The 115,343-nt window shown below is 61.6% G+C and carries 102 protein-coding genes, 2 tRNA genes and 2 pseudogenes (1 of these 106 running past the window's edge); 30 read left to right on the top strand and 76 right to left on the bottom strand.

Annotated features, from left to right (window positions below):
* From IG629_RS12305 to IG629_RS12325, 5 genes and pseudogenes are all read right to left on the bottom strand, one after another.
* Positions 1-533 (bottom strand): annotated as a pseudogene (locus IG629_RS12305) (F0F1 ATP synthase subunit beta); the annotation flags it as partial.
* A gap of 77 nt (positions 534-610) precedes the next feature.
* Positions 611-1,495 (bottom strand): F0F1 ATP synthase subunit gamma, encoded by an 885-nt coding sequence (locus IG629_RS12310; protein WP_193172242.1) that lies wholly within the window; start codon positions 1,493-1,495, stop codon positions 611-613.
* Positions 1,496-1,527: 32 nt separating this feature from the next.
* A complete protein-coding gene (gene atpA / locus IG629_RS12315; protein WP_193172243.1) occupies positions 1,528-3,063 on the bottom strand; it encodes a F0F1 ATP synthase subunit alpha in 1,536 nt (511 codons plus the stop codon).
* A complete protein-coding gene (locus IG629_RS12320; RefSeq protein ID WP_193172244.1) occupies positions 3,063-3,614 on the bottom strand; it encodes a F0F1 ATP synthase subunit delta in 552 nt (183 codons plus the stop codon). Before IG629_RS12320 ends, atpA begins: the two co-directional genes overlap by 1 nt.
* 211 nt (positions 3,615-3,825) lie before the next feature.
* Positions 3,826-6,051 (bottom strand): primosomal protein N', encoded by a 2,226-nt coding sequence (locus IG629_RS12325; RefSeq protein WP_193172245.1) that lies wholly within the window; start codon positions 6,049-6,051, stop codon positions 3,826-3,828.
* A gap of 230 nt (positions 6,052-6,281) precedes the next feature.
* Between IG629_RS12325 and fsa the strand changes: the two genes are divergently transcribed.
* Genes fsa through IG629_RS12340 form a run of 3 tightly spaced genes read left to right on the top strand, consistent with a single transcriptional unit; the run spans position 6,282 to position 8,627 of the window.
* Positions 6,282-6,935 (top strand): fructose-6-phosphate aldolase, encoded by a 654-nt coding sequence (gene fsa, locus IG629_RS12330; RefSeq protein ID WP_193172246.1) that lies wholly within the window; start codon positions 6,282-6,284, stop codon positions 6,933-6,935.
* 16 nt (positions 6,936-6,951) lie between these two features.
* Complete coding sequence (locus IG629_RS12335; RefSeq protein ID WP_193172247.1) at positions 6,952-7,701, top strand: DUF484 family protein; 750 nt, start codon at positions 6,952-6,954, stop codon at positions 7,699-7,701.
* The gene (locus tag IG629_RS12340) at positions 7,680-8,627 is read left to right on the top strand and encodes a tyrosine recombinase XerC (RefSeq protein ID WP_193172248.1); all 948 of its coding nucleotides are present in this window, start codon (positions 7,680-7,682) and stop codon (positions 8,625-8,627) included. The genes IG629_RS12335 and IG629_RS12340 overlap by 22 nt, the downstream gene beginning before the upstream one ends.
* Positions 8,628-8,634: 7 nt before the next feature.
* Here the strand turns inward: IG629_RS12340 and IG629_RS12345 are convergent, their stop codons facing one another.
* On the bottom strand, positions 8,635-9,156 hold the full coding sequence (locus IG629_RS12345; protein ID WP_193172249.1) for a hypothetical protein: 522 nt from the start codon (positions 9,154-9,156) through the stop codon (positions 8,635-8,637).
* A gap of 138 nt (positions 9,157-9,294) precedes the next feature.
* Here IG629_RS12345 and IG629_RS12350 point away from each other — a divergent pair, with 138 nt between their 5' ends.
* A complete protein-coding gene (locus tag IG629_RS12350) occupies positions 9,295-10,653 on the top strand; it encodes an NAD(P)/FAD-dependent oxidoreductase (protein WP_193172250.1) in 1,359 nt (452 codons plus the stop codon).
* A gap of 171 nt (positions 10,654-10,824) precedes the next feature.
* Here the strand turns inward: IG629_RS12350 and lpdA are convergent, their stop codons facing one another.
* The 11 genes from lpdA to IG629_RS12405 form a co-directional block, all read right to left on the bottom strand.
* Positions 10,825-12,231: a dihydrolipoyl dehydrogenase gene (lpdA, locus tag IG629_RS12355; protein ID WP_193172251.1), complete on the bottom strand. Its 1,407-nt coding sequence runs from the start codon at positions 12,229-12,231 to the stop codon at positions 10,825-10,827.
* 69 nt (positions 12,232-12,300) lie between these two features.
* Positions 12,301-13,584, bottom strand: a complete 1,284-nt coding sequence (odhB, locus tag IG629_RS12360) for a 2-oxoglutarate dehydrogenase complex dihydrolipoyllysine-residue succinyltransferase (RefSeq protein ID WP_193172252.1) — start codon at positions 13,582-13,584, stop codon at positions 12,301-12,303.
* 90 nt (positions 13,585-13,674) lie between these two features.
* A complete protein-coding gene (locus IG629_RS12365; RefSeq protein WP_193172253.1) occupies positions 13,675-16,593 on the bottom strand; it encodes a 2-oxoglutarate dehydrogenase E1 component in 2,919 nt (972 codons plus the stop codon).
* Between the two features lie 227 nt (positions 16,594-16,820).
* Positions 16,821-17,696 (bottom strand): succinate--CoA ligase subunit alpha, encoded by an 876-nt coding sequence (gene sucD, locus IG629_RS12370; RefSeq protein WP_193172254.1) that lies wholly within the window; start codon positions 17,694-17,696, stop codon positions 16,821-16,823.
* Positions 17,696-18,892, bottom strand: a complete 1,197-nt coding sequence (gene sucC, locus IG629_RS12375; RefSeq protein WP_193172255.1) for an ADP-forming succinate--CoA ligase subunit beta — start codon at positions 18,890-18,892, stop codon at positions 17,696-17,698. Before sucC ends, sucD begins: the two co-directional genes overlap by 1 nt.
* A 179-nt stretch (positions 18,893-19,071) precedes the next feature.
* Positions 19,072-20,025, bottom strand: coding sequence for a malate dehydrogenase (gene mdh / locus IG629_RS12380; RefSeq protein WP_193172256.1), 954 nt, complete (start codon positions 20,023-20,025; stop codon positions 19,072-19,074).
* 153 nt (positions 20,026-20,178) lie between these two features.
* Positions 20,179-21,222 carry a hypothetical protein gene (locus tag IG629_RS12385; RefSeq protein WP_193172257.1) on the bottom strand — a complete coding sequence of 348 codons (1,044 nt, stop codon included), beginning with the start codon at positions 21,220-21,222 and terminating at the stop codon, positions 20,179-20,181.
* Between the two features lie 64 nt (positions 21,223-21,286).
* The gene (locus tag IG629_RS12390; protein ID WP_193172258.1) at positions 21,287-22,189 is read right to left on the bottom strand and encodes a hypothetical protein; all 903 of its coding nucleotides are present in this window, start codon (positions 22,187-22,189) and stop codon (positions 21,287-21,289) included.
* 300 nt (positions 22,190-22,489) lie between these two features.
* A complete protein-coding gene (gene zapE, locus IG629_RS12395; protein WP_319025071.1) occupies positions 22,490-23,614 on the bottom strand; it encodes a cell division protein ZapE in 1,125 nt (374 codons plus the stop codon).
* Between the two features lie 133 nt (positions 23,615-23,747).
* On the bottom strand, positions 23,748-24,497 hold the full coding sequence (locus tag IG629_RS12400; protein ID WP_193172260.1) for an SDR family oxidoreductase: 750 nt from the start codon (positions 24,495-24,497) through the stop codon (positions 23,748-23,750).
* Between the two features lie 48 nt (positions 24,498-24,545).
* Positions 24,546-25,247, bottom strand: coding sequence for an SIMPL domain-containing protein (locus tag IG629_RS12405; protein WP_193172261.1), 702 nt, complete (start codon positions 25,245-25,247; stop codon positions 24,546-24,548).
* A 194-nt stretch (positions 25,248-25,441) separates the two neighbouring features.
* On the opposite strand from IG629_RS12405, the gene IG629_RS22875 reads away from it, so the two are divergent.
* Positions 25,442-25,570, top strand: a complete 129-nt coding sequence (locus tag IG629_RS22875) for a hypothetical protein (RefSeq protein WP_264299829.1) — start codon at positions 25,442-25,444, stop codon at positions 25,568-25,570.
* Between the two features lie 117 nt (positions 25,571-25,687).
* Here the strand turns inward: IG629_RS22875 and IG629_RS12410 are convergent, their stop codons facing one another.
* Genes IG629_RS12410 through sdhC form a run of 4 tightly spaced genes read right to left on the bottom strand, consistent with a single transcriptional unit; the run spans position 25,688 to position 29,111 of the window.
* A complete protein-coding gene (locus IG629_RS12410) occupies positions 25,688-26,467 on the bottom strand; it encodes a succinate dehydrogenase iron-sulfur subunit (protein ID WP_193172262.1) in 780 nt (259 codons plus the stop codon).
* A 35-nt stretch (positions 26,468-26,502) separates the two neighbouring features.
* Complete coding sequence (gene sdhA / locus IG629_RS12415) at positions 26,503-28,293, bottom strand: succinate dehydrogenase flavoprotein subunit (protein WP_193172263.1); 1,791 nt, start codon at positions 28,291-28,293, stop codon at positions 26,503-26,505.
* Positions 28,294-28,298: 5 nt separating this feature from the next.
* Entirely contained in the window at positions 28,299-28,688 is a 390-nt protein-coding gene (sdhD, locus tag IG629_RS12420; protein WP_193172264.1) for a succinate dehydrogenase, hydrophobic membrane anchor protein, read from the bottom strand.
* Between the two features lie 39 nt (positions 28,689-28,727).
* Positions 28,728-29,111, bottom strand: a complete 384-nt coding sequence (gene sdhC, locus IG629_RS12425) for a succinate dehydrogenase, cytochrome b556 subunit (protein ID WP_193172265.1) — start codon at positions 29,109-29,111, stop codon at positions 28,728-28,730.
* A 596-nt stretch (positions 29,112-29,707) separates the two neighbouring features.
* Here sdhC and IG629_RS12430 point away from each other — a divergent pair.
* Positions 29,708-30,307, top strand: coding sequence for a pentapeptide repeat-containing protein (locus IG629_RS12430; RefSeq protein ID WP_226886658.1), 600 nt, complete (start codon positions 29,708-29,710; stop codon positions 30,305-30,307).
* 11 nt (positions 30,308-30,318) lie between these two features.
* Here the strand turns inward: IG629_RS12430 and IG629_RS12435 are convergent, their stop codons facing one another.
* Positions 30,319-31,212 carry an HpcH/HpaI aldolase/citrate lyase family protein gene (locus IG629_RS12435; RefSeq protein WP_193172266.1) on the bottom strand — a complete coding sequence of 298 codons (894 nt, stop codon included), beginning with the start codon at positions 31,210-31,212 and terminating at the stop codon, positions 30,319-30,321.
* Between the two features lie 144 nt (positions 31,213-31,356).
* On the opposite strand from IG629_RS12435, the gene pdxY reads away from it, so the two are divergent.
* The gene (gene pdxY, locus IG629_RS12440) at positions 31,357-32,196 is read left to right on the top strand and encodes a pyridoxal kinase (RefSeq protein ID WP_193172267.1); all 840 of its coding nucleotides are present in this window, start codon (positions 31,357-31,359) and stop codon (positions 32,194-32,196) included.
* A 14-nt stretch (positions 32,197-32,210) separates the two neighbouring features.
* Here pdxY and IG629_RS12445 read toward each other — a convergent pair whose 3' ends face one another.
* The 5 genes from IG629_RS12445 to leuC all read right to left on the bottom strand — a co-directional run bounded on the left by IG629_RS12445 (position 32,211) and on the right by leuC (position 37,575).
* A complete protein-coding gene (locus IG629_RS12445) occupies positions 32,211-32,759 on the bottom strand; it encodes an RNA polymerase sigma factor (RefSeq protein WP_193172268.1) in 549 nt (182 codons plus the stop codon).
* Positions 32,760-33,141: 382 nt separating this feature from the next.
* Positions 33,142-34,167 (bottom strand): aspartate-semialdehyde dehydrogenase, encoded by a 1,026-nt coding sequence (locus tag IG629_RS12450; RefSeq protein ID WP_193172269.1) that lies wholly within the window; start codon positions 34,165-34,167, stop codon positions 33,142-33,144.
* Positions 34,168-34,268: 101 nt separating this feature from the next.
* Positions 34,269-35,387: a 3-isopropylmalate dehydrogenase gene (leuB, locus tag IG629_RS12455; RefSeq protein ID WP_193172270.1), complete on the bottom strand. Its 1,119-nt coding sequence runs from the start codon at positions 35,385-35,387 to the stop codon at positions 34,269-34,271.
* 148 nt (positions 35,388-35,535) lie between these two features.
* Complete coding sequence (gene leuD / locus IG629_RS12460) at positions 35,536-36,150, bottom strand: 3-isopropylmalate dehydratase small subunit (protein ID WP_193172271.1); 615 nt, start codon at positions 36,148-36,150, stop codon at positions 35,536-35,538.
* 15 nt (positions 36,151-36,165) lie between these two features.
* A complete protein-coding gene (gene leuC, locus IG629_RS12465) occupies positions 36,166-37,575 on the bottom strand; it encodes a 3-isopropylmalate dehydratase large subunit (RefSeq protein ID WP_193172272.1) in 1,410 nt (469 codons plus the stop codon).
* A gap of 202 nt (positions 37,576-37,777) precedes the next feature.
* On the opposite strand from leuC, the gene IG629_RS12470 reads away from it, so the two are divergent.
* Positions 37,778-38,536, top strand: a complete 759-nt coding sequence (locus IG629_RS12470; RefSeq protein WP_193172273.1) for a sulfite exporter TauE/SafE family protein — start codon at positions 37,778-37,780, stop codon at positions 38,534-38,536.
* Positions 38,537-38,615: 79 nt separating this feature from the next.
* On the opposite strand, the gene rplS is transcribed toward IG629_RS12470, so the two are convergent.
* The 5 genes and pseudogenes from rplS to ffh form a co-directional block, all read right to left on the bottom strand.
* Positions 38,616-39,005 carry a 50S ribosomal protein L19 gene (rplS, locus tag IG629_RS12475; protein WP_193172274.1) on the bottom strand — a complete coding sequence of 130 codons (390 nt, stop codon included), beginning with the start codon at positions 39,003-39,005 and terminating at the stop codon, positions 38,616-38,618.
* Between the two features lie 168 nt (positions 39,006-39,173).
* Positions 39,174-39,887, bottom strand: a complete 714-nt coding sequence (trmD, locus tag IG629_RS12480) for a tRNA (guanosine(37)-N1)-methyltransferase TrmD (RefSeq protein WP_193172275.1) — start codon at positions 39,885-39,887, stop codon at positions 39,174-39,176.
* Positions 39,877-40,425: a ribosome maturation factor RimM gene (gene rimM, locus IG629_RS12485; protein ID WP_193172276.1), complete on the bottom strand. Its 549-nt coding sequence runs from the start codon at positions 40,423-40,425 to the stop codon at positions 39,877-39,879. Before rimM ends, trmD begins: the two co-directional genes overlap by 11 nt.
* A 141-nt stretch (positions 40,426-40,566) precedes the next feature.
* Positions 40,567-40,938 (bottom strand): annotated as a pseudogene (gene rpsP, locus IG629_RS12490) (30S ribosomal protein S16); the annotation flags it as partial.
* 46 nt (positions 40,939-40,984) lie between these two features.
* Positions 40,985-42,448: a signal recognition particle protein gene (ffh, locus tag IG629_RS12495; RefSeq protein WP_193172278.1), complete on the bottom strand. Its 1,464-nt coding sequence runs from the start codon at positions 42,446-42,448 to the stop codon at positions 40,985-40,987.
* Positions 42,449-42,779: 331 nt separating this feature from the next.
* On the opposite strand from ffh, the gene IG629_RS12500 reads away from it, so the two are divergent.
* Together IG629_RS12500 and IG629_RS12505 are read left to right on the top strand one after the other, a co-directional pair.
* Entirely contained in the window at positions 42,780-43,997 is a 1,218-nt protein-coding gene (locus tag IG629_RS12500; protein ID WP_193172279.1) for a mandelate racemase/muconate lactonizing enzyme family protein, read from the top strand.
* A 35-nt stretch (positions 43,998-44,032) separates the two neighbouring features.
* Positions 44,033-44,443: an HIT family protein gene (locus IG629_RS12505; RefSeq protein WP_193172280.1), complete on the top strand. Its 411-nt coding sequence runs from the start codon at positions 44,033-44,035 to the stop codon at positions 44,441-44,443.
* Positions 44,444-44,480: 37 nt separating this feature from the next.
* Here the strand turns inward: IG629_RS12505 and IG629_RS12510 are convergent, their stop codons facing one another.
* Complete coding sequence (locus tag IG629_RS12510; RefSeq protein WP_193172281.1) at positions 44,481-45,551, bottom strand: malate/lactate/ureidoglycolate dehydrogenase; 1,071 nt, start codon at positions 45,549-45,551, stop codon at positions 44,481-44,483.
* A gap of 89 nt (positions 45,552-45,640) precedes the next feature.
* Between IG629_RS12510 and dapF the strand changes: the two genes are divergently transcribed.
* The 3 genes from dapF (at position 45,641) to ftsY (ending at position 48,788) form a co-directional block, all read left to right on the top strand.
* The gene (dapF, locus tag IG629_RS12515; protein ID WP_193172282.1) at positions 45,641-46,471 is read left to right on the top strand and encodes a diaminopimelate epimerase; all 831 of its coding nucleotides are present in this window, start codon (positions 45,641-45,643) and stop codon (positions 46,469-46,471) included.
* An 89-nt stretch (positions 46,472-46,560) separates the two neighbouring features.
* On the top strand, positions 46,561-47,844 hold the full coding sequence (mtaB, locus tag IG629_RS12520; RefSeq protein WP_193172283.1) for a tRNA (N(6)-L-threonylcarbamoyladenosine(37)-C(2))-methylthiotransferase MtaB: 1,284 nt from the start codon (positions 46,561-46,563) through the stop codon (positions 47,842-47,844).
* Positions 47,841-48,788, top strand: a complete 948-nt coding sequence (ftsY, locus tag IG629_RS12525; protein ID WP_193172284.1) for a signal recognition particle-docking protein FtsY — start codon at positions 47,841-47,843, stop codon at positions 48,786-48,788. The genes mtaB and ftsY overlap by 4 nt, the downstream gene beginning before the upstream one ends.
* Positions 48,789-48,953: 165 nt before the next feature.
* Here ftsY and IG629_RS12530 read toward each other — a convergent pair whose 3' ends face one another.
* From IG629_RS12530 to IG629_RS12595, 14 genes are all read right to left on the bottom strand, one after another.
* Positions 48,954-49,490: an NUDIX hydrolase gene (locus IG629_RS12530; RefSeq protein WP_193172385.1), complete on the bottom strand. Its 537-nt coding sequence runs from the start codon at positions 49,488-49,490 to the stop codon at positions 48,954-48,956.
* Positions 49,491-49,605: 115 nt separating this feature from the next.
* Positions 49,606-49,845 (bottom strand): hypothetical protein, encoded by a 240-nt coding sequence (locus tag IG629_RS12535; RefSeq protein ID WP_193172285.1) that lies wholly within the window; start codon positions 49,843-49,845, stop codon positions 49,606-49,608.
* 92 nt (positions 49,846-49,937) lie between these two features.
* Positions 49,938-51,140: a phosphoglycerate kinase gene (locus tag IG629_RS12540; protein ID WP_193172386.1), complete on the bottom strand. Its 1,203-nt coding sequence runs from the start codon at positions 51,138-51,140 to the stop codon at positions 49,938-49,940.
* 79 nt (positions 51,141-51,219) lie between these two features.
* Positions 51,220-52,392 (bottom strand): ABC transporter permease, encoded by a 1,173-nt coding sequence (locus IG629_RS12545; protein ID WP_193172286.1) that lies wholly within the window; start codon positions 52,390-52,392, stop codon positions 51,220-51,222.
* Positions 52,389-53,387 carry an ABC transporter permease gene (locus IG629_RS12550; protein ID WP_028466151.1) on the bottom strand — a complete coding sequence of 333 codons (999 nt, stop codon included), beginning with the start codon at positions 53,385-53,387 and terminating at the stop codon, positions 52,389-52,391. The genes IG629_RS12545 and IG629_RS12550 overlap by 4 nt, the downstream gene beginning before the upstream one ends.
* 12 nt (positions 53,388-53,399) lie before the next feature.
* On the bottom strand, positions 53,400-55,319 hold the full coding sequence (locus IG629_RS12555) for an ABC transporter substrate-binding protein (protein WP_319025072.1): 1,920 nt from the start codon (positions 55,317-55,319) through the stop codon (positions 53,400-53,402).
* A complete protein-coding gene (locus IG629_RS12560) occupies positions 55,316-57,214 on the bottom strand; it encodes an ABC transporter ATP-binding protein (RefSeq protein ID WP_193172287.1) in 1,899 nt (632 codons plus the stop codon). The genes IG629_RS12555 and IG629_RS12560 overlap by 4 nt, the downstream gene beginning before the upstream one ends.
* Positions 57,215-57,243: 29 nt before the next feature.
* Positions 57,244-57,744: a hypothetical protein gene (locus IG629_RS12565; RefSeq protein WP_193172288.1), complete on the bottom strand. Its 501-nt coding sequence runs from the start codon at positions 57,742-57,744 to the stop codon at positions 57,244-57,246.
* 10 nt (positions 57,745-57,754) lie between these two features.
* A complete protein-coding gene (locus IG629_RS12570; RefSeq protein WP_193172289.1) occupies positions 57,755-58,525 on the bottom strand; it encodes a polysaccharide deacetylase family protein in 771 nt (256 codons plus the stop codon).
* Positions 58,522-59,685: a glycosyltransferase family protein gene (locus IG629_RS12575; RefSeq protein ID WP_193172290.1), complete on the bottom strand. Its 1,164-nt coding sequence runs from the start codon at positions 59,683-59,685 to the stop codon at positions 58,522-58,524. Before IG629_RS12575 ends, IG629_RS12570 begins: the two co-directional genes overlap by 4 nt.
* Positions 59,682-60,275 (bottom strand): histidine phosphatase family protein, encoded by a 594-nt coding sequence (locus tag IG629_RS12580; RefSeq protein WP_193172291.1) that lies wholly within the window; start codon positions 60,273-60,275, stop codon positions 59,682-59,684. Before IG629_RS12580 ends, IG629_RS12575 begins: the two co-directional genes overlap by 4 nt.
* Positions 60,269-61,396, bottom strand: coding sequence for a glycosyltransferase family 4 protein (locus IG629_RS12585; protein WP_193172292.1), 1,128 nt, complete (start codon positions 61,394-61,396; stop codon positions 60,269-60,271). Before IG629_RS12585 ends, IG629_RS12580 begins: the two co-directional genes overlap by 7 nt.
* Positions 61,393-62,664 (bottom strand): glycosyltransferase family 4 protein, encoded by a 1,272-nt coding sequence (locus IG629_RS12590; protein WP_193172293.1) that lies wholly within the window; start codon positions 62,662-62,664, stop codon positions 61,393-61,395. The genes IG629_RS12585 and IG629_RS12590 overlap by 4 nt, the downstream gene beginning before the upstream one ends.
* Positions 62,665-62,711: 47 nt before the next feature.
* A complete protein-coding gene (locus tag IG629_RS12595) occupies positions 62,712-63,944 on the bottom strand; it encodes a glycosyltransferase family protein (RefSeq protein ID WP_226886659.1) in 1,233 nt (410 codons plus the stop codon).
* Between the two features lie 221 nt (positions 63,945-64,165).
* On the opposite strand from IG629_RS12595, the gene IG629_RS12600 reads away from it, so the two are divergent.
* The 4 genes from IG629_RS12600 (at position 64,166) to IG629_RS12615 (ending at position 68,943) form a co-directional block, all read left to right on the top strand.
* Positions 64,166-66,799 (top strand): ABC transporter ATP-binding protein/permease, encoded by a 2,634-nt coding sequence (locus IG629_RS12600; protein ID WP_193172294.1) that lies wholly within the window; start codon positions 64,166-64,168, stop codon positions 66,797-66,799.
* A 30-nt stretch (positions 66,800-66,829) separates the two neighbouring features.
* The gene (locus IG629_RS12605) at positions 66,830-67,285 is read left to right on the top strand and encodes a cyclic nucleotide-binding domain-containing protein (protein WP_193172295.1); all 456 of its coding nucleotides are present in this window, start codon (positions 66,830-66,832) and stop codon (positions 67,283-67,285) included.
* Between the two features lie 8 nt (positions 67,286-67,293).
* Positions 67,294-67,782, top strand: a complete 489-nt coding sequence (locus IG629_RS12610; protein ID WP_193172296.1) for a class I SAM-dependent methyltransferase — start codon at positions 67,294-67,296, stop codon at positions 67,780-67,782.
* Positions 67,783-67,857: 75 nt separating this feature from the next.
* Entirely contained in the window at positions 67,858-68,943 is a 1,086-nt protein-coding gene (locus IG629_RS12615; RefSeq protein ID WP_193172297.1) for a metal-dependent hydrolase, read from the top strand.
* A gap of 112 nt (positions 68,944-69,055) precedes the next feature.
* Here the strand turns inward: IG629_RS12615 and xth are convergent, their stop codons facing one another.
* Both xth and IG629_RS12625 read right to left on the bottom strand, forming a co-directional pair.
* Entirely contained in the window at positions 69,056-69,844 is a 789-nt protein-coding gene (gene xth / locus IG629_RS12620) for an exodeoxyribonuclease III (RefSeq protein ID WP_193172298.1), read from the bottom strand.
* A gap of 30 nt (positions 69,845-69,874) precedes the next feature.
* Positions 69,875-70,663 (bottom strand): gamma-glutamyl-gamma-aminobutyrate hydrolase family protein, encoded by a 789-nt coding sequence (locus IG629_RS12625; RefSeq protein WP_193172299.1) that lies wholly within the window; start codon positions 70,661-70,663, stop codon positions 69,875-69,877.
* Between the two features lie 96 nt (positions 70,664-70,759).
* Here IG629_RS12625 and IG629_RS12630 point away from each other — a divergent pair, with 96 nt between their 5' ends.
* Positions 70,760-71,530, top strand: coding sequence for a sterol desaturase family protein (locus tag IG629_RS12630; protein WP_193172300.1), 771 nt, complete (start codon positions 70,760-70,762; stop codon positions 71,528-71,530).
* Between the two features lie 11 nt (positions 71,531-71,541).
* Here IG629_RS12630 and IG629_RS12635 read toward each other — a convergent pair whose 3' ends face one another.
* The 5 genes from IG629_RS12635 to IG629_RS12655 form a co-directional block, all read right to left on the bottom strand.
* Positions 71,542-72,165, bottom strand: a complete 624-nt coding sequence (locus IG629_RS12635; RefSeq protein ID WP_193172301.1) for a LolA family protein — start codon at positions 72,163-72,165, stop codon at positions 71,542-71,544.
* Positions 72,166-72,302: 137 nt separating this feature from the next.
* A complete protein-coding gene (locus IG629_RS12640; protein WP_193172302.1) occupies positions 72,303-74,753 on the bottom strand; it encodes a DNA translocase FtsK in 2,451 nt (816 codons plus the stop codon).
* 32 nt (positions 74,754-74,785) lie between these two features.
* Entirely contained in the window at positions 74,786-75,976 is a 1,191-nt protein-coding gene (locus IG629_RS12645) for an aminotransferase class I/II-fold pyridoxal phosphate-dependent enzyme (RefSeq protein ID WP_193172303.1), read from the bottom strand.
* A 219-nt stretch (positions 75,977-76,195) separates the two neighbouring features.
* On the bottom strand, positions 76,196-77,524 hold the full coding sequence (locus tag IG629_RS12650) for an ammonium transporter (RefSeq protein WP_193172304.1): 1,329 nt from the start codon (positions 77,522-77,524) through the stop codon (positions 76,196-76,198).
* A gap of 12 nt (positions 77,525-77,536) precedes the next feature.
* Positions 77,537-77,875, bottom strand: coding sequence for a P-II family nitrogen regulator (locus IG629_RS12655; RefSeq protein WP_028466168.1), 339 nt, complete (start codon positions 77,873-77,875; stop codon positions 77,537-77,539).
* 352 nt (positions 77,876-78,227) lie between these two features.
* On the opposite strand from IG629_RS12655, the gene IG629_RS12660 reads away from it, so the two are divergent.
* Entirely contained in the window at positions 78,228-79,460 is a 1,233-nt protein-coding gene (locus IG629_RS12660; RefSeq protein ID WP_319025073.1) for a UbiH/UbiF/VisC/COQ6 family ubiquinone biosynthesis hydroxylase, read from the top strand.
* Positions 79,461-79,472: 12 nt separating this feature from the next.
* Here IG629_RS12660 and IG629_RS12665 read toward each other — a convergent pair whose 3' ends face one another.
* The 5 genes from IG629_RS12665 to IG629_RS12685 form a co-directional block, all read right to left on the bottom strand.
* Positions 79,473-79,847: a gamma-butyrobetaine hydroxylase-like domain-containing protein gene (locus IG629_RS12665; RefSeq protein ID WP_193172306.1), complete on the bottom strand. Its 375-nt coding sequence runs from the start codon at positions 79,845-79,847 to the stop codon at positions 79,473-79,475.
* On the bottom strand, positions 79,844-80,116 hold the full coding sequence (locus IG629_RS12670; RefSeq protein WP_226886660.1) for a Trm112 family protein: 273 nt from the start codon (positions 80,114-80,116) through the stop codon (positions 79,844-79,846). The genes IG629_RS12665 and IG629_RS12670 overlap by 4 nt, the downstream gene beginning before the upstream one ends.
* The gene (locus IG629_RS12675; protein ID WP_193172308.1) at positions 80,103-80,756 is read right to left on the bottom strand and encodes an LON peptidase substrate-binding domain-containing protein; all 654 of its coding nucleotides are present in this window, start codon (positions 80,754-80,756) and stop codon (positions 80,103-80,105) included. Before IG629_RS12675 ends, IG629_RS12670 begins: the two co-directional genes overlap by 14 nt.
* Positions 80,757-80,794: 38 nt before the next feature.
* A complete protein-coding gene (gene trxA, locus IG629_RS12680) occupies positions 80,795-81,700 on the bottom strand; it encodes a thioredoxin (RefSeq protein WP_193172309.1) in 906 nt (301 codons plus the stop codon).
* Positions 81,701-81,790: 90 nt separating this feature from the next.
* The gene (locus tag IG629_RS12685; protein WP_193172310.1) at positions 81,791-82,342 is read right to left on the bottom strand and encodes a prolyl-tRNA synthetase associated domain-containing protein; all 552 of its coding nucleotides are present in this window, start codon (positions 82,340-82,342) and stop codon (positions 81,791-81,793) included.
* A 212-nt stretch (positions 82,343-82,554) separates the two neighbouring features.
* On the opposite strand from IG629_RS12685, the gene IG629_RS12690 reads away from it, so the two are divergent.
* A tRNA-Gly gene (locus IG629_RS12690) sits at positions 82,555-82,629 on the top strand.
* 42 nt (positions 82,630-82,671) lie between these two features.
* Here the strand turns inward: IG629_RS12690 and IG629_RS12695 are convergent.
* Positions 82,672-83,577 carry a DMT family transporter gene (locus tag IG629_RS12695; RefSeq protein ID WP_193172311.1) on the bottom strand — a complete coding sequence of 302 codons (906 nt, stop codon included), beginning with the start codon at positions 83,575-83,577 and terminating at the stop codon, positions 82,672-82,674.
* A gap of 185 nt (positions 83,578-83,762) precedes the next feature.
* On the opposite strand from IG629_RS12695, the gene IG629_RS12700 reads away from it, so the two are divergent.
* Positions 83,763-83,999 (top strand): YdcH family protein, encoded by a 237-nt coding sequence (locus IG629_RS12700; RefSeq protein WP_193172312.1) that lies wholly within the window; start codon positions 83,763-83,765, stop codon positions 83,997-83,999.
* A gap of 5 nt (positions 84,000-84,004) precedes the next feature.
* On the opposite strand, the gene IG629_RS12705 is transcribed toward IG629_RS12700, so the two are convergent.
* Positions 84,005-87,220: a response regulator gene (locus IG629_RS12705; protein ID WP_193172313.1), complete on the bottom strand. Its 3,216-nt coding sequence runs from the start codon at positions 87,218-87,220 to the stop codon at positions 84,005-84,007.
* A gap of 370 nt (positions 87,221-87,590) precedes the next feature.
* Here IG629_RS12705 and IG629_RS12710 point away from each other — a divergent pair, with 370 nt between their 5' ends.
* Positions 87,591-92,450 (top strand): NAD-glutamate dehydrogenase, encoded by a 4,860-nt coding sequence (locus IG629_RS12710; protein ID WP_193172314.1) that lies wholly within the window; start codon positions 87,591-87,593, stop codon positions 92,448-92,450.
* A gap of 18 nt (positions 92,451-92,468) precedes the next feature.
* The gene (locus IG629_RS12715) at positions 92,469-93,767 is read left to right on the top strand and encodes an MFS transporter (protein WP_193172315.1); all 1,299 of its coding nucleotides are present in this window, start codon (positions 92,469-92,471) and stop codon (positions 93,765-93,767) included.
* Here IG629_RS12715 and IG629_RS12720 read toward each other — a convergent pair.
* Positions 93,733-94,821, bottom strand: a complete 1,089-nt coding sequence (locus tag IG629_RS12720; protein WP_193172316.1) for a site-specific DNA-methyltransferase — start codon at positions 94,819-94,821, stop codon at positions 93,733-93,735. The genes IG629_RS12715 and IG629_RS12720 overlap by 35 nt on opposite strands.
* A 145-nt stretch (positions 94,822-94,966) precedes the next feature.
* Positions 94,967-95,611, bottom strand: a complete 645-nt coding sequence (locus IG629_RS12725; protein WP_028466179.1) for a ribonuclease HII — start codon at positions 95,609-95,611, stop codon at positions 94,967-94,969.
* 282 nt (positions 95,612-95,893) lie between these two features.
* Here IG629_RS12725 and IG629_RS12730 point away from each other — a divergent pair, with 282 nt between their 5' ends.
* Positions 95,894-96,493: a LysE family translocator gene (locus tag IG629_RS12730; protein ID WP_028466180.1), complete on the top strand. Its 600-nt coding sequence runs from the start codon at positions 95,894-95,896 to the stop codon at positions 96,491-96,493.
* Position 96,494: 1 nt separating this feature from the next.
* Here the strand turns inward: IG629_RS12730 and IG629_RS12735 are convergent, their stop codons facing one another.
* The 3 genes from IG629_RS12735 to IG629_RS12745 are packed head-to-tail and all read right to left on the bottom strand — an operon-like array spanning position 96,495 to position 98,985.
* The gene (locus tag IG629_RS12735; protein WP_193172317.1) at positions 96,495-97,640 is read right to left on the bottom strand and encodes a PA0069 family radical SAM protein; all 1,146 of its coding nucleotides are present in this window, start codon (positions 97,638-97,640) and stop codon (positions 96,495-96,497) included.
* Between the two features lie 41 nt (positions 97,641-97,681).
* Complete coding sequence (locus IG629_RS12740; RefSeq protein ID WP_193172318.1) at positions 97,682-97,891, bottom strand: DUF4169 family protein; 210 nt, start codon at positions 97,889-97,891, stop codon at positions 97,682-97,684.
* A 32-nt stretch (positions 97,892-97,923) separates the two neighbouring features.
* Positions 97,924-98,985, bottom strand: coding sequence for an aminoglycoside phosphotransferase family protein (locus IG629_RS12745; protein WP_193172319.1), 1,062 nt, complete (start codon positions 98,983-98,985; stop codon positions 97,924-97,926).
* A gap of 110 nt (positions 98,986-99,095) precedes the next feature.
* Between IG629_RS12745 and IG629_RS12750 the strand changes: the two genes are divergently transcribed.
* Both IG629_RS12750 and IG629_RS12755 read left to right on the top strand, forming a co-directional pair.
* Positions 99,096-99,890, top strand: coding sequence for a TIGR04283 family arsenosugar biosynthesis glycosyltransferase (locus tag IG629_RS12750; protein ID WP_226886661.1), 795 nt, complete (start codon positions 99,096-99,098; stop codon positions 99,888-99,890).
* A gap of 3 nt (positions 99,891-99,893) precedes the next feature.
* Entirely contained in the window at positions 99,894-100,469 is a 576-nt protein-coding gene (locus IG629_RS12755) for a TIGR04282 family arsenosugar biosynthesis glycosyltransferase (RefSeq protein WP_193172320.1), read from the top strand.
* 7 nt (positions 100,470-100,476) lie between these two features.
* Here the strand turns inward: IG629_RS12755 and moaB are convergent, their stop codons facing one another.
* The 3 genes from moaB to IG629_RS12770 form a co-directional block, all read right to left on the bottom strand.
* Positions 100,477-101,028 (bottom strand): molybdenum cofactor biosynthesis protein B, encoded by a 552-nt coding sequence (moaB, locus tag IG629_RS12760; RefSeq protein ID WP_193172321.1) that lies wholly within the window; start codon positions 101,026-101,028, stop codon positions 100,477-100,479.
* Complete coding sequence (locus IG629_RS12765) at positions 101,015-102,853, bottom strand: lytic transglycosylase domain-containing protein (protein WP_193172322.1); 1,839 nt, start codon at positions 102,851-102,853, stop codon at positions 101,015-101,017. Before IG629_RS12765 ends, moaB begins: the two co-directional genes overlap by 14 nt.
* Positions 102,854-103,117: 264 nt before the next feature.
* Positions 103,118-103,975 (bottom strand): uracil-DNA glycosylase, encoded by an 858-nt coding sequence (locus IG629_RS12770; RefSeq protein ID WP_319025074.1) that lies wholly within the window; start codon positions 103,973-103,975, stop codon positions 103,118-103,120.
* A 110-nt stretch (positions 103,976-104,085) separates the two neighbouring features.
* Between IG629_RS12770 and IG629_RS12775 the strand changes: the two genes are divergently transcribed.
* From IG629_RS12775 to IG629_RS12785, 3 genes are read left to right on the top strand one after another with little or no spacing between them, the layout of a single operon-like run.
* Positions 104,086-105,720, top strand: a complete 1,635-nt coding sequence (locus IG629_RS12775; protein WP_193172323.1) for an electron transfer flavoprotein-ubiquinone oxidoreductase — start codon at positions 104,086-104,088, stop codon at positions 105,718-105,720.
* A 54-nt stretch (positions 105,721-105,774) separates the two neighbouring features.
* Positions 105,775-107,511: a tetratricopeptide repeat protein gene (locus tag IG629_RS12780; protein WP_193172324.1), complete on the top strand. Its 1,737-nt coding sequence runs from the start codon at positions 105,775-105,777 to the stop codon at positions 107,509-107,511.
* Positions 107,504-108,412, top strand: coding sequence for a 4-(cytidine 5'-diphospho)-2-C-methyl-D-erythritol kinase (locus IG629_RS12785; RefSeq protein ID WP_193172325.1), 909 nt, complete (start codon positions 107,504-107,506; stop codon positions 108,410-108,412). Before IG629_RS12780 ends, IG629_RS12785 begins: the two co-directional genes overlap by 8 nt.
* Here IG629_RS12785 and IG629_RS22955 read toward each other — a convergent pair.
* The 3 genes from IG629_RS22955 to IG629_RS12800 all read right to left on the bottom strand — a co-directional run bounded on the left by IG629_RS22955 (position 108,409) and on the right by IG629_RS12800 (position 112,330).
* Entirely contained in the window at positions 108,409-110,739 is a 2,331-nt protein-coding gene (locus tag IG629_RS22955) for a peptidoglycan-binding protein (protein ID WP_193172326.1), read from the bottom strand. The two genes, IG629_RS12785 and IG629_RS22955, sit on opposite strands and share 4 nt — an antisense overlap.
* Before the next feature lie 131 nt (positions 110,740-110,870).
* Positions 110,871-111,737, bottom strand: coding sequence for a hypothetical protein (locus IG629_RS12795; RefSeq protein ID WP_193172327.1), 867 nt, complete (start codon positions 111,735-111,737; stop codon positions 110,871-110,873).
* Positions 111,738-111,913: 176 nt separating this feature from the next.
* On the bottom strand, positions 111,914-112,330 hold the full coding sequence (locus tag IG629_RS12800) for a hypothetical protein (RefSeq protein WP_193172328.1): 417 nt from the start codon (positions 112,328-112,330) through the stop codon (positions 111,914-111,916).
* Positions 112,331-112,454: 124 nt separating this feature from the next.
* Between IG629_RS12800 and IG629_RS12805 the strand changes: the two genes are divergently transcribed.
* Positions 112,455-112,529 (top strand) — tRNA-Gln (locus IG629_RS12805).
* 45 nt (positions 112,530-112,574) lie between these two features.
* Here IG629_RS12805 and IG629_RS12810 read toward each other — a convergent pair.
* The 4 genes from IG629_RS12810 to IG629_RS12825 form a co-directional block, all read right to left on the bottom strand.
* Positions 112,575-113,342 carry a class I SAM-dependent methyltransferase gene (locus IG629_RS12810; RefSeq protein WP_319025075.1) on the bottom strand — a complete coding sequence of 256 codons (768 nt, stop codon included), beginning with the start codon at positions 113,340-113,342 and terminating at the stop codon, positions 112,575-112,577.
* Positions 113,343-113,439: 97 nt separating this feature from the next.
* Complete coding sequence (locus tag IG629_RS12815) at positions 113,440-114,273, bottom strand: MBL fold metallo-hydrolase (RefSeq protein ID WP_319025076.1); 834 nt, start codon at positions 114,271-114,273, stop codon at positions 113,440-113,442.
* Between the two features lie 115 nt (positions 114,274-114,388).
* Complete coding sequence (locus tag IG629_RS12820) at positions 114,389-115,078, bottom strand: response regulator transcription factor (RefSeq protein WP_028466194.1); 690 nt, start codon at positions 115,076-115,078, stop codon at positions 114,389-114,391.
* 69 nt (positions 115,079-115,147) lie between these two features.
* A protein-coding gene (locus tag IG629_RS12825; RefSeq protein ID WP_193172331.1) for a DUF427 domain-containing protein crosses the window boundary here: on the bottom strand, positions 115,148-115,343 show its 3' portion. The gene runs 110 nt beyond the window's last position; the window shows 196 of its 306 coding nt (coding positions 111-306); its start codon lies beyond the right edge, outside the window; it ends in the stop codon at positions 115,148-115,150.

Here is a 115,343-nt window from a genome sequence, read left to right on the forward strand (position 1 = left end):
ACGGAGTAACCGCCGTGCGCTTTCGCAACGTTGTTGATCAGCTCCATGATCAGAACGGTCTTGCCAACGCCGGCGCCGCCGAACAGGCCGATCTTGCCGCCCTTGGCATATGGTGCGAGCAGGTCGACAACCTTAATGCCGGTGACCAGGATCTCCGCATCGGTCGACTGCTCTGCAAAATCAGGCGCCGCACGGTGGATCGGGGATTTCGTCTTGGTAACAACCGGCGCACCATCATCGACCGGGTCGCCAATCACGTTCATGATCCGGCCCAGGGTTTCCGGACCAACCGGGACCAGGATCGGGGAGCCGGTATCTTCCACCGGCTGGCCGCGCACCAGACCTTCGGTTCCATCCATGGCGATCGTACGAACCGTGCGCTCACCGAGGTGCTGAGCAACCTCCAGAACCAACAGATTGTCGCCATTTTTTGTATGCAGGGCGTTCAGGATGGCCGGGATCTCGCCGTCGAACTGAACGTCGACAACGGCGCCAATTACCTGTGTGACTTTGCCTGTCGCATTCTTAGCCATAAGTCAGCTCCAAACCTCTATCCGGGATATCCGGATCCTCGTTAATTCCATTCGATCGAGAGTGTCTTCAGTGCGGCCTAGACGGCCTCGGCACCGGAGATGATCTCGATAAGTTCCTTAGTAATGTTCGCCTGACGCGCACGGTTGTAGTTCAGCGTCAGCTTGTCGATCATGTCGCCTGCGTTCCGCGTGGCATTATCCATCGCGGTCATCCGGGCTCCATGCTCACTTGCATTGCTTTCCAGCAGCGCGGTGAAAATCTGCGTCGCGACGTTACGCGGCAGCAGCGCAGCCAGGATTGCTTCCTCGTCCGGCTCATACTCATAGAGAGCACCGCTCTCAGAAGCAGACGAATCCTCTTCCACCTCCGGCACACTTGCCGGAATGATCTGCTGGTTCGTAACGATCTGGGTCATCGCCGACTGGAAGCGGTTGAACAGCAGGCTGCAGACGTCGAAATCTTCACCTTCGAACATCTTCAGAACCTGAGCCGCAAGCTCGTCGGCAGACGCAAAGGCCACGCCCTTGCGGGTCACGTCCTGAACGGAACCGACGATGATGTCGCCGAATTCGCGCTTCAGAGCATCCTTGCCACGACGGCCGACGCAAAACAGCTTCACCGTTTTGCCTTCGCCGCGAAGTGCCCGGACACGTTGCCGTGCAGCCCGGATGATCGTGCTGTTGAAACCACCGCACAAGCCCCGGTCGGCCGTGAAGACCACCAGCAGGTGGATATCGTCACGTCCGGTTCCCGACAGCAGCTTCGGACCACCGGACTGCGTCGCGGCACCTGCCAGCGAAGCAATCATCCGGTTCATCCGCGCCGCATAGGGCCGGGAAGCCTCTGCCTGTTCCTGGGCACGGCGGAGTTTCGCCGCCGCGACCATTTTCATGGCAGAGGTGATCTTCCGCGTCGACTTGACGCTGTTGATCCTGATCTTCAGGTCTTTGAGGTTGGCCATCTTTGCTCCTCGACTCTGCTAGCTGCCAATCCTCAGGCGAAGGTCTTGACGAAGCCGCTGAGGAACGTCTTCAGCTTTTCTTCGATATCGGCAGTCAGCGCCTGCTCGGCCCGGATCGCGTCCAGGATGTCCTTGCCCTTGGCACGAACTTCAGAGAGATAGGCCTGCTCGAAGCGGGTCACATCGCCGAGCGGCAGCTCGTCGAGATAGCCACGCACACCGGCATAGATCACCGCAACCTGCTCTTCCACCGTCAGCGGAGAGTACTGCGGCTGCTTCAGCAGCTCGGTCAGACGGGCACCGCGGGCCAGCAGCTTCTGCGTGATCGGGTCGAGGTCCGACGCGAACTGTGCAAAGGCGGCCATTTCACGATACTGGGCAAGCTCCAGCTTGATGGAACCGGCAACCTGTTTCATCGCCTTGATCTGAGCGGCAGAACCAACACGGCTGACCGACAGACCGACGTTCACGGCCGGGCGGATGCCCTGGTAGAAAAGTTCGGTCTCGAGGAAGATCTGACCGTCGGTGATGGAAATCACGTTGGTCGGAATGTAAGCGGAGACGTCACCGGCCTGGGTTTCGATGACCGGCAGCGCGGTCATGGAACCGGCACCCTGATCGTCGTTCATTTTCGCCGCACGCTCGAGGAGACGGGAGTGCAGATAGAAAACGTCACCCGGGAATGCTTCACGCCCCGGAGGACGACGAAGAAGCAGGGACATCTGACGATAGGCAACGGCCTGCTTGGACAGATCGTCATAAACGATGACGCTGTGCATACCGTTATCGCGGAAGAACTCACCCATGGTGCAACCGGTATACGGTGCCAGGTACTGCATCGGCGCCGGCTCGGAAGCGGTGGCGGCCACGACGATGGAATATTCCATCGCGCCGTAGTCTTCCAGGGTCTTCACGATCTGCGCGACGGTGGAACGCTTCTGACCGACCGCAACGTAGATGCAGAACATCTTCTTGCTGTCGTCGTCACCAGCGGCATCGTTCACGGCCTTCTGGTTGATGAAGGCATCGATAGCGATGGCGGTCTTGCCGGTCTGGCGGTCACCGATGATCAGCTCACGCTGGCCACGGCCAACCGGGATCAGGCTGTCGATGGCCTTGAGGCCGGTCTGCATCGGCTCATGCACGGATTTACGCGGCATGATGCCCGGCGCTTTGACTTCAACGCGCTTGCGCTCGACATCCTCGAGCGGACCCTTGCCGTCGATCGGGTTGCCGAGACCGTCGACCACGCGGCCGAGCAGGCTCTTGCCGACCGGAACGTCCACGATGGAGCCGGTCCGCTTGACGGTGTCGCCTTCCTTGATCGAACGGTCGTCACCGAAAATAACGATACCGACATTGTCGTCTTCAAGGTTCAGCGCCATGCCCCGGATACCGCCCGGGAACTCGACCATTTCACCAGCCTGAACCTGGTCCAGGCCATAGACGCGGGCGATACCGTCACCGACGGAGAGAACCTGGCCGACCTCGGCCACTTCTGCTTCGGTACCGAAATTCGCGATCTGATCCTTCAGGATCGAGGAAATCTCAGCGGCGCGGATATCCATCAGCCAACACCTTTCATGGCAAGCTGCAGACGCTGCAGCTTGGAACGGATTGAATTATCGATCATGCGCGAACCGACGCGCACGATAAGCCCGCCGATCAAAGCCGGATCGACGGAGAGGTTAACGGAGACCTTCTGACCGACAGCCTTTTTCAGGGCATCGGAGATATCGGTAAGCTGAGCGTCGCTCAACTCGATAGCAGAGGTCACATCGGCCGTCACTTCACCGCGCCGGGCGGCAAGCTGGGCCAGAAAAGCTGTGATCATTGCGTTCACCGCGAAAAGACGCCGGTTTGACGCGACCGTGCCGAGGAACTTCTGGGTCAGCGCATGCGCTCCCATCTTTTCCAGCACCGCTGCCATACCGCGCGTCTGCTCGTCCCGTGAAAGGACCGGGGAACGCACCAAGCGAGAGAGGTCCGGGCTTTCGATCAGAGCCTGCCGCAGGGATTTCAGATCCCCCGCAACGGCATCCAAAGCCTTTTCCCCTTCCGCCAGCTCATAGAGGGCGGAAGCATATCTTCCGGCCAAGCCTGTCGTTTCGGAAGCCACCAGGGAACGCCTCATTCCAGAGATTATCGCCGTTTAGCGGGCACCGTTTCGGAAGCGCACCGTTTATCGGCGAATATTGACCAATAAAAACCCTCGTTGACGGCAGTTTCCGCCAAGCGCGGCGGTTCTCTAGCATAGAGGTTCAGACCGTGCAAGCGGCGGGTTGCCGCTTCTCGCAGGGTGGGTGACGCTGTCGGGAAAAAGCGGGCACCTAAAGGAAACTATAGGGATCGATATCAACTGCCACACGGACCGACGATGGAATCTCGACTCGCCCCAGCCAGACACGCAGAACCGCCTGGATATTAACATCCCGCCTGGTCTTGATCAGCAGGCGGCGGCGGTGCCGTCCGCGCAACAGGGCCAGTGGCGCGGGTGCTGGCCCAAGAACGGAGACTCCGTCGAAATCCGGCGCCGCGCGACCGATCCGGCTGGCCACCATGTCAGCCTGATTGGCATCCGACGCACTGACAATGATCGCCGCCAGACGTCCGAAGGGCGGCATGCCCTGTTGTTCGCGGGCCGCGGCCTCTTCTGCAAGGAAGCCGTCACGATCCCATGCCGCAATTGCTTTCAGGACAGGATTCTCAGGTTGATGGGTTTGCAGCAGCACCCGGCCCGGACGTTCCGCCCGGCCGGCCCGGCCCGCCACCTGGTGCAACAACTGATATGTCCGCTCCGCCGCCCGCAAGTCGCCACCGGCGAGACCAAGATCCGCATCGACCACGCCGACCACAGTCAGTTTCGGAAAATGATACCCCTTCGCCACGATCTGCGTGCCGAGCAGAATATCCACTTCGCCCGCACGTACGCTGCGGACGAACTCGGCCGCAGCCGCAGGTCCCTGCAAGGTATCGCTGGAGACAATCTGGAACCGGGCGTCGGGAAAAACCGCCGCGACTTCCTCGGCCATCCGCTCCACCCCGGGGCCGCTGGCAACGAAACTGTCTTCGGCCGCGCATTCGGGGCAGGTTTTCGGCAATCGCTCGCTGTGTCCGCAATGGTGGCACTGCAAGCGGCCCAGCAGACGATGCTCGACCAGCCAGGCGGAGCAGCTCGGGCATTCCAGCCGGTGTCCGCAGGCCCGGCAGAGCGTGAGCGGCGCATAGCCCCGGCGGTTGAGGAAGACCAGCGACTGTTCGCCAGCAGCCAGGGCGCCCGTGATCGCCTCGATAAGCGGCCGGGACATCCAGCGGCCCCGTTGCGGCTGCTCCCGGCGCAAGTCTATCAGCTCCACCGACGGCAGGGTCGCAGCGCCATGCCGGGCGGTCAGGCGCAGATGCTGGTAACGCTCGTTCTCGACATTGCGCATGGTCTCCAGGGCCGGGGTCGCGGATACCAGAACGACGGGACAGGGGGTCAGGCTGGCGCGGACCACGGCCATGTCCCGGCCGTGATAGATCACCCCTTCCTCTTGTTTGTAGGCGGATTCATGCTCCTCATCGACCACGATCAGGCCGAGATCCGGAAACGGCAGATAGAGAGCCGACCGGGCGCCGACCAGCACGCGGACCTTGCCTTCGGCGATCTGGCGCCAGGTATGACGGCGACGGCGCGGCTTCAGCTCGGAATGCCATTCCGCCGGGCGCACACCGAAGCGCGCCTCGAACCGGTTCAGCCATTCTGCCGAGAGAGCGATTTCCGGCAACAGCACCAGCACCTGCTTGCCCATGCGCAGCGCGGTCGCGACCGCCTCGAAATAAACCTCGGTCTTGCCCGCCCCGGTCTCGCCGTCGAGCAGAACGGGTGCAAAACTCTCGGCACTGACCGCCTCGCACAGCGCGTCGGCCGCCTCCTTCTGCTCCTCGGAGAGTGGCGTTGTCCGCGGCAGGTCCGGGTCGGGCTCAGGAAATGGTGTGTCTGCCGGCAGGGCGACACTCGCCAGCCCCCCGGCCTCGGCCAGCCCCTTGACAACAGATGTGCCGACGCCGGCCTCATCCGCGATCTCCCGCGCCGTGCGCGGAGGGCCGTCCGACAGCAGCTCCACCACCCGGCGACGGGCCGGTGTCAGCCGCAGCCCGAGCGCTTCCACCGCCTCTACTCCGCCAGAGAGCCCGGCATAGGCAGTGACCGGTTTTGCCGGCTCAAACGCATCGGGTACGCTGATGGCCATGCGCAGTACGGCGCCCTGGGCGGTCAGCGTATAGGACGCGGTCCAGTCCACCAGCTTCAGAACCGCTTCCGGCAGCGGCGACACCGGCAAGGCGCGAATCACCGGCTTCAGGCGGCTTCGCACCACCTGACCGCTCTCCGGATCTTCCGCCACATCAAGGGCCCACACGACACCCGTGGTGCGCCGGTTGCCGAGCGGCACCTCCACAATACTGCCGCATTCAAGCGCCATCTCGGCATCCGCCAGATAGTCGTAGGGGCCTGCCAACGGCAGCGGAATCAACACCTGGATACGGCGGGACTCATCTGGGAAAAGATCGGACATGAGGCGGAGTGTGGCGAGGTGTTCGATACTCCGCAACGGTCTCGGTCAGGCAGCGGCGGGACGTCGATCTCACGGGGACGTGCCGGCCCCCCTGTTTCCTGCAGTTCCGTGAAAAGCGCCTGACGTCATCCCCGCGTCACTGGCACCGGGCCATTGTATGCGCTAGACTCGCTTCGTCGATTCAGCCATACGGGGCGCGGATTCACCACCTGCCGAGGATACAGGACGACATGAAGTTTTTCATCGACACTGCGGATGTCGCGGAGATCAAGGATCTGGCCGTCACCGGTCTCGTGGACGGGGTGACGACCAACCCGTCGCTCATCGCCAAGTCCGGCCGACCGATCCTCGAAGTGATCAAGGAAATCTGCGACGTCGTCGACGGACCGGTCAGCGCGGAAGTCACCGCGACCGACCACGAGACGATGATGAAAGAGGCCGCACTGCTTCTGAAGCTGGCCGACAACATCGCCATCAAGGTGCCGTTGACAGTCGACGGGCTGAAAACCTGCAAGGCGCTGAGCGACGATGGCATTCAGGTCAATGTGACGCTCTGCTTCTCCGCCGGGCAGGCCCTGCTGGCCGCCAAGGCCGGTGCCGCCTTCATCTCGCCCTTCGTTGGCCGGCTCGACGATATCGGCATCAGCGGCATGGACCTGATCGCGGATATCGCGGACATCTATGCGAATTTCGATTTCGATACCGAGATCCTGGTCGCCTCCGTGCGCGGCCCGCAGCATGTCATCGACGCCGCCAAGCTCGGCGCCGATGTCGCCACCCTGCCGCCGGCCGTGCTGCGCAGCCTGTATAACCACCCGCTCACCGACAAGGGCCTCGACGCCTTCCTGAAGGACTGGGCGAAGACCGGTCAGAGCATCCTTTAGGGACGGGCGGCAAGCGATGACAGGCAAGGGCTCCGCGGCGGAACCAGGCAAGAAGAGCGTCAAGCAGGCGGCAAATCAGCCTGCCGCGACGATGACTGCCGGACAGGTCGCGGATTACCTTTCCTCCCATCCGAATTTTCTGGTCGAGCACCCGGAACTGATCGACATCCTGACCCCGCCAAGCCGAACCAGTGGCGGGGCGGTTGTCGACATGCAGCATTTCATGCTGGAGCGGTTACGCGCGGAGAATCAGCGGCTCAAGGATTCCCATGCCGGGCTGATCGCCACCGCGCGCGGCAACCAGTCTACCCAGAACCGCATCCATGCGGCGATTTTGCGTATCGTAGCTGCGAACTCCTTCGACAACCTGATCCAGACCGTGACCATCGATCTGCCGGTCATGCTCGGCATCGATGTGGTCACACTTTGCATCGAGGCAGGCGACGTGCCGATCCCGAAGGCCTACGCCTCCGGCGTGCGCTCGATCCCGGCCGGGACCATCGACCGCAAGATCGGCGTCGGCAAGGATGTGATGTTGGCCGCCAATGTCGACGGCGACGAGGAGATTTTCGGCTCGGCCGCCGGACTGGTTTCCTCCATGGCGCTAACCCGCATCCAGGTCAGCCCGCACTCGCCTATGGGCCTGATGGCTTTCGGAACACGGGACAGCGAGGCCTATCATCACGGGCAGGCGACCGAGCTTTTGAGCTTTCTTGCCCGCACCACGGAGCTGACCATCCGGCAATGGCTGAACCTTCCGGGCTGACAAGTACCGAGACCATCACGAACCTGACTGGCGCCGTACAGGCCTGGAGACAATGGCTGGCGAGTGAAAAGCGTGCCTCGGGTCACACGCTGTCCGCCTATGAGCGGGATCTGGAACAGTTTCTCGATTTTCTGCAGGACCATCTGGGCGCCGCTCCCGGCATCTCCGACCTTGCCGCCTTGAAGCCTGCGGACTTCCGGGGATATCTCGCGCGCCGGGCCTCGAAAGGCTACGCGAAAACCTCGACGGCACGGGCCCTGTCCGTCGTCCGCGGGTTCTTCCGTTTTCTCGAACGAAGGGGCGTGATTGCAAACGCTGCCGTTTTCGCCATCCGGGGGCCGCGGATTCCCGTCTCGGTACCGAAAGCGCTGACCGTCACCGAAGCGGCGGAAACGCTCGATGCCATCGGCGATCTAGCGTCGGAGCCGTGGATCGCGGCCCGTGACGTCGCCCTCGTCTCCCTGCTCTACGGAGGCGGATTACGGATCGGCGAGGCACTGGCGCTCAATCGCGGCGAATTGCCGATTGGCGATACGCTCTCCATCACTGGCAAGGGCAACAAGCAGCGCATCGTGCCGATACTGCCCGCCGTCCGCGCCGCCATCGACGATTACGTCGCCCGCTGTCCCTATCACGGCGGGCCGGACGATCCGCTGTTTCTCGGTGCCCGGGGCAAGCGGCTGCAAGCCGGTGTCGCACAGCGCGCCATGCGGCTGGCACGGGGCTGGCTGGACCTGCCGGAAACCGCGACGCCCCATGCCTTGAGGCATTCCTTTGCCACACATCTGCTGGCCGGCGGCGGCGATCTGCGGGCTATTCAGGAACTGCTCGGCCATGCCTCGCTTTCCACGACGCAACGCTATACCAGCGTGGATGCGGAACGGCTGATGGACGTACACCGTCGCGCCCATCCGAGGGACAATTAGGGCGTCGCTAGTTCCGGAAAAACACCAGCTTGCGATCTTCTTCCCAGTCCGGCACCCAGAAATAATAGTGCAGGTCGCACATCCCGTCCTCAAGGATGATCGCGACCGGACAAGCGCCGTCGATACCGGTCATCTCCCGCACTTCCTGCTCGGTGAATTGCTCCAGCGAGATCTTCGGCGGCGGGTTACCATCGCCGCACAGCCCCATCTGGTCTCCACTGTCGAAGAAAGGCAGCACGGCCTCCGAGATCAACTCGCCCTTCTCATGCGTCACCACAACCATCAGAAACGAGGTGCCGTCCGGATTATCGTGGCTTACATAGCCGGCGACCTTGTCCTGAAACCCGTCGCAGGTCACATCGCCAGTCTCGACCTGCCAGTCGTGATGAAAGACGTACTGGCCGCCCTGGAACCGCATCTCGGCGTTGAGCTCCCCCTCCGTCACATCCTGAGCCCGGGCAACGCCGGACCACAGAAGCGCACAGCCAAGGGCTATCAAGACAACCCGCATCTCCCGAATACTCCTCATTCATTTCGCCAAAATGTTCGGCCGAGTGAGCTTGCGCGGCCCCGCCGGCTCGGCCATGCTCTTCATCAAGTCACCCGGCGGCCGCATCATCCATACAGCACGCCACTCTGATCATACCGCCGGAACAGGGAACTGCCGATGCCCGAGATTGCGCATAAAGGCTACGCGCCGACCATCTGGGAAAGCCTGGCCGATGCGCCACACCCCTCCATCAGTTTCCAGAGCTCCTTCTGGCATTCCGTCGCTCCCGCCGGTCCGGTCTGCACCCGCCTTGAAGGTGAGGCGCGGACGGAGATAGCGCTTGTCGGCGGCGGCTTTCTCGGTCTCTCGACCGCGCTACATCTGGCCGAGGCCGGGCACAAGGTGACCCTGCTGGAAGCGGACGAGGCCGGGTTCGGGGCCTCCGGGCGCAATACCGGATTCGTCGTTCCCAATCTCCTCACCGGTCTCGACCCACGCTATGCAAAAGAGAAATTCGGGCCGGAGAAAGGCGACCTGCTGGTTCGTATGCTCGGCGAGGGTGGCGATCTGGTGTTCGACCTGATCAAGCGGCACGGGATCGACTGCTGGGGCAAGCAGACCGGCTGGATGCAGCCGATCCACACCGCGAAGAAACTGGACTGGCTGGAAGACCGGGTGAAGCAGTGGCAGGGGCTTGGCCGGCCGGTGAAGCTGCTCTCCCGGGACGAGGCGGTGGCCGAGACCGGCTCGGAGTCCTATCACGGCGCCTTCCTCGACCCGACCGGCGGTCATATCAACCCGCTCGCCTTCGTGCGCGGGCTGGCCCATGCCGCGGTGAAGGCAGGGGTCACGCTGCATATCGACAGCCGGGCCAATGAGATCGGAAAAAAGGGCAGCGAATGGCACCTGAAGACCGATCACGGCACACTGATCGCCGACCGGGTGCTGCTGACCACCAACAGCACCGGCGGCGGCCTCGCGCCGAAGGCCGAAGGCACCCAGTTCCCGATCACGCTGTTCCAGGTGGCGACTCAGCAGCTCGATCCCGAACTTCGGAAAAGCGTGCTGCCGAACGACCGCTGCTCCGCCGACACCCGCAAGGACCTGATCGCCTATCGCTGGACGAACGACAACCGGATCGTCACCGGCGGCCTGCTGGCAAACCCGCTCGGTTCGCTGGAACGGGGCCGCACGCATCACCTTGGCCGGCTGCAGGAGCTGCTGCCGCAATTGCCGACGCTGGAAGCTGAGTTCGCCTGGCAGGGCCGCCTTGCAGCCGCGCGGGATTACATGCCCCGGCTGATGCAGCTCGGCGACGGCGCGTTCTCCGCCATCGCCTGCAACGGACGCGGTATCGCCATGACCACCGCCCTCGGCCGCAAACTGGCCTACTGGCTTTCGGGTGGGGCGAACGAAGATCTGCCGCTACCGATCACCGCCCCGGACCCTGTGCTGCTGCCAAAGCTCGCCCCGCTGGCCTTCTCTTTGTGGCTGCCACTGAGCCGGCATCAGGATGCGAAGGATATGAGAGGGTAATCACTCTCTCTCTCTCATCGTCACCCCGACGCAGGTCGGGGTCCATGGAACGTCGGGCTGGGTCCGTGCCAGTGGATCCCGTCCTTCGACGGGATGACGATTTGGGGAAGCACATAAACAAAAACCGCGGCTCGAAGGCCGCGGTTTTCTGTTTGATCTCAGATAGCCCGATCAGATGTGGATCGCGGCCTTGTTCACCGCGAGGCCCGCTTCCTTGACCGATTCGGCCAGGGTCGGGTGGCCGTGGCAGATCCGGCCGATATCCTCGGCGGAGCCGCCGAAGGCCATAACGGCCGCAACTTCGTGGATCAGGTTGCCGGCTTCCGGGCCCATGATATGGGCACCGAGCACCGCGTCTGTTTTCTTGTCGGCGAGGATCTTCACGAAGCCCTCGGTCATGCCGACGGACTTGGCACGGGCATTGGCCGTGAAGGGGAAGGAGCCGGAATTGTATTCGACGCCTGCTTCCTTCAGCTGCTCCTCGGTCTTGCCGATGCTGGCAACTTCCGGCCAGGTGTAGACGATGCCCGGAACCAGATTGTAATCCACATGGCCGGACTGGCCCGCCATGGTCTCGACCGCAGCGACACCGTCTTCCTCGGCCTTATGGGCCAGCATCGGGCCCAGGATCACGTCGCCGATGGCAAAGATGCCCGGGACGTTGGTTTCGAAATCCGCATCGACCGGGATGAAACCGCGTTTGTCCATCTCGACGCCGACCTTGTCGAGGCCGAGGCCTTCGGTGAAGGGCCGGCGGCCGATGGCGACCAGCACGACGTCGGCATCGATGGTTACGGCATCCCCGCCCTTGGCGGGCTCGGCCGTCAGGGAGACACCTGTTTTGGTCTTCTTGGACGCGGTCACCTTGGTGCCGAGCTTGAACTCGATACCCTGTTTCTGCAGCACACGCTGGAACTTCTTGGCGACCTCGCCATCCATACCCGGAACGATCCGGTCGAGGAACTCGACGACCGTGACCTTGGCACCGAGACGGGACCAGACAGAGGCCATTTCGAGACCGATCACACCGCCGCCGATGACCACGAGATGATCCGGCACCTTGGCGATATCGAGCGCTCCGGTGGAGGTGACGATCTTCTTCTCGTCAATATCGAGACCCGGCAGCGGGGTCGGCTCGGAGCCGGTGGCGATCAGGACACGCTCGGTCTTGAGCACTTCCTTCTTGCCCTTCTCCGGGGTGACCTCGACTTCGGTCGCGGATTTCACCACGGCAGAGCCGGTCTTCCAGTCGATCTTGTTCTTCTTGAACAGGAAGGCGACGCCGCCAGTGAGCTGTTCGACGACGCTGGCCTTGTTGGCCATCATCTGCTTCAGGTTCAGCTTCACGGAGCCGACATCGATGCCGATGTCTTTCAGGTGATCCTGGGTCTCGGCATATTTCTCCGACGAGGAAAGCAGCGCCTTGGAGGGAATGCAGCCGACATTGAGGCAGGTGCCCCCGAGGGTCGCGCGCTTTTCGACGCACGCCACTTTCATGCCCAGTTGCGCAGCGCGGATGGCGGCCACATAACCGCCCGGGCCCGCACCGATGACGACGAGATCGTAGCTGTCAGCCATGATAAATCGCTCTCTTGTCCAGCTCGTTCTTGAAAGGCCGCGCGCGGGACTGGCCCGCGCGCGATGAAATTACATGTCGATCAGCAGGCGGCGCGGATCTTCCAGCGCATCCTTGACGCGGACCAGGAAGGTAACCGCCTCGCGGCCGTCAATGATGCGGTGATCGTAGCTCATCGCCAGATACATCATCGGCCGGATCTCGACCTTGCCGTTCACGACCATCGGACGGTCCTGGATCTTGTGCATGCCGAGAATACCGGACTGCGGAGGATTCAGGATCGGGGTCGACATCAGCGAGCCGTAGACGCCGCCGTTGGTGATGGTGAAGGTGCCGCCCGTCATGTCCTTCATGGTGAGCTTGCCGTCCCGCGCCTTACGGCCGAGATCGCCGATACCCTGCTCCACACCGGCGAAGCTGAGATCGTCCGCATCGCGCAGAACCGGCACGACCAGGCCCTGCGGCGTGCCAACCGCGACACCGATATCGTAGTAGTTCTTGTAGATCAGCTCGTCGCCATAGATCTCGGCATTGACCGCCGGGAGCTCTTTCAGGGCAGCAACGCAGGCCTTCACGAAGAAGGACATGAAGCCGAGCTTCACGCCGTGCTTCTTCTCGAACGCATCCTTGTATTCGGAGCGCAGGCCCATGACCGCGCCCATATCCACCTCGTTGAAGGTGGTCAGCATGGCGGCGGTGTTCTGGGCCTCTTTCAGGCGCCGGGCGATGGACTGGCGCAGGCGTGTCATCTTCACCCGCTCTTCGCGCGGATCGTCCGCACGCGGCGGCAGCGGACCGGCGGCAGCAGGAGCCGCACCGGCCGGAGCCGAGGCGGAAGCCTTGGCGGTGCCGGCTTCGATCGCGGCCAGCACGTCGCCCTTCACCAGACGGCCGTCCTTGCCGGTCGGCTTGATCTTGGCGGGATCCAGGTTGTTGTCCTCGACCAGCTTGCGCACGGCCGGAGACAGGGTCTTCACCTCGTGGGTCCCGGCAGCGGCGGGCGCCGCGGCAGCAGCCGGAGCGGGCTTCGGCGCTTCCTTGGCGGCCGGCGCCGGAGCGGCTTCGGCCTTGGCTTCCGCCGGCTTGGCGGCCGGTTCCGCCTTCTTGGCCGGTGCAGCGCCTTCGGCGATCACGCCGAGCAGCGCATCGACACCGACGGTCGCGTCCACGTCGGCGACGATTTCCTGCAGGGTTCCAGCGGCCGGCGCGTTGACCTCAAGGGTCACCTTGTCCGTTTCCAGCTCAACCAGGGGCTCGTCAAGACCGACAGCATCCCCGACGGCTTTCATCCAGCGCGCCACAGTTGCCTCGGACACCGATTCCCCAAGAACCGGGACCTTGATTTCCGTCGCCATTTTTCCGTCCATTCTCTCTTTATTGCGCCATGACCGGCGCGTCATGTGAGTTGCCGCCGGGGATGGGCCGGCGGCTGGTATTTGTTTGGATTATTCGGCCGCGTACCGGCTGCCCTTGCTCATCTCCTCGCCAACGGCGAGCGCTTCCTGAACCAGTGCTTCCTGCTCGCGAACGTGCCTGCCATGGTTGCCGGTGGCGGGCGAGGCCGCTTCTTCCCGGCCCGCATAGAGCGGACGTTTGCAAACCCCGTCGAGCTCAACCAGCACGCTCTCGATGCGGCGATCGACGAAGGACCAGGCACCCATGTTCCAGGGCTCTTCCTGGCACCAGACCACCTCGGCCTGCGGGAACCGCGCCAGCTCTTCCATCAACGCCTTGCGCGGGAACGGATAGAGCTGCTCAAGGCGCAGGAAGAAGACATCGGTCTGACCGCGCCGGGCCCGCTCTTCGTAAAGGTCGTAATAGACCTTGCCGGAGCAGATCACGACCCGCTTCACGTCCTTGTCGTCGCAAAGTATCTCGTTGTCATACATGACACGGTGGAAGCTGGTGCCATCGGCCATGTCGTCCAGCGTCGAGACGCAGAGCTTGTGGCGCAGCAGGGATTTCGGCGACATCACGATCAGCGGCTTGCGGAAATCGCGGCGCTGCTGACGGCGCAGTGCGTGGAAATAGTTCGCCGGCGTGGTGCAGTACACGACCTGCATGTTGTCCTCGCCGCAGAGCTGCAGATAGCGCTCGAGGCGGGCGGAGGAATGCTCCGGACCCTGCCCTTCATAGCCATGCGGCAGCAGCATCACGAGACCGGACATACGCAGCCACTTGTGCTCGCCGGAACTGATGAACTGATCGACCACAACCTGGGCACCGTTGGCGAAATCGCCGAACTGGGCTTCCCAGAGGGTGAGAATGTTCGGCTCCGCCTGGCTGAAACCGTACTCGAAACCGAGCACCGACGCCTCGGACAGCGGGCTGTCGATCACTTCGTAATGCAGCGGTTCCGTGCCGAGGCTGTTCAGCGGAATGTGCCGCTCTTCGGAATTCTGGTCGATCCAGACCGAATGCCGCTGGGAGAAAGTGCCGCGGCCGGAATCCTGGCCGCTGAGCCGGACGCCGTCGCCCTGCACAAGCAGGGTTCCGAAAGCGAGGCTCTCGGCATTTGCCCAGTCGATGCCCTCGTTATTCTCGATCGCCTTGCGGCGCTGCTCGACAACACGTTTCAGCTTGCGGTTCATGGCAAAGCCGTCCGGCGCTTCGGTCAGCTTCATACCGACCTCACGCAACGTGTCCTTGTCGACCGAGGTCTCGCCCCGGCGGGCATCGCCATGCGCCTTGGTGAAGCCGGACCACTTGCCTTCAAGCCAGTCGGCCTTGTTGGGCTTGTAGTTCAGCCCGGCCTCGAACTCGCTGTTCAGGTTGTCGTCATGCTCCTTGACCATGCTGTCGGCCTCGCCGGCCTTGATCACGCCTTCGCGCTCAAGCTGCTCTGCATAGAGCTGACGGGTGGTCTTCTGGGTCGCGATCTTCGAATACATGAGGGGCTGGGTGAACATCGGCTCATCCCCCTCATTGTGACCGAAGCGGCGATAGCAGAACATGTCGATAACCACGTCGACGCCGAACTCCTGGCGGAATTCGATGGCGATCCGGGTGACGTGCACGACGGCTTCCGGATCGTCCCCGTTCACGTGGAAAATCGGCGCGTCGACCATCTTCGCGACATCCGTCGGATAGGGCGAGGAGCGCGAGAAGGCCGGAGCCGTGGTGAAACCAATCTGGTTATTCACGATGACATGGATTGTGCCGCCGGTCTTGTAACCGCGCAGATCGGAGAAGGCGAAAGTCTCGGCCACCACGCCCTGGCCGGCAAAAGCCGCATCGCCATGCATCAGGATGCCGAGCACCTTGCGGCGATCAGGATCGTTGCGCTGAGCCTGTTTCGCCCGAACCCGGCCAATTACGACAGGATTGACGATCTCAAGGTGGGACGGGTTCGCATTCAGCGTCAGGTGGACGTTATTCTCGTCGAACTCGCGGTCGGAGGAGACGCCCATGTGATATTTCACGTCTCCGGAGCCGCCGACGTCTTCCGGGTTCGCCGGGTTGCCGAGGAACTCGGAAATGATCGCCCGGAACGGCTTGCTCATGAAATTGCAGAGCACGTTAAGGCGGCCGCGGTGCGGCATGCCGATCACGACCTCTTCCAGGCCGATCTGGCTGCCCCGCTTCAGGATCTGCTCCAGCGCCGGGATCAGGCTTTCAGCGCCATCGAGGCCGAAACGCTTGGTGCCGACATACTTACGGCCGAGAAACTGCTCAAAGGTCTCGGCGGCGGTCAGCCGCTCGAGGATCGTGTGCTTGCCGCGCTCGGTAAACTCGGTGCGGTTGCGGATCTGCTCGATCCGCTCCTGGATCCAGGCCTTCTGATCAGGGTCCTGCATATGCATGAACTCGACGCCGATGCTGCCGCAATAGGTGCGGTCCAGCAGCTCGATGATCTGCCGCAGGGTGGCTGTTTCCAGGCCGAGGACATTGTTGATGAAGATCGGGCGGTCCCAATCCTCTTCGGTGAAACCGTAATGAGCGGGATCGAGTTCGGGGTGCGGTGTCGGCGGCTCAAGACCGAGCGGGTCGAGCTTCGCTTTCAGGTGTCCCCGGATCCGGTAGGCCCGGATCAGCATGATCGCCCGGAGCGAATCCAGACTGGCCTGCCGTATATCGCCGCCTATAAGCGGGTCTGCGGCGGCTGCGGGCTTCTCGTCCGTAACCGGACCCGAGCCGTCTGCCGCCTCGCCGGTCCCGCCGATGACACGGTTGCCGCGGTCTGCCCAGCTTGGTCCGTGCACATCGCCCTGAACCAGACCGACATCGTCGTGCAGGTCAGCGAAATAATCGCGCCAGCTTTCGTCTACTTGGGCCGGATCCTGGAGAAATCGTTCGTAGAGTTCACCGATGAAAGGTGCGTTAGCACCTGAAAGAAAGGATTGGTCGCTCACTGCCATCGCCATATTGGAACCTGCCCCTTTGCGAAGTGGCTGTTGGTCCTGTCTGTTTCGGCTCCGCGCGCCCCTCGCGCAGGGCCTAGGTAACCCTTGCGGCAAAGCGCCGCACAGGCAAGCATCTTCTTATACTAGCTAAGAAATTACTAACTTGAAGCCGTTCTGCATGGCAGATGGCAAAAAATCTCAAGACTGTGTCCGGACGGCAGCGGTTTGATGCCGTCCGGACACGTCATTTAGCCCTTGATCGCCTTGACCATGGTGGTCCCGAGCGAAGCCGGGCTGTCGGCCACGAGAATGCCGGCAGACTTCATGGCTTCCATCTTGGAATTGGCATCACCCTTGCCGCCCGAGATGATCGCACCGGCATGGCCCATGCGACGGCCCGGAGGCGCGGTGACACCGGCGATGAAGCCGCACATCGGCTTCTTCACCTTGTTCTGGCGAAGGAATTCGGCCGCATCCTCTTCCGCGGAACCGCCGATTTCACCGATCATGATGATCGCTTCAGTCTCCGGATCGCCGAGGAACAGGTCCAGCGCATCGATGAAGTTGGTGCCGTTCACCGGGTCACCGCCAATACCGATACAGGTCGACTGGCCAAGGCCGGCCGCCGTGGTCTGGGCCACCGCTTCATAGGTCAGCGTGCCCGAGCGGGAGACGATCCCGACCTTGCCGCGGCGATGGATATGACCCGGCATAATACCGATCTTGCAGGCGTCCGGCGTGATCACACCGGGGCAGTTCGGGCCGATCAGGCGGGTCTTGGAGCCGGAAAGGGCCCGCTTGACCTTGACCATGTCGAGCACCGGAATGCCTTCGGTGATGCAGATCACCAGCGGAATTTCCGCGTCGATGGCTTCCAGGATCGAATCGGCAGCGAACGGCGGCGGGACGTAAATCACCGAGGCGTTGCAGCCGGTCCGGTCTTTCGCTTCCATAACCGTATCGAACACCGGCAGGTTGAGGTGGCTCTGACCGCCCTTACCCGGGGTGACGCCGCCGACCATCTTGGTGCCGTACGCGATCGCCTGTTCGGAGTGGAACGTGCCCTGGCTTCCGGTGAAACCCTGGCAGATGACTTTCGTATTTTCGTCGACCAGAACGGCCATCAGGCTGCCTCCTTCACCGCAGTGACAATTTTTTCCGCCGCGTCCGCGAGATTGTCCGCGGAGGTGATCGGCAGACCGGAATCAGCGAGGATCTGCTTGCCGAGATCGACGTTGGTGCCTTCCAGCCGCACGACCAGCGGCACGTGCAGGCTGACTTCCTTGGCCGCCGCGACGACGCCTTCGGCGATCACGTCACAGCGCATGATGCCGCCGAAGATGTTCACCAGGATGCCTTCGACGTTCGGATCGGAGAGAATGATCTTGAAGGCGGCGGTGACCCGCTCCTTCGTCGCCGAACCGCCAACATCGAGGAAGTTCGCCGGCTCGGAGCCATAGAGCTTGATGATGTCCATGGTGGCCATGGCGAGACCCGCGCCGTTCACCATGCAGCCGATGCTGCCGTCGAGCTTCACATAGTTCAGCTCGTACTTGGCGGCTTCGAGTTCGGAAGCGTCTTCCTCGCTCTCGTCCCGCAGCTCGGCCACGTCCTTGTGCCGGAACAGCGCGTTGTCGTCGAAGCCCATCTTGGCATCGAGCGCGATCACGTCACCGGAACCGGTGATGACCAGCGGGTTGATTTCAACCATCGCCGCGTCGAGATCGGTGAAGGCCTTGTACATGGCCGACAGGAACTTGACCGCCGACTTCACCTGGTCGCCTTCGAGGCCCAGCGCGAAGGCGATGCGGCGGGCATGGAAGCCCTGCAGGCCTGTCACCGGGTCGATGGCGATGGTGATGATCTTTTCCGGGGTCGCCTCGGCGACTTCCTCGATCTCCATGCCGCCCTCGGTCGAGGCCATCACGGTGACGCGGCTGGTGTCGCGGTCGACCAGCAGGCTGAGGTAAAGCTCGCGCTTGATATCGCAACCTTCCTCGACATAGATGCGGCTGACTTCCTTGCCGGCCGGACCTGTCTGCTTGGTGACCAGCGTGGCGCCGATCATCTCGCCCGCGTTGGACTTGACGTCCGCGACAGACTTGACGACGCGGACACCGCCGGCGCCGTTTTCATTGCCCTTGAAGCGTCCTGCGCCTCGTCCACCGGCATGAATCTGAGACTTCACGACCCAGACCGGACCGCCAAGCTCGTTGGCGACCTTCTCGGCCTCCTCCGGGGTGTAAGCAACGCCGCCCCGCGGCACTGCAACACCGAATTTGGCCAAGAGTTGCTTGGCCTGATACTCGTGAATGTTCATGGCTCTCCCATTTCCCTTGCACCGGTTTTGGCGCGAGAACCGCCGAAGCCGTTGCTCCAGCCAGCCTGACCGGCCAGCTTAATCCCCTAACGCGGGAAGCGGCCCGGTGCCGCAGTCACACTGTAGCACCGAACCACCTGATAACAAGTGGTGGTATACCGTATACCACCACCTCAACCTTAAAGGCCGAACTTAGCCGCGACTTCGTTCAGGCTCTTCACCGCGCCGACCGAATGATCGAACATGGCTTTCTCGTCTGCATTCATCTCGATTTCGACGATGCGCTCGACACCGTTCGCACCGATCACGCACGGCACGCCGACATACAGGCCATCGAGGCCGTATTCGCCGGTGCACTGCGCCGCGCACGGCAGAACGCGCTTTTTGTCCTTGAGGTAGGAGTCAGCCATCTGGATGGCGGAAGACGCCGGCGCGTAGAAAGCGGAGCCGGTCTTCAGCAGGCCGACGATCTCGGCACCGCCGTCACGGGTGCGCTGAACGATCTGGTCGACCTTTTCCTGCGTGGTCCAGCCCATCTTCACCAGATCCGGAACCGGAATACCGGCAACGGTGGAGTAACGGGTCAGCGGCACCATGGTGTCGCCGTGACCACCAAGCACGAAGGCGGTGACGTCTTCGACGGAGACCTTGAATTCTTCGGCCAGGAAATAGCGGAAGCGGGCGCTGTCGAGCACGCCGGCCATGCCGACGACCTTGTTGGCCGGCAGGCCGCTCAGCTTCTGCAAGATACCGACCATGACGTCGAGCGGGTTGGTGATGCAGATAACAAACGCGTTCGGGCAGTTCGCGCTGATGCCGTCGGCAACCGCTTTCATGACCTTGGTGTTTGTTTCGATGAGATCGTCGCGGCTCATACCCGGCTTGCGCGGGATGCCAGCGGTGACGATGACGACGTCGGAGCCTGCGAGAGCGCTGTAGTCGTTCGCGCCGAGCATCTTGGCGTCGAAGCCTTCGACCGGGGACGCTTCCGCGATATCGAGAGACTTACCCTGGGGGATGCCCTCAACGATATCGAAGAGCACCACGTCGCCGAGTTCCTTCAGGCCGGCGAGCAGCGCCAGCGTGCCACCGATATTCCCAGCGCCGACCAGCGCGATCTTGTTGCGAGCCATCTTGTTCCCCACTCCTCTGATTCGGGACAGATCCGCCGCGCCGTCAAGGCTTCGGCCTCCTCCTGGGCGGCGGAAAACCGAGGCGCGGTGTAGCGCGATTCCGGCACCCCCGCAAGGGCTCTGCCGGTCCCGCATGCCGACAAAGCGCAAAGATCAGAAGCGCGGGGCCGAACTCTCAACCTGAAGCAGATGATCCAGACCCGGTTGAAGATCCGACAATACGAAGTCCACGCGCTGCTGAATTCCTACGTTCGGCTTGGCAAAACGGCTGCGCCACTCGAAAACTTTGACCGCGATACCGCAGAGCACTTCTGCCAGTGTGGCCTGATGTTCGAGGATCTGCTGCCGCGCCGTACGGAATTCCTCAAGCGTCAGCACTTCCCAGTCAAACACAGCTCTCCGGTCAAACTCCCGGAAACGTTCCACGACGCTTTTGACGACGTGGTCCATGGCGGAAGATACCTGCTTCATGCGCTTGATCGCCGGATCTCCCTTGCGGAAAGAACCACGTTCCATCGCTTCCTCGATCCAGCCCTGCAATTCCTTCACGCGCGGCACGATCAGATTGAGGTAGCTCCGGTAATAACCAAGAGAGAGAAAAGCGTCGCCATAATCTTCAAGCAACTCGGGCAGGCTATCGAGATCCGCTTCCAGGACCTCGGACAACAGCTCAAGCTTCTTCCGAGCAGCGGCCTTATCCGCCATCTGCATGATGTCCCGCAAACTGCTGGGGTCCGTAATATCCATCCCGGCATCGCCAAAAACGTGCCGCACAAGCGGCCGGGTCAGATTGCGCATATGGCCGGCAAGCTCGCGCTTCTTCTCGTTCGACAGACTAAGCACGTCTGCCGTTTCCACATCGATGCCGCTGGACCGGACCGCGCGACGCAGGGAATAGCAGTCAAACGCCGGAAGCCTGGCGGCTTCCTTCAGCAGCGGAATGTCATGCTTGATCAGATCTTCGTCCCGGTTGACGTAGTTCGGAAGTTCATCGATGCCGAACTGGCCACTGCCCATCCCGCTTCCGCGAAACAGTTCGACCCGGGTTTCCAGCCGCACATTCTTGATCAGCCGAAGACGGAATAGCCCCCTGTTCCGGACAGGGAGCGCCACACAGGCAAACGTGTTGATGGAATCCCGGTCCTCGCGGTCGATGACGAGGCGTTCACTATCTTGCTGGACGGTCGATCCGGGCATGCTGTCTCGCGGCAATGGGTAGAACACGCGGTACGGCTACCGCGGTACCGGGCTCTTCTGGGGCCTATTCGAAAGTGGACGCTTCGCGTTCGATCGCGGTCATGCGGTCAAGTCCCGACCGGAGGTCTGACAACACGAAATCGGCGCGGCGCTCAAAGCTGCCGCCACCGCCGGGAAAACGCGCTTCCCATTCAGAAACCTTGACTGTAAGCCCGCACAGAACAGCCGCGAGGCTCGCCTGGTGATCGGCGATCAAGGCACGCACCTGGTTGAATGTTCCGACGGTCACACGTTCCCACCGGATGTCCGTCTTGTTCTCGAAATTGCTGAACCGGCGCTTCAGGGACTGATGCAACGCTCCGAGAATGCGCTCTGTCTTGAGCAGCGCCGGTCCCGTCATCGGGTCCTTGCCGATATGCGGCACCTGGTACGCTTCCTTGACCCAGTCCCGAAGCAGCGCGATCCGTGGCCCGATCTCCGCGAGATATTGTTTGTAAAAACCGAGGGAGAGGAATACGTCGCCGTAATCCTCAAGCAGATCCGGCAGGTCTTCGCGTGACGTCTCCAGAGCCGAGGCAAGGCCGTTAATCCGCTGGAGCACGGTAGAGCTGTTTGCGTTAAGCAGCCGGTCACGAAGCATTTCCGGATCGGACAGTTCGATATTGCTCGCGCTGAACACATACTGCAGCAGCGGTCGCGTCAGGTTCCGCATATGCGGCTGCAATTCGCGCTTCTTCGCATCGCTCAGCATGAAAGCTTCAAGATTGGCGATCTCGATACCCGCAGCCCTCAGGCCCCGGCGCAGGGAATAGGGATCGAAGCTCTCCATCTCACCGACGCTAACCAGCATCGGCATATCGTGGTGCAGGAGATCGTCGGTCGTACTCATGAAGTCCGGCAGCTCGTCGATTGCGACCTGTCCGCTGCCCATGCCCGCTTCGCGATAAAGCTCGATGCGGGTTTCCATCCGGACATTCTTGATCAGCCGGACCTTTGTGAGTCCTTTTGTACGCAGCGGGAGAATGTTGCAACGGAGCGTGTGAAGGGAGTCCTGATCGCGGTCAGGAACAAACGGACTACGCTGTGCCGAAAAATCAATGGCGTATGCGATAACACACTCCCGGATGAGATGGCTTTTATACGGGGCCTTCTGCCGTCCGTGAGCTTTATCAGGCTCTATCTTAAGTTACTCTTAAGAGTTATATTTAAATTTAAGCCTTTTTGCATATATTAGGCAAATTATTGCACCATAACCTATTCTTGCGCTTCAGCGCCGGCGCGATTCAAAGTAATCAGAGGATTGCATTTCCATGAGCCGGGAAATCGTCCGGTCGAATTCAAAACCCCAGTCCTCACCGTCATACAGCTTCTCCGGCACGGCCTCGGCCGACGCGACCAAGCGGACGCCCTGATCGTAGAGCGCGTCGATCAGGGTCATGAAACGGCGCGCCTGATCCCTGTTCGCCGCGCCAAGGATCGGGATGTCGGCGATAATCACCGTGTGAAATCGTTCCGCAACCGCAAGGAAGTCGGCGGCGGCCAGCGGCACATCGCAGAGATCCCGGAAGCCGAACCGGGCAACGCCCGACGCAGCAGCCGGAACCGCGATCTCCCGGCCCTTGCGATTGATCGAATCCGGCTTTGCTTCCGCATTATCCGTCATCTCGGCAAAAGTCTGGTCCAGCGCCGCATCCGCTTCCGGACCGCAAGGAACGTGATAGACGGTCTGCCCGCGCATCCGTCCGAGCCGGTAATCTTCCCCGTCATCCAGCCGGAACACCTCATGCCGGGCCTTCAGAATACCGATGAACGGCAAGAACAGATCGCGCTGAAGTCCGTCCTTGTAGAGTTCGTCCGGCGCCCTGTTGGAAGTCGCGACGACCACGACACCCAGCTCGAACATGGCGAAGAACAGACGGGAGACGATCATCGCATCGGCGATGTCCCGAACCTCGAACTCATCGAAACAAAGCAACCAGGCACTGTCGGCAAGTTTCTGGGCCGTCGGACGAATCGGCTCCGCCGTTTTCGAGACCTTGTTCTCCTGCCGCCACTGATGGATCAGCTCATGCGCCTCACGCATGAATTCGTGAAAATGCACACGCCGCTTTCGCTCGACCTGCGCGCCGTCGAAAAACAGATCCATCAGCATGGATTTTCCGCGGCCGACCGAGCCATAGATGTAGAGGCCTTTCGGCGGAGTGGACGGTTTGCTTCGGGCAAAGCCGAGCTTTGCCGTCCAGCCCGTCTTGGCTTGCGGCGGGCGGTAATCGATCAGCTGGTCGTGCAGCCACTGAAGTTTAGCGGCAGCCGCTGCCTGTGCCGGATCGGCGGTAACGGAACCCTCGGCGATCAGGGCTTCATAGCGGGCCAGCGGCCCTTCGTGAGTCACAGTTCGTTCTCCCGTCGGACGGGCCATTCGGACCGTTCCCCTCGGCGGACACAAGTCGCGCAAGTCGCCGCCGCCGTCAAGTCAGGGGCCTTCAATTCAGAGGCCCTCAAGCCGTGGCACATACAGGTCCGGTTCAACGTCCGCCCGCCACCTCGAGGATCGAGCCGGCACAATATCCCGCGGAATCGCTGAGCAGCCAGACAATAGCCTCCGCCACTTCCTCCGGCGCGGCGGCGCGTCCGATCGGTGTGGTCGGGCCGAGACGAGCCGCCCGGTCCGGTGCACCGGCGCTGGCGTGAATGTCCGTGTCGATCATGCCCGGAGCCACCGCGTTGACGCGCACGCCCTCGGCAATGACTTCACGGGCAAAGCCGGTGGTGAATGAATCCACCGCCCCCTTGGACGCGGCGTAATGGGTGAACTCGTTCGGCGCGCCGAGCCGGGAGGCAATCGAGGAGAGATTGACGACGGCACCGCCGGCGCCGCCATCCTTCTTCGACATCCGGCGTACTGCCTCTCGGCAGCAGAGCATCAGCCCGATCACGTTGAGCTGCATGACCTCGAGGATCGCAGCCTCCGACATGTCCCGGACCTGGGAGATCTTGCCGGTGATCCCGGCATTGTTGACCAATCCCCGTACCGGACCGAGAGCCGCCTCCGCCTCGTTGAAGAGCCGGACAATCTCGGCTTCCTTCGAGGTGTCCGCCCGGATCACGACGGCCTTGCGTCCTTCGGCTTCGACCTTGGCTGCAACGGCGCGGGCTGCCGCCTCGTTACCGGCATAATTCACCGCGATGTCCCAACCGTCGCGCGCGGCCAGAACGGCTGTTGCCGCGCCGATACCGCGGCTGGCACCGGTGATGATGCAAAGCCCTCTACTCATGGATCGTTCCCCCCAGAACATTTGATTCCGGGGGGATCATAGCGCGGTTCAGTCGCCGGAGCGAACTTCCGCGGCAAACCGGACGGACGCGCGCAGCTCTGCTTTCTGGGCAACACTGTCGCCGCCACCGCTGCCATCGGCCGCGAGTTTCGATATGGCTTCCGTCCGCATCATCATGGCTGGCTGCGGACGCGGGACGGCACCCGGCGCAATATGGATCGCAGCCACGCGATAGCCGCGATCCGGATAAACTGCTTTCAGGCGCGCCAGCTCATCGGCGGCACGCTGGTAGATGTCAGCACGGAGATCCGCCAGCGCCGCTTCCCGTTCCGCCAGGGTCGGGGTGAAATCGATGCCGAGCAGGGCGTAGCTGCGCCCCGCTTCGCCGAGATCATCCACTGTGCTGCCGATACCGCCGAGGGCCGTGCTTGGCAGGCGGGCTTCCGCCGTAATCCGCCAGCGCTCGAACCCGGCCTCGTCCCGCAAACGGTCATATCCGACCAGGCGCCACGGGGCTTTGTCCGAGATTTTCGTCAGATCCGTCTGCACCGCAGCGCGGGCCACACCGAATCCACCGGCCTTGACTGCGAGATCGGCCACCACCGTGACGGTCGCCGAATCGGTCTCGACCCACTTTTCCAGACTGAGATCGAGCGTGACGGTATCGTCGCGCACTGTTTCCGCCTGCACGACGGGAGATGCGAACAGCATCAGGACCGCAAGAGCGGCGGACAGAAAGAGTCGGGTCATTGCATGGCTCCGGCTTAACTAAAGAACTGAGGCTTGTCTGAAGAACTCGCGCACTATCGCCTTGAATTACGTCAGCAAAATGACACGGGTGCCGAAATTCCACCATCCCGCTCGGTGCATTCACGGTATCGCGACTGGTCCGACAGAGAAAATCGCGATAGGGTAGCGCTGCAACTGACCGTGGAGGTTCACCCATGCGTAAACTGATCGGACTGTTCGTTCTCGTGGCTGCCGTCGTCGCCTTTACCGCGCCGACTGCGTTTGCCGGCTGCGCTTCGTCGCACAAGACAGCGGAGCAGAGCAAACCGGCACAGACCTCGTAAACATCAAGCGGCAGAGGATCCCTTTCCGGAAAACCCACGCCGTATTGTGACTCACTCATCATAAAACCGGCCGCTGTTTCCAGCGGCCGTTTTTTCTATCCGCGATATCCCGCAGAGCTACATACGCTGGACCATCAGTTTCTTGATCTCACCGATCGCCTTGGCCGGGTTCAGGCCTTTCGGGCAGGTCTTGGTGCAGTTCATGATGGTGTGGCAGCGATAGAGCCGGAACGGATCTTCCAGCTCGTCCAACCGCTCACCGGTATATTCGTCGCGGCTGTCCGCGATCCAGCGGTAGGCCTGCAGCAGAATGGCCGGGCCGAGATACCGGTCGCCGTTCCACCAATAGCTCGGGCAAGACGTCGAGCAGCAGAAACACAGCACGCATTCCCACAAGCCATCGAGCTTCTCGCGCTCTTCTGTGCTCTGGCGGCGCTCCTCGTCCGGCGGCGGCGGCGATTTCGCCTTCAGCCACGGCTCGATAGAGGCAAGCTGCGCATAGGGTTGGGTCAGGTCCGGCACCAGATCCTTGACCACCGGCATGTGCGGCAGCGGGTAGATCTTCACGTCGCCCTTTACGTCGTCGATGCTCTTCAGGCAGGCCAGCGTGTTCGTGCCATCGATATTCATGGCGCATGACCCGCAGATGCCCTCGCGGCAGGAACGGCGGAAGGTAACGGAGGTGTCGACCTCGTTCTTGATCTTGATCAGCGCGTCCAGAACCATCGGGCCGCACTCGTCGAGGTCGATCTCGTAGGTATCGACCCGCGGGTTTTGCCCGGTGTCCGGATCGTACCGGTAGATCTTGAATGCCTTGACCCGTTTCGCGCCGGCTTCAGCCTTGTGGGTGTTGCCGATCTTGACCTTCGAGTTCGCCGGCAAAGAAAATTCAGCCATCTCTCAATTCCGATCTTTTCTTCGTTCTCAAGCGATCAGTAGACGCGTGCCGCCGGCGGCACGACCTCGACCTCGTTCGAGAGCGTGTACATGTGCACGTCGCGATACATCACCTTGTGCTTGTACTTGTCGTCGAGCCACATGACCGTGTGCTTCATCCAGTTCTCGTCATCCCGGTCCGGGAAATCCTCGTGCGCATGCGCACCGCGGCTTTCCGGACGAAGGCTGGCCGAGGTCAGGGTGATCACTGCCTGGGTCATCAGGTTCTCAAGCTCCAGTGCCTCGACCAGATCCGAGTTCCAGACCAGGGAACGGTCGCTGAGGCCGATATCCGGCAGCGTGGCCGCGATGTCCTGGATCTTCTTCACACCATCATCCATCAGCTCGGTGGTGCGGAACACCGCCGCGTGCTGCTGCATGGCGCGCTGCATGTCGAGACGGATCTCGGCTGCCTTACGCTCGCCTTTGGCGTGACGCATCTTGTCGAGACGCGCGATGGCGTACTCGCCCGCATCGGACGGCAGCGGCTTGTGCAGCTCGCCCGGACGCACGGTTTCCTTGGCCCGCAAGGCGGCGGCCCGGCCGAACACGACAATGTCGAGCAGGGAGTTGGTGCCGAGACGGTTGGCACCGTGCACCGAGACGGAAGCCGCCTCGCCGATGGCCATCAGGCCCTGGCACACCCGGTCCGGATCGTCCGCCGTCGGCGACAGAACCTCGCCGTGATAGTTCGTCGGGATACCGCCCATATTGTAGTGCACCGTCGGCAGAACCGGGATCGGCTCCTTGGTGACATCGACACCGGCGAAGATCTTCGCGGTCTCGGAAATGCCCGGCAGACGTTGCGCCAGCACTGCCGGCTCAAGATGCTCGAGATGCAGATAGATGTGATCTTTCTGCGGCCCGATACCCCGGCCCTCATTGATCTCGATCGTCATCGCCCGGCTGACCACGTCGCGCGAGGCCAGATCCTTGGCCGTCGGCGCGTACCGCTCCATGAAGCGTTCGCCCTCGGAGTTGGTCAGGTACCCGCCCTCGCCGCGCGCACCCTCGGTGATCAGACAGCCGGAGCCGTAGATACCGGTCGGGTGGAACTGGACGAATTCCAGATCCTGCATCGGCAGGCCCGCACGCACCACCATGCCGCCACCGTCGCCGGTGCAGGTATGCGCGGAAGTGCAGGAGAAGTAGGCCCGGCCGTAACCGCCGGTCGCCAGCACCGTCTGGTGTCCGCGGAAGCGGTGCAAAGTGCCGGTCGCCAGATCGATCGCCATGACGCCGCGGCAGGCGCCTTCTTCGTCCATGATCAGATCGATAGCGAAATATTCGATGAAGAATTCGGCATTGGCCTTCAGGCTCTGCTGATAGAGCGTGTGCAGGATGGCGTGACCGGTACGGTCAGCCGCGGCACAGGCACGCTTGGCCATGCGCTTGCCGAAATCCAGCGTGTGACCGCCGAACGGGCGCTGGTAGATCTTGCCCTCGTCGGTTCGCGAGAACGGCACGCCGAAATGCTCCAGCTCGATGATCGAGGGGATAGCGTTCCGGCACATATATTCAATGGCATCCTGATCGCCCAGCCAGTCCGACCCCTTGACGGTGTCGTACATGTGGAACTTCCAGTTATCGCCCTCACCCATATTGTTGAGCGCAGCGCCAACACCGCCCTGCGCTGCCACAGTATGGGAGCGGGTCGGGAAGACCTTGGTGATGCAGGCGGTCTTCAGGCCTTCGTTCGCCATCCCGAAGGCGGCACGCAGGCCGGCACCGCCGGCGCCCACGACGATGACGTCGTAGGTGTGATCAATGATCTCGTAGGACTTCATGGAGCTCAGCCTCCGAAAGCGAGTTTAAGCACCGCGAACAGGGCGGCAATTGCAAGAAGGGAAGCGAGCAGCTTCACACCGAGAAGGGTCACCAGCTTTACGCCTTCGTGATGAACGTAGTCCTCGATCACGACCTGCAGCCCGAGGGCAGCATGATAGAAGGTCGCAATGATCAGGGCGATCATCAGAACGGCGACGACGGGTGAGCCGAGCCAGGCCACGGTCTCCGCATAACCGGCGCCAGCCAGCGAGATCAGGGATGCCACGAACCAGAGTGTGAGCGGGATCAGCGCCACCGCGGTCACGCGCTGCATCCACCAGTGATGCAGACCGCTCTTGGCGCTGCCAAGGCCGCGCACACGGCCGATCGGCGTACGCATTGAATTGTCAGTCATACCAGCCTCTCAAAAGAGTCTTTTTGTTGGCCTTGCCTCTTAAAGGGCGCAGGCAAGTATCCAGGCCAGAACAGTCAGGACCACCGAGGAGGCGATGACCAGCTTGGTCGCCTTTTCGGCTGTCTCGATCTCGAAGCCGTAACCGCTATCCCAGAACAGATGGCGGATGCCGTTACAGAGATGGAAGAACAGGGCAAAGGAAAAGCCGAACAGGATCAGAAGGCCAATCCAGGACCCCATGATGCTCTGCACAAACTCGAAATAGCCCCCACCAGTCGCCGCTGCCATGAGCCACCAAACGAGAAGCAATGTGCCGATGCCAAGCGCAACTCCGGTCGCGCGGTGCAGAATCGACGTTATCGCAGTGAGAGGTAGCCTATAGACCTGAAGATGCGGGGAAAGAGGGCGGTTGGAAACGCTCATAGCGCGCCTTTCCTGAGGAACATCAACAATGAAGCCGCACCATATTGCAGTGCGAACGAGAGCTCAATTTATTTCGCCCCCCTGACTTGTCCAGTCCCCGGCCTTACTGCCGGTCGAAAATTTATGCGCAATGCCACACACAGTCCTGTGGATAAAAATTTGATTTATCTGTGGATTAATTGTGAAGAAACTATTTGAAGCCCTTTATTGTCCGTAATTTCAGTCAATTAAGCTTGCGTTTAAATGTGAATATCTTTCTTCATACTTAACGATAAAATGTGCGTTAATTGATCTTATCTTTGCGCTTACTAAAAACCTCACTTCGCCATGATGAATTTTTCACTTTTTTATTGATCTAGTCTCAAAATCCGGTGATATTTTTATTCTAGACATGGAAGCATTGCTTTCGTTCGATCTTGTTTTCAGGATTCGAACAGAGCGGGGCGCCACCGAAAATACCGGCGGAGTCCGTGCCAAGACAGTCGCATTGGTAGTGTCGGTGCCTGCCTTCCATGTCCGACGGGTCGCCTGTCTTCTGACGGGCGGCCCGTTCGTCTTCCGGAAGCTTTCCCGCATCCTTCTGAAATCGTGACGATATGTCGGCTGGTATTGCCCGGCCCATCTGGTACGGTACGGCCGCGCCATTCGACGAGATGTCCGGGATGCACCGATCCGTGTTTCAAGCTATCCGATCCAGATGCCTGCACCTGAGCGGGGCAGCCGCCTTTCTCGCCGCGCTGACGCTCTTTCCGGCCCTGAGCCAGGCGGCCTGCACCGATCCGCCGAGCCCTGGCGTTGACTGGCGGCGCTGCAATTTCGACAATTATCCGCTGGCCGGCGTAGACCTGACCGGCGCCAACCTGAACGATGCCAGCTTCAACTGGGCCGACCTGACGGGCGCAAAACTCGATGAGAGCCGAGGGCGCGTTCGTTTCGCGCGGGCTAAAATGGAGGGCGCCACCTTCCGCGGCGCCCAGCTCCGCGATGCCGATTTCAGCCAGGCGAATGTGACCGGCGCCGATTTCACCGGTGCCAATCTGATCAAGGTCCGTTTTCAGACGGCTATATTGCGCGGCGCCAATCTGACCGGCGCCCGGGTTCGCGATGCCGATTTCTTCCGGGCCGACCTTTCCGGCGCGACCTGGACGGACGGCAAAAAAGTCTGCGCCGAAGGCTCGATCAGTTTCTGCCGCTAGCCCCCTCGCGATCAGCCATCGTTCCCGCCGCTGGACTCGCGATACTCGATCATTTCAGCCAGCGCCAGGATACGCCGGGCATTCTCGACATGCAGGGATTCGACCAGCTTGCCCTCGACCAGCGTCACGCCGCTGCCTGCCGCATCCGCCTCTTGGTGTGCGTCGATGATCTTGCGTGACCAGGCAATCTCTTCGCCGCTCGGCGCGAAGATCCGGTTGGCCGGCTCAAGGGTTTTCGGATGAATCAGGGTCTTGCCATCGAAACCGAGCTCCAGGCCCTGATGGCAAACTTCCTCGAACCCTTTAATGTCATCCAGATCGAGATGCACCCCGTCCAGCACCGCCAGGCCATAGGCCCGCGCGGCCAGGACACAGAGTCCCAGACTGGTCACAAAGGGCAGCCGGTCTCGCGTGTGCAGAGCGTGCAGATCCTTGGCGAGATCGGACGTCCCGAGCACCAGACAGCCAAGGCGGGGACTGGATCCGGCGATCTCCTCGGCATGCAGCATGCCGAGCGGGGTTTCCATCATGCACCAGATCGAGAGGTTCGCAGGCGCCCCTGACGTGGCCAGCGCCTCTTCCGCGAACCAGACCTGATCGGCATGCTCGACCTTTGGCAGCAAGACCGCATCCGCGCCGGACTGGGCCACAAAAGCGAGATCTTCCGCACCCCAAGGGCTTTCCGCGGCATTGATGCGGATGACGATCTCCCTGTCGCCATAGCCGCCCTCCTTCAGGGCAGCCGCGATAGTCGTGCGGGCCTCCGCTTTCTTGTCCGGCGAAACGGCGTCCTCGAGATCCATAATCAGGACATCGGCTTCCAGCGTCCGCGCCTTCTCCAGCGCGCGTGCGTTCGAGCCCGGCATATAGAGCGCCGAGCGGCGCGGTCTGATGGAAGCGGTCATAGATCGATCTCCGAATGTCCCGTTCAGCGCATCCTAGTGGATAGCAAAAGAAAACCAAGCGGAGAGAGTGACTTGTCACTTGACCCAAAGCCTGTCGCCGCTTCATCTCAAGGAAGACGGGGCGGCATGGTCAGGGGAACCAGCATGGCAATTTTATCGATCCAGTCCAGGGTCAGTTACGGCTATGTCGGTAACAGCATTGCGGTGCCGGCCATCCAGGCGGCGGGCCTGGAGGTCTGGCCGCTCGACACCGTCTCGTTCTCCAACCATCCGGGCCACGGGCAGTTCAGGGGAGAGGTCCGGCCGGCTGCGGAACTCGAAGCGCAGATCGACGGGCTGGCTGCACTGGGTGTGATGGACCGGCTCTCGGCTGTGCTCTCCGGATATCTCGGCCTGCCTGAAACAGCCGGTGTGGTCGCCACCGCCGTCGACCGGACCCGCGCATCGAACCCGGCCGCCCCGTTCGTGCTCGATCCGGTGATCGGAGACAATGGCCGGCATTTTGTTCGCGATGGCGTGGCTGAAGCGATTTGCGAAAAACTTCTGCCACGCGCCGACATCCTGACCCCGAACCTCTACGAACTCGGGGTGCTTTGCGGCGCGGCGATACCCGATGATGCCGATGCAATTTCTGCGGCGGCACGGAAACTGATCCAGGATTCCAGGGTGATGGCGGTGGCCGTCACCGGTATCCAGCGGTCCGGCATGGTCTCCAATCTGCTGGTGCTCGAAAACGCGCGCTTTGAAACCATGACACCGTGCCTCAATCGAGGATTCAACGGCACCGGCGACCTGTTTGCCGCGCTGCTCACAGCATGGTTCGTCCGCTCCGGTGACATCCGGTCCGCTTTCGCACGCGCCGGCGGCGGCCTCGATGCCGCGACACGGATAACGGAGCAGGCGGGAAGGATGGAACTGGATCTCCCTGCTATCCTGAAAAGCCTGAAGACTCTTCACCCGGCGACCCTGCTGCAGGGTCACTAGCCGGAAACCGGGCATCATATTTCCGGGCCGGCCCCGTTCCGGCGCAGCCGCTCGCGCGCGAGCTGAACACGCTTGCGCGCAGTACAGTTCGTGATGCTGAGCCGGTCCGCGATCTCCGCGTAGGAGCGCCCTTCCAGAAATCGCAGGATGATCGGGTCACGCAGAACGTCGGGAAGGTCGTCGAGACCGCGCTGTAGTGAACGCATGGACTCGCCCGTCTCCGCAACTTCCTCCGGCGTCGGCGCGGGCGACGGAAGGGATGGCACGACGTCACTATCCGCCATGGCCAGGATTTCTTCGGTCCAGCGTTTCTGGCGGGATCGTGCACGATAAAAATCAATGCAGGCGTTATGGACCAGACGGGACAGCCAGGCGCGCTGGTTGGTAATTGCCGCGCCCTTGCCCTCGGCAAAATGCGACGAGGCCCTGACCATTGCATTACCCAGAGCATCCTCGGCATCCGCCACATTCCCGGACATCAGTTTCATGCATTGGCGAAGCAACTGGTTCTGATGCTCGAACCAGAGATCCCAGAAGCCGTCGGACGGGCAAGGGGAAGACACCGTGACCGAAACATCCGGTTTGGGATGCTCCCGCGGTTTTCGCGTTGAAATTTCCCGGACAGGTGCCGGTAAGACACCCCCTAATCGCGCGATCAAATCGACGGTATGCATCGTCTGGTCGGCGAAAACATCACCAGACGGACCCGGTCCACGGGCATATCGGCCATTGCTGTTGTGCTGTTTTTCAGTACCCACGAGAAGCCCCGACACGTTGATAGGTGTTCTGTGCTTTGGACGTAACGGGATGAGTAAATTTATACTCATCCCGTTATATGGATACGGGATCAAAAACAGAATCGCAAACTTATAAGTTGTATTTCTTTTCGAATAAAAAGCGGCCGACGTTATGCCGGCCGCTTCAATACTCGATTATCTGGCTGGATCAGGCAGCTTTTTCGAGGTGGTTTTTCACCAGGGTTTCGGCAATCTGAACCGCATTGAGGGCAGCGCCCTTGCGCAAATTGTCCGAGACGCACCAGAAGATCAGGCCGTTCTTGACCGTCGGGTCCTGACGTACCCGGCTGACATAGACAGCATCCTCGCCGGCGCATTCATGCGGCGTGACGTAGCCTTCGTCTGCCCGATGGTCGACCACGACAAGACCGGGGAAGTCCTGCATCGCATCGCGGGCTTCCTCGACGCTCAGCGGCTTTTCGGTCTCGATGAAGACGGATTCTGCATGACCGATGAAGACCGGAACACGGACGCACATGGCGACGAGCTCAATGGCCGGATCGAGGATTTTCTTAACCTCGCTGGTCATCTTCCATTCTTCCTTCGTCGCCCCGTCATCCATGAACTTGTCGATATGCGGGATCACGTTGAAGGCGATCTGCTTGGTGAACTGCGTATTCTCCACCGGATCGTTCACATAGATCGCGCGGGTCTGGCTGAAGAGCTCGTCCATGCCTTCCTTACCCGCGCCGGAAACCGACTGGTAGGTGGAGACGACGACCCGCTTGATCTTGGCAAGATCATGCAGCGGCTTCAGCGCGACAACGAGCTGCGCCGTGGAGCAGTTCGGATTGGCGATGATGTTGCGCTTGCCATAGCGGGATACCGCGTCCGCATTCACTTCCGGTACGACCAGCGGCACGTCCGGGTCCATCCGGAAGTGTGAGCTGTTATCGATGGCAACACACCCGGCGGCGGCCGCAATCGGCGCATATTTCTCAGAGATCGAACCACCCGCGGAGAACAGTGCGATATCGGTGCCCTTGAAGTCGTATGTCGCCAGATTCTGAACCTTGAGTGTTTTATCCTCGCCATAGGACACCTCTGTGCCCGCCGATTTCTCGGAAGCAAGCGCGACGACTTCGGTCGCCGGAAAATCGCGCTCGGCAAGGGTAGTCAACATCTCACGACCAACGGCGCCCGTTGCGCCGACTACGGCAACTTTGTAGCCCATGGTTCTGGTCCAATCCTTCGGTTGTTGAAGTCCATAAACGACTTCGGCGGGAGACTTACGCCCCCCGCCGAGTAAACTCAAGCCATGCTGGTTGGGGAGGGCTATCCCGATACAAGTTTGTCCAGCTCTTTAAGCAGGCTGTCTGTCATCACTGTAGTCGACACACGCGCCATGCCGTCCTGCATGATGTCAGCAGTTCGCAGCCCCGATTTCAGCACGTTCTGGATCGCCTTCTCGAGCATGTCCGCTTCCTCGCCCATGTCGAAGGAATAGCGGAGCGCCATGGCGAAGCTCAGCATTTCGGCGATCGGATTGGCGATGCCCTTGCCCGCGATATCCGGAGCGGAGCCATGCACCGGCTCATAAAGCGCATGGCGCTTGCCGGTCACTTCGTCGACTGCGCCGAGCGAAGCGGACGGCAGCATCCCGAGGGAGCCGGTCAGCATCGCCGCACAATCCGAAAGAATGTCGCCGAACAGGTTGTCGGTAACGATCACATCGAACTGCTTCGGGTTGCGAACCAGCTGCATGGCACAGTTGTCGGCATACATGTGGTCGAGAGCGACGCCTTCGCCTTCGGCCCTGTGCAGGTTGGTCATGACCTCGCGCCAGAGCACGCCGGACATCATCACGTTGGCCTTCTCGACCGAGGTGACCCGACCGTCCCGCTTGCGGGCCATATCGAAGGCAACGCGGCCGATCCGCTCGATTTCCGGGGTTGTGTAGACCTGCGTGTCGTAACCCTTCTTGGTGCCGTCCGGCAGATCGTCGATGCCGCGCGGCTGGCCGAAATAAACGCCGCCGGTCAGCTCGCGCAGGATCATGATATCCAGCCCTGCGACCAGTTCCCGCTTCAGCGAGGAGGCATCGGCCATCGCATCGAACACCATGGCCGGACGCAGGTTGGCGAACAGGTCCATTTCTTTGCGCAGGCGCAACAGGCCGCGCTCCGGCTTCACCTCGAAAGGCAGGCTGTCATACTGCGTTCCGCCGACGGCGCCAAACAGCACCGCGTCGGAATCGACCGCATCAGCCAGGGTTTCGTCGGTCAGCGGTGTGCCGTGCTTGTCATAAGCGGCACCGCCGACAAGACCTTCCTGAAGGTCGAAACTGACAGACCGCTTCTTTGCCATCCAGTCGACGACACGGAGCACTTCCTTGACGACTTCGGGACCGATCCCGTCACCGCCGAGAACCAGCATTTTACGATTGGAGGCCATGAACTCTGCTTACCCTAGTGAGACCGGTTACCTTGGTGAGACTGACCCACTGAGGGGTCCGAATTCTGTGTGCTTCTTATAGTCAGACCGGCGCTCCGGTTAAACCCTCGAGCGCCGGATTGGTTCCGTTATGCGGGATAACTTCCCGTCAGGACGCCGCCAGCCACGGCCGGTCGGCTTTCCGCTTCTCCTCGAAATTCTCGATCGAGTCGCCCTTTTCCATGGTCAGGCCGATATCGTCGAGACCGTTGAGCAGGCAGTGCTTGCGGAAGGAGTCGACGTCGAAGGAGATTTTCTCGCCATTCGGACGGCCGATTTCCTGGTTTTCGAGGTCGATCTCGAGCACCGCGTTGGAGCCCTTCTCGGCATCGTCCATCAACTCGTCCAGCTGCTCCTGGGTCACCTTGATCGGCAGGATCCCGTTCTTGAAGCAGTTGTTGAAGAAGATGTCCGCGAAGCTGGTCGAGATCACACAGCGAATGCCGAAATCGAGCAGTGCCCACGGGGCGTGTTCACGCGAGGAGCCGCAGCCGAAATTCTCGCCGGCCACGATGACCTGTGACTTGCGATAAGCGGGCTTGTTCAGCACGAAGTCCGGATTCTCGCTGCCGTCGTCATTGTAGCGCATTTCGGCAAAGGCATGCTTGCCGAGGCCCGACCGCTTGATCGTCTTCAGAAAGTTCTTCGGAATGATCATGTCGGTGTCGATGTTCATGATGTTCATCGGCGCCGCTACACCGGAGAGCTTGGTGAATTTATCCATTATCTCTCTCCTCCCCTAGTTCAGCAGGTCGCGGACATCGGTCAGATGACCGGTTACCGCTGCTGCTGCTGCCATTGCCGGGCTGACCAGATGGGTCCGTCCGCCACGGCCCTGACGGCCTTCGAAGTTACGGTTCGAGGTTGAGGCGCAACGCTCGCCCGGCTCCAGCCGGTCGGCATTCATGGCCAGGCACATCGAACAGCCTGGCTCGCGCCATTCGAAACCGGCCTCGAGGAAGATCTTATCCAGACCTTCTTCCTCGGCCAGATCCTTCACCACACCCGAGCCCGGGACAATAATCGCGTTCACGCCGTCGGCGATCTTGCGGCCCTTGACCACACCGGCGGCGATCCGGAGATCTTCCAGCCGGCCGTTGGTGCAGGAGCCGATGAAGACCCTGTCGATCTTCACCTCGTTGATCGGCACACCGGCCTTCAGACCCATATATTCGAGCGAGCGGGTAATCTTCGCCTTGCGCACCGGGTCGGCAAGTTGTTCCGGGTCCGGAATGTTCGCGGTGATCGGGATCACCTCTTCCGGGTTGGTGCCCCAGGTAACCTGCGGAACGATATCGGCGGCATCGAGTTCGACCTCGGTGTCATAGATCGCATCTGCGTCGGACGGCAGCGTCTTCCAGTAAGCGACCGCCTGCTCCCAGGCAGCGCCCTTCGGCGCGAAGGGCCGGCCCTTCAGGTATTCGAAAGTGGTCTCGTCCGGCGCAATCAGGCCAGCGCGGGCACCCGCCTCGATGGACATGTTGCAGATCGTCATCCGCGCTTCCATCGAGAGATTGCGGATCGCGTCACCAGCGAACTCGATGACATGACCGGTGCCGCCGGCTGTACCGATCTTGCCGATGATGGCCAGCACCACGTCCTTGGAGTTCACACCCTTCGGCAGCTCACCCTTGACCGTGATCCGCATGTTCTTAGCGGGAGACTGCACCAGCGTCTGGGTTGCCAGTACGTGCTCAACCTCGGATGTGCCGATGCCGAAGGCCAGCGCACCGAACGCGCCATGCGTCGACGTGTGGCTGTCGCCGCAGACAATGGTCGTGCCCGGCAGGGTGAAGCCCTGCTCCGGTCCGATGATATGCACGATGCCACGGCGATTGTCGGTCATGCTGAAGTACGGCACGCCGAAATCGGAGACATTATGCTCAAGGGTCTCGACCTGGATGCGGGAATCTTCGTCGGTAATACCCTTGTCGAGGTCCTTGGTCGGAACATTGTGGTCGGCAACCGCAAGGGTAAGATCCGGGCGGCGCACCTTGCGGCCGGCATTCCGGAGCCCCTCGAAGGCCTGCGGGCTGGTCACTTCATGAACCAGGTGTCGATCGATATAGATCAGGCATGTGCCATCGTCCTGGACGTCGACCAGGTGATCCTGCCAGATTTTATCGAACAGCGTACGCGGCTTTGACATCGCTGCTATGCTTCCTCTCGTCTCTCTGTGCGGTCCCGGTTTGATTTGGGAACGACCGTTCCTCCGGGTACCCCAACACCATATCTCTCGTCGTTCGCGACGGGGACCGGAGCATACCGAGTCGCTCCCGGCGACAAAAGCTGAATCTTGCGGTAAATCCGGGCTTTTTAGAAATAATCAAACCGATAAAGGCCAATCCCGAATGGATCTGAACTCGATTACTTCCATATTGGAAGCGGCCAGCCTCTGGCAACTCGGATTCGGTGCCATCGCGGTTGGTCTGGCCGGTCTGGTTCGCGGCTTCTCCGGTTTTGGTGCCGCCATGATCTCGATCCCGTTGCTGAGCCTGCTGTTCGGACCGCAAACCGCCCTCGCCTGCCTGACCACGATGGAGATGCCGGCTCAGATCCAGCTTCTGCGCATGTCGCGCCGGGAAGCGGACTGGAAACAGGCGGCCCCCATGGCGCTCGGCGGCATCATCGCCCTGCCGCTCGGCACCTGGATCCTGGTCAGCATCGATCAGGATCTGCTGCGGCGGCTGATCTCCGGCATCGTCCTGCTGCTGGTCGTGCTGCTGGCGAGCGGATACCGGCACACGATTTCCCGCCGGCTCGGCATTGATGTCGCGGTCGGCACTGTTGCCGGTTTCCTGAACGGATCGACCGGGTTGGGCGGCCCGCCAATCATCTTCTATCTGCTGTCCGGACCCTATGCCCCGGCAGCGGTCCGGGCCAACATCACCGCCTTTTTCCAGATAGGCTTTGTCTTCGTGGTTGCCAGCTATTTCTGGTTCGGCGTGCTCACGCCCGAGCGCATGCTGCTCGGCGCGGTGCTCGCCCCTTTTTATGTGGGCGGCATCTGGCTGGGCGGGAAATTGTTCTACAAGGCGAGCGAGCAGACTTTCCGGCGCATCGCCTATCTGCTGCTGGCCGTGATCGGCTGCGGGACGCTGTTCAGCTGACCAGCCCGTTCCTGAACGCCCCCAAACGCAAACGGGAGCGCCAAGGCGCTCCCGTCCGGAATTCATATGAGGCCGATGCTTACGCTTCGGCTGCAGCCTTGGTCTTGGTGCGGGTGTTCTTCTCGGCGATACGTGCCGACTTACCGCGACGACCGCGCAGATAGTAGAGCTTCGCGCGGCGCACTTTACCGCGGCGGATCACCTCGATGCTGTCCAGGCGCGGGGAGTAGAGCGGAAACACGCGCTCGACGCCTTCGCCGTAGGAGATCTTGCGGACGGTGAATGCGGAGTTCAGGCCGTCATTCTTGCGCGCGATGCAGACGCCTTCATAGGCCTGGATACGCTCGCGGGTGCCTTCGACGACACGCACGTTGACCTTCACGGTGTCACCCGGGCCGAATTCCGGAACCGGACGTTCGGAAGAGAGCTTTTCAACCTGCTCTTTTTCGATCTGTTGAACGATATTCATTCTTCTTCTCCATTACGTGCCAGTGGCGACCAGTCCATCCAGGGACCGGTGAATACCGGCTTCTTCTACAAAACACACAGCTCTTGCGTGCCCGGTTATCGGGCCGCAGAGGAGCGGCATGCCGCTACCGTTCGAGCGAGATCCGGACAGCCAGGCCGTCCGTGCCGCTCACTCTTCCGATCCGCGATAGCGGGCCCAAAGATCGGGCCGGCGCTGGCGCGTGATCTCTTCCGACTGTTCACGCCGCCAGGATCGTATCCTGGCATGGTGGCCGGAAATCAGGACCTCGGGGACGGACACACCGTTCCATTCCCGCGGCTGCGTATAGTGGGGATACTCAAGCAGCCCCTCTTCAAAACTTTCCTCGTCCAGCGTTTCCGCCGCACCGAGCACGCCCGGCAGCAGACGGATGCAGGCATCCAGCAGCGCCAGGGCCGGGATCTCGCCGCCCGAAAGCACGAAATCACCAAGGCTGACCTCTTCCAGGCCACGGGCATCAATCACCCGCTGGTCAAGGCCTTCGTAACGCCCGCAAAGCAGCACCACACCGGGCTCCGCCGCAAGCTCCCGCGCCTTCGCCTGATCGAACCGGGCGCCGCGCGGGCTGAGATAGATCCGCCGTCCCGGCACATCGTCGACAGAGGCCAGAGCCGAGTCAACCACATCGGGCCGCATCACCATGCCGGAACCGCCCCCAAAGGGGGTCTCGTCCACGGAGCGGTGCTTATCGCGTGCAAAATCCCTGATGTCCAGCGTTTTCAGGGACCAAAGCCCGGACTTCCGGGCCTTGTCGGCTATCGAATGACCCAGCGGCCCCGGGAACATTTCCGGAAACAGACTGAGCACGGTCGCCTGCCATGGCGCGCCGTCCTCAGCGCTCATCGCCAGTGCCCTCGGCGCTTGAGGACTCCGTCTCGTCATCCAGCAAGCCGGCCGGTGGATCGACCACCAGACGGCCGGCATCGAGATCGATCTCCGGCACCACTTCGCCGTTGAACGGCACCAGGACCGTCTTGCGACTGCCTTCGAGGCGGATTTCCAGAAGATCGCCGGCGCCGAAATTCTGCACCGCGACCACCTCTCCGAGAGACTCCCCCGCGACCATATCCGCCCGAAGGCCGATCAGGTCCGTGTGGTAGAACTCGTCCTCGTCCGCTTCCGGCAACCGGTCCCGCTCGATCTGAAGCTCGGTGCCCTTCAGGGCTTCGGCCGCGTTACGATCGCTGACTCCGGCAAGGCGCACCAGCAGCATACCCTTCGCCCGGCCGGTCACCTCAAGCTCGTAGCTCTTCCCGGCGGCATCCTTCAGCGGCCCATAGGCAACGATATCGTCCGGATCCTCGGTGAAACTCTTCACCCGGACCAGACCCCGCACCCCATGGACGCCAACGATGACGCCGAGTGTGACCGGCTCGGCCATAAGGTCTTAGCCCTCGGACTTTTCCGCTTCCTCGGCCGGAGCTTCCTCGGCCGGAGCTTCGGCAGCAGGAGCTTCTTCGGCCGGAGCAGCGGCAGCTTCAGCAGCAGCGGCGGCTTCGGCAGCAGCAGCTTCAGCAGCGGCAGCGGCTTCGGCAGCAGCGGTTTCAGCGGCAGCGGCAGCAGCGATTGCAGCTTCTTCTTCACGTTCCTGACGCTTGCGGCCCGGAGCGGACTTCTTCGGCTGGTCGCGATATTCGAATTTCTCGACCAGCTCGATGCTGGCCAGCATCTTGTGGACACGGTCGGTCGGCTTGGCGCCAACGGACATCCAATGCTTGATGCGGTCTTCCTTGATCACGAGGCGTGCTTCGTGGCCCTTCGGCAGCATCGGGTTGTAGGTGCCGAGCTTCTCGATGAAGAGGCCATCGCGCGGGGACGTGCCCTCGGCGACGACGATACGGTAGAACGGGCGCTTCTTGGCGCCGCCGCGCGACAGACGAATGCGAAGTGACATTGGGTATTCCTTTCAGTAACGCTCTTAGCTTTTCACGTGTGTTCGATTACTTTTTGCCGGGGAAACCGGGCGGCAGCATGCCTCCCGGAAGCTTCGGCATTCCCTTGCCGCCTAAACCTGACGGTAATTGTCCGGGCATCTGGCCAGGCGATGGCATGCCGGGCATTCCGCCCCCGCCGCCGAGAAGCGCCCCGAGGCCCTTCATGCCGCCCATCTTGCCCATCTGTTTCATCACCCGCGTCATGTCCTGGTGCTGCTTCAGGAGTTTGTTCACTTCCTGAACGCTGGTCCCGGACCCGGCCGCGATACGGCGGCGGCGCGAGGCATTCATCAGTTTCACGTTCTTCCGCTCCACCTTCGTCATGGAGAGAATGATCGCTTCCTGCTTCTTGATGACGCTGTCGTCCATATTGGCGCCAGCCATCTGTTTCTGCAGCTTGCCCATGCCCGGAAGCATGGACATGACACCGCCGAGGCCGCCCATCTTCTTCACCTGACGAAGCTGTGAGAGCATGTCCTCAAGATCAAAGGCGCCCTTCTGCATCTTCTTGGCGATGCGTTCGGCTTCCTCGACCTCGATGGTCTCGGCGGCCTTCTCGACCAGGCTGACCACGTCGCCCATGCCGAGAATCCGGCCGGCGACACGTTCGGGGTGGAAATCTTCCAGCGCATCCGCGCGCTCGCCAACACCGACCGCCTTGATCGGCACGCCGGTGACGGCCCGCATGGAGAGAGCCGCGCCACCGCGCGCATCGCCATCCATCCGGGTCAGAACGATACCGGTCAGCCCGACCCGCTCATTGAAGTTCCGCGCCGTGGTGACGGCATCCTGGCCGGTCATGGCATCGGCGACGAGAATAGTCTCCGCTGGCTTCACGGCATCGCGGACCTGGATCACCTCGTCCATCATCGACTCATCGATGGAGAGCCGGCCCGCGGTATCCAGCATGACCACATCGAAGCCTTGCAGCTTGCCGGCAGTCATCGCCCGTTTCGCAATCGAAACAGGCGTTTCGTTCTCTGAGATCGGCAGCGTGGCCACATCGATCTGCTCGCCCAGCACGCGCAGCTGTTCGCGCGCCGCCGGACGGTAGATGTCGAGAGACGCCATCAGGACCTTCTTGCGGTCCCGCTCCTTCAGGCGCTTCGCCAGTTTCGCCGTGCTGGTGGTCTTACCGCCGCCCTGCAGGCCGACCATCAGGATCGGCACCGGCGGTACGGCGTTCAGATTGATGCCGCTGGAATCGGTGCCGAGCATTTCCACGAGATTGTCATGGACGATCTTGATGACCTGCTGGCCTGGAGACACCGACTTGATGACTTCCTGGCCGATGGCGCGCTCGCGCACCTTGTCGACGAATTCCTTGACCACCGGCAGCGCAACATCGGCCTCAAGCAAGGCCACGCGCACTTCGCGCAGCGCTGCGGTCACGTCCGCTTCCTTGAGCGCGCCGCGTTTCTTGAGGCGATCGAAAACGTCGCCGAGCCGGTTTTGCAAACTGTCGAACATGCGTCCGTTAGCTCCAATTCTTTCCCGGTTACATCAGACAGGCGAGACGCAAAACGAAAGCGCGCCCGTGCTCGAACACTCGAGGACGGACGGAACCCGTGAAGGTCTCAGCGCACTGATTTTTGCCGAGAGCGCCGGAACATATGAGCGCCGGCCTGCCGAGTCAAGCATTCCCGCGATCCTCAGGCCTTTAGATGAGGCTCGTCCGATCCGGACACAAGAGCCGTCATTCTGTCGTTTTTTCATTAGCCTCACGCGGCCCGGACTCTTAGCGTGGCCCTGCCGCCGGATGAGCCGGATTGACGAAAGAAGTGTGACGGAGTTCGCCCACATGAAACTGGAAAGCCTGAAGACCTTCATCGTCGGCAATCCCCCGCCCGGCTTCGGCGGCCGCTATTTCCTGTTTCTCAAACTGCGCACCGCCTGCGGTATCGAAGGCGTTGGCGAGGTCTATGCCGCCAGTTTCGGGCCGAAAACCACCGTCGCCATGGTCGAGGATGTGTTCGGCCGCTATCTCGAAGGCCGGGACCCGCACCATATCGAGCGGTTCTGGCGCCGGGCCCACGGCTCCGGCTTCAGCCAGCGCCCGGACCCTTCGATGATGGGCGTGGTCAGCGCGCTGGAAATGGCCTGCTGGGACATCGTCGGCAAGGCCGCGAACAAGCCGGTCTACGAGTTGCTCGGCGGGCAGGTGAACGAGCGTTTGCGGACCTACACCTATCTCTATCCGCGCCCCGAAGACGATCCGGCCACCTTCTATAACAGTCCGGAGAAAAGCGCCGAGGCCGCAGTGGCATGTGTCGCTGAAGGCTTCACAGCGCTGAAGTTCGATCCGGCCGGCCCCTATACCGCCTTCGGCGGGCACCAGCCGGACATGGAGATCCTCGACCGCTCGGAAGCCTTCTGCCGGCTGATCCGGGAGGCTGTCGGCGACAAGGCGGACCTGCTGTTCGGTACCCACGGCCAGTTCACCGCTTCCGGCGCCAAGCGCCTCGCCCGGCGGCTGGAGCCCTATGACCCTCTCTGGTTCGAGGAGCCGACCCCGCCGGACATGCCTGAAGAGATGGCGAAGGTGGCCGAGGCGACCTCAATCCCGATTGCCACCGGCGAGCGGCTGACCACCAAGTGGGAATTCAAGCGCGTGCTGGAGACTGGCGCCGCGTCAATCCTGCAGATGAATCTGGGCCGGGTCGGCGGCATCCTCGAAGGCAAGAAGATCGCCGGCATGGCCGAGGCCTTCTACGCCCAGATCGCCCCGCACCTCTATTGCGGTCCGGTGGTCGGCGCCGCCAATGTCCAGCTCGCCACCTGCACACCGAACTTCCTGGTGCTGGAAAGCATCCGGAAATGGGACGGCTTCCACGCCGACATCCTGAAGACGCCGATGCGCTGGGAAGAGGGCTATGTCATCCCGCCGAAAGCACCGGGCCTCGGGGTCGAACTGAACGAAGAGGTGGCTCTGGCCCATCCCTATGAGGGAAGCGAGCTACATCTGCAAATGAGCCAGGAGCCGTTCGAAGTCGCCGGCAAGCCTTTCGGCGGCGGTTGATATGACCGAAGCTTCATGAGAATCCAGCGAAGGCCATGACGAGCACCCAAGAGCACTGCATTTTTTGCGACATCATCTCCGGAAAAGCGCCCGCGCACATCATCAAGCAGGATGAGAACGTCATCGTCTTCTTGTCTTTGGAAGGCCATCCGCTGGTTGTTCCAACAACCCATATCCCGGACGTGTTCTCACTCGACCCGGAAAACGCCGCACATATCATGCGCGAGGCTGTAGCGGTGTCGAAAGCCCTGCGCGAAGTCTGCAATTGCGACGGCATCAACCTGATCCAGTCAAACGGATCAGCGGCCGGACAGGACGTTTTCCATTTTCATCTGCATATAAAACCGCGGTGGACGAATGACGATGTGATCATTCGCTGGAACACGGATGCAGAGGAAGAGCAGGAGCGACTGGAACTCGGTCGGCGGATCAGAGCTCGACTCTGAGTCCCACCGGCCAAGCTCTTCAGATATCCCCGTCGCGTTAGACCGCGATCCCATCAAAAGCATGCCGGTCCATACCTGCCTCGACACCTGCCTCGACCAGCAGGGCCCAGGTGCCCGGATCGACCGGGACGCCGTTGGCCCGGCGGTCGGCGCCGGTTTCGCGCTCCGGCTCGCCAGGCACTTTCACCTTGTCCACGCCCTCGCCCGGACGGGCGCTGGTAACGTAGCCAAGCATCGAATCGATAGCGTCTGCGAACGGGATGTCGCGGCCAAAACCTTTAGGGTCGACGATCACAGTCAGCATTGAATTACAGATGGTCTCGCGTCCCTGCTGCGACGGATCAGTCACAGGACCGCCGAGCAGAGCGGCACCGAGGATCTCGCCAAGCAGAGCAAGACCGTAGCCCTTGTGCTCGCCAAAGGCCTGCAGCGCGCCGTTCGGCTCTTCATACATGACCGCCGCGTTGCGGGTCGGCAGTCCGTTATGATCGATCAGCGCCCCCTCGACGACTTCCTTGCCTGCATTGTAGGCGACCCGGACCTTGCCAAGTGCAACCCGGCTTGTCGCCATGTCGAGCACGAACATCGGGTTCTTGTCCGTCGCCGGAACAGCCGTGCAGTAGGGGTTGGTGGAATAGCGCGCCTCGGCCCCGCCCCAGGGCGCTACGATCGGGCGATGGCCGACCACATTAACGAAATGGATGGAAATGAACCCGGCCTTGGCACAGATCTCGCCCCAGGCGCCGATGCGTCCCAGATGGTGTGAATTGCGCAGACCGACGATGGCGGCGCCCGCTGTCCGGGCCCGGTCGAGACCGAGCTGCATGGCCTCTCCGCCGGTCACCTGGCCATAGGCCATGTTGCCGTCCAGCAGCAGATAGACCCCGTTGTCCGACACTAGGCTGACATGGCCGTTGACCGTCAATGTCCCGGCCTTGGCGTGACGCATATATTGCGCCGTCAGCCCGACGCCGTGGCTGTCATGGCCGAGCAGGTTGGCTTCGACCAGATTATGCGCCACCTGCCGCGCTTCTTCCGGATTGCTGCCGGCCCGCCCGATCATTTCCGTGACCAGATTTTCCAATGCCTCATGCGCGACGGTAATCATGTTTCGCTCCCCAGCGTAAATTCAGCGCTCACGGTAACGAGGGCGACGACATATTGGAACTGCCGGAAACAGAGGATATATATGCCCGCATGAGACAGATCGAATTCCTCAAGATGCATGGCCTCGGCAACGATTTCGTCGTACTCGACGGCCGCCTTCCCGGCCCCGCCCTCGCGGTCGCGGACTATCGCGCCATCGGCGACCGGCGGCGCGGCGTCGGCTATGACCAGTTCCTGACCATCGAGGCACCGAAGAACGGCGGCGACGCCTTCATGCGCATCCATAACCCGGATGGCAGTGAGGCCGGCGCCTGCGGCAACGGCACGCGCTGCGTCGCGGGTCTGGTGATGGATGAACTCGACAAGAACCGGATCGATCTCGAAACGGTTGCCGGCACGCTGGTCTGCGAGCGGGTCGAGGGCGGCCGTGTCCGGGTGGATATGGGACCGGCGCGGCTCGATGCCGCCGCCATTCCGTTGTCGGTCGAGACCGACACGCTCTCCGTCGAGATCCCGGACGCGCCCTATTCCGGCGCCTGCTGCGTCAATATGGGCAACCCGCACGCCGTCTTCTTCGTCGATGACGTGGAGGCGGTGGCCCTGTCCGAGGTCGGCCCGAAGCTGGAACTTCACCCGATCTTCCCGGATCGGGCGAATATCGAGTTTGCCGAGATTCGCGGCCCCGAACTGATCCGCATGCGGGTCTGGGAGCGCGGTGCGGGCATTACCGAAGCCTGCGGCTCCGGCGCCTGCGCGGTGCTGGTTGCAGCCGCGCGCAAGGGCCTGACCGGGCGCAAGGCGGATGTGGAACTGGACGGCGGCACTCTCACCATCGAGTGGCGCGAGGACGGTCATGTGCTGATGACCGGGCCGGTCGCCACCAGCTTCCGCGGCACGCTCGACCTCGATCAGTTGGCCTGAGGCCCGCACCATGCCGTGCGCGCATGGCTCCCCGCAGCCCGCCACACTTGCATTTCGCGCCAATTCCGGCCATTTCTCCGGCCATGACCATGACTGACGACAATCAGAACGGACACGGGAAGGCACGGACGGTCGAAACTTTCGGCTGCCGGCTGAACACCTATGAGTCCGAAGTGATCCGCGACCATCTCGTCCGCGCCGGGCGGGAGGATGTTGTCGTCATCAATACCTGCGCCGTCACCAAGGAAGCCGAGCGCCAGGCGAGGCAGGCGATCCGCAAGGCCCGCCGCGCCAATCCGGAGGCCGAGATCGTGGTCACCGGCTGCGCCGCCCAGATCGACCCGGATGCCTATGCCGCGATGGAAGAGGTAACCCGGGTGGTCGGCAACGAGGAAAAGCTGAAGGCCGAGACCTGGAATGCGCCCGGCGAAGCGAAGATCCTCGTGAACGACATCATGAGCGTGAAGGAGACGGCGTCCCATCTGGTGGCTGGTCTCGAAGGGCGCGCTCGGGCCTTCGTTCAGGTTCAGCAGGGCTGCGACCATCGCTGCACTTTCTGCATCATTCCTTTCGGGCGCGGCAACAACCGGTCGGTGCCGATGGGCGAGGTTGTCCGTCAGGTGCGCGAACTGGTCACCAACGGCTATCGCGAGATCGTGCTCACCGGCGTCGACATCACCTCCTATGGCGGCGATCTGCCGGGCAGGCCGGCACTCGGCCAGATGCTGCGCCGGCTGCTGGCACAGGTGCCGGAACTGCCCCGTCTCAGGCTTTCCTCCATCGACGCGGTGGAGATCGATGACGATCTGCTTCGGCTGATCCGTGACGAGCCGCGCCTGATGCCGCATCTCCATGTCAGCCTGCAGGCCGGCGACGACATGATCCTGAAGCGGATGAAGCGCCGGCATAACCGTTCCGATATCATTACATTCTGCCGCGAGATGCGGGAAGCACGTCCCGACATCGCCTTCGGCGCGGACATCATCGCCGGGTTCCCGACCGAGGATGAGGAGATGTTCGCCAACAGCCTCGCCCTGGTCGAGGAATGCGGCCTGTCCTACCTGCACGTCTTCCCCTATTCCGCCCGGCCGGGCACCCCCGCCGCCCGCATGCCGCAGGTCCCCGGCCCCGTCCGCAAGGAACGCGCGGCCCGGCTGCGTGCCGCGGGCGAACGGTCCCTTGCCACCTTCCTCGACGGACTTGTCGGCAGCACCCAGTCGGTGCTGGTCGAAAAGCCCGGTCTTGCCCGCGCGGAGAATTTCGCGCCGGTACAGATCGAAGGCGGCACGGCCGGAGAGATCCTTTCCGTCCGCATCACCGGGACGGACGGCACCAGACTTCTTGGACAAATCGAACGGAAATCCGCCGCATGAGTGACGAGTTGGGTGAGGGCGAAGAGCGCCGGGGCTGGTTCCGGCGCCTGAAGGACGGGCTTGCCAAATCCTCCTCCAAACTGGTTGGCGGCATTTCCGGTGTCTTCACGACCAAACGGCTGGACGAAGCCAGCCTGGAAGAGCTGGAAGACGTCCTGATCACTGCCGATCTGGGTATCGAGACATCCGCCCGGCTGATCGCCAGCCTCTCGAAGGCTAAGTTCGGCAAGGACGTCACCGACGAAGAGGTCCGGACGTCATTTGCCGAGGAGATTGCGGAAATCCTCCGCCCGGCCGCCAGGCCGCTCGATGTCGCCACCGGCCGGAAGCCTCATATCGTCCTCATGGTCGGTGTGAACGGCAGCGGCAAGACCACGACCATCGGCAAGTTGGCCAAACAATTCAAGGATCGCGGCCTCTCGGTGATGATGGCTGCTGGCGACACTTTCCGCGCCGCCGCCATCGAGCAGCTTCAGGTCTGGGGAGAGCGCACCGGCACGCCGGTCATTGCCAAAGCGCAAGGATCGGACGCCGCCGCCCTCGCCTTCGACGCCATCAATGAAGCAAAAGCCGCCGGTGCAGACGTGTTGCTGATCGACACGGCCGGCCGCTTGCAGAACCGCGCCGAGCTGATGGAAGAGCTGGCCAAGGTGATCCGGGTTATCCGCAAGCAGGACGAGACGGCACCGCACGATTGCGTGCTGGTGCTCGACGGTACGGTCGGCCAGAACGCGCACAATCAGGTCAAGGCGTTCAAGGAAATGGTCGCGGTCAGCGGCCTCGTCATCACCAAGCTCGACGGCAGCACGCGCGGCGGTGTGGTGGTGGCACTGGCGGATCAGTTCGAGCTACCCGTCCATGCGGTCGGTGTCGGCGAAAGCGCGGAAGATCTGCAACCGTTCGACGCAGATCGTTTCGCCCGCGATCTGATGGGTCTGGAATAGATTTCGTTCGCCCATCCCCTCCACAAAAACCGTCATCCCGTCGAAAGACGGGACCCAAGGGAAGACGAACGCTGTTCTATGCTCCCTGGGTCCCCGATCGGTGTCGGGGATGACGATGAAAAAATGGAAAATCAGAGCAGCAGCGCGCTGCTTCAGAACTTATTTTCACACACCCATCGGCATTTCCGCCCGCGGCGCGAACTCGCCCTGGCCCAGCGTTTCCCGATAATGGGCGAAGGCCCAATGCACTGTGGGGAAAGCGATCTCGTCCCACGGGATCTCGTCCCAGGTGAAGAGGCCGACATCCTCCGATTCAATGCCGGGCGAGACATCTGGTGACAGCAGCCGGGCGCGGTAGATCATCTGTACCTGGCTGATCCGGGGAATGTTGTAGACGCCGAGCAACGGGCCGATCTCGATCCGGGCGTGCGCCTCTTCCCAGGCTTCCCGAGCGGCACCGTCCTGGGTCGACTCGCCCTCTTCCATGAAACCGGCCGGCAAGGTCCAGTAGCCAATCCGGGGCTCGATAGCCCGCTTGCAGAGCAGAAACTTGTTCTCCCAGGTGACGACCGCACCAACCACGATTTTCGGATTGATATAGTTGATGAAACCGCAATCGGTGCATACGAGCCGTTCGCGCTCGTCCCCTTCGGGTATGAGTTTCGTTACCGGACCCTTCAGGTTTGACCGGGAGTCGGCCATATCGCTCACCACTGGTTTTCTGTCTTCACACGCACCCCTAAACCGTAGCAGAGCGGACAAAAGAAAGCGCGACCCTTTGCAAGGCCGCGCATAAACTCTGGGGGCTGTGGCGGTGTCAGACGAAGATGTCTATCTCATCGCCGCGCTCGCGTTGACTCTCCCTGCGGGCTGAGTTCCGGAGCGCGGTTGCACGCTCATTATCGCCCTGAATATCGCTGCTTTCGTCGGAACTGGCGATCGCCGCCTTCGTCAGCGGCCGGTTATTCCGGTCGCGCTCCTGTTCCACCGGTCGGGGGGCAACCAGTGTCGGGAGTGTCGCGTTCAGCGGAACTGATACCGGGACTGCGGGGATCATTTACCTTCTCCAACACCATTAAATATGCGTGAAGAATGATAAAGAGTCAAATCGACCCTAGGAAAGCCGCCGATTCGTGGGCTTTGGGAACGTTAACGGCCCGCCATCAGAGCGGCCACGCCGGGAAGGGTTTTGCCTTCCATCCACTCAAGAAACGCGCCGCCCGCCGTCGACACATAGCTGAAGCGTTCCGCCACCCCGGCATGCACGAGCGCGGCCACCGTATCGCCGCCACCGGCCACACTGAGCAACGCGCCCTGATCGGTTAGTTCAGCCGCCGTCCGCGCAAGAGACACGGTACCGGCATCGAACGGTGCGATCTCGAACGCGCCAAGCGGGCCGTTCCAGACCAGCGTCTCGCTCTCCCGCAGAACCTCCGCGAACCGGGCAACGCTTTCCGGACCGGCATCGAGGATCATCTTGTCCGCAGGCACGGCCGAAGCCGGAACCACTTGCGAGGGCGTCCCCGCCGCGAACTCACCCGCGACCACACAGTCGGTCTGCAAGCAGATGGTGCAGCCTTCCTGTTCCGCTTTTGTAATGATCTCGCGTGCAGTGTCCGCCAGATCACGTTCGGCGAGCGACTTGCCGACCTCATGACCCTGGGCGAAGAGGAAAGTATTCGCCATGCCGCCACCGATGATCAGAAAGTCGACCTTTGGCAACAGGTTGCCGAGCAGCTCCAGCTTGGTGGAAACCTTGGCCCCGCCGACAACCGCCACGACCGGGCGTTTCGGCGCCTCAAGCGCCTGACCCAGCGCTTCCAGCTCCGCCTGCATCAACAGGCCCGCATAGGCCGGCAGATGCCGGGCAAGGCCTTCCGTCGAGGCATGGGCACGGTGTGCCGTGGCGAAGGCATCGTTCACATAAACGTCGCCCAGCTTTGCCAATGCTGCGGTGAAGTCCTCAGCGTTCTTTTCCTCGCCGGGATGGAAGCGGAGGTTTTCCAGCAGCAGCACGTCGCCCTCTTTCATGGCGCCGACAGCGTCCGCCGCTTTCTCTCCGATGCAGTCTTCCGCGAAGGTAACCGGCTCACCGCCGAGGGCCCCGGACAGGGGAGCCACGATCGGCGCCAGCGACATTTCCGGAACCCGGGCTCCCTTGGGGCGACCGAAATGAGACAGCACAACGACTTTCGCGCCCTTGCCCCGGAGCGCCCTGATCGTCGGCACGGCCCGCTCGATCCTTGTCGCATCCGTCACCGCGCCGTCTTTCATCGGCACATTCAGGTCAACGCGGAGCAAAACAGTCCGGCCGCGAGCGTCTAGGTCTTCAAGAGTGCGATAAGCTGGCATCATCAGGTCTCCGCGCCGATTTCCGGCGCTTTCAATCACAGTCGGATCGCAGTTTCAAGTGTGGTCACGCGCGGGACGGCTACTTATAGGGATCGGCCGCGTCGCGCAGGCCGTCGCCAAAGAAGTTGAAAGCCAGAACAACAAGGATCACCGGCACCACCGGCGTCATGATCCAGGGGTAGAGTTCCACCGCGTTTATGTTCTGCGCTTCCGTCAGCAATACCCCCCAGGAGGTGATCGGCGGACGCAGTCCAAGCCCGAGGAAACTCAGCGCCGTCTCGCCCAGGATCATCGATGGGATCGAGAGCGTCGCGGAGGCGATCAGGTGGCTCATGAAGCTTGGCAGCAGGTGCCGTCCGATGATCCGTTTCGGCTTCGCACCCATAAGCTGGGCGGCGACCGCGAAATCCTCCTCGCGCAGGGCCAGCAGCTTGGAGCGGACTGCGCGAGCGAGGCCGGTCCAGTCCAGCAGGCCGAGAATGATGGTGATCCCGAAATAGATCAGGATCGGGCTCCAGGTCACCGGCAGGGCAGCGGAAAGCGCCATCCAGAGCGGCAGTTCCGGAAAAGAGCGGATCACCTCGATGACCCGCTGGGTCAGGCTGTCGATCCAGCCGCCGTAATAACCGGCCAGACCACCGATCACGATGCCCAGCACGAAGCTGACCGCAATGCCGATCAGGCCGACGGTGAGCGAGATCCGGGTGCCGTAGATGATCCGCGAGAACATGTCGCGGCCGAGCCGGTCGGTACCGAGCAGGAAGAAAGTCCCGCCCTCGGCCGGACAGACCAGGTGGAAATCCATCTCCACCATACCCCAGAACCGGTATGGATCGCCGCTGCAGAGGAAACGCAGCTCCTGCACCTTCTCCGGGTTGTCTGTGTATTCGCGCTTCAGGTTGCGCATGTTCAGCGTGTAGTCGAGCCCGTAGACGAACGGCCCGACGAACGATCCTTCATGGAACAGATGCACCGGCTGTGGCGGGGCGTAGATATGGTCCGTGTGACGGGTGGCCAGGCCATAAGGCGCCATCATCTCGCTGATGATGGTCGAGAGATACAGCAGGATCAGGAACAGCCCCGAGATGACCGCGACCCGATGGCGCTTCAGCTTCCACCACATCATTTGCCACTGGGACGCCATGTAGTAGCGTTCCTGCTCCGGCGTCAGCGCCGTGTCCGAATTCGGATCGAACGGCTCCCGGTTGACGTAATGGTCGGTACGCGGCCCGTCGGCGGAGGAAATGCTCATCGGTTCGTCCCTCCGCCGAGCCTGATGCGTGGATCGAGCACCGCCAGGAGCAGATCGGAGATGAACATGCCGATCACGGTCAGCAGCGCCAGGAACATCAGGAAAGAGCCGGCAAGATACATGTCCTGACTTTGCAATGCCCCGATCAGCATCGGGCCGGTGGTCGGCAGGGACAGCACCATGGCAACCACGGCGGAGCCCGAAATCACCTGCGGCAGCATGTTGCCGATATCGGCGATGAAGGGGTTCAGCGACATCCGCAGCGGGTATTTCATCAGCGCCTTGAATGGATGCAGGCCCTTGGCCCGCGCCGTGACGACATACTGCTTCTGCAACTCATCCAGCAGGTTGGCGCGCAGCCGACGGATCATGGCCGCGGTTCCGGACGTGCCGATGACGACGACGGGCACCCAGAGATGCTCCAGCACCGACATCACCTTCTCGCCGCTCCAGGGCTGGTCGAGATATTTCGGATCCATCATCCCGCCGATGGAGGTTCCGAACCAGATGTTGGCGAGGTAGAGCAGGATCAGGGCCAGCAGGAAGTTCGGCGTGGCAAGGCCAATGAAACCGAGGAAGGTCAGACCGTAATCGCCGAGGCTGTACTGATTGGTCGCCGAATAGATACCGATCGGAAAAGCCACTACCCAGATGAAGATAATGGTCGCGAAGTTCAGCACGAAGGTCAGGAACACCCGGTCGCCGACCACGTCCGCGACGGGTAGCTGGTATTCGAAGGAATAACCGTAATCGCCCTGCAACAGGCCGGTCGCCCAGTGGAAATACTGCACGTACATCGGCCGGTCGAGGCCGTATTGCGCGCGCAGAGCGTCGATCTTGGACTGATCGACATTCTCGCCCTGGCTCTGCATCTCATTGATCATCGTCGTGAGATAATCGCCGGGCGGCAGCTGGATGATGATGAAGGTAATGATGCTGATGGCGATCAGCGTCGGCACCATGATCAGAATGCGGCGGGCTAGGTAAGTCAGCACTGGCTCTCTCCCCTAATCCGCGCTTGCGTTCGTGGCCGACGTCTCGTCGAACCAGAAGGTATCCGGCAGATAGACCCCGAAATGGGCCCCCGGATCCCAGTTATAGACGGCTTCCTTCGGCACGTTCTGGAGCGCGTTCGAAACCACGACCGGCTGCAGCACGCCGGAAACCAGCCCGATGGTGAAAACCTGATCGGCATTGATCTGCAGGATCTCTTCCCAGGCGCCCTTCTTCACGGACCGCGTCGAGGCATCGCGCCAAATGACGTAAAGCTCTTCCAGCCGCTTTGCCGGGCCCATGTCCGTCGCTTCGCCAGACATGCCGCCGGTTTCGATGAATTGTCCCCATTTCGGCCATTGCAGTTGCTGTTGCGAATACGGAACAAAATCCTGCGGGCTGTTCAAAGCCGTCGCCAGACCGTTCTCCGCACCGGCCCAGACGGACATCAACGTCTCTCCGGAGAAGATCCGGTTACGGAAGACGTTGCGCTGGGACGGGCGGGTAAAGATCTTGATGCCAGCCTCCAGCCAGGAATCGTGGATCAGGGACAGAACGTCGGTCTGCTCCGTACTTTCCCCAGCGGTCTCCACAATCAACTCCATGGGCCGGCCATCCGGCAGCAGGCGCAAACCGTCCTCGCCACGCTTGAGACCGATCTCGTCGAGCAGAGCATTTGCCTGCTTCAGGTCGAACGTCGCCCAGCGGGTCTGGTAATCCTTCCGGTAAAGCGGCGAGGCCGGCAGAACCGTATTATTCCCCTCGTATGCCAGGCCGTAATAGATCACCTGATTGATCTCGTACCGGTTGACGGCAAGCGACAGGGCGCGGCGGAACCGAACATCCCGGAACAACTCTCGCCAGGCCGAATCGACAGCATTAAGGTTGGGAAACAGCGCCATATGCGCACCCTTGGCCGTGCGCCAGAGGCGCGTGCGGAACGGGAACCGGTCTTCCGCTTCCTTCAGAAAGGTGTAGTCGTCGAAGGAGAGATAACGGGCCTGCAGATCCGTATCGCCCGCGCCCGCCTTCGCCGGAATCAGTCCCGGGCTGGCAATGTCGAAAATCACTTCGTCGATATAGGGCAGCTGGCGGCCTTTCGGGTCGACCCGGTGAAAGTAGGGATTGCGCTCGAACCGGAACCGGGTCGAGTTCGCGTTTCCAGTCACTCTCCAGGGCTGCAGCACCGGCAGGTCCGGATTATCCATCCGGTAGAGATTGTCCATCTTGTTGTGCATGGCCGCCCAGTTCCGCTGCTTGGCGTCCTCCACCCGCTTGGCCATTTCGTCCGGTTTTGCATATGCGGCATGCATCGGCTTCAGATAATGGGCCGGGCGGTAGATGTAGAGCGGGCTCGCCTTGGCCAGCGCCGGCAGGAAATCCGGGTTGGGCTTCGACCAGGAATATCGCACCGTGCGCTCGTCTATCATCTGGAACAGCGGTGCCTCGCCATCCACCATCATGACGCTTGGCGGACCGGCCGGTGACAGGTCCGGGTTGTTCGCCACGTCTTCCCAGAAATAGCGGAAATCCTCCGCCGTGAACGGGTGGCCGTCGGACCAGCGGTGATTCCTGCGCAGGATGAAGGTGAAGACCCGCTCATCCTCGACGATGAATTCCTCGAGAATATCCGCGAAGAACTCGTAATCGCCGGGCTGGTAGCTGACGAGACGGGCATAGCCGTAGACCGTCATCTGCCGCGTGTCCTTGCTCCGCGACATCAGCATGCGGAGCGTGCCGCCATACTGGCCGAGCTCCGCGCCACGGGCCTCGAAATCAACAGTCAGTGGCATTTCCGGCAGCCGGTCGGCCATCGGCGGCAGCTCGCCAGCGGCCACACGTTCTTCAAGAGACGGTATCTCGGCGGCGAAACCCGGCACCATTGTCATCAGGAACACGGTCAGAAAGAGCGGAAGTGCAAACCAGTGTTTCACGATGCCAGCCTCAGGGTCAGGGCAGATTCGTCGGCCCGCACGAAATGCCCGTCGCCGAGATCGATCAGACGCGGATGGGTCTCCTCGCTGACCGTAAACGGCGCCGGCCATTCGGACGGGATCGAGCAGCGGCTATCCATTATGGATTCGAAATCAAGCGGGTTGTCGAGGCTTGGATCCGGAACCGCCCGGAGCAGCGCCTTGGTATAGGGGTGCACCGGATTGCGGAACAGCTCCTCGCGCGGCGCCAACTCAACAAGGCGACCGGCACACATCACAGCGATCCGGTCCGCGATATAGTCCACCACCGCCAGATTATGGGAGATGAACAGATAGGTGAGGTTCAGTTGCTCCTGCAGGTCTTTCAGCAAATTCAGGACCTGCGCCTGGATCGAGACATCGAGCGCGGAGACCGGCTCGTCGCAGATCAGCATGCGCGGCTTCAGGGCAAGCGCCCGGGCGATACCGATACGCTGACGCTGACCGCCGGAGAAGCTGTGCGGATACCGGTTCAGGTGCCGGGCGTCGAGACCGACCAGTTTCATCAGTTCCGACACCATCTCGCGGCGATAGGCATCGTCCCCGATACCGTGAATGACCAGCGGCTCGCTGACGATATCGAACACCGTCATACGCGGGTTGAGAGAGCTGAACGGGTCCTGGAAGACGAACTGCAACTTCTGGCGAAAATCGGTCAGCCGGCTTCCATCGAGCCCCAGCACATCGATCTCGCCATCCTGGTCCGCATAGGTAACGGCACCCTGATCCGGCGTTAGTGCGCGCATGATGGTCTTGCTGAGGGTTGTCTTGCCGCAACCGGATTCCCCGACGAGGCCGAGACATTCTCCCGGCAATACCTCGAAGCTCACATCGTCCAGCGCATAGACTTTCGATTCCTCGCTGGAGAGCCAGGAGCCCTGGCGGATGGTGAAGCATTTCGAAAGGCTGTCGACTTTCAGGATCGGCTTCTTGCTGTCGACCGGAGCCTTTGCGGACTCGGTCGGCGCCAACAGATGGCCTGTTTCGCTCTTGATGTCGCGGATCGGCACCAGCCGTTCACCCGGCTCCATATTGAAACGGGGCACCGCCGCCATCAGGGCCTTCAGATAGGGGTGCTGCGGGTCGCGGAACAATTGCTCGCGGGTACCGCTTTCCATCACCCGGCCGCGGTACATCACCACAACATCGTCGGCCATGTTGGCAACAACACCGAGATCATGCGTGATCATCAGCACGGCCATGCCGAGTTCGGCCTGCAGGTCCTTCATCAGCTTCAGGATCTGCGCTTGAATAGTGACGTCGAGCGCGGTCGTCGGCTCATCCGCGATCAGCAGGGACGGACGGCAAATCAGCGCCATCGAGATCATCGCCCGCTGACGCAAGCCTCCAGACAGCTCGAACGGATAGGTGCGCAGCGCCCGGGCCGGGTCCGGGAAGCCGACCATCCGGAGCATGTCCTCGGTCAGCTCCTGCGCCTCGCGGCCGGAAACGTTCCGGTGCAGCTCCAATGCCTCGCGAATCTGGTTTCCCACCGTGTGCAGAGGCGAGAGCGAGGTCATCGGCTCCTGGAAAATCAGCGATATCTGTCCGCCACGAATTTGCCGCATCGCCTTGCCGTCGCGATGGAGGCGCGCGATGTCGGTGATGGTGCCCTTTTTCCGGTCGTCGGCAAACAGGATCGAGCCACTGCGGATCTCGGCAACAGGCGGCAACAGGCCCATGATGGCCTGGCTGACAACGCTCTTACCGGAGCCGGATTCGCCAACCAGAGCCACGGTCGTGCCCGCCCGCACCTGAAAGGAGACCTTGTTTACGGCAAGCAGTTCTCCGCCCGGTAAATCGAACGCAACCTGCAAATCCCTGACCCGCAGCAGCGGTGTCAGTTGGTCGTTCATGCCTTTAATCCCCCTGATCCGCCGGCATCCTACAGATCCCTTGCGGCCAGCCCCGTGTTTATCCCTGCAGCCACCAGATTATCTGTTGTTGTCTGGGTAAGACCAAGACTGTTTTTACTGGCGGCGGAAGCCGCATGCTCCAGCACCGCTTCGAAACCGTCAAGTGTCGATTCTATGGCTATTTTCGCGCCGTTCCGGTCTTTCAGGACAAGGTGCATCCAGCCTTTGTCCTTCTCCTTCTGGGTCGAATAATAACGCAGGTCCATCACCGCCAGATCGGGCCATCTGATCTCCTTGCCGAGAGGGCCCAGCGCCCGGATTCCGGCGTCATCGACCTCGAACCTGGTTTGCGCCCGGAGCCAGGTTTTGCCGATGAAACCGGCAAAAACCAGCGCTATCAGCACGAACACGATCTGGAAAGTCCCGATCATCGGCGCAAAAGCGACGGGAAAAGCGGTAACCGCGAACCCGAGGCCGCCGCGCACATAGTCCCCCGTGATCGACCCTTTCTGGTATCCGTGCAGGCTCATTCCAAATCCTCTACAGGCAAAAACAGTCACGTGGCGCGATCAGACTTACGGCCTCATGAGACTTCAATTCCAACACCAGAGCCTCAAGCGCGCGCCAATCCTCATCCACCATTACCAGATGATGCGTCAAAAGTCCGCTTGGCTCCTCCGCATCCGCCCGGCCCATACGGCGCGCCTCGAGATGAGAAGCCAAAGCCGTCGCCACGGTATCTGTTCCAACGAATTTACGGGTGCCGCGCCAGTCAATAACATCAATGTGGGTGTTAACACGGCGCAGGCCCGGCGCGGCCATGGATGCAGGACGCGGGCCGAATGTCGAAAGACCCGTGAAGCCGCTCTCGCAGAGGCGCTCCACCAGATCCGGCGCAATTCGATTCCAGGGCGGAACAAAACAAGAGAGCAGCCGGTCCGGAAAGGCTTCCCGAAGCCGGATGAGCCCTTCCCTCGCATCGCGGCACCTGTCCGGAAGCGGCCGGGAGGCCGGGAATTCGCATTTCTTTTCATCGGCCGCCGCGTGATTGCGGTGGGCGAAACCGTGGACGAGAAACTCCGCGCCCGTTCCCGCCAGCCGGGACGTCAGAGCATCTGTATCGGCACCCTCGGGCACAACAGCGAGACCTGGCGCCCATCCGGCGGCATCAGCCATGGCAAGCAATGGCTCCAGCGCCGGGGTCGGTCGCTGAAGATCGTCGTCCCGCCACCAGATCTCGGCAGTCAGTCCGGCAGAGGCCCAGCGATCAAGCTCGTGCAGAAGGCCTCCTGTTCCAGGAGAGCCGGTCATGCCGGCTCCAGCAATTCACTCAGGATGCGTGCTGTCCCGGCAGCGCCGTCGAGATCAATGCCCGAAATGCCCGTATCCCGGCCTGCCACTGCCTGCTGCATCGCGAGCGTAAGTGCTTCATAATTCAAAGCATTTTCCGCCACCACGGCAAGGCGGCCACGCTGCGCCAACAGATCCGCACGCACCCGTTGCTCGGTCTCGACGCCCCCCTCATAGGGGATCACCACGGACGCCGTTCCTGCTGTCAGCACTTCGGCAAGGGTGTTGTAGCCAGCCTGAGAAATAGAAAGAAACGCCCTCGAAATGATTGCCGCCAGATCGGGACGGCTGCGCTCGACGATCACTCCCGGGCCTGCCTGGCTTTCGATCTCGCGTGCCGCGTCGTTCGGCATGTGCGGCCCGGTGACAAAGCGCCATGTCCGGTCGGCATAGGGAAGTTTGGGGCGGAGCCGCGCCACGGCGCGCATGATATCGCCACCGACGGCACCACCACCGGCCGAAACCACCACCTCGCCCGTACCATCACCGGTACCATCACCGGTCGTGTCGATCGGGTTAAGCACATAGCCGGTATAGCGGACCGGCGGCGTCAGCTCGTCATACATCGGGAAGGTATCGGCAAGGCTGATGACCGCTTCATCGCCATGTATCAGGACCATGTCGTAGTAACGATCCACCGTCTCAACGATCTCCCGGTTGCGGTCCGGGCGCGGCTTGGTCACCAGAATATCGCGCATTGAGGAGACGATTTTCGGCTGCCAGTCTGCCGCCTTGGCCCGGTCGAGCAACGGCAGCAATTCGAAGCGCATCTGCCGGCGTCCGAAAGGGAAGAGTTCCGTGAAAAGGAGATCCGGGCGGATTTCCTCGAACAGGTCAAGCAGCGTGTCGCGTCGCGCCGCCCGCCAAGCATCGTCGATTTCCCGGCCGTTTTCGTCCGCCAGGACTTTGAAGAGGCTATCCACGGCACGTACGGGCGGCAGCTGGTGCAAAATCGCACCGCCAATATCCAGATGCGGAACCGGCATGCCGCCGGAGACGAAATGCACCTCGAACCCATCGGCGACGGCAGCCTGCGCAACCGCGGCCGCACGGCGCAGGTGACCGATCCCCAGCAGGTTCTGGACGTAGAGAAAGAGCGTCTTGGGCCGGGTATCCGTCATGAAAGCAGGCTCACATTCATTGCGTCGGGACGGATCGTCCCGTCCGGGTCGAGACGGACCATATGCATGGCGGCCCAGTCAAGCCGGACCGGCGGCTTGCCCATCATGTCCCAGCCCCAGGCAAGCGCCAGCGCGGCGCGGATCACGCCTTTATGGGTGACGGCGAGGCAGCATTCCGGCACCGGTTGCCGCGCCAAGAGCTTCTCGAAAAACGCCTGGAGCCGAGTCTGTACATCGCGTGGAGACTCGCCACCGGGTGGCTGAAAATCGAGCCCTTTATCCTCGTTTTTTTTCATTTCGGAGCCGAGTTGATCTCTGAGCTCGGCGAGCCGCCGGCCTTCCCAATCGCCCCAATGCATTTCGATCAGAAGCGGCTCATCTTCCAGAGCAGCGCATCCCGCCAGAGAGGCGGTCTCCCAGGCGCGCTGAAGTGGTGAGACCAGGGCGGGCGCCGACCGGAACATATCCGGAAGCCTGTATTGGACGGCCTGCGCCCGGCCTGCAGCGGAAAGCGGGATATCGGTTCTGCCCTGCAGACGATGCTCGGCATTCCAGGTGGTCGGCCCGTGCCGCAGGAAGCCGATCAACATGGCAGAGCCTGCACCGCCGCGCTCAATTCGCCAGCGATGCTTTCCAGGCTGTGGTGACGGTTCGCCTGCTTCCGGCCTTCCGCGCCGAGCGCGCGCGACAGATCCATATCGAGAAGCAGCCGATCAAGATTCCCGGCAAAGGCGGTGACATCCCCTTCCGGAGAAAGCAGGCCCGTCGCCCCATCGCGCACGATGTCCGGCACTCCGCCGACATCGCCGGCAACCACAGGAAGGCCGCTCGCCTGAGCTTCCAGCAATGCCATGCCATAGGCCTCGTTGATGGCAGGCCAGACGAAAATATCCGCCGCTTGATAGAGAGTCCGCAGCCGCGCGGCATCGACCATTCCGAGCAGATGCACTCGCGCCTGATGCGGAGCGAAACAGGCCTCGACCTCAGACCGACCGGCACCGTCACCGGCAATCGCCAAAGCCCAGCGCCTTTCGGCTGGAACGCGCGACAGGGCCTCGGCCAGAATCCGGTAGGATTCGGTTTTCACACCCGGCCGCATCATGCCGACGGCAAGCAGCAGTGGCTCATTTTCCGCAATCCCGAGCTCGGCCCGCAAGAGCGGGCCAGCGGACGGGTCGGCCGGATAAGGCAGCCCGTCGAGGAACGGTTTGATCTCGAGATACCGCCCACCGGATCCGAGGCATGGTGCCACACACGGCTTGTCCCGACTGTTGAAACCAATGACAAGCGCCGCCTTATCCAGTGCATCCAGGATCCGGCGATGAGAGTCCGCCCAAGGGCCTTCCGCCCTTTTCGGCGCGTTCGAGGCTTCGGCCACAACGTAAGGAACACCAAGCCGCCGGGCGACCTCGGGGCCGATCAGGTCCGGCGCCTTGTAGTAGAGATGATATGAAAACCAGAGGTCCGGCGCCGCGATTCTTCCGGATTGGCAACATTCAACGAACCTGTCCGCATAGCGTGCGCCCAGGCGCGCCAGGTGGGCCTGACGGACGGGATCTCCCTCACCGTCCCGACTGCGCAAACGGGACGCCAGAAACACGTCGTGACCGCCCGACCGAAGGGCCGCTATCAACAGCCGCGCCATCCGCCGGTCACCGGAAGGGGTCGGCGCATCGGGCGATTTCAGCGGCGCGTAGAAGGCAATTCTCACGCCGCTTCGTCCGCGCCGGCAGCAGCGCCCGTCGCCGCCGAATTGAGACCGAGTAACGCCGCGAGAGTCCCGATTGCCGCCTGATGACCGAACCGGGTACGGACTTTGGCTTCCCCGGCGGCACCATATTGCTTTCTGATAGCCGGGTTCCGGATCAGATTTTCGATTGCCTCGGACAATGCGGCAACATCGTCAGGCGGAACGAGAGCACCGGTCGCCCTGTCTTCAATGAGTTCGGGAATAGCCGATACATCGGTGGCAAGACAGCAGAGCGCCTGACTCTGCGCCTCCATCAAAACGTTCGGCAGCCCGTCCCGGTCGCCATCCTCGGCAATCCGGCTCGGCAGGATGAAAAGATCGGAGGCACGGTAGGCTTCAAGAACCGCACTTTGCGCCGCCGCACCCCGCCAAGTGACACGGTCCTTGAGCCCAAGCCCGTCGGCCTGACTCTTCAGCGCCTTCAGCTCCTTGCCGCCGCCGATATGCGTCCAGTGCCAGGATAATCCTTCCGGAAGCCGGGCAAGGGCATCAAGCAACTGGTCGAAACCCTTCTTCGGAACCGCGCGACCGACCGAGAGCAGGCGTACCGGCGCACCGGAGCCATCCAGATCCAGCGCGCTTTCGCCGGAAGGCGCGAAGCTGGAGAGATCGAGGCCATGATAGACCAGCCTCGTCTTGCCGGGCGCGAGGGCGTCCAGATGCTCGTATCCATAGCGGGTGCAGGTCACGGCCCAGGCCGCATCGGCCAGCTTCTCGCGCTTCTCCCACTCCGGGGAGAGCCAGATATCCTTGGCGTGCGCCGAGGCAGACCAGCTCCGTCCGCTCATCAGAGCCGCATAGCGGGCGACCGAAGACGGTGTGTGCAGGAAATGCGCATAGATGTGGCGGAACCGCGGATCGAGCTCGGTGGCCAGCACCAGCGCCTGGCCGAAGCGGCGAACCCGGTTCGGGGTGAAATCGCGCTTCAGGTCCTTCAGCCAGAGACGGAACACTGCGCCATAGCCCGGCATCCGGCGAGCCTTCCAACAGGCTTTCAGAACCCTCAGCGGCTCCTGATAAAGATATTCCGGCAGATAATTGACCGCAGCCGTGATCTTGCCATGCACCGGGTGACTGGCCTTATCCGTCGGATGACGCAAGGAGACGATGGTGTAATCGAGCCCGAGGCGCTGCAGTTCGAGAATTTCCTGCGCAATGAAAGTTTCCGAAAGACGCGGATAGCCCTTCAGAACGATGGCTGTCGGAACGCTCGTCGCTGATCTTGTCATAACCTGCTGAACCAATGTGACGCCTGCTCGCGAACCCGGACGCTGGCTCAGGCTTCCCGTCGGAGAACCGAGACCTTGGCGTCGGTGCCGTGCTCGTAGAGCCAGTGCTGCGCCAGCCGGTTGACTTCCTCAAGCCCGTCCAGCAAACCGGATTCCATCGTTTCCGACGGTGTCGGCTGGCTGGGAAGGCGCCGCAAGGCATCCGACATGACAAGCGGATCGCGCTCGCCGTCATCCACGAGCATGGCGGTGATACCCAGCTCTTCAGCCCGCGCGGCACGGATATACTGCTCCATCCTCGGCTCTGTCCGCGGTACGATCAGCGCCCTTTTATCAAAGGACAGAATTTCGCAGAAGGTGTTGTAGCCGCCCATAGCGACGATTCCCGCCGCGCGCGCCATCAAACTCTCGATACGGGAATCGAAGGTGATGACATCGACCCGGTCGAGCTCGGCTGCCCGCTCCATGAAGTCATTCTGCAACTCTGCCGGCATAAACGGTCCAAGCACGAGGAGTGCTCGGTAAGGAAGATCCGTATCAGCTTCATATGCCTTCAGAACCCAGTCCATCAGCCCGTCACCATCACCGCCGCCGCCGGCTGTGACAAGAATGAACGGATCTTCCAGATCGGTCGTCATGATCGGGTGAACGTGGCTCGGCACCTTGCGCTTCAGATACCCTGTGTAGGACGTTTTAGCCTGTACGGATTCCGGCATCGGCATGCCGGAATAAGGATCGCAGACGGACTGCAGGCCGTAGACCCAGATATCGTCATAGACATCCCGCAGGGCTTCGACCGCGTTCTTGCGCTCCCACTCGGGCAGCAGTTTTTCCGGCTCGTCCATCACGTCGCGCAGGCCGAGAACCAGTGGGGTTCCCCGTTCCTTCAGCATCTCCAGAGTAGGCCGGACCTCGCCGCGCAGCCCCCAGGGCTCCTTATCGACAATGAAAAGGTCCGGATCGAAGGCATCCGCCGTGTGCTGGATGATCGAAGACCGCAGATTGAGGGTGTCCTCAATATCGAGATGCAGGTTGAGCGAGGTGTAGTCGCCGTTGCGCAGCTTGATCACGCCCGGAATGCGGACAAAATCAACGCGCGTGCGGAAATCGAAGCTGCCAATGATTGGCGAGCCGGACAGAATCAGCACGGACAGATCGGATTGCTGCTCCACCAAGGAGTGCGCGATCGCCCGGCAGCGCCGAAGGTGACCCAGCCCCATCGTATCGTGGCTGTACATCAGCACACGTTTCGGGCCGCGCTTGTTGCTCGCGTACGTCAAACGCCCATCCACTCACACATCGGCCTTGAAAGCTGAAGGCCCCGCTGATTCGCAGGTTCGATCCCCACGCATATCCCCATTTTTTCACTATGCCACAGTGTGACTTGTGGCAAAACCAGTTTGGCCCTTCACAGATTTACCTTATGACACTGTTCAGTTACTGTTTTGCGCGCAAACGATTTTTGCCGACAGCACCAACCGGGCACAGGCTAGCGGATCGCATGGAACCTACGATTTTCCGGTTCATTTTCCGGCATAGCAAGAAAGAACAGATCTTCCTTCTTGTCCTGACCGGGCTCTCTTTCCCGTTTCTTTACTATTCCCTGGATCTGCCGAAAACCATCATCAACGAGGCAATCGGCGGAAAAGATTTCCCGCGCGACCTGCTCGGTTATCAGTTTGATCAGATCCCGTACCTGCTGCTGCTGAGCGTGATCTTCCTCGCCCTCGTCTGCATCAATGGCGCGTTCAAATATTATATCAACGTCTTCCGCGGTCAGCTTGGCGAACGCATGTTGCGGCGCCTGCGCTATGACCTCTATGCCCGGGTCCTCCGCTTCCCTTTGCCGCACTTCAGGAAGGTCAGCCAGGGCGAAGTGATCCCGATGATCACCGCGGAGGTGGAACCTCTCGGCGGCTTTATCGGCGATGCGGTGTCCCTGCCGGCCTTTCAGGGCGGCACGCTGCTGACCATTCTGATTTTCATGTTTGTGCAGGACCCGATCCTCGGCACCGCCGCCATCGCGCTTTACCCGTTGCAGGGCTACATCATTCCGAAACTGCAACGTCGGGTGAACGAGCTCGGCAAGGAGCGTGTGAAGGCGGTCCGTAAACTTTCCGACCGGATCGGCGAAAGCATTTCCGGGGTTCAGGAAATCCACGCCAACAACACAGCGCGTTTCGCGCTTGCCAATTTTACCGCCCGGCTGGGTGAGATCTACACGATCCGCTATGAGATCTACCGGCGGAAATTCTTCATCAAGTTCCTGAACAACTTCATAGCCCAGCTCACCCCGTTCTTCTTCTATTCGATTGGCGGCATGCTGGTAATCAAGGGAGACCTCACTTTCGGGGCTCTGGTTGCCATTTTGGCTGCCTACAAGGACCTTTCCGCGCCCTGGAAGGAGCTGCTGACCTACTACCAGCGCAAGGAAGATTCCCGGATCAAGTATGATCAGGTGATCGAGCAATTCGATGCCGCAGACAGCCTGACCGAAGCCCAGCAGCTGGACGAACCGGAAGAACCTGTTTCTCTGGATGGCCCGGTGGCGTTACGCAACCTCGGCCTCGTGGACGAAGGCGAAGCTTTGCTGGAAAACGTCACGTTCGAGATCAAGCGGGGCGAAAAGGTTGCAATCGCGGGGCCCGGCGGCGGCGGCAAGGATCTGCTGGCCATGGTCATGGCGCGCCTGCTTGCGCCGACATCCGGCAGCGTCACCATGAATGGAATCGATATTGCCGGTCTGCCTGAAGCCGTAACCGGCCGACGCATCGGCTATGTCGGACCGGGGGCTTTTGTGTTTGCCAGAACAATCCGGGAAAACCTGCTGATGGGCGCCCGCCACGTGCCGCACGGCGATCCGGACCCTGACAGCTTTCCAGATGCTCCGCTGCAACGCGCCGCCTCGGAAGCCGCCGGAAATTCGCTCGACCCTATTTCAGCCAACTGGGTCGATTACCAGGCGGTCGGCGTCGACGAATCCCAGTTGAATACGCGCCTCGCTGACCTGTTGCGCGTGGTCGGGCTTGAAGACGAGGTCTATGCCTTCGGACTGCGCGGCTCCCTCAATGTGGCGAGCCGCGACGAAACCGGCCTCCGAATTCTCGGTGCCCGGTCAAAGCTCCGGTCACGGCTTGAGGAACTCGGGCTCGACCACCTAGTCGAGCCGTTCGATGCGAAGAAGTTCAACACCAATGCTAGCGTGGCCGAAAACCTGCTGTTCGGCACCCCCGTCGGCGAGCAGTTCAAGCTCGAACATCTCGCGAACGAGCCCTATGTCCGCTCGATTCTCGATCAGGTCGGTCTGACCGAGGATTTCATCCGGATCGGCCGCGATGTGGCCGCAACAATGGTCGAGCTCTTCAAGGACCTCCCGCCCGACCATGAGTTCTTCGCGCAATACGCCTTCATCTCGGCCGACGACCTGCCGGATTACCACACGCTCGTGCAACGGGCCGACAGGTTGGGTCTGGAAGGAATGGAGCCGGATGACCGGAACCGTTTCCTCGAACTTCCGTTCAAACTGATCCCGGCCAGACACCGCCTCGGCATGATTGAGGAAGCGCAACAGGCCCGAATTCTCGAAGCCCGAAAAGCCTTCCGGGAGGGGTTGCCGGAGGAACAGCGTCCTGCGCTGGAGTTCTTCTCGGTCGATCAGTTCAATCTCGCGGCCTCGGTTCAAGACAATATCCTGTTCGGCAAGATCGCTTACGGTCAGGCCGATGCCGGCAACCGGGTCGGTACAGTGCTCGCGGAAGTCATCGAGTCCGAAGGCTTGCGCGATACGGTGATCGAGATCGGACTCGGAGCGGAGGCGGGCATTGCCGGCTCCCGTCTGACCACGCCGCAGCGGCAAAAGGTCGCGATTGCCCGCATGCTGCTCCGCCGGCCGGATATCCTCATCCTGAACGAGGCGGTTTCAACGCTCGATTCAGGGGCTCAGGGGCCGACTGTGGCGCGCATCCTTAAGGAGGCCGCCGACCGTACGGTTATTCTCATTGCCCACCGCGCCCGCTTGGCGCAACCGTTCGACCGTGTTCTGGTAATGCGCGGCGGCCGGGTGATCGAGGACGGCACATTTGATACTCTCGACAAGGAAGGGACCGTGTTCCGGGGACTGCTCGATGAGGAGTAATCCGGAACCGGTGACGCAAAGGGTCAGTCCATGAGTCTGAATGAAGAAGTCGAGCTCCTGAAGAACATCCCGCTCTTCGCCAAGATCGAGCCGTCGAAGCTGAAACTGCTCGCCTTCACCTCGGAACGGCTGAACTACACAGACGGACAGGTGCTGTTCAATCAGGGGGATTCCGGCGACGCGGCCTATATCATCATCGGCGGCACCGCATCGGTGCTGATTGGCACGGGGAACGGCATGGTCGAAGTCGCCCAGCTCAGCAAGGGTGACGTGGTCGGGGAGATTGCCATTCTCTGCGACGTACCACGGACCGCGACCGTGCAGGCCAAGGAATCCCTGATCACGCTGAAGATCAACAAGGAAGGCTTCTTCCGCCTCGTCACCGACTTCCCGCAGATCGCGGTCGAGATCATGCGCGAGCTGGCGGCCCGGCTGGAGCAGACAAACATGCAGCTCCGCGCCGCCCTGTCCGATAAAGAGAACTAACAGCACCCATGAGCCGTCTCGACAGTGCCATCCGGCGTCTCCAGGCGCAGCAACTCAGCCTGGAATGGGCCGCCTCAGCCGTCGCAAACCGTTCCGGGAACGCAATAGAGCTGGGCCTTGGCAACGGCCGGACCTTCGACCATCTGCGCTCCCTCATGCCGGAGCGCCCCTTCTATGTATTCGACCGGCAGATCGCGGCCCATCCGGACTGCATCCCGGCAGATGACCGCATTTTCCTCGGCGATTTTCGCGAAACACTTGTCTTGGCGAAGCAGGCTCTGGGGCAGACCGTGCTGCTGGCTCATCTCGATATCGGCACGGGCGATAAAGAAGCCAGCATCGCGCTGGCCGCGGAGATTGCGCCGCTCGTTGACAGTCTGCTCGCCGAGGGCGCCGTGGTGGTCAGCGACCAGCCGGTTTCGCTGCCGCGCTGGAAAAGCGCACCATTGCCGGAAGGAATCAAACCCGGCCGCATTCATCTCTACAGGATCGGCTAACCCTGCCGGGTTGAAGAAGGCCGCCGCAAGACGCATGTCAGATCCAGCCAGTTATCATTTACGCGGGACTTTCCTTTGGACTCACTGACCCAGATCGTGCTCGGCGCGGCAGTATCGGTCGCCGTTGCCGGCCGCCGCATCGGTCCCCGCAAGGCCGCCCTTCTCGGCGCCGGGCTGGGCACCCTGCCCGATCTCGATGTGCTGGTCCGCCATGGCGATGCGGTGAGCGACTTCATCCTGCATCGGGGCTGGAGCCATTCCCTGCTGGTTCATGCCGCGCTTACACCGCTAATCGCCGAGGGAGCGATGCGGGTCTTCAACGGTCTTCGGGAGCACCGCATCACGGCCTATCTGACCGTGTTCCTCTGCCTTGCCACCCATGCGTTGCTCGATGCAATGACGGTCTATGGCACCCGGCTGCTCTGGCCGCTGACCGACACGCCTTACGGCGTCGGCTCCATCTTTATCATCGACCCGCTTTATACTCTGCCACTCGCTTTTGCCACCGTCTGGGCCCTGCTGCGGCGCAGCTGGTCGGCGAAGGTTGGACGGATCACGGCCGTCGCTCTCGCCCTGTCGACCTGCTATCTCGGCTGGTCTCTGGTGGCGCAGCAGATCGCTGACAGTAAAGCGCGGGAGGTCCTTGCGAATACCGGGCTCAGCGCCGAGAAGGTCCTGGCGACGCCGATGCCCTTCAACACCCTGTTCTGGCGCACCATCGCCATCGACGGGGGCCGCTACTACAATATCTACCAGCCGCTTTTTGCCGGCACAGACACCGCCCGCATTCATGTCCATCCGCGCCTCGCCGAAGCTGGCCCTTGTCTCGATACGATCCCGAGCGGTGCCGCCGTGGCCGCCTTCTCGAAGGGCTATTACCGCACCTTCAGGGACGAGAAGGGACTCCGGATTGCCGATCTCAGGATGGGCGTGACGCCGAGCTTCGTCTTCGATTTCCGAATTGCATCGGCGGAGGGTGACACCTGGAAGACAATCATGCCGGAACGGATCCGGAATGCCCGGTCAGCGCCTGGCGATATCGGCTGGTTGCTTCACGGCATGTCCGGAGGCGCCATGATCCGACCGGCAGAAGCGGCCAGTCTCTTCGATCCCGCTACGCCCTCGCTTGCCGCCCTGCCGGAGATGCCCAGCTGCGGGTGAGTTCTCTTTATTAAATCGTCATTCCCTCGAAAAAGGGAGCCCAGCGATCATAGAACTGCGCCCGCCTTCCCTGGGCCCCCGCTTTCGCGAGGATGACGGTTCTTTTTAGGCTTCAATCCAGATCGACGATCACCGGCGCATGGTCGGACGGCTTCTCGCCGCCGCGCATGGCTTTCACCACAGAGGCTGATTTCAGACGGCTTTTCAGCGGCTCCGTCACCCAGACATGGTCGAGGCGACGGCCCTTGTCGGCCAGCTCCCAGTTCTTCGACCGATAGCTCCACCAGGAATAGAGCTTTTCCGTTTCGGGAACGAAATGGCGCACCGCATCGACCCAGCCAAGCCCGGTCTGCAACTTGCCCAGCTCCTCGACCTCGATCGGGGTGTGGCTGACCACTTTCAGCAGCTGCTTGTGTGACCAGACATCCTGCTCCAGCGGCGCGATGTTGAGATCGCCAACCAGCACCATGGGATCGCTGCTCTTGCGTTCGGCCCCGAACCAGCTCTGCATCTCGGCCAGAAAACCGAGCTTGTGGGCGAACTTGTCGTTCACCGCCGGATCCGGCTCGTCGCCACCGGCCGGGACGTAGAAATTATGCACCTCGACGCCGCATTCGAACTTCACCGCAAGATGACGGCAGTCGGATTTGCCGCACCAGTCGCGGCTGTCCGATTCCACAAAAGGCACGCGGGAGATCACGGCGACGCCGTTATAGCTCTTCATGCCGCGGATCGCCTGATGGACATAGCCCGCATCCTTAAGAGCTTCGGCCGGGAAGGTCTTGTCCTCGGTCTTGGTTTCCTGCAGGCAAAGCACGTCGGGTGCCTGTTCTTGCAGGAAACGCAGCACCGTCGGCAGGCGCAGGCGCACGGAATTGATGTTCCAGGTGGCAATCCGCATCACTCTGTCTCTCGGTTCGGGAAATAGGGACTATTCGGCTGCTGTCGCGAGGCCGAGACGGGCATTCAGATGGGCCCGGCAGGCATCGCCGAAGGCCTCGAAGATTTTCTTGTTCAGCCCCTCGATCGGGACCGGCCATTCCGGATGCCACTGCACGGCCAGGGCAAAGGCCTTGGCACCCGGGACGCTGATCGCCTCGACGATACCGTCCGGCGCCACCGCTTCCACCGCCACGCCGTCGCCCGGCTGATCGATACCCTGCGCATGCAGGGAATTCACCAGCGCGGTATTGGCCCCGGCGATCCGGGCCAGCAAACCGCCTTCGGTCATACGGATTTCATGGGCCGGGCGATATTTCCGGTCAAAGTCGACATCACGGCGCATGCGGTGGTCGAACTTGTCCTCAATATCGAAGATGCGCTGATGCAGGGTGCCGCCGAGGGCAACATTCATCTCCTGGATACCCCGGCAGATCCCGAGCACCGGAACGCCCGCCTCGATCGCCTTGCGGATCAGCGGCAGGGTAACGCCATCGCGGCGCGGATCGTGCTGGGTGCCCTCGACGCTGTCGGGGCCTTTGAAATGATGCGGCTCGATATTGGAAGGGCTGCCGGTCAGCAGCAACCCGTCGAGATGGGCCACCAGGCTATCCAGATCCAGCGCTCCCGCTTCGAGAGCCGGGATGATCAGCGGCAGGCCACCAGTCGGCGTCGGCACGCAGGTCACGTATTTCTCGGAGACTTTCTGCGTCGAATGGTCCTCGCCCTGCAGATGACAGGCGGTAACACCGATCAGGGGCAGGCTTGGGACGGACAGCATCAAAAGCTCCTCAACTCGTGACTGGTAACGCCCGGATCTCCGGGCTGTGAGGGCGCGCAACTGGCGGCGCCGGAATTCGCCTGCCATATTCGCTCCATGAACGACGCCACGCAACAGCTACTGCAGCATAAGGGCGTGTTGATCCTTGCATGGATTGCCCTTCTCTTCGCCGCCGAACGATGGCTCCCCGCCGCACCGCGCCGGGGCGGCTGGACCCGTGTGATCCGCAATGCCGTGCTCTGGATCATGAACAGCGCTCTCTCACCATTGATCGTGATCCCGGTTTCGCTCTGGGCCGCGAACCATGCGCTCGGTTGGCGTCCGGATTGGCTCGGAGGCGGCATCGGCCTGATCGCGGACATCCTACTCCTCGATATGCTGATCTACTGGTGGCACCGGCTGAACCACGAGATCCCGTTCCTCTGGCGCTTCCATGAAGTGCACCATCTGGACGAATTCCTCGACGTCAGCTCCGCCGTGCGTTTTCATTTCGGCGAGGTGCTGCTGAGCGCCGGAGCCCGCGCCGTAATCATCATCCTGCTCGGCATCCCCTTCACCTCGGTCATCGTCTTCGAGACCCTGGTAATCCTGTCGGCTTTGTTCCACCACTCGAACCTGAGGCTCGGCGAAAAGCTGGAAGCGGCACTGGCCCGTGTCATCGTCACCCCATCGATTCACTGGATCCATCATCACGCGATCCGGGCGGACACAGATTCGAACTATGCGACGATTTTCAGCTGGTGGGATCTTGTGTTTCGCTCACGAAGCGCGACGAAGCGGACGTTGGAGATGAAGATCGGTGTGGAAGGGCGGCATGACGAGGAGGTCCTTCCACTGATCGTTCTGCCCTTTCGGAACAATCGCTGAAGCTGGCCCGCCTATTTATCGACGAACGTATCGCCTTCGAAATCCCGCGGCTTGAACAGATCGTCTTTCAGGGTCATCCCGCGCCGCGTCTCCAGCAGCGCCACCTTCACCTCCACACCCTGGGCGTCGGTGATGGTCCACTGCCTGAGGGCAAGCGGCGCGTCGGAAAACACCATCTGCACCATGCCGGCCTCGGGATCTTCCCGCATCCGCATCAGCAGACGGATGACGCCGGGATTGCGGGCGACGTCCAGCACCTCGAGATCGGTCTTGAAGTCCACCGGGTCCTCAACCAGGACCGAGAGCGGCGTGCTGCCGAGCGGGACATGGGTGGTCTGCTCCAGCTCGTTGTCCTGAAACACCAGCCAGGTGCCGTCCGAAACCAAGAGAATGGGGGACGGCGCGTCATACTCGAACCGCATCAGGCCTGGCCGCTTCAGGGAGAGAATTCCCTGCGCAGTCGCGCCTGTGCTGGCAACCTGCAGGAAGCGCGCCTGCAGGGTGGTGATGCCGTTGAAATAGGCCTCGATCTGCTTCAGCGCCTTCTTGTCGTCCGCGCTGAGCGGTGCTGCTTTCGCGGCAAGCGGGAGGGCCAGGAACAGGATGGCGGCAAAGGCGGCGATCAGCTTTTTCATAAAACCTGAAATGGCAGGCGTTCGCCCCGCTTGCAAGCGGCAATTCCAAGGCAGAGTGCACGATCCAGTCAAACCACGCCGTCACCCCTGCCGGAGAGAGAGCCGGGATGAGGAACTTGGGTAGAGGGGAATGGTCCCTACTCGTCCTCGTTCGGGTTGCGCACCAGAACCTCGCGCTTGCCGACATGGTTGGCCTGGCTAACCACGCCTTCGCTTTCCATCCGCTCGATCAGCGTCGCCGCACGGTTATAGCCGATCTTCAGGTGGCGCTGGATGAAGCTGGTGGAGGCCCTGCGTTCGCGGGCGACGATGGCGATGGCCTGGTCGTAAAGCGCGTCGCCGCTGTCCGTGTTGCCGCCTGAAAGGCCCGAGAGATCGCCGAAGCCGCCGTCTCCGCCGCCCTCGCCGTCATCCTCGGTCACGCTGTCGTTATATTCCGGCTCGCCCTGGGCGCGCAGGTGGCGAACCACGTCCTCGACTTCCTCATCGGAAACGAACGGACCGTGCACGCGGGTCACCCGGCCGCCGCCGGCCATGTAAAGCATATCGCCCTGGCCGAGGAGCTGTTCGGCGCCCTGCTCGCCCAGAATGGTCCGGCTGTCGATCTTGGAGGTGACCTGGAAGCTGATCCGGGTGGGGAAGTTAGCCTTGATGGTGCCGGTGATGACGTCGACCGACGGACGCTGTGTGGCCATGATGACGTGGATGCCGGCGGCACGGGCCATCTGGGCCAGGCGCTGCACGGCGCCTTCGATATCCTTGCCCGCGACCAGCATCAGGTCGGCCACCTCGTCGATCACCACGACGATATAGGGTAGCGCCGTCAGGTCGAGAGGTTCTTCCTCGAACACCGGCTTGCCCGTTTCGCTATCGAAACCAGTCTGCACCCGGCGCTTCAGCACTTCGCCTTTTTTGCGAGCTTCGGCGAGGCGCGCGTTATAGCCGTCGATATTGCGCACACCGAGCTTGGACATGGCGCGGTAGCGGCTTTCCATCTCCCGCACGGTCCATTTCAGCGCCACCACCGCCTTGTTCGGATCGGTGACGACCGGCGAGAGCAAATGCGGAATGCCGTCATAAATGGAGAGTTCCAGCATCTTCGGATCGATCATGATCATCCGGCAGCTTTCCGGCGAATGCCGGTACAGCAGCGACAGGATCATGGTGTTGACCGCAACGGACTTACCGGAACCGGTGGTCCCGGCGATCAGCAGGTGAGGCATGCGGGCCAGGTCGACCACCACGGGCGTGCCGCCGATATCCTTGCCGAGCGCGATGCCCAGCTTGGCGCCGGAACGCTCATACGGGTCAGACTCGAGGATTTCGCGGAGAAAGACCGTATCCCGGCGCGCATTCGGCAACTCGATCCCGATCACATTCCGGCCCGGCACCACGGCGACGCGGACGGACACCGCGCTCATTGAGCGGGCGATATCGTCGGACAGACCGATGACGCGGGAGGATTTGGTGCCCGGCGCGGGCTCAAGCTCGTACAACGTGACCACCGGACCGTGCCGGATCTTGCCGATCTCACCCTTCACGCCAAAATCAGCGAGGACAGATTCCAGCATCCGGGCGTTTTCCTGCAGCGCCTGCGGCGGCGGCCCGGCCATGCCTTCAGCCGCTTCGGTCAGCAGTTCCATTGCCGGCAGCTCGTAATCGCCCGCATTACCGAGATCGAAGCTGGTCTGCTCCACCTTCGCGGGCTTTGCCGGTTTCGCCTTGCGAGGCACCGGCGCAGCATCGGGCTGGGCCTTCAGCACGGGCGCGGACGATTCAACTTCCGGCACGCGCTTCGGTTTCGCTGAAAGGCGCGGCCCCTCATCCAGTGCCTTGCCGGACAGGGACGGCTCCTTGCGGCCAACGGAATCGAAGCTCTTGCGGGCGAGGCTTGCTGTAGCTTCAAGGCCAGAGCCGAGGGCGCGGCCTCCAAGGGCACCGCCCTTTGCGCCAAACGCCGCTGCCGTGCCGACACCACGGCCCGCGCCGCGCGCCAGAGACAGCCATTCCCCCCAGGAGGCCCCGAAGGTCCAGAGCAGCAGCGAGATTGCGGCCAGACCGGAAACAAATCCGATCCAGACCGCATCCAGCGCCGCCAACAGACCGAGCGCGGAAATCTTGGTCAGGGCCAGAGTGCCGATCGCACCGCCGAGACCGGCCCGAAGCGGCCAGCTCTGCGGAACGGGCAGCACGGCAAGCGCGAGGCAGCCGGCAATCAACGCCAAAGGCAGCAGCGCGATGCGCAGGGCCACACGTTCCAACGGCCGGTGGGTCAGCAGGCGCCAGCCCCAGATGGCGAAGAGCAACACCGGCACGGCGCTCACCAGGCCAATGGTCTGCACCATGATATCGGCAACCAGAGCCCCGATCGGCCCGAGCAGGTTCGCGGCGCTGCCGGACCCGGCCGCATTCAGGGACGGGTCTCCCGGCACATAGCTCAACAGCAGCGCGGCACCAAGGCCAGCAGCCAGGATCAATGCGAGGCCGGAAAGCTCGGCGGCGCGGCGGCGCAGATAAAGGCGCACGCTCTCGGGCAGGAATCCTCCGCCCGTGGACCCGTTACCGGCAGTTTTTGTCGATGCGCCCATAACTTTGCTTCTCCCCCGTACCGCCAGCCGCCTCAGAAATAAGGCGCAATCCGGCGCAGGCCTTCCTCGGTTGTCGCCGCATCATAGACAAGGGCGATGCGGACATAGGGATCACCCGGATTGACGCCGTCGGCATCTTCACGCGCCATCAGACCCACCGGCACGATCTTCACCGCTTGCTCGCGCCAGATCTGCTTTGTCAGGGCTTCCGCGTCGTCGGCCGGCATGCAGACAAAGAATCCGGCATCCACTTCGTGATAGCCCTTCTTGTTGCCCAGTACCTGCGTGGCGATACGCCAGTTCTCCGCATAGTGGGCCCGGTTGGCCTCAACATGGGCCTCGTCTTTCCAGAGCGCCGTGGCGGCATGCTGGATCGGCAACGGCGTCGAGGCACTGCCGAACATGATGTATTCGCCATAGCGGCTGATCAGTTCCGGGTCGCCCGCCATGAAGCCCGAGCGCAGACCGGGGCCGCTCGATCGTTTCGAAAGCGAATGCAAAACCACAATGTTGTGCAGGCTGTCGCCGAGCGCAGCTGCCGCCTGCAGTCCGCCCACGGGCGGGGTGCCGCGATAGATCTCTGCGTAGCATTCGTCCACCGCCAGCATGAAATCGTATTCACGCGCCAGTTCGATTGCCCGTTTCAGATAATCGAGCGAGGCCACACGGCCTTGCGGGTTCGTCGGCGTGCAGAGGAAACAGAGCGCCGTCCGTTCCAGGATCTCCGGCGCCACATCGTCGAGCTTCGGCAGGAAGTCATTTTCCGGCGTTGCGTTCATGTAAACGGGTTCGGCCCGGCCGAGCATGGCCGCCCCGCGATAGGAGTGGTAAAGCGGGTTCGGCATCAGGATGACCGGCTGCTGCCCGTTCTTCCGCTCCGGCACGGCAAGAAAACCGAGCTGGTAGAGTGCTTCCCGAGTACCGGAGATGGACGTCACGTGACGTTCGGGATCGAGAAATCCGGACGGCAAGCCGTAGCGGCTGTCGAGCCAGCCCGTCACCGCGTCCCGGAAGGCAGGATCGCCCTTCGGCGGCGGGTATTTGTTCCAGAGATGGCCACTCGCAGCGATAGCTTCATTGACGAATGCGGGCGGCTGAATCTGCGGCTCGCCAACAGAAAGCATAATCGGGCGCATGCCCGCAGCCGGCTCAATGCCGTCCAGCATCTTGTTCAGGCGCGCAAAGGTGTAGTCGCTAAGCGGTTGAAGCGCCGGGTTTATCATCGATTTTGCCCTATCCGCCCGGATTCCCGGCGCGAACTATCCATCGTTAAATTCGATTCTATAATAGAAGCCGGATAGTTATGGAGCAACTTTAATGCAAAACCTCACAATTTTGCGGGTTCACGCACGATGTTTCGAAAATCACATAAAATATTGCTTTAAATAAAGAAAAGGCCCGGATGTTGCCATCCGGGCCCGTTCAGAAAGTTTTGTCTCGGATCAGACCCGACCGGAGCCGCCACCGAATTCCGGATAGGCCTCGAGGCCGCACTCGGAACGGTCCAGACCGAGGAATTCTTCTTCCTCGCTGGCCCGGAGACCGATGGTCAACTTCAGGACACCCCAGACAATGGCGCTGGTGATCACGACGAAGGCGCCGATGGCGACAATACCGATGATCTGAGTCGTGAAGCTGGCGCCATCATTGGAAAGGACAACCGCGATGGTGCCCCAGATGCCGCAGACCAGGTGAACCGGGATCGCACCGACCACGTCGTCGATCTTCAGCTTGTCGAGAAGCGGGACGGTGACGACGACGAGGATACCGCCGATGGCACCGATCAGCACCGCAGTACCGATGCCCGGGGCAAGCGGCTCAGCGGTGATGGAGACCAGACCGCCGAGGGCACCGTTGAGCGCCATGGTCAGGTCAAGCTTCTTGTAGATGATCTGGTTCAGGATCACCGCAGCGACAACACCGGCCGCAGCGGCCATGTTGGTGTTGACGTAGATGGTCGCGATGTCGCGAACGTCAGCAGCGGAGCCCATGGCGAGCTGGGAGCCGCCATTGAAGCCGAACCAGCCGAGCCACAGGATGAACGTGCCCAGCGTTGCCAGCGGCAGATTCGAACCCGGCATCGGGTGAACGGAACCGTCGCTGCCGAACTTACCGGTACGAGCACCGATGATGATTGCGCCGGCAAGAGCCGCCCAGCCACCAACGGAGTGCACGATCGTGGAACCGGCGAAGTCGGAGAAGCCCATTTCACTGAGCCAGCCGCCGCCCCAGGTCCAGGAACCCTGGATCGGGTAGATGATCCCGGTCAGAAGAACCGTGAAGATCAGGAACGGGAACACTTTCACGCGCTCGGCAACCGTGCCGGACACGATGGAAGCGGTCGCAGCCACGAACACCATCTGGAAGAACCAGTCGGAGGATGCTGCATAACCTGTACCGTCGCCGGTGAAACCGTCGGCGGTGATGACGTCGTCAGCACCGGACCAGATCGCGAAGGATCCCATGAAGCCGGAGACATCCATGTACATCAGGTTGTAACCGACGAGCCAGTAGAGCAGGCCGGCGACAGAGTAGAGGGTGATGTTCTTGGCGCACTGCATGGTCGTGTTCTTGGTGCGGACAAGGCCCGCTTCGAGCATGCAGAAACCGGCCGCCATCCACATCACGAGGAACCCGTGCATCAGGAATGACAGCGTGTTGAAGATGAAGGCCGTCTCTGGATCGACGGCCGCTGATGCGGACTTCGTCAGCGCGATCGTTACCGACGCGGTGACGGCCGTCAGAACGGAAAAGCCGAAAAATTTTCTCATCTGATGAGCTCCTTAAAGCGCGTCGTTGCCGGTCTCGCCGGTGCGGATCCGGACGGCTTGGGAGACATCCAGCACGAACACCTTACCGTCACCGATGCGACCGGTATTCGCTGCTTTCTGGATGGCTTCCACCACCTGTTCCGCCAAGTCGTCCGGCACCGCCACTTCGACTTTGACCTTTGGAAGGAAATTTACGGCGTACTCCGCGCCGCGATAAATTTCGGTTTGTCCCTTCTGCCGTCCGAAGCCTTTGACTTCGCTAACCGTCAGCCCCTGGATCCCCAGAGCGGTCAGTGATTCGCGGACTTCGTCAAGCTTGAAGGGCTTTACGATTGCCATGATCAGTTTCATGCCGCCCAACCTTTTCCTGTTGTGCTTTTCCGATGCCCTGAAATCAGGACAATCAGAAGATCTACTCAGCGCAGATCGGCGAATTCATTACAAAATGTGGGCCAAGACCGAGATATTTTGAATTTACCCACCAAATCAGAGTGTTACAGTTTGATTTCAAGAATCGTCACTTCGAACAGGCCCAAAAGAAATGCACATTTTTTAATCACTAACAAAGTCGTGATGCTATTTTGAGCACTCAAATATGGGCATTTTCACTCGTTGCGCGAACCCTTGTTCCCCGTGCGGAGCGCTGTATCTTGCTAATGGAACGCGCGCCAAATTCTGGCGCCGGGATAAAGGATCCAAGAGCGTGAAAGACATTCTCTGCGATGCGCTGATCGTCGGCGGTGGCTTGTCCGGCATCTCCGCAGCCTTGGCACTGGATGCAGTCGGGCTATCGGTCACCGTGATCGACCGGGTACCCGTGGAGACGCATGTTGCAGCCGGGCATGACGGCCGGACCACCGCAATTTCCCAAAGCAGCAAGCGGATGCTGGTGCGGCTCGGTGTGTGGGATGCCCTGCCGGAAGCGCCTTGCGCAATTGACGATATCCGCGTCCGCGAAGGCGGCTCCCCGCTCTTCCTGCAGTTCGACCATGAAGATGCCGGCCCGGACCCGATGGGCTTCATCCTCGATAACGGCTCACTGAAGGCCGGCCTTTACCGCGCTGCCGCCACCCGCCCCGGTATCCGGATTGTCTCGCCGGCATCCGTTGAGCGGCTGGAGCGGAATGGCGAGGCAGCAACGGCCATTCTTGCGGACGGACGCCGCATCACCGCACAGCTCGCTGTTGCCGCAGACGGGCGCGGCTCCCCAACCCGTCGTGCGGCCGGGTTGCGCATAACCGAGCTGTCCTACGATCAGACCGCGATTACCTGCACGGTGACGCACGAGCGGCCGCACGATCATGTCGCCTTTGAACACTTCCGTCCCGCTGGCCCCTTCGCGATGCTGCCTCTGAACGACGCGGCGGACGGCACGCACCAATCCTGTCTGGTCTGGAGCGAGCGCACAGGCGCAGCGAACGCCCTCATGGGACTCACTGACGGCGAATTCGATCTGGAAATGCAGAGAGCATTCGGAGAATCCCTCGGACGGCTTCGCGTCACAGGCAAGCGCTGGGCCTATCCGCTCGGCCTGATCCATGCCGAGCGCTATATCGACCGGCGGCTGGTACTGGTGGGGGACGCCGCTCACGGCATCCATCCGATTGCAGGCCAAGGCTTCAATCTCGGACTGCGCGATATCGCGGCGCTCGCCGACACGATCGAGGATGCGCGCCGCATCGGGCTGGATTTCGGCTCGGCGCCGGTACTGGAGAAGTATCAGCGCTGGCGGCGCTTCGATGTGATGACGATGATCGCCGCAACGGATGGATTGAACCGCCTGTTCTCGAACGATTCAGCCGCAGTCCGGTTACTGCGCGATGCGGGCCTCGGCCTGGTGCAACGCGTCGGACCGCTGAAACGAGCCTTCATGCGCGGGGCAATGGGTACACTCGGCACCCTGCCGCGCCTGATGCAGGACCCGGCGCGGCATTAAAATTACAGACGATCAAGGCTCCCGGCTGAGACCGGCGGCTTCCAGCTCGGCGAGATAGCGTTCCCAGATCTGCTCTTTTTCAGAGCCGAGCTTGTGCAGATAGCGCCACGTATAGATCCCGGTGTCGTGCAGGTCGTCGAACTTGATCTTCACCGCGTAATTGCCGATCGCTTCCATGCCCATGATGTTCACATGGGCGCGCCCGGCAACCAGCTTCTTCTGGGACGGCACATGGCCCTGCACTTCCGCCGACGGGCTCTCGACCCTCAGGAGTTCGGCCGGAATGGAGAAGCTTTCCCCGGTGTCGAAATCGATTTCCAGAGATTTCTCAGCTGACTGAACACGGATTTCCGTCGGCCAGATCTCGGTCGCGAAAGACTCGGTCATGACTTTTCCGTCCGGTTCGCCGCCAGCGCAGCCTTGCCCTCGGCCACAGGGTCGCCGTCGCCATTCAGGTGCCGGGCCTCGTCGGGCAGCATGATCGGCACACCGTCGCGGATCGGGAAGGCAAGCCCTGCCTGCTCGCTCACCAACTCGGAGCGCGCACGGTCATAGACCAGCGGTGCCTTTGTCAGCGGGCAGACCAGAATTTCCAGCAGTTTCGGATCGACTTCCCGCTCCGCGCTGCCGGCGGCCGGTTTCTCAGTGCCGTGCATGGCGATCATCCTTGAGATCATCGTGAAGCGACATCTCTAGCAGGGTCAGCATCGTCTCGCCACGCTCCTGCAAAGTCGGCGCCTCAAGCAGGGCCTGCTTCTCCAGAGAGCCGAACGGACAGACCATCGCCAGCGTGGTCAGGAGCTGCCGGTCTTCCGCATTTTCAATAGAGTCCCAATCGGCCCGCATGCCATGCAGCGCAAAATAATCCTTCAGGCCGCGCATCAGACGATCCCGGTCCAGCGACAGATCGTCCCCGGCTTCAAAATCGTCCGCGAAATTGCACCAGTCCGCCACCACCCGGCGATAGCCGGAACGGCATTCCAGTTCCTGCTCGACATGGAACCGGGCTATTCCGGTCAGGGTGATCATGAAACGACCGTCCTCGGTTTCCGAAAAGGACGTGATACGGCCCACGCACCCGGTACGGTGGAGGCTGGCATCACCCTCCTCCTGCGGCTGGATCATGCCAATCAGCCGATCAGTGCGGAGGGCATCCTGGGTCATCGCCAGATAGCGCGGCTCGAAAATATTGAGGGGCAGCTTGCCGCCCGGCAGCAACAGGACACCCGGCAACGGGAAGACCGGAATACAGGCAGGCATGTCCTCTAGGCCGGGAGCAAAGGGATTGCGTGTCATGGATTCCGGTGCCTCCTTTCCGATAGATCTATGTGAATTCAGGAGAACAGAACCGCTGACAAACGGCGCCGGCCCTGAATGGTTACCGGATCCGTATGACCGAATGCCTCGAAGAACTTCACCAGTTGCATACGGGCTTTCTGTTCTTCCCAGTCGCGATCCCGGCGGATGCTCTCGATCAAGGCCTCGACCGCGCCTTCGCGGTTGTTCGATGCAAAGCGGGCCATTGCCAGATCGTAACGGGCCTGGTGATTGTCCGGATCGGCTTCGATGGCGGCAACCAGCGCAGCCTCCTCGCCGGCATCCTGGCTTTCAGTCACGAGTTCAAGCGAGGCGATCGCGGCATGCACTTCCGGCGCCTTTTTGATCTCGTCCGGCAAGTCCGCGATCATCTGCTGCGCCTGCTCGACCTGGCCGACGGCGACCAGAGCGCGGATCAGACCGGCAATGCCGCGCACATTTTCCGGATCGTGCTCAACAACCTGGCTATAGATCCCACCGGCGCCCTGCGCGTCACCCGCCTCGAGCATCTTGTCTGCGGCATCCAGCGCTTCATCAAGCGGGGACTCGCCCGCGGCGCCACCGGTCAGCCGCTTGACGAATTCGCGGATCTGGCTTTCCGGCAAGGCGCCCTGAAATCCGTCTACAGGCTGGCCTTTATGGAACGCGAACACTGCCGGGATCGACTGCACCCGCATCTGCTGTGCGATGGCCTGGTTCTCATCGATATTGACCTTCACCATGCGGACGGCGCCGCCGGCATCGCGCACCACTTTTTCCAGCATCGGGCCGAGCTGCTTGCAGGGGCCGCACCACGGCGCCCAGAAGTCGACGATCACCGGAACGTCACGGGACGCTTCGACAACATCGGCCATGAAGGATTGCGTATCGGAGTCCTTGATCAGATCGGCGGAGTCCGGGGCGGCGTTGATAAGGGTTTCCATACCTGTCGTCCGTTCTTTCATATCCGGTAAAGATTGGCCGCGGCCATCGCTTGACAAGTCCCCGGCCGTTCACGGCAGCCGGAACCTTGCTCAGGCCAGGGCCGCGAGGTCGAGAATTTCCGGCTCGTATCCGAGATTCCTGAGGAATGCGACAAGCGAGTCAGGTGAGACCGCGATTGTCATTTCGTTCGAGAGCGGGTGGTAGTTGAGCGGGTCAAAGGTCAGCATTTCCTTGTCAAGCACCACCTTAACCTCTCGCCCCACATCATTGAACAATGCGTAAGGCGAGACGGCTCCCGGGACGATGCCGAGGTGTTTCATCAACCGGTCCGGGCTGCCGAAAGACAGACGAGCTCCGCCTAGTGCGGTGCCGAGCTGCTTCAGATCGATCGGCCGGTCCTCCAGCGTCACGACAAGCCACATCTTGCCTTTCCGGTCACGCAGAAACAGGTTCTTGCAATGGCCGCCCGGAAGCTCGCCCCGCAGCGCCTTGCTGTCTTCCACGGTAAAAAGAGGCGGATGGCGATGCAGATCGTAGCCGAGCCCCAACCCGTCGAGATGGGCGAGCAGTTCATCCGGTGTGCTTGGGCCGGTTTGCCCGCCAGCTTGTCCATTGTCGGAGACTGATTCACTCTCGGACATAACGCTTCGCTTCCTCTTGTTGCGCTATACGCGCCGCACCACGGCAATTTCCGCGTTCTGGGATAGCCGGAAAGTGGGCATTTTCCAAGGCTTTCCTAGTGTTCTGACGGTTTGTCCGAACGCACTGAAAAAAAATAATTTCGAGGCTTGCAATGCGAAGAACAGTTTGTATTATCGCGGCCTCTCGACGGCATCACTGAATGCCGGTGGACGCGGGCGTAGCTCAGGGGTAGAGCATAACCTTGCCAAGGTTAGGGTCGTGAGTTCGAATCTCATCGCCCGCTCCAATTCCTCCTCAATGAGGTGGATCGAGAAACAAAAGGCGGCTTTTAGCCGCCTTTTTTGCGTGCGCGCCGCCTGGCCAGAACCGCTTCCCGGTGACTGATATAGGCGGTCGAGCAGAAGATCACCGCACCGCCGAGCCAGACCCAGACGGTAGGCTCCTCGCCGAAGAGCAGGAATCCCATCACCGCGATGAGCGGCAGCTTGATGAATTCGAGCGGCTGCAATTGCGTGATCTCGGCCAGACCGCAAGCCCGTGTCCAGCAGACGTGACCAGCCGTGCCCGCACCCGCCAGACAGAACAGCCAGAGCCAGGTCATCGGATCGGGCCAGGTCCAGACAAACAGCGCCGGAACCAACGAGAGCGGGCTCTGCAGCAGCACCATCCAGAGCACAATTGCTTCCGGCCGTTCCGTCGCGGTCAACTTCTTCACGACCAGCGCCGTGATCGCGATTCCGAATGCGTTGCCGAGAGCGAGCAGGGCACCGACCGACATCGCCTCCATACCGGGCCGCAGCACCAGCAGCATACCCACGAACCCAGCGGCAAGGGCGGCCACCCGACGGGCCCTGATCACCTCGCCAAGCACCAGGACGGCGCCGATGGTGGCGAACAACGGCGCCGTGAATCCGAGCGCTGTCGCCTCGGCAAGCGGAATCATGGTGATCGCGGCAAACCCCGCCGCCATGGCCACCAGATTGATGACCGCACGCAAACTGTAGAGACTGTATTTGTCCGTTTTAAGCGCAGAAAAGCCGTACCCCATGATCCAGGGAGCCATCAGCACAACGGCAAGAAAATTGCGAAAGAACACGACCTCGAGGACGTGCAAATTCTCCGACGCGAGCCGGATGAATATCCCCATCGAGGTGAAGAAAACCATCGCCGCGCTCATCAGCAGCGTCGCCCGGACCGGTGCCGGCAATCTTGTGAACGCGGCAAGAATGGACATATCAAAGAAACCTGAGGAGGAATGCGGGGACTGAGACTATCCCGCGCCGAACCTCCTGACCAGCAAGCATGATTTTATCGATCAGGGTCCGGTTTCATGATCTGGATCAAAGATCCGGAAAAGATCCTGTGTTCCTGTGACCTCAGGCGATCTTCAGATCATTTACGACTGCCAGGAGGCAAAAAATGTCCCACGTCCCCCACGAGCTCGCAGACGAATTTCCGAATGCGGCAGAGAAAATTCATGAGCTGAAGCTCAGCAACGCCCATTTTGCCAAAATCGCGGACGCGTATCATGAGGTGAACCGGGAAATTCACCGGATCGAAGCGGAAATCGAGACCCCGTCCGATGCCTATGCAGAAGAGCTGAAGAAGAAGCGGCTTGCCCTCAAGGATGAGGTCGCATCATTTCTGAACCCTTGAAACTGCTAGCTCTCGGCGAGGTCGGCCTCAAGCAGATTCAATCCCTGCAGATGGCCACGGATTTCGCCGAGAGCGGCCTCGATTTCCTGCTCGAATTTCTCTTGAACAGAGGCGATTGAAGGCCCGGAGACACCATCGTCGCGCAGACATTTTTCCAGAGTGTCCGCTACCGCACTGAGAGCCATGAGGCCAAGGTTTCCGGAAACCCCTTTCACCTGATGCGCCAGTCTCTCCGCGGCAATGCTATTGCCCTCGTCGAGGTAGGTCCGCAATTCACCCGCCGTTCCCGCATTTTGCCGGCAGAACTCGTTGAACAGCTTCGCCGCGGTATCCGCCGCACCAAGCAGTTGCACCATCTTGTCGAAAGGCGCGTATCCATGCACGGGCACTTCGGGCCGCGGCTGCGCAGTCACCGATAGTGCCATGCTGGCCTTCTCAACCCTGACAGCAGACAGAGCCTCGTAGAGTTTTTCTTCCGAGATCGGCTTGGCGACATGGCCGTTCATGCCTGCGGCCAGACATCGCTCGACCTCCGATGTCATTGCATGTGCCGTCGCGGCAATGATCGGCAGATCCCCAAACCGGCCATCGCTTCTTATCCGCCTGGTCGCCTGAATTCCGTCCAGCACGGGCATCTGGATGTCCATCAGCACAGCATCGAAGCGGCCGGGGTCTGATCCTGTCACCGCTTCCACGGCCGCTTCGCCGTTCCCGACAAGCTCGACTTCGGCGCCAACTCCACGCAACACAGCTTCGACAACCTGCTGGTTGATCTGATTATCCTCGGCAACGAGGATTCGCATCCCCCGAAGGTGCACAGCCGCAGCATCGGCAAGGTCTCGTTCCACGTCCGAGGGTTCCTGGTTTTTCCAGAAAGCGTTCAGAAGCCGCACGATACGGTGCTGTGAAAGCGGTTTCGTGAGAACAGCACTGGCGCCAGCCGCCCGCGCATCGTCCCCGAGAGCTTCTGTATTCGCACCGGTGACCAGCACAATCTTTGGCAGGGCATCATCAGCCGCCGCCGCCAGAATATCCCTGGTGGCCTGGACCCCGTCCCCATCGGGCATCATCCAGTCCATGAAGATGATATTGAACGGCGCATCTGCGCGACGCGCCTCGGCGACCGCAGCAATTGCCTCAGCGGCCGAGCCCGCTTCCGCAACCTCCAGGGCCAGGGGCTTGAGCATGCCTGACATAACCAGGCGGGCTGTCGGATTGTCATCCACGACGAGAACCCGCCAGTCTTCAAAACGCCCGGCATCCAGCCCACCGGCCCGCTGCGCAAGCAACGATAAATCAAACGGCAAGACTACATGGAATATGCTGCCTTTGCCCGGCGTGCTTTCAGCCCAGACCCGACCGCCCATCCGGGTAGCCAGATCGAGGCAAATCGACAGCCCGAGACCGGTTCCGCCGAACTGTCGGGTGGTCGAGATATCGGCCTGGGTGAAGGGCTTGAAGATCTTGTCCTGCTGCTCGGCAGTCATGCCGATGCCGGAATCCTCGACCTTGAAATGCAGATCGACGCGGCCCTCGCTTATCTCACGCGGATGAACGGAAAGTTTGACCAGCCCTGCCTTCGTGAACTTGACGGCGTTGCTGCACAGGTTTGTCAAAATCTGGCCGACCCGCAGCGGATCCCCGAACAGATCGACGGGCATATCCGGGTCAATTTCGATCTCGAATGAAAGACCCTTCTCGTCTGCCCGGTCTTTCGCCAGACCACCGACCTGCTCGATAATCTCTTTCAGATCGAAATCGGTCGCCTCGATCTCAAGCTGACCGGCCTCGATCTTCGAGAAATCGAGCACATCGTTGATGATCCCCATCAGGATTTGTGAGGAGGAAACAATCTTTCCGAGGAAGTCTGACTGGTTTTCATCAAGCCGGGTCCGCTGCAGCAACCGGCTGAGGCCGATGATACCGTTGAGCGGCGTGCGGATTTCATGACTCATATTGGCAAGAAATCCGGATTTCGCCTGATTGGCGGCTTCGGCTTCTTTCTGGCGCTGTTTCAGCTCAGTGATATCGACCCTGAAAGACAGGAAACCACCATCCGGTGTTCGCGAATCCTGAACGCGGATCCAGCGCCCGTCCGGCAGGGCCTGCTCGAATGCCGGCCCTGGCTCCCTGAACTGCTGCATGCGCAAGGCAACCCAGTCTTCCACACGCCCGACGGCCTCGCATATCTCTCCAGCATTGGCGGCAACACGAATGATATCCTCGTACAGGGCCCCGGGGATCATGGCCGCCCCCGCGCTGGGATAGAGTTTCTTGAAACGCTCGTTGCAAATCACCATTCGCATGTTTCGGTCATAGAGAATGAAAGCGCCATTCATGGCGTCGAGCGCGATACGCAGCTGCCGTTCGGCCTCGGTTGCTTTTTCCTTGGCCTCGACCAGACCATTTTCCTGCATCGCAAGAGTTTCCAGGTCCCGACGGCGGCGTTCCTGAAAAAGCCCAATCCCGAAGAGCGGTATCACAATCGCCGTTCCGATCAGACCGACGGGAATCCAGACATCCCGGTAAATCGATTCCGGAGCAATCCAGCCGCCTTTCGGACGCCCTCCCAGATACCAGCTACCGACCGGCAAATTAACTTGTTGCAAGACGGGCATGTCTTCGAAGATTGCTTCGCTGCCGAAGAACACGTCGCCGGTCAGCCCGCTCCCGTCACGTCCACGGATCGCGAACTCAAAATCCAACGTCGCCGGGTCTGCCCCGGCCGCAGCGTAAAGTTTTTCTGCGTCGATAACGGCCGAGACCAAGCCCCAGAAAAACTCGGTGCCGTCCTTGTCTTTGGCAAAGACCGGATATCGCCCGATAATCCCGACCCCGCCCTGAAGGAGCGTCAGCGGCCCGGCGAGCACCAGATCTCCATTATCGCGGGCCGTGAGCGCTGCGGCGCGCTGTTTCTCGTTCTTTCGATAATCGAGCCCGATCGCCGCTTCATTACCTTCGAGCGGATAAATATACCGCAGCACAAGATCCGGTGCGGCGCCGATATTCCGTAGTTGCAGCCTGCTTGTGAACAGGCGCTCGGCAATATTGTTGAACCGGTTCTGAGACAGATCGGGGTCTGTCGAGATGACAGCGGCGAGACCGCCTACAAGCCGCAGATTCGCACCAATCTCGCCCTCAAGGCGCGTTCGGAGCAGATTGAGTTCGTGGGAAACATGGCTCCGCGTTTCGGCAAAATATTTGTCCCGGGCTTCCTCCATGAGGAGAAACCCAATCCCAATCGCCGCGGCTATAGCCATGACGGCCGGGGCCATTGAAATAAATCGACCTCGCATACACTCTTCCTGACCCAAGGCCTCCAAAGGCCCCTATACCCGGTATTGTCTCCTTTGAAAGATGGCCGATGGCCGTTACGATTCTCTTAAGAGGCCGTTTATTCAGGCTACAACTCTGCCGCGCTGCACCCGGCCTGGTGACAATCAAACGGCCTTCTTCGTTCGGCCGGGCTTCTTTGGGTGCCGAACTCCGTTATTTGCCGGAATTTCAATAATTTGACGCTTCAGCGCCCGATTCAATTGGGTTAGCCTGTTTATGGGCTGGCTCAAGCGTTCGGTGGCGGGAGGAAATCGCATGCGCGATAAGTTGCACACCTTGAAGCAAGAACTCGTCGACGGCGTTATCGCACTCGCAGAAGAGCGGATCGCCAAGGACAAGCAGGCGGAAGCCAAAAGCTTCATCAGGCAGTTCTACGCAAATGTCGCGCCTCAGGATATTTTGTCCGAGGAGGTGGAAGACCTGTTCGGCAGCGCATTGTCGATCTGGACCTTCGGCAAGACCCGGGCGCCGGGCACTGCCAAGATCCGGGCCTACAATCCCCGCTTTGAAGCCGCCGGCTGGCAGTCGCCCCACACTGTCATCGAGATCGTCAATGACGACATGCCGTTTCTGGTGGACTCAGTCACCACGGCGCTGACAACACTGGACTTGACAGTCCACCTCGTCATCCACCCGATCCTGAAGATCGACCGATCATCGAGCGGCAAGGCCCAGGCACTACTGGATCAGGAAGAGCCCTGCGACGGCATGATCCGCGAATCCTTCATGCAGCTACGCATCTCCGAGCAGAGCTCTGCAGAGGTCCTGTCCAGCATCGAGGCTGAGTTACACTCAGTGCTCGAAGATGTGAGGGCTTCCGTCGAGGACTGGCGGACAATGCGGGAGAAGGTACTCGACGTCGTCACCGAGATCGGTGTGCGCGAGACCCCGCACAACCGGGAGGAAGTCAGCGAGGTCATCGATTTCCTGCGCTGGATCGAGGATAACCACTTCACCTTCCTCGGCTATCGTGAGCTGGACTATGTCGACAGTGGAAAGAACGCGCACATGGAGGTTGTCGACGGCTCCGGCCTCGGCATCCTGCGAAAGCCGGAGACCAGCGTATTCGGCGGATTACGGGAACTGGGCAAACTTCCCGCAGATGTAAGAAGTTTTCTGACCAGTCCCGACCTGCTGCTGATCATGAAGGCGAACCGCAAGGCCCGGGTCCATCGTCCTGTCTATATGGACACGATCATCGTCAAGAAGATCGACAAGACGGGCAAAGTCACTGGCGAACATCGGTTCATCGGCCTCTTCACGTCGGTCGCCTACAATCAGAGCCCCGGCGAAATCCCGATGCTACGGCAAAAGGTGCAGCGGATTGTCTCCCGCGGCGGCTTCGCGCAGGAGAGTCATGACGGCAAGGCTCTGATCAACATCCTTGAGACCTATCCGCGCGATGAGCTGTTTCAGGCCAGCGAGGATGCCCTGCTCGCCACGTCAATCGGCGTTCTGCACTTGCAGGAACGGCAGAAAACCGCGCTGTTCGTGCGTTCTGACCCGTTCGAACGATTTGTTTCCGTAATAATATTTGTCCCACGCGATCACTACACAACCCAGATCAGGGAGCGGTTTGCCGACATCCTAGCGCACGCCTTCAAGGGCCACGTTGCAGCCTTCTACACACAGATGTCAGAATCCGTCCTCGCGCGCCTTCATTTCATTGTCGCAACGGAACGGGGGGCAGTCCCCGATGTCGACGTCGAGGAACTTGAGCATCGTCTGGCAGATGCGGCCCGGTCCTGGTCCGACAAGCTTCATCAGGCCCTGGTCGAAGCCAAGGGCGAGGAGCGGGGCAACGCGCTGCACCGTCGCTACCGGAATGCCTTTCCCTCTTCTTACCGGGAAGCGTATTCCGCGCAGGGCGCGATCTTCGACATTGAGCGGATCGAGGAAACCATTGCGGGCGGCAGTCTCGCCATGAACCTGTTCCGCCCCATCGGATCGGAAGAGACTCAGCTCTATCTCAAGTTTTTCCATACCGACACGCCGGTGCCGCTCTCCGACGTCATGCCGATGATCGAGAACATGGGTGTGCGGGTCCTCAGTGAGCGGCCCTATGAAGTGGTCTCCAAGGATCTCTCCAACACAGTCTGGATCCACGATTTCGAGATGCAGCTCCGCAACGGACAAAGCGTCGATATCGAATCCATGCGCCAACCGTTCCACGACGCCTTCGAGGCAGTGTGGACCGGCAAGATGGAGAATGACGGGTTCAACATCCTCATCCTGCAGGCCGGTCTGACATGGCGCGAGGTCGCCATGTTGCGGGCTTATGCGAAATATCTGCGTCAGGCAGCTTTCACCTTCTCCCAGGCCTATATGGAAGAGACCCTGGCGGAGAACGCATCGATCGCGAAGCTGCTGGCCCGCCTCTTCGAGGCACGGTTCAATCCGGAGGTGGATGAGGCCAAGCGTGCCACGACAGCGAAAGAGATCGTGGCCGAGATCGAGGCTGCGCTCGATAATGTCGCCAACCTCGATCAGGACCGGATTATCCAGCGCTATCTCAACCTGATCCAGTCGACAATGCGGACCAACTATTATCAACCAGACGCCGAAGGTAACCCGAAAACCTACATTTCGTTCAAGCTGGACAGCCAGTCCGTCGAGGACCTGCCGCTTCCGCGTCCCCTGGTCGAAATCTGGGTCTTTTCGCCACGCACCGAGGCCGTGCACCTGCGCGGCGGCCGTGTGGCCCGCGGCGGTATTCGCTGGTCGGATCGCCGGGAGGATTTCCGTACCGAGATTCTCGGCCTGATGAAGGCACAGCAGGTGAAGAATGCCGTCATCGTTCCCGTTGGCTCAAAGGGCGGGTTCGTGGTCAAGCGGCCACCGGCGGACGGCACCCGCGAGGCCATGCAGGCCGAAGCCATCGAATGCTACAAGACGATGATGCGCGGCATGCTGGATATCACCGACAATATCTCCGGTACCGATATCGTGCCTCCGGAGCAGGTCGTCCGGCATGACGAGAACGACCCCTATCTGGTGGTCGCGGCCGACAAGGGCACGGCCACCTTCTCCGACATTGCCAACGGGGTTTCCCAGGAATACGGCTTCTGGCTCGACGACGCCTTCGCATCGGGCGGTTCCGCCGGCTACGATCACAAGAAAATGGCCATCACGGCGCGCGGCGCGTGGGAATCCGTGAAGCGCCATTTCCGGGAAATTGGCATTGATATTCAGACCACGGACTTTTCCGTGGTCGGGGTCGGCGATATGAGCGGTGACGTCTTCGGCAACGGTATGCTGCTGTCGAAGCACATCAAGCTGATCGGTGCCTTCAACCACATGCACATCTTCTTCGATCCCAACCCGGATGCATCGAAGACCTGGGCCGAGCGCCAACGACTATTCGATATGCCGCGCAGCAGCTGGACGGATTACGACACCAAGCTGATCTCCAAGGGAGGCGGAATCTATCCACGGTCCCTGAAGTCGATCGACACCACGCCGGAGATGAAATCCGTGCTGGGTATCAGGGCTGACAAGGTAACACCGAACGACCTGATCCGGGCGATGCTGATGGCCCAGGTCGACCTGCTCTGGTTTGGCGGGATTGGCACCTATATCAAGGAAAGCGGTGAAAGCAGCGCAGACGCGGGTGATCGGGCAAACGACGCACTCCGGATCGACGCCAAGCAGATCGGCGCGAAAGTCGTCGGCGAAGGCGCCAATCTCGGCGTGACCCAGCGCGCCCGCATTGAATATGCACTGGGTGGCGGCCGTATCAATACCGACGCCATCGACAATTCAGCCGGCGTCGACTGCTCCGATCACGAGGTGAATATCAAGATCCTGCTCGGCGGGGTCGTCACAGATGGCGACATGACCCGCAAGCAGCGGGACAAGTTGCTTGAGGAAATGACTGACGAGGTCGCGACCCTGGTCCTGAAAGACAATTACGACCAGAGTCAGGCTCTGACCATGGCGCTGACCGAAGGTACCGCCCTGCTCGACGCAGAAACCCGGCTGATCCGGGAACTGGAGCGCAGCCATCTGAAGCTGAACCGGGAAGTCGAATTCCTGCCTGACGACGAGACGCTTGCCGAACGCCTGGCGGACGGACAGGGCCTGACCCGTCCGGAACTGGCCGTGCTGCTCGCCTACGCGAAGATGGAACTCTATGACGAAATCCTTCCGTCCGATCTGCCTGACGATCCAATGCTGGCGGAAGACCTGATCCGGTATTTCCCGGCCCGCCTGCACGGCAAAATGAACGACGCCATTCGCAGCCACCGGCTGAAGCGCGAGATCATCGCAACCTATGTCGCCAACAGCATGATCAACCGGGTCGGCGCCACTTTCGTGAACGCGGTGCGGGAGCAGACCGGCGATGGATCGCCGGATATTGCCCGTGCCTATACCGTCGCCCGCGATGTATTCGGCATCCGTAACCTCTGGTCGGCAGTGGAAGATCTGGACAACAAGGTTCCCGCCGTGGTGCAGACCGAGATGCTGCAGGACATCAAGAATCTGGTGGAGCGGGCCGCGGTCTGGTTCCTGCGGAACGAGCACAGGCCGCTCGATCTGCAGGCCCTGACCAGCACCTATCTCGACGGTGTGACCGAGCTGACGTCCGAGCTCGACACGGTGCTGACCGACTCCCACCGGGACGCCGTGCAGAAGAAAGCAGCAAAGCATGAAGCCGCAGGTGTACCGAAGGAACTGGCCCGCGGTGTCGCCAGTGCCGACATTCTGATTTCAGGCTGCGATATCGTCCGGCTGTCCGGCCAGATCGAAGAAAGTGTCCTCCGCGTGGCGGAAGTCTACTTCGCTGTCGGGCAACAGTTCTCGCTCGACTGGCTGCGAGAGCGCGCCGATCACGTGGTTGCGGAGTCCCACTGGCAGAAGATGGCCGTCGCCGCCATCGTCGACGATTTCTACAGCCATCAGTTCCAGCTGGCCCAGAATGTCCTGGCCGAACGCGGCAACGGAAAGAGCAAGAAAGCACCAGCAGGCGCACTGATCGAGAAATGGGAGAAATCCCGGAGTGACCCGGCGGCACGGATGAGCAGACTCCTTGCCGATCTGAGGGCCGCCGACGGCGTCGATCTTTCCATGCTGGCTGTGGCGAACGGCCAGTTCCGTTCGCTGCTCGCCCACTAAACCGGCGGGCCTGTCTCCGTGGACTCCGGTCAATCCGTCGCCTCCCGATATCCGGGGCGGCGCGCGGCACTCTCATGGTGCCTGTTCGATTGGGCGAATTCTCCATTGCCGACGGTGATCATCACCTTCGTCTTTTCAGCCTATTTTGCGCGCGGCGTGGTTGGAAACGAAGTCGAGGGCACCGTGCTCTGGAGCCACGCCCTGACTATCGCAGGGCTCGCGGTCGCCGTTCTGGCACCGATACTGGGCGCCATTGCGGATCAAACCGGGCCGAAAAAGCCGTGGCTGGCGGGCTTTTCGGCAATCGGCGTTCTGGCGGCCGGGGCGCTCTGGTACGTGCATCCCGATCCGTCGGACACACTCCTCGCCCTGATCGCCGTCGGACTGGTGCTGATCGGCACCGAGTTCGCCAATATTTTCTATAACGCCATGCTCGCCCGTGTCGCATCGCCCGAGCGGCTCGGCCGCATCGGCGGCTGGGGCTGGGCGCTCGGTTATCTCGGCGCCATTATCTGCCTGCTGATCGCCCTTCTGGTCTTCGTTCAGGCCGAGACGCCGCCGTTCGGGCTGGACAAGGCAGAGGCGGAGCATGTCCGGGCAACCGCCCTGCTGGCCGCCGCCTGGTTCGTGATCTTTTCCATTCCGCTGCTGAAATACGTGCCGGACGATGCCCGGCAGGCCGTCTCGGTTCCCGTCGCGGCTCGTGCGGGGCTCAAGAGCCTGTGGCAAACCTTGCGGTCGCTCCGGGACTATCGGGATATCTGGGTCTTCCTGATTGCCCGCATGCTCTATGCCGACGGGCTCGCCACCCTGTTCCAGTTCGGCGGGCTCTACGCCGCCGGCACCTTCGGGATGAGCTTTGCTGAAATCATCCAGTTCGGCATCGCGCTCAACGTGACAGCGGGTATCGGCGCCTTCGGCTTTGCCTGGATCGATGACCGGATCGGCGCCAAACCGACCATTGCGATCTCACTTGTCGGCCTGATCATTTTCGGGTTTGCCGTGTTGCTGGTCGAGGACGTCGCCTGGTTCTGGATATTCGCCCTGGCCCTCGGCATCTTCGTCGGCCCGTCCCAGTCGGCAAGCCGGACCCTGCTGACACGTATGGCCCCGGCCGAGAAACGAACCCAACTGTTCGGCCTTTATGCCCTGTCGGGCAAGGCTACAAGTTTCCTCGGGCCCGCCCTGCTCGGCTGGGCCACGCTCACCTTCGACAGTCAGCGCGCGGGCATGGCGACGATCCTCGGCTTCTGGATCGTCGGCCTTGCCCTGCTCGCGTTGGTCAGGCCCGCATCTCCGCGCGCACCTGCTGCCTGAAGACGTCGATCGACACGGGATTGCCGCCGCGCTCGACATGCCAGAAGGTCCAGCCGTTGCAGGCCGGTGCTCCCTGGACCGCCGCGCCGACGGAATGGATCGAGCCCTTGGCGCTATCGGAAACCAGTGAGCCGTCCGGGCGCACCTTGGCAAACCAGCGGCGGCGCTGATCGAACAGCACTTCGCCCGGATTGAGCATGCCGCGCTCGACGATATTGCCGAACGGCACACGCGGTTCCGTACGCTTGGTCTCTACAGCCAGAAGACTGTCATCCTCGATCCGCTTGACCGCAGCAATCCGGTCCATGGCGATCTCGGCGTAGGTCTGCTCACGCTCGACACCGATGAAGCGGCGGCCGAGCTTCTTCGCGACCGCGCCGGTGGTGCCTGAGCCAAAGAAAGGATCGAGCACCACGTCACCCGGCTTCGAGGTCGACAGCAACACGCGCGACAGCAAGCTTTCCGGCTTCTGCGTCGGGTGCGCCTTGCGGCCGTCCACCTTGATGCGCTCGGACCCGGTGCAGAGCGGCAGGTGCCAGTCACTGCGCATTTGCTGGTCTTCGTTGAACGCCTTCATGGCGTCGTAGTTGAACGTATACCGCTTGCTGTCCTCGCTCTTGGAACACCAGAGCAGGGTCTCGTGCGCGTTGGTGAAGCGGCGGCCGCGAAAGTTCGGCATCGGGTTGGTCTTGCGCCAGATCACGTCGTTCAGGATCCAGAAGCCGAGATCCTGCAGGACCGAGCCGACCCGATAGATATTGTGGTAGCTGCCGATGACCCAGAGCCCGCCATCGTCCTTCAGGACGCGACGCACCGCCGCGAGCCAGTCGCGGGAGAACCGGTCGTATGTCTGGAAGGTGTCGAACTTGTCCCAATCGTTGTCGACCGCGTCGACAATCGAGTTGTTGGGCCTGAGAAGCTCACCCTGAAGCTGGAGATTGTAGGGTGGATCGGCAAACACCAGATCCACCGATTTCTCCGGCAGTTTATTGATCAATTCAATGCAGTCGCCGACCAGAATCTGGTCCAGCGGCAGCGTGTCTTGCGCCGTCATATCGTCCGTCCGTGCCAGGAAAGATGGCTGGAGTCTCCGGTATCCGGCGAATCACGTCAAGGCGTCGATTTCTTTTTACTAAATAGAGTCAAATACTTACAGAACGAACACAAGATATTGTGTGAAGAACGGTATCGTCTTCTGGTCAGAGTGTGACGCCATCGGCGAGAAGTGCCTCGCGGACCGGCCGGAAGGACCGCCGGTGATGATCCGTGACCCCGTGCGCGGCAATACCGGCCAGATGCTCGGCTGTGCCGTAACCGGCATTACGCTCCCAGCCGTATCCCGGATGAGCCGCCGCCAGAACGCGCATTGCATTGTCCCGGTGCACCTTGGCGATGATCGAGGCGGCGGCGATGCTGAGCGATTTCAGATCGCCTTTCACCACTGCACGCGCGGGAACGGGATTGGGCGGCAAGCGGTTACCGTCGATCAGGTATAGATCCGGAGTTTTATCGAGACGTTGGGACAGAGCAGCAGCAGCCCGTCCCATCGCGACGTAGGTTGCCTGCAGTATGTTGATGCGATCGATCTCTTCGACCTCCGCAACCCCGATGCCATAGGGAACCAGACCGACGAGCGCCCCGGCGATGAGCTCCCGTTTGGCCGCGTTCAGCTTTTTGGAGTCCGTAACGTCCCTCAGAAGCGGGTCGGTATGCAGGGCAAACGGAATGTGCACCGCCGCCGCCATAACCGGCCCCGCAAGCGGCCCGCGCCCGACCTCGTCAATGCCGACAATCACGGCACCCTGTTCGGCGCCGGCTTCGATTTCCAGACTGAAATCAGACAAAAAACTCATTCCTGAGGTACAAAATCGGGATAGGACCCTACCTGAAAATCCGTTTGATACCAAGTCGCTACGCGGTCATTCCGGATATGGAAGCACCGGGTCTGCCGCATTTTCGCACCGGGCCCTACGAAATAGTCCTCCCTGGCGCTACACCTAGATACTGCCACGAAGGAAACCACGAAATATTGTATCCATGACATGGTTCTGCTTGCGGTGTCATGGCCAGATAGCGACCTATTCAGTCGAAAGCCCGTAGACGGGCGCTGCTGCAAGGTTACTCCGATGTTCGACGAATGGATCGCCGGGTTTATCATTTTTGCCCTCACCCTCAGCCTGACACCGGGGCCGAACAACACGCTCTTCACGACGTCCGGAGTGAATTTCGGGATCGCACAAACCGTCCCGCACATCCTCGGCGTGGCCTTTGGTTTCCCCGCCATGCTTGCTGCGGTGGCCCTCGGCCTCTGGTCGCTGCTGAATGCCGTTCCGGGACTGCTGGAAGCCTTGCGCTACGTTTCCATCGCCATCCTCATCTACCTCGCCTGGAAGATCGCCGGCGGTTCAGCCGGCAAGATCGGCCGGCCGGAGCGCCCGATGCGGTTCTACGAGGCCGCCGCCTTCCAGTGGGTGAACCCCAAAGCCTGGCTGATCTCGGCAAGCGCCATGACAACCTTCAGCGGCGTGGCGGCCGATGGCTCGGCGGAGATTTCGTCCCGGCTGCCGGTCATGTGTGCGCTGTTCTTCGCCGTCGTAATCCTCTCCGGCTTCACCTGGGCCGGGATCGGGGCGGGACTTTCGCGCTGGCTGCAGGACGGCATCCGGCTCAGGATCGCGAATATCCTGCTTGCCCTGCTGCTGCTGTCGTCCCTGTTCCTGGCCTGACTTACAGCAGGCTGAGCTGGTCCCCGGCGCGCGGCGGAACGACGAACCGGTCACAGCGCAGTTTCGGGAACGACCCTGTGAGGCCCACCCGCTTCTTCGCAATCTCGAAGCGGCGGTGAATCAGGGCCGCATAGGGGCCGCTGCCCCGCATGCGCTCTCCCCATTCCGCACGGTATAATTCACCGCCCCTGGTCTGGCGGATCAGCGAATAGACCCGATCCGCACGGTCCGGAAAGTGCTGCTCCAGCCATTCCCGGAACAGATCCTTGATCTCGTGCGGCAGCCTCAGAAGGATATGGCCGACGCCGCGCGCGCCGGCTTCCGCCGATGCCTCCACCAGCGCCTCGATTTCACCGTCGTTGATTGCCGGAATGATCGGCGCTGCCAGAACGTGCACGGGAATGCCTTCCGATTTGAGCGCATGCACCGCGTCCAGCCGCCGTCCGGGGGTCGCCGCTCGCGGCTCCATGATGCGGGCAAGATGCCGGTCCAGAGTGGTGATACTCATCGCCACAGATACGAGCCCGCGCGCCGCCATCGGCGCCAGAATGTCGATATCGCGGGTGACCAGCGCCGACTTGGTGACAATCGAGAGCGGATGGCCGAAATCGGACAGGACCTGGAGCACCTGCCGGGTAATCCCGTGCTCCTTCTCGATCGGCTGATAGGGGTCTGTATTTGTCCCGAGCGCCATCACATCCGGTTTGTAGCCGGGCTTTCTCAGCGCATCGTCGAGCAGGGCCGCGGCATCCGGTTTCGCCAGCAGTCTGGTCTCGAAGTCGAGCCCCGGCGAATAGCCGAGATAGGCATGGGTTGGCCGGGCAAAGCAGTAGATGCAGCCATGCTCGCAGCCACGATAGGGATTGATCGAGCGGTCGAACGGGATATCGGGGGATTTGTTCCGGGCGATGATCGTGCGGGAGGCATCAATCCCCACCTCGGTTCTGGGTCTGGCGTCCAGATCCGGGAACTCGGTAGAAGCGCCCTGGAAAGGATTATCGCCGGGCCAGCCGCCAATGACCCGCTGGCGCTGCTCCTGTTCGAACCGGCCGCTGACATTGGTGATCGCCCCGCGCCCCTTGTGCGGAGAACGCTGAATAATGTCCGGGTCCGGTGCATCCGGTGGCTGAAAATCAGGATCGACCATGGCCGGATGATAAATCCGGCAACAGAACAAAACAAGAACAATTAGGTTTCAGAGGGCGGCTCGTCAGGCTCCATGCGATGCCGCTCAAGCCGTTCGGATGCCTGATCGCGGCGTGCTGAAGCTGCCTCGTCCCCGGCTTGCTGTTCTTTTGTACGGCCGAATTTAAGTCTGTTGTCGGCGGCTTTCTCTTCGGCGGCCTGACGGGTCTTCCGCTTGCGAGCCTGCCGCAGATTGACGATCTTGCCACTCATTCGGCCCTCCTTACCGCGCACCCTGCGGCGGCCTAGTCCAGCACCAGCTTGTCCGGCCCCAGCCATTCCCGGCGCACGCGCTCCATCGTCTCCGGCCGGGCCATCCGGCGCAAGCGGTCAAGAACACCTGACAGCATCCGGTCCCGCTGACTCTGATCGCCGCTGCGCGCCACCTGGCCTTCATTCTCCGCGTACCAGCGGCAGCCCCAGGTCGTTGTGCGCAGCCAGGTCAGGCGGCGGAACGGCAGGAACCAGGGCTCCTGTACACGGGCCAGCGACGGCGGCACCGCCGTCCGGTAGGTATCGTAGAAATCCGCGACATCCTCATTGCTGAGCTCGCCACTCACGTCCGGATCCCAGGTAACGGAGGTGTAGAGGCTGGCGTGCGCAAGGTCGATTGCGGGCGATCCGTACTGGGTCTTCTCCATATCGACGAAGATCGCCCGGCCATCCTTCTGCACGACATAATTGCCAGGATGCGTGTCGGTCAGGACAAGCGCCGGTGGCAAAGGCGCCCTGCCATGCTCGGCAGCGAAATCACGGGCCCATTTACGCTCTTCGTCGAGAATGGCGCGGGCCTGCCTGTCCTGCACCAGAGCGGGAATAAATTCCGCCTGATCCTCTATCAGACCGACGAGCGCTTCCACCGGACGTGCTGTCCAGGCGAGCGGGGCCGGATCGTCCGGTGTCGGCAAACGGTGCACGCTGGCCAGAGTCTCGGCAAGCTGCAGCAGGTCCTTTGAAAGATCCACCGCCCTGCCCTCGACCGCATCGACGATCAGCGCGCCGTTCGGCAGCCGCGGACTCGGATCGAGATAGCCATGAAGAACCGGCGTGTGGCGGCTCGGTCCGGCACGCCGGAAGCATTCCGCCTGCAGTGACAGTGCGTCCTCCGGAGTCACATCGCGCCGGACCAGACGCGGGACACGGGCCAGCAGACGCTTGCCTTTCCATGGCCTCTCACCGAGCAGAACGTGATCATGGGCCAGCCCCCGCGCCGGCAGCCTGATCAGATCTTCGAGAGCAAGCGTGGGGAAGGTCTTGAGCTTCATCAGCTCAGCGTGGAGATTGCGCAGGTCGAGGTCGGTCGTCATGGCCGCGAATGCTCTGAAATGCTCTAATCGGGATACCCTGCCGCACTGGCAGGGTCGGTTGCACCTCTGTTAACACACCAGGCAGCGCTGCGGAAAAATAAGGACCGGCCTTGGGATCATCGGACACATCGAAGAATGAAGATCTGTGGCGGGTGCCGCTGCCGGGCGCACTCGGGCCACTGGACGCGCATGGCCGCCGCATCGGGGCGCCGGCACCAGATCTGTCAATCAGTGTCATCATCCCCTGCCTCAACGCAGCGAAGGGCCTTAAGCGCACCCTCGACGCCCTGGCAAGCGCCGAGCGCTCGGGATTCACCCCGGAAATCATCATCGCCGATGGCGGCTCCACCGACGCGACGCGGGACATAGCCGAGGCGGCCGGCGCCAGGGTGATTGACTGCGCGCCCGGCCGCGGCATCCAGCTCGCGGCCGGCGCCAGGGCGGCGAAAGGAGACTGGCTCCTCTTCCTGCATGCTGACACCGCACTGGAGCGGGGCTGGGCATCGAGCGTCATGGTGTTCACCAGCAATGACCGGAACCGTGAGCGCGGGGCTGTTTTCACCTTCGCGCTGGACGACGACAGCCCTGCGGCCCGACGGCTGGAAGGTATGGTGCGCTGGCGCAACCGCTGGCTCGGCCTGCCCTATGGCGATCAGGGATTGCTGATCCACCGGCGTTTCTATCGCCGGCTCGGCGGCTACAAGGAAATCCCGCTGATGGAAGATGTGGAATTCATCCGCCGCATCGGCATGAGCCGCCTCGCCCTGTTCGATATCCGGGCCATCACCTCGGCGGAACGCTATGTGCGCGGCGGTTACATCCGGCGTGCATTGCGCAACCTGTTCTGCCTGACGCTCTTTTTCCTCCGGGTACCGCCCCGACTGATCGCCCGGATCTACGGCTGACCGATGGCGCACAGGACCCTCATCATCTTCGCGAAAACGCCGCGCCAGGGGCTGGTGAAAAGCCGTCTGGCCCGAGACATCGGCGCCGGTGCCGCAACCCGGTGGTACCGGCAGAACCTTGCCGCAACCCTGCGGCGGCTCGGCCTCACTAAACGCTGGGAGTGCCGCATCATCGCGGCCCCGCACCACGCCGCCGCCTGGCCCTGGCCGAAGCCCTGGCGGTTCAGCCACCAGGCCCGCGGCGATCTCGGCCAGAGGATGCTCAAGGCGCTCCGCAGCGCGACCAAGGGCCCGACAGTACTAATTGGCAGCGATATACCGGGGATCGAGCCGCAGCACATCGCAGCGGCCTTCAGCGCGCTTGAGCGGAACGATGCGGTGTTCGGGCCTTCCGCCGATGGCGGCTACTGGCTGGTCGGCTTCTCGCCACTCTATCGCGGTAACCCGTTCACGGATGTCCGATGGTCAACCGAATGGGCGCTTGAGGATACGCTGGCCGGGTTCCGGCCCGGGACCATGATCGGCTTCGCTGCGGAAATGCGGGATGTGGACGAGGCGTCGGACCTTCCGGCAGCCTAGAGCGGCGTCAGGCCGAGCGCCCGAACAGCTCATGCTCACGCAGGCGCGGCATGATCTCGACGAAATTGCAGGGCCGGAACCGGATATCCAGCTGATTGGCCAGGATATCGTCCCAGGCATCCTTGCAGGCACCGGTAGAACCCGGCAGGGCAAAGAGATAGGTACCCCGGGTAACACCTGCGATGGCCCGTGACTGGATGGTCGAGGTGCCGATCTTCTGGAAGCTGAGCCAGCGGAACAGCTCCCCGAAGCCTTCGATTTCCTTCTCGAAGACAGAGCGGAAGGCTTCCGGCGTCACGTCACGGCCGGTCAACCCTGTGCCGCCGGTCGAGATCACCACGTCGATGCCGTCATCCTCGATCCAGGAGGTCAGCTGGCCGGAAATTGCCGGAACGTCATCCGTCACGATCTTCCGGTCCGCAAGGATGTGGCCTGCATCGGTCAGACGCTTGACCAGCGTATCGCCGGACCGGTCGTTTTCGAGATTTCTTGTGTCTGAAACCGTCAGGACCGCGATGTGAACGGGAACGAACGGACGGGACTCGTCAATTCCGGGCATGTTTCGGACCGCCAGGCTGCTGCGAAATGTCTATCGACTCATAACGCGGCCAGGATCCGGCGGCAATGTGATCCAGCGACGGCGCCGGCTGGCCGAGACGCAGCCGGTACATCCACAGATTGGTCAGAACCCGCTCGATGAATTCGCGCGTCTCATGCCGCGGGATAGATTCGATGAACAGCAGCGGATCTTCCTTGAAATCGATCTTCCGCGTCCATTTCCGGAGCGTGCCGGGGCCCGCATTGTAGGCCGCCAGAAGCTGGAACAGGCCTTCATTGACGCTGTCCTGCTTTAAAAGGTGGCCGACATATTCCTGTCCGAGCTTCAGGTTGAGGGACGGATCCATCAATGCCTTGCGGCCATCCCGGCTGCGGAAACTGCGATCATTGGCAACGAAGGCTGCCGTACGCGGCATGATCTGCATGACGCCGATCGCCCCGCGCCCGCTGCGCGCCGTCGCGCTGAACTTCGATTCCTGACGGGCGATGGCATAAATCAGCGCCTTGTCGATACCGGCGATGGAATCGAGCTGCCAGTCGGGCAGAGGATAGAAGGCTGCATAGTAGGGCCGGTCGCCCCGCGCCTTAAGGATACCGGCGATTCGCATGGCAAGACCCGGCATGCCATTGCCGGCCGCAATCGTCATGATCGCGCCATGCATGAAGTCCGGGAGAACTGGGTAGAGGCGCCGCAGCTCCTTTTCCGCAAGGTCGGTGCGGCCGACCTGCAGAAGGGCAAAGGTGCGCTGGCCGCCCCGGGAATTCAGCAACGCGTCCTGAGTGTCCTCGTCCAGCTCCGGCAGGGTCCAGTCGAGCGGCATGTCGATACCGAGCGCCCGTCGCGCCAGCAGACCGTAGAAGGTTGCCGAATGGGTTGCGGCCTGGGCCAGCCAGAGCGTCGCCTGCCTTGGGCGCCGTTCGGCAAGATGCGCGCGCGATGCCCAATAGGCACCAGCGGCCTTCACCCAGCGCGACACGTCAGGTGCGCGGGCAAGGGATTCGAAATGTTGGGACGCCTCGTCGTGCCGGCCTTCACGCCAGAGCGCGAGACCCGCTGTCCAGTGCGCAGTCGGGATCAGGCCTTCAGAAACCTCAATGCTTTCGACAGCGTAACGAATGGCTTTATCGTCGACATTGAAGACGAAATAGCCATGCGCGATCTCTGCCAGCGCGTGAGCGCGGTCCGTGCCGCGAAGGGAGCGCCCGGCCTTGGAATTAAGATATTTTACCCCACCCGTTGGGTATCCATTGCGAACGAAGCGCCGGATTTCCCTGATGACCCGGCGTCCTTGACGGGACACCTTGGGGCCGTGGCGGGACAGATGCTGCTGCGGCTCGACCGCGCCATTCACCTGCGATGCCCCACTGCCGTTCAGATAGCCCTTCTGCGGGCGAGCAGGCGCTTTCCAGTTTTTCGGCTTCCGGCGCAGGGCCAGCCGATAGATCTTGCGGGCTCCCGGATGGTCCGCGTAATGCGCCATCCAGTTTTTCAGCTCCTTGTAGGTGGAGCGATAGGCCGTCGGGTGCATGTAACGCTGATAGAGCACGTGCCCCATCAGGACGCGGCTCTCAAGCGCCGCGATCAGCTTGTCGGCAGCACTCCAGTTTCCGGCTTCCTGAAGAGTGAAGATGGCCTGATACCGCTCGGCATCCAGCGCGCTGACAATATCGTAGCGGACGCGCGGTACCACAGGGTCCGTTTCAAGAACACCAAGCGCGGAGGCGCGCGACGGCATTGCGTCATCGCGAGCCGCAGCAGCAACAGGTCCGGTATGTATCGAAATCGCCGCGGCAATGCCAAGGATCGCACCCGCGATCAACGACATTGAAAACCACTTGAACAGGCGAGTATTCGGTTTCACAACTTCGCTCATGACCACGCTAAGTAGGCCATGCGGGCACCAATCTCAAGCAGCGATTTCGCTGAACGCATGCGTGTCAATTACCACAACTACTTAAATATCAACTTTGATGTAAAGAGTGAATACACGGTAATACCTTAAATGATATCAATAATTTACAAGGTAAATATAATATTAATAGAGCAGGCAAGACTTTCTCATCAAATTGTTTAAATTAATCACTCTAATTTATTGAATAATTTGCCTTATTGTCAATAAATCACGCCATGCCAGCGCCTTCTGACCGGCCGACCGGAGCAGGAAGGCAGGGTGAAACAGCGGCACCGCCGGTAACGGTTGTTCGAGACCCGGATCCGAGAATTCGAAACGCCGGCCACGCAGACGCATGATGCCCTGACGCTGGTCCAGCAGGGTTTTCGCCGCTGTCCCTCCGACTGGAACGATAATACGGGGGCGGACAAGCGCTATATGCCGCCGGATGAAAGGCAGGCAGATCGCGATTTCGGCGGCGGTCGGCTCCCGGTTCCCCGGCGGGCGCCAGGGCAGAATATTGGTGATATAGGCGTTTTCAGCCCTATCCAGACCGATCGACGCCATCATCCGGTCAAGCAAGCGGCCACTGGCGCCGACAAAGGGGCGGCCCTGCCGGTCTTCGTCAGCGCCGGGTGCCTCGCCGATGAACATGACATCGGGCGTCTCGACACCTTCGCCGAACACAAGGTTGGTGGCTGTTACCTTGAGCGGGAACCCCTCAAGGCTTTCCAGTGCCGCCCGCAATTCGTCGAGGGACTGGGCGGCAGCGGCAAGCGCGCTGGCTGCTTTATCTGTCGCCGGCTCGGCGCCTGACGTCTGCGCCCGTGGCCCGGCCTGTGCCGGGGCGCCTGACACCTGCGCCCGGGCGTGCGCTGCAGGCGGGGCCGACACCGGGGCGCTTTCGGCCCGGGACACAGGAGCTGGAGCTGCCGCCTCGGACGCCGCGAACCAGTTGGTTTCGGCAGCGCTGATCGCCTCGTCAGCGCCCATCTCGACATACCATTCGAGCAGCGCCTCATGCGGCATTACGTTCTGTTCCGGCGATAAGCCCACGTGATCCGTTCCTTCAATCTTGCCGCACAGCCTCTCGCGTCGCTTGTCGCGACAAAACAGCTGTGCCAAGTAAGACAGTAACCTGTGTAAGAAACGATTTGGAGAGGTTCATGGAACGCGAGTCGATGGAATACGACGTCGTGATCGTCGGAGCCGGCCCCTCCGGCCTGTCGGCCGCCATTCGGCTGCGCCAGCTCAGTGCGGAGCATGGTCAGGACCTGAGCGTCTGTGTGCTGGAAAAAGGCTCGGAGGTCGGCGCCCACATTCTGTCCGGCGCCGTCATGGAGCCGCGGGCGATGGCAGAGCTGTTCCCGGACTGGCAGGAGCGCGGCGCGCCCTTGAACACGCCGGTGACCCAGGACCGGTTCATGTTCCTCACCCGCAACTCCGGCATCCAGATGCCCTGCCCGCCGCAGATGAACAATCACGGCAATTACATCGTCAGCCTCGGGAATGTCTGCCGCTGGCTGGCCGAGCAGGCCGAGGCGCTGGGCGTCGAGATCTATCCGGGCTTTGCCGCCGCCGAAGTGCTCTATGACGAGAATGGCGCCGTGCGCGGTGTCGCCACCGGCGACATGGGCATCGGCAAGGATGGCGAGCAAACCGCGAACTACACCCAGGGCATTGAGCTGCATGCCAAGCAGACGCTGTTCGCCGAAGGCGTGCGCGGATCGCTGACCAAGACACTATTCGAGCGCTTCGATTTGCGTGAGGGCGTCGACCCACAGACTTATGGACTTGGCATCAAGGAGCTCTGGGAGGTCGATCCTGCCGTGCACCAGCAGGGTCTGGTGGTGCATACCGTCGGCTGGCCAGTGGACGGCAAGACCTATGGCGGCTCCTTCCTCTATCATCTGGAAAATAACCAGGTGGCGGTCGGCTATGTGATCGGTCTCGATTACGAGAACCCGCATCTGAGCCCGTTCGAGGAATTCCAGCGCTACAAGACGCATCCGAAGATCCGCCCCTTCTTCGAGGGTGCCCGGCGGATATCCTACGGTGCGCGCGCCATCAACGAAGGCGGCTTCCAATCGATCCCGAAGATCACTTTCCCGGGCGGCGCCATCCTTGGCTGCTCGGCAGGTTTCCTGAACGTGCCGAAGATCAAGGGCTCGCACACGGCGATGAAGTCCGGCATGACGGCGGCCGAAGCCCTGTTCGACACCATGAAGGACGGTGCCGGAGCCGGTTTGGAAATCTCCGATTACCGCACCCGGATGGAATCAAGCTGGGTCTGGGACGAGCTGAAGGCGGTGCGTAATATCCGCCCGGGCTTCAAGGCCGGCTTCCTGATGGGCATGGCAAATGCCGGGGTCGAGACCCTGTTCAAGGGCAAGAGCCCCTGGACCCTGCACCATCACCATGACCATGAAAGCCTGCGTCCGGCGGCGCAGTGCGAGAAGATCGCCTATCCGAAGCCTGACGGAAAGGTGAGTTTCGACCGACTCTCCTCCGTGTTCCTATCGAACACGAACCATGAGGAAAACCAGCCGGCGCACCTCACCCTGAAAGACCCGAGCGTCCCGGTCGAGTACAACCTCGCGCTCTACGACGCTCCGGAGCAGCGCTATTGCCCGGCAGGCGTGTACGAGATCATGCGGGACGACGACGGCTCGAACCCGAGACTGCAGATCAACGCGCAGAACTGCGTGCACTGCAAGACCTGCGATATCAAGGATCCGACCCAGAATATCAACTGGGTGGTGCCGGAAGGCGGCGGCGGTCCGAACTATCCGAACATGTGACCGGCTGAATACACGAACGCGGAACGGCGACAAGCCGGAGACGGAGGCAACCGAATGACTGGATCAGGATCGCGAAAAGGAGCCGCCACGCTTGCGGTTCTGGCGGCTCTGTCTCTTTCCGCCTGTGCCGGAATGGGGTCGGGTGGGCCGGGTGCGCTGCCTGATGTCCCCATCCGCGATACTGTCTCCGGAGACTATCTGAACGCCCTGCATGCCTACCGAAACAGCGACCTCAGTGCCGCCGCCCAGAACTTCGCGGCGGTGCTTGAGGCCGATCCCGGCAATCCCGGATTGATGCAGCGGACCTTCCTGGCGAAAGTCGTGGACGGGCGGACGGACGAAGCCCTGGACCTGGCGGAAGAGTTGGTCAAACGTGAGGGCGGGAATGCTTTCGGACGGCTCGCACTCGCACTCACGGCCCTGAAACAGAGCGATTACGATGGTGCCCGCCGGCACCTCGATGCACTCGCGGAATCCCGTCTGACCCAGATTCTGCGCCCGTTATTGCTCGCCTGGGTCGAAGCCGGGACCGGAAATTGGCAGGCCTCCGATGCCAATCTCGACCGGATCCGGAAACAGGGTGGTTTCGGCCTGCTCGCTGAGCTCCACGCGGGTTACATCGCCGCGCTGAAAGGCGACTTCGAAGCCCTCGACACGGCCTTCAAGGCAGCACTGAAGGCTATGGACCGCCCGCCGGCGCGTCTGCGGATAGGCGCGGCATTGCATTACGCGAAACTGGGCCGCGTCGACATGGCCCGGGAAATTCTGGCGGCCGGCGATCTGTCGGACCAGAACATGACGGCTCTTTCAACGGCACTGTTCGCCGCAGAAGCCGGGCAGGAAGCCAAGGGTCTTGTCTCAAACGCCAGCGATGGCGTCGCGGAAGCACTCTTCGATATCGCCAGCGCCCTGCAACGGGACCGTGGCAGCGAGATCGCGCTGATTTATGCTCGCTTCGCGCTCTATATGCGGCCGGACTTCCCGCTTGCCCGGCTGCTTGTGGGCGAAATCCTCGACGATCGCGGACGGCACGGCGATGCCTTGAAGATCTATGCCGGCATCGGCCAGGACTCCATCTATCACATGATGGCCCGCCTCCGGTCCGCTTCCGCCTACGACGCCGAAGGCGACCGGGACAGTGCCCTCTCCGTCCTGCAGGAGCTGGCAAGGATCTACCCGGACAACGGCACGATCCTTGTCCGCCTGGCCGATACGTTGCGGGCGGGAGAAGACTGGGAAGCGGCGATTACAGCCTATGACGAGGCCTTCGCCAAACTCGGCCAAGCCGCGACGCAGGACTGGACGCTCTACTACACACGGGGCATCGCGCTCGAACGGGCGAAGAAATGGGAGCGTGCGGAATCCGATTTTCTGACTGCCCTGAAGCTCGCGCCGGAGCAGCCCTATGTCATGAATTACCTCGGCTATTCATGGGTCGAACAGGGCCTCAACCTCAAAGAAGCGCAGACTCTGATAGAGCGCGCCGTCCAGCAGCGCCCGGATGACGGCTATATCGTAGACAGCCTCGGCTGGGTCCTCTACCGCACCGGCCAGCACAAGGAAGCGGTCCCCCACCTTGAACGCGCCGTTCAGCTCCGGCCGGGCGATGCCGTCATAAACGATCATCTCGGCGATGCCTATTGGCAGGTTGGACGCCGCCGCGAGGCCGCCTATCAATGGCGCCGCTCGCTGGAAATGGGCCCGGATCCAGAGTTGGCCGCTCAGCTCGAACGGAAACTCCGCGACGGCATAACTTCGGAAACGGACAAACACTCGTCGAGCAATGGCTGAGACAGGCTATTCCGCCACCCTGATTGCTCCCGCCAAGATCAATCTCAGCCTGACCGTTCTGGGCAGGCGTGACGACGGCTTTCACGATTTGATCAGCCTGGTTGCCTTCGCGGACCTGCATGACAGGCTTTCTGTCACGCTGTCAGAGACCGGGTCCGACCAGCTCACGGTAGCCGGCCCCTTTGCCGGAAGCCTGGACCGGGACAATCTCGTCCTGAAGGCGATCTCGGCCTTCCGCAAAGAGATCGGGCCGGTTCCACCGCTCTCGATCACGCTGCACAAGGCCATACCCGTTGCCGCCGGGCTTGGCGGAGGATCGGCCGACGCGGCAGCGATCCTGCGACTGCTGGCCAGGGAACACGGCCTGACCACCATGGCTCCGTCCATTCAGGCGATTGCCGCCGGGCTCGGCGCGGATATTCCGGTCTGCCTCGACTCCCGGTGCAGGTACATGCGCGGCACCGGAACGACCCTTGATCCTGAAGAAAGCGGGTTTGCCCGCTATCCGGCTCTGCTGGTCAATCCGGGGGTTGCTGTCCCCACCGGAGCCGTATTCGGGGCATTGGCCGCGGAGCAGAAAGCCGGCAGGGACATTTCGGGCCCGCGCAGCCTTGCAGAGGATATCGTCACCGGTAGAAACGATCTCGAAGCGCCCGCTGTCGCGGTGGCACCAGAGATAGGTCCTGTATTGAGCGCATTGTCGGACCTGCCGGGCGCACTCGGCGCACGTCTTTCCGGCAGTGGCGCCACCTGCTTCGCGCTTTTTGAGACTGACAGTGAGCGGGACCGGGCGGCGGAGCGGTTCCGGCAAACCTATCCAGCGTACTGGCTCCATGCGGGCGCACTCAGGAACTGGGAAATGGATTCCCTGTTTCCGCAGACTCCGGCTTTTTCCGGCTAAGGCTTGGCCGTTTTCAGCGTCTCGAGCAGAACAGCCGTCGCCTCACCGCTTTCTTCCAGTCCGGCTGATTGCTCAAAGGCCCGGATCGCCGCCCGGGTCTTCGGACCCATCAGTCCGTCAATGCTGCCGGAATAAAGTCCAAGACGGGCGAGCTCTCCCTGAATCTCGGCGACAATGGCAGCCGGTGCGTCAACAGTCGTGCGCACACCGTCCGCACCGTTCAAGGCTGCCCCGCCTTCGCTTGACGTCTCACCGCTGCCCGAGAGCATTTCGATGGCCCGCTGGTCGCCAGCTTCTGCTGCGGCGCCGAACAGCTCGAGGGCCTTCTTCTTGTCCTGCGTCACGCCGAGACCCTCGTCGGTCATCACGGCAAGATTATAGAGCGCGCGTGCCATACCCTGCTTGGCGGCGGCCTGAAACCATCGGGCGGCTTCCCCGAAATTCAACGGTATACCCCGGCCCTCGGCATACATTACGCCGAGATTGTACTGTGCGTTCGGATGCCCTTGCTCGGCGGCGCTATGATACCAGAGCAGAGCCCGGACATCGTCCTGCCGGACGCCCTGTCCCGTTTCATACAGCACGGCCAGATTGTACTGCGCGCCAGGCAAGCCCTGGATCGCAGCTTCCCGCAAGAGTTCTGCGGCCAGCTCGGGGTTTTCCGTGCCCGCCGCGCCGGTCAGATAGGCCAGGGCAAGATCGTGCTGAGCCTTTGCGTCGCCGGCATCGGCACGCTGCTCAAGGGATTGCCGCTCTCCTTGCTGCAACCCGCTTTCAGACGGCGCGGATGCCCCCGTATCGACCGGCTCACGCGCGGGCGGGGCCGGTAATGCGGGAGCGGGCGGCGGCGCCTCGGAAACTTTTGGCGCGGGTGCCGCGTCGGGCACCGGTACCGGCAGTTCGCTTGGCGCCGGGGTTGGAGCGATCCCAACCGCGGGTGGTGGTGCGGTCTCTTCAACCGGCGCCAACGCGGCCGTTTCTGGCTCCACTGGTGCCGGTTCCGCGATTTGCGCTGCATCCATGTCGTCGCTGGACGGCGCAGAATCCGCCTTCTGACCGGTGTTCTCGGATGCGCCGGAGATCTCCCCGCTGGCGGGTTGATCGGGCTGCGCAGGCTCAACGGGAGGAATTGCTTCAACCACATCGTCCATGGCCTTTTCCGGCGCAGGAACCTCCGGCTGATCGGCTCCAAACAACGTTGTCTTGGCCTGCTCGATCATCGGAGCAATATGTGCCGTCGTCTCTTCCCAGAGATGTGCCGTTCCTTCAGCGATCTGATGTGCTGCAGGCTTCAGGCGGCTGTCCAGGTCCTGCCGCAGCTGGCCGAGCCCGAGCTGGCCGGCAAAAACGTAGAGACCAACCGCTGAGGCAACAGCAAGTCCGGTTGTTCCCAGAAAAAACCTTCGAAGCCTGCGGCGGCTTCGGCGACGCGCGTCCCGCGTAACGTCATCGGCCGCTGCAACGGAATCAGAGTCGAAGCTGCTTTGTTGCAACCCGCGGAACGCCATCGGGAGCTCAAGCTCGGGCTCAGGCGCCGGAGCCTCAATGACAATTTCCGCCGGTCCAAGATCGCCCGTCGGCGGCGGCGGTTCGGTGTCTACCGCATCGACGGCGTCGACCTCACCGGCAAGCGCCCGCAAGCGGCGGTCTATCTCGCGTGCCCGGTCCGTCTCTTCAGTGGGAAGCATCGGCACATCGAGGCTGTCGAAATCGGGAGCAAGATCATGAGACGGTGGAGGCGGCGCCTGATCCTCTTCCGGCGGCGCAGAGTAGGTTTCCGGGTCCTGTCTTTCGGGTTCCGGCTCTTCAGGAACCTCACCGGGCACTTCATCGAATGCCTGCGGTGGCAGTTCCGGGCCGAAATCATCGTCGGCCATCTCATCCGGCCCAAGGGCCTCGGCACTTTCAAGCTGATGCCTGTCGGGTGTGGAGCCGATCTGTGCCTGATCCAGCTTGTTTTGCTCAACGGATACCATCCGCTCGGCCAGATCGAGCAGGGCAAGGCCCATCGGGCGCAGGGCCCGATCGAGCCGACTGGTCGATGCGTCTAGCTCCCGGTCGATGATATCGAGCACAGTCTTGTCCGTAAGGCCCGGCGCAGACGGCTGGGTACTCGCATTCTGGCTTACTGTGTCTGTCGGCGCGGCTTTTGTGACCGCCTCGTCGTCAGTGCCGGTTTCACGCGGTCGCTGTCCGCCATGAACACGGATCGCGTAATCGATCCAGGAGCCAATGGTCTGTTCATCCCGTTCAGCCGCAGCACGAGCGATATCACGGGTATCTTCCTCGATCCCCTTGATGCTCCATGTTGTCGGCTTACGAACCACCGGCACTCCTCACGTTGCTGGCCTCACGGTGCGGGATGTGCGGGTTCACGGAAAACAGCCCGAGTAGTGGTCCGTCCCGACCCGCCTAACCTATCGCTTTTATTCAATTTATACAGTTCCGGCAGGTAGCGCTACCCACGACGGAAGAGGCGGGAGAAGAAACCACGGCCACGCCGGGAGCCGGGCAGGACGGTTTGCTCGACCCGGCCCAACCGTTCCGACAAGCGCATCACAGCGCGTTCTATGGGCGCCGTTGAAAAAGACGCCTCGCCCTCCGCAATCATCGCAGGCTTGGCATCGATCCGGTCAATCTCGGCGGTAAGGGCCTCGATCTTGGCAAGGACAGGCTCGAAACGGGCAAGCGTCTTGTCTTCGACTGCGTTGATCCGCTGTTGCAGGTCACGGAGCCGGCCCTCAAGGGAATCGACACGCTTTTCCATCGCCTCTGCCTCTTCGCGAGACAAGCCGGCCGGCTGAGGGGCGGGTACTGGCATTTGCTGTGGTTGCGGCATCGGCGGCGGATAACCGGCATGTGCGGGGACAGGGGGCGCGGCTACCGGTGCTGCCGGCATCGGCGGCGCAGCAACTGTCTGCGGCGGATGCTGGGCATTGCGGAACTGCCATGGATAGCCAGCGGATGCATTGGCGACCATCCCCTTGTCGACCGCATCTTCGGCAACGCTCCATTGCCCGCGTCCGAACGCAAAGCGTGGATCGACCGATCCACTGCGCCGCCGGTCCTGAGATGGATGCTCCCCGGGGTGACGATCCTGCGGGGACTGTTCGTGCTGCCTCGGTGCCTGCGTCTGCTGATGATCGTCATCGGAGCGAGCCTGTTCGGCTGCGTGATCTGGCGCAGGCGCTTCTTCGGAGGCGAGGCGAATCTGCTCACTCAGCCAGACACCGATCGGCACGCCCGCTTTACGGGCCGCGATCTTCGCAACCTCGCGGTCTTCCGCCGAGATACCTTTTACGCTCCAGGGGGATTTACCTGACAACCGACACCCTGCCTTTATCTTGTTTCGGAGGCCGGGCCACCGACATGGTCACCAAAGGATCGGAAAAATACCAAAGGTTACCCGGTAAGGCAAGGGTTTCCATGTACTACGGGTTGTGCGAAGGCCCGAATATGACCGACACTTCCGACCGGACATACATTGGGCGGGAGTGCGAGCTACCAGCCATCCAGGCGGCGCGGATCAGCCTGCTCTGCCTGTTGCTCGACCTGAGGCGCCGGGCCGTCCTCAACTTTCTCCTCGATACGCGTCAGGCGCCGGGAAAGCCGTTCGATAATATCCTGCAATGGGCCGACCATATGCGCGACGCGCTCTTCAGAATCATAGACCTTGGCTCGTACTGCTTCGCGCACGGCCTCGGCATCCATTTCCGCAGAACCTGATAGGGAGACTTCGTCAGCAGCCGGCACAATCTCCGGTGCGGCGTCTGAGCCTTGATCCGGGCCAACATCCCGGATTGCCCGGCTGACCCATTCTCCGATGGTCATGCCTTGCTGGGCCGCTGCCTTTTTCGCGATTTCCCGCGCTTCGGGCGACACGCCCTTCAGGCTCCACGGCAGGACAGGTTTGGACATGACGATCCTCATCCCCAAAAAGCAAATTAATCAGAGGAGTCTAGCTCTTTCGGATCAAGATGTTAAGGGAGCAGCGCCGAAGCAGTTGCATGGATTTGGGTTTCTGATTATGTTCGCGCCCGATTGGGGCGTAGCCAAGCGGTAAGGCAGCGGTTTTTGGTATCGCCATGCGCAGGTTCGAATCCTGCCGCCCCAGCCATCCCTTAAAATGACCCGACAGACCGACAGCACCCCGCAGCGCGGGCTATTGCTTCTCAAGCCAGAGGCTCGTCTCCAGCGCGCCCGCTTGGAGCGGCAGCCAGGCGAGCTCAGGGGCGCCATCACGGCCGAGCATGCGTGTCCGGGCGTAGTGACTTGAGAAAACCGGCCGAAACCCGCCACCGCTCAACAGAGCCGCCACCAGCAATTGCTCGTTATAGACTCGCCAGTCCCAGGCTTCCGGATAGGGGTCGGGCAGCACAATGTCGTGGATGTGAACCAGCAATCCCGCGGGCAAGGTCGGCAGCAGATGGTTCAGCACCAGATCGACGTCGGAGCCCGGCAGAGCCAGATGGCTTGAATCCAGAAACAGCACGTCACCAGGACCGAGATCCGGCAGGCTCTCACGCGGAACATCCTGGATCGTATGCTCGAGAAAGCGCACACCCGTCCCGGCAAGACTGGCGCGCGGTGCCGGATCGACGCAGGTGATCTCGGTTTCAAGGACGCCATCGCGGACGGCGCGAGCAAGGAAGCGGGTGCTGTGGCCCGAGCCGATCTCGAGAATGCAGGCCGGGCGACGTTCGCGCACGAAGGTGTAGGCAGCCGCACCGTCGAGCCCCGGAAACCAGTCCTGACGCCAGCGCGGCTCCGGTGGTTCCTGGTCACCTATCGCCTGTAGCGCATCCCGGTAGCGTTCAATATCGGCAAGCATTTCGGAAAACGCCGGTAGCGCATCCGTGCCGAAGCGCTCCTCAAGCCAGTCGTACCGACTACCCCGCGACGGAACCGTCGCCGCATACCGGTATGGCACAAAGTAACCCTTTGGTTTTATGCCAAGAATTGTACTTAAGCCCAAATGGAGCCGGCGCCACGCATGGCTCCATTTAATCGATTTTGACTTGGTCATATCAGGGAGTAATCGTCAGGCCTTCGGAGGCCGCTACGGTCCCGGGGCGATGCTCTTCAGCCTGACGGACTATCTCGTCCATTTTCTCGTCCGTGTGACTGGGGTCATGATGGAAGAGAACGAGCTGTTTGACCCCGGCTGCATCGGCCATGCGGACCCCCTCCTGCCAGGTTGAGTGACCCCAGCCGACGAATTTTGGGAATTCCTCATCCGTGTAGCAGGCGTCGTAGATCATCACATCCGCATCCCGGACCAGCCCCAGGATATTCTGGTCGAGTTCACCGGGGCGATGTTCGGTGTCGGTGATGTAGCAGATCGACTTGCCGCCAAAATCGAAGCGATATCCGACAGCACCCTGCGGATGATTGAGCGGCGCTGTCCGTACGGAGATATCCGGCCCGAACGTCAACGTATCGCCAGGGGTAAAATCGTTGAACTCCAACTCCGACTGAAAGATCTCTAGCGGCACCGGAAACAGCGGGGAAGACATCAGTCGCGCAATTACATCGCGCATGCTCGCCCGGCCGCCCAGATGCCCGGACCAGATGCGAAAGACATTGCCCTTCTTGAAAGCGGACGTGAAGAAAGGCAGACCGCCGATATGGTCGAGATGGGAGTGGGTGAAGAGAATATCCGCGTCCACCGGACCGGACTTATCCAGCATCATGCCAAGATTGCGGAGGCCCGTGCCGGCATCGAGTATAAAGACCCGACCGCCACAACGAATTTCAAGACAGGCGGTGTTTCCACCATAGCGCACGAATTCAGGTCCCGGGCAGGCAATGCTTCCACGGGCGCCCCAGATCCGGACAAAAAAATCGGCTCCCGGCGACACAACAGTTCCTAACCCACAATTCAAAGCCGGATATATCAGAGCGGCAAGTCTGCATGAGCCGGGCCAGCGTGAAAAGATTAATTCGGTACAAGCCTCTATTTGGCCTCAAGCGCAGTCAGGGGACCAGTCTGTAGCCGCCTGGATCCGTCACCAGGATTTGCGCATTAGACGGATCGATCTCGATCTTTTGCCGCAGCCGGTAAACGTGGGTTTCCAGCGTATGCGTGGTGACACCGGCATTGTAGCCCCAGACCTCGTTCAACAGTGTCTCACGCTTCACCATGCGTCCGCCGGTCCGATAGAGATACTTGAGGATCGCGGTTTCCTTTTCCGTCAACCGGACCTTCTTGTTCCGGGCCTCGTCGAGCAGCAGCTTGGCGCTCGGCCGAAAACTGTACGGACCGATCGTAAAAAGCGCGTCGTCACTCTGCTCATGCTGCCGCAAATGCGCCCGCATGCGGGCCAGCAGCACGGCAATCTTGAACGGCTTGGTGACATAGTCGTTCGCCCCGGCATCGAGACCGAGAATGGTGTCCGCATCGCCGTCCTGGGCCGTCAACATGACGACTGGCGATTTGACGCCGTTACGCCGGATCAGCCGGCAAACATCGCGCCCGTCCATATCCGGGAGGCCGACATCAAGCAGGATCAGGTCGAAATGCGCCGACTTGACCGCTTCCAGTGCCGCGGCGCCGTTTTCAACAGCGCTGACCACGAATTCCTCGTGCAGCTCCAGCTGCTCGCTCAACGTCACCCGAAGCGCTTCGTCATCCTCGACCAACAGGACTTTCTTACCGTTCACCATCACCAGCCACGACCCGTTGCGTATGTACCAAACCACACTTAAGGAGAAAGAGTGTCGAATACCAGAGGCTTAAACCGGCCCTGTTTCGACCTCTTTCCAGAAACTGACATAGCCGGCAATGCGCTTTGCCTTGCGGCCAGGCTGCGGATAGGACCAGCCCGCGTCCGAGAAAATGCGCGCTCCATCGATGACATCATAGTAGATCGCCTCGCCGCGCCAGGGACACCGCGTCCGCGTACCGGTCTCCCGCAGCAGCTCGAAACGT

It is taken from the genome of Nisaea nitritireducens, from assembly GCF_014904795.1.
Lineage (GTDB): Bacteria > Pseudomonadota > Alphaproteobacteria > Thalassobaculales > Thalassobaculaceae > Nisaea > Nisaea nitritireducens.

Coding starts and splice junctions, on each gene's coding strand:
- IG629_RS12310 (WP_193172242.1), bottom strand. CDS start 1,495: ATGGCCAACCTCAAAGACCTGAAGATCAGGATCAACAGCGTCAAGTCG.
- atpA (WP_193172243.1), bottom strand. CDS start 3,063: ATGGATATCCGCGCCGCTGAGATTTCCTCGATCCTGAAGGATCAGATC.
- IG629_RS12325 (WP_193172245.1), bottom strand. CDS start 6,051: ATGTCCGATCTTTTCCCAGATGAGTCCCGCCGTATCCAGGTGTTGATT.
- fsa (WP_193172246.1), top strand. CDS start 6,282: ATGAAGTTTTTCATCGACACTGCGGATGTCGCGGAGATCAAGGATCTG.
- IG629_RS12335 (WP_193172247.1), top strand. CDS start 6,952: ATGACAGGCAAGGGCTCCGCGGCGGAACCAGGCAAGAAGAGCGTCAAG.
- IG629_RS12340 (WP_193172248.1), top strand. CDS start 7,680: ATGGCTGAACCTTCCGGGCTGACAAGTACCGAGACCATCACGAACCTG.
- IG629_RS12345 (WP_193172249.1), bottom strand. CDS start 9,156: ATGAGGAGTATTCGGGAGATGCGGGTTGTCTTGATAGCCCTTGGCTGT.
- IG629_RS12350 (WP_193172250.1), top strand. CDS start 9,295: ATGCCCGAGATTGCGCATAAAGGCTACGCGCCGACCATCTGGGAAAGC.
- lpdA (WP_193172251.1), bottom strand. CDS start 12,231: ATGGCTGACAGCTACGATCTCGTCGTCATCGGTGCGGGCCCGGGCGGT.
- odhB (WP_193172252.1), bottom strand. CDS start 13,584: ATGGCGACGGAAATCAAGGTCCCGGTTCTTGGGGAATCGGTGTCCGAG.
- IG629_RS12365 (WP_193172253.1), bottom strand. CDS start 16,593: ATGGCGATGGCAGTGAGCGACCAATCCTTTCTTTCAGGTGCTAACGCA.
- sucD (WP_193172254.1), bottom strand. CDS start 17,696: ATGGCCGTTCTGGTCGACGAAAATACGAAAGTCATCTGCCAGGGTTTC.
- sucC (WP_193172255.1), bottom strand. CDS start 18,892: ATGAACATTCACGAGTATCAGGCCAAGCAACTCTTGGCCAAATTCGGT.
- mdh (WP_193172256.1), bottom strand. CDS start 20,025: ATGGCTCGCAACAAGATCGCGCTGGTCGGCGCTGGGAATATCGGTGGC.
- IG629_RS12385 (WP_193172257.1), bottom strand. CDS start 21,222: ATGCCCGGATCGACCGTCCAGCAAGATAGTGAACGCCTCGTCATCGAC.
- IG629_RS12390 (WP_193172258.1), bottom strand. CDS start 22,189: ATGGAAACCCGCATCGAGCTTTATCGCGAAGCGGGCATGGGCAGCGGA.
- IG629_RS12400 (WP_193172260.1), bottom strand. CDS start 24,497: ATGAGTAGAGGGCTTTGCATCATCACCGGTGCCAGCCGCGGTATCGGC.
- IG629_RS12405 (WP_193172261.1), bottom strand. CDS start 25,247: ATGACCCGACTCTTTCTGTCCGCCGCTCTTGCGGTCCTGATGCTGTTC.
- IG629_RS22875 (WP_264299829.1), top strand. CDS start 25,442: ATGCGTAAACTGATCGGACTGTTCGTTCTCGTGGCTGCCGTCGTCGCC.
- IG629_RS12410 (WP_193172262.1), bottom strand. CDS start 26,467: ATGGCTGAATTTTCTTTGCCGGCGAACTCGAAGGTCAAGATCGGCAAC.
- sdhA (WP_193172263.1), bottom strand. CDS start 28,293: ATGAAGTCCTACGAGATCATTGATCACACCTACGACGTCATCGTCGTG.
- sdhD (WP_193172264.1), bottom strand. CDS start 28,688: ATGACTGACAATTCAATGCGTACGCCGATCGGCCGTGTGCGCGGCCTT.
- sdhC (WP_193172265.1), bottom strand. CDS start 29,111: ATGAGCGTTTCCAACCGCCCTCTTTCCCCGCATCTTCAGGTCTATAGG.
- IG629_RS12430 (WP_226886658.1), top strand. CDS start 29,708: ATGTCGGCTGGTATTGCCCGGCCCATCTGGTACGGTACGGCCGCGCCA.
- IG629_RS12435 (WP_193172266.1), bottom strand. CDS start 31,212: ATGACCGCTTCCATCAGACCGCGCCGCTCGGCGCTCTATATGCCGGGC.
- pdxY (WP_193172267.1), top strand. CDS start 31,357: ATGGCAATTTTATCGATCCAGTCCAGGGTCAGTTACGGCTATGTCGGT.
- IG629_RS12450 (WP_193172269.1), bottom strand. CDS start 34,167: ATGGGCTACAAAGTTGCCGTAGTCGGCGCAACGGGCGCCGTTGGTCGT.
- leuB (WP_193172270.1), bottom strand. CDS start 35,387: ATGGCCTCCAATCGTAAAATGCTGGTTCTCGGCGGTGACGGGATCGGT.
- leuD (WP_193172271.1), bottom strand. CDS start 36,150: ATGGATAAATTCACCAAGCTCTCCGGTGTAGCGGCGCCGATGAACATC.
- leuC (WP_193172272.1), bottom strand. CDS start 37,575: ATGTCAAAGCCGCGTACGCTGTTCGATAAAATCTGGCAGGATCACCTG.
- IG629_RS12470 (WP_193172273.1), top strand. CDS start 37,778: ATGGATCTGAACTCGATTACTTCCATATTGGAAGCGGCCAGCCTCTGG.
- rplS (WP_193172274.1), bottom strand. CDS start 39,005: ATGAATATCGTTCAACAGATCGAAAAAGAGCAGGTTGAAAAGCTCTCT.
- trmD (WP_193172275.1), bottom strand. CDS start 39,887: ATGAGCGCTGAGGACGGCGCGCCATGGCAGGCGACCGTGCTCAGTCTG.
- rimM (WP_193172276.1), bottom strand. CDS start 40,425: ATGGCCGAGCCGGTCACACTCGGCGTCATCGTTGGCGTCCATGGGGTG.
- ffh (WP_193172278.1), bottom strand. CDS start 42,448: ATGTTCGACAGTTTGCAAAACCGGCTCGGCGACGTTTTCGATCGCCTC.
- IG629_RS12500 (WP_193172279.1), top strand. CDS start 42,780: ATGAAACTGGAAAGCCTGAAGACCTTCATCGTCGGCAATCCCCCGCCC.
- IG629_RS12505 (WP_193172280.1), top strand. CDS start 44,033: ATGACGAGCACCCAAGAGCACTGCATTTTTTGCGACATCATCTCCGGA.
- IG629_RS12510 (WP_193172281.1), bottom strand. CDS start 45,551: ATGATTACCGTCGCGCATGAGGCATTGGAAAATCTGGTCACGGAAATG.
- dapF (WP_193172282.1), top strand. CDS start 45,641: ATGAGACAGATCGAATTCCTCAAGATGCATGGCCTCGGCAACGATTTC.
- mtaB (WP_193172283.1), top strand. CDS start 46,561: ATGACTGACGACAATCAGAACGGACACGGGAAGGCACGGACGGTCGAA.
- ftsY (WP_193172284.1), top strand. CDS start 47,841: ATGAGTGACGAGTTGGGTGAGGGCGAAGAGCGCCGGGGCTGGTTCCGG.
- IG629_RS12530 (WP_193172385.1), bottom strand. CDS start 49,490: ATGGCCGACTCCCGGTCAAACCTGAAGGGTCCGGTAACGAAACTCATA.
- IG629_RS12535 (WP_193172285.1), bottom strand. CDS start 49,845: ATGATCCCCGCAGTCCCGGTATCAGTTCCGCTGAACGCGACACTCCCG.
- IG629_RS12540 (WP_193172386.1), bottom strand. CDS start 51,140: ATGCCAGCTTATCGCACTCTTGAAGACCTAGACGCTCGCGGCCGGACT.
- IG629_RS12545 (WP_193172286.1), bottom strand. CDS start 52,392: ATGAGCATTTCCTCCGCCGACGGGCCGCGTACCGACCATTACGTCAAC.
- IG629_RS12560 (WP_193172287.1), bottom strand. CDS start 57,214: ATGAACGACCAACTGACACCGCTGCTGCGGGTCAGGGATTTGCAGGTT.
- IG629_RS12565 (WP_193172288.1), bottom strand. CDS start 57,744: ATGAGCCTGCACGGATACCAGAAAGGGTCGATCACGGGGGACTATGTG.
- IG629_RS12570 (WP_193172289.1), bottom strand. CDS start 58,525: ATGACCGGCTCTCCTGGAACAGGAGGCCTTCTGCACGAGCTTGATCGC.
- IG629_RS12575 (WP_193172290.1), bottom strand. CDS start 59,685: ATGACGGATACCCGGCCCAAGACGCTCTTTCTCTACGTCCAGAACCTG.
- IG629_RS12580 (WP_193172291.1), bottom strand. CDS start 60,275: ATGTTGATCGGCTTCCTGCGGCACGGGCCGACCACCTGGAATGCCGAG.
- IG629_RS12590 (WP_193172293.1), bottom strand. CDS start 62,664: ATGACAAGATCAGCGACGAGCGTTCCGACAGCCATCGTTCTGAAGGGC.
- IG629_RS12600 (WP_193172294.1), top strand. CDS start 64,166: ATGGAACCTACGATTTTCCGGTTCATTTTCCGGCATAGCAAGAAAGAA.
- IG629_RS12605 (WP_193172295.1), top strand. CDS start 66,830: ATGAGTCTGAATGAAGAAGTCGAGCTCCTGAAGAACATCCCGCTCTTC.
- IG629_RS12610 (WP_193172296.1), top strand. CDS start 67,294: ATGAGCCGTCTCGACAGTGCCATCCGGCGTCTCCAGGCGCAGCAACTC.
- xth (WP_193172298.1), bottom strand. CDS start 69,844: ATGCGGATTGCCACCTGGAACATCAATTCCGTGCGCCTGCGCCTGCCG.
- IG629_RS12625 (WP_193172299.1), bottom strand. CDS start 70,663: ATGCTGTCCGTCCCAAGCCTGCCCCTGATCGGTGTTACCGCCTGTCAT.
- IG629_RS12630 (WP_193172300.1), top strand. CDS start 70,760: ATGAACGACGCCACGCAACAGCTACTGCAGCATAAGGGCGTGTTGATC.
- IG629_RS12635 (WP_193172301.1), bottom strand. CDS start 72,165: ATGAAAAAGCTGATCGCCGCCTTTGCCGCCATCCTGTTCCTGGCCCTC.
- IG629_RS12640 (WP_193172302.1), bottom strand. CDS start 74,753: ATGGGCGCATCGACAAAAACTGCCGGTAACGGGTCCACGGGCGGAGGA.
- IG629_RS12645 (WP_193172303.1), bottom strand. CDS start 75,976: ATGATAAACCCGGCGCTTCAACCGCTTAGCGACTACACCTTTGCGCGC.
- IG629_RS12650 (WP_193172304.1), bottom strand. CDS start 77,524: ATGAGAAAATTTTTCGGCTTTTCCGTTCTGACGGCCGTCACCGCGTCG.
- IG629_RS12655 (WP_028466168.1), bottom strand. CDS start 77,875: ATGAAACTGATCATGGCAATCGTAAAGCCCTTCAAGCTTGACGAAGTC.
- IG629_RS12665 (WP_193172306.1), bottom strand. CDS start 79,847: ATGACCGAGTCTTTCGCGACCGAGATCTGGCCGACGGAAATCCGTGTT.
- IG629_RS12670 (WP_226886660.1), bottom strand. CDS start 80,116: ATGCACGGCACTGAGAAACCGGCCGCCGGCAGCGCGGAGCGGGAAGTC.
- IG629_RS12675 (WP_193172308.1), bottom strand. CDS start 80,756: ATGACACGCAATCCCTTTGCTCCCGGCCTAGAGGACATGCCTGCCTGT.
- trxA (WP_193172309.1), bottom strand. CDS start 81,700: ATGGAAACCCTTATCAACGCCGCCCCGGACTCCGCCGATCTGATCAAG.
- IG629_RS12685 (WP_193172310.1), bottom strand. CDS start 82,342: ATGTCCGAGAGTGAATCAGTCTCCGACAATGGACAAGCTGGCGGGCAA.
- IG629_RS12695 (WP_193172311.1), bottom strand. CDS start 83,577: ATGTCCATTCTTGCCGCGTTCACAAGATTGCCGGCACCGGTCCGGGCG.
- IG629_RS12700 (WP_193172312.1), top strand. CDS start 83,763: ATGTCCCACGTCCCCCACGAGCTCGCAGACGAATTTCCGAATGCGGCA.
- IG629_RS12705 (WP_193172313.1), bottom strand. CDS start 87,220: ATGGAGGAAGCCCGGGACAAATATTTTGCCGAAACGCGGAGCCATGTT.
- IG629_RS12710 (WP_193172314.1), top strand. CDS start 87,591: ATGCGCGATAAGTTGCACACCTTGAAGCAAGAACTCGTCGACGGCGTT.
- IG629_RS12720 (WP_193172316.1), bottom strand. CDS start 94,821: ATGACGGCGCAAGACACGCTGCCGCTGGACCAGATTCTGGTCGGCGAC.
- IG629_RS12730 (WP_028466180.1), top strand. CDS start 95,894: ATGTTCGACGAATGGATCGCCGGGTTTATCATTTTTGCCCTCACCCTC.
- IG629_RS12735 (WP_193172317.1), bottom strand. CDS start 97,640: ATGGTCGATCCTGATTTTCAGCCACCGGATGCACCGGACCCGGACATT.
- IG629_RS12740 (WP_193172318.1), bottom strand. CDS start 97,891: ATGAGTGGCAAGATCGTCAATCTGCGGCAGGCTCGCAAGCGGAAGACC.
- IG629_RS12745 (WP_193172319.1), bottom strand. CDS start 98,985: ATGACGACCGACCTCGACCTGCGCAATCTCCACGCTGAGCTGATGAAG.
- IG629_RS12755 (WP_193172320.1), top strand. CDS start 99,894: ATGGCGCACAGGACCCTCATCATCTTCGCGAAAACGCCGCGCCAGGGG.
- moaB (WP_193172321.1), bottom strand. CDS start 101,028: ATGCCCGGAATTGACGAGTCCCGTCCGTTCGTTCCCGTTCACATCGCG.
- IG629_RS12765 (WP_193172322.1), bottom strand. CDS start 102,853: ATGTCGTTGATCGCGGGTGCGATCCTTGGCATTGCCGCGGCGATTTCG.
- IG629_RS12775 (WP_193172323.1), top strand. CDS start 104,086: ATGGAACGCGAGTCGATGGAATACGACGTCGTGATCGTCGGAGCCGGC.
- IG629_RS12780 (WP_193172324.1), top strand. CDS start 105,775: ATGACTGGATCAGGATCGCGAAAAGGAGCCGCCACGCTTGCGGTTCTG.
- IG629_RS12785 (WP_193172325.1), top strand. CDS start 107,504: ATGGCTGAGACAGGCTATTCCGCCACCCTGATTGCTCCCGCCAAGATC.
- IG629_RS12800 (WP_193172328.1), bottom strand. CDS start 112,330: ATGTCCAAACCTGTCCTGCCGTGGAGCCTGAAGGGCGTGTCGCCCGAA.
- IG629_RS12820 (WP_028466194.1), bottom strand. CDS start 115,078: ATGGTGAACGGTAAGAAAGTCCTGTTGGTCGAGGATGACGAAGCGCTT.